At 61.0% G+C, this 115343-nt stretch carries 109 protein-coding genes, 2 tRNA genes and 1 pseudogene (1 of these 112 running past the window's edge); 59 read left to right on the forward strand and 53 right to left on the reverse strand.

What is annotated here, in order from left to right; translation table 11 throughout:
• The 6 genes from BN1137_RS16010 to BN1137_RS16035 form a co-directional block, all read left to right on the forward strand.
• Nucleotides 1–198: the 3' portion of a GMP reductase gene (locus BN1137_RS16010; RefSeq protein WP_050719551.1), read on the forward strand. It extends 846 nt beyond the left edge of the window; 198 of the gene's 1044 nt are visible here — the last part of the coding sequence; its start codon lies beyond the left edge, outside the window; its stop codon occupies nt 196–198.
• 195 nt (nt 199–393) lie between these two features.
• Nucleotides 394–1602 carry an elongation factor P maturation arginine rhamnosyltransferase EarP gene (gene earP, locus BN1137_RS16015; RefSeq protein ID WP_050719552.1) on the forward strand — a complete coding sequence of 403 codons (1209 nt, stop codon included), beginning with the start codon at nt 394–396 and terminating at the stop codon, nt 1600–1602.
• Between the two features lie 44 nt (nt 1603–1646).
• A complete protein-coding gene (efp, locus tag BN1137_RS16020; RefSeq protein ID WP_011707002.1) occupies nt 1647–2213 on the forward strand; it encodes an elongation factor P in 567 nt (188 codons plus the stop codon).
• Between the two features lie 197 nt (nt 2214–2410).
• Nucleotides 2411–3022: a DUF2238 domain-containing protein gene (locus BN1137_RS16025; RefSeq protein WP_050719553.1), complete on the forward strand. Its 612-nt coding sequence runs from the start codon at nt 2411–2413 to the stop codon at nt 3020–3022.
• 107 nt (nt 3023–3129) lie between these two features.
• Entirely contained in the window at nt 3130–3882 is a 753-nt protein-coding gene (locus BN1137_RS16030) for a DUF3530 family protein (protein WP_050719554.1), read from the forward strand.
• Nucleotides 3883–3999: 117 nt separating this feature from the next.
• Nucleotides 4000–4956, forward strand: coding sequence for a D-2-hydroxyacid dehydrogenase (locus BN1137_RS16035; RefSeq protein ID WP_050719555.1), 957 nt, complete (start codon nt 4000–4002; stop codon nt 4954–4956).
• Between the two features lie 56 nt (nt 4957–5012).
• Here the strand turns inward: BN1137_RS16035 and BN1137_RS16040 are convergent, their stop codons facing one another.
• Together BN1137_RS16040 and BN1137_RS16045 are read right to left on the reverse strand one after the other, a co-directional pair.
• Entirely contained in the window at nt 5013–5507 is a 495-nt protein-coding gene (locus BN1137_RS16040) for a glycine zipper domain-containing protein (RefSeq protein WP_050719556.1), read from the reverse strand.
• 235 nt (nt 5508–5742) lie between these two features.
• On the reverse strand, nt 5743–7290 hold the full coding sequence (locus BN1137_RS16045; RefSeq protein WP_050719557.1) for a sensor domain-containing diguanylate cyclase: 1548 nt from the start codon (nt 7288–7290) through the stop codon (nt 5743–5745).
• 290 nt (nt 7291–7580) lie between these two features.
• Here BN1137_RS16045 and BN1137_RS16050 point away from each other — a divergent pair, with 290 nt between their 5' ends.
• Nucleotides 7581–8183 carry a nitroreductase family protein gene (locus tag BN1137_RS16050; RefSeq protein ID WP_050719558.1) on the forward strand — a complete coding sequence of 201 codons (603 nt, stop codon included), beginning with the start codon at nt 7581–7583 and terminating at the stop codon, nt 8181–8183.
• A 113-nt stretch (nt 8184–8296) separates the two neighbouring features.
• On the forward strand, nt 8297–9760 hold the full coding sequence (locus BN1137_RS16055; protein ID WP_083443470.1) for a GGDEF domain-containing protein: 1464 nt from the start codon (nt 8297–8299) through the stop codon (nt 9758–9760).
• Nucleotides 9761–9806: 46 nt separating this feature from the next.
• Here BN1137_RS16055 and BN1137_RS16060 read toward each other — a convergent pair whose 3' ends face one another.
• A complete protein-coding gene (locus BN1137_RS16060) occupies nt 9807–10478 on the reverse strand; it encodes an HAD-IA family hydrolase (protein WP_050719559.1) in 672 nt (223 codons plus the stop codon).
• The gene (locus BN1137_RS16065) at nt 10475–10720 is read right to left on the reverse strand and encodes a hypothetical protein (protein WP_050719560.1); all 246 of its coding nucleotides are present in this window, start codon (nt 10718–10720) and stop codon (nt 10475–10477) included. The genes BN1137_RS16060 and BN1137_RS16065 overlap by 4 nt, the downstream gene beginning before the upstream one ends.
• 132 nt (nt 10721–10852) lie before the next feature.
• Here BN1137_RS16065 and BN1137_RS16070 point away from each other — a divergent pair, with 132 nt between their 5' ends.
• Nucleotides 10853–11752, forward strand: coding sequence for a LysR family transcriptional regulator (locus tag BN1137_RS16070; protein WP_050719561.1), 900 nt, complete (start codon nt 10853–10855; stop codon nt 11750–11752).
• Between the two features lie 94 nt (nt 11753–11846).
• Here the strand turns inward: BN1137_RS16070 and BN1137_RS16075 are convergent, their stop codons facing one another.
• From BN1137_RS16075 to BN1137_RS16085, 3 genes are all read right to left on the reverse strand, one after another.
• Nucleotides 11847–12533 (reverse strand): cold-shock protein, encoded by a 687-nt coding sequence (locus BN1137_RS16075; RefSeq protein ID WP_050719562.1) that lies wholly within the window; start codon nt 12531–12533, stop codon nt 11847–11849.
• A gap of 106 nt (nt 12534–12639) precedes the next feature.
• On the reverse strand, nt 12640–13206 hold the full coding sequence (locus tag BN1137_RS16080) for a cysteine hydrolase family protein (RefSeq protein ID WP_050719563.1): 567 nt from the start codon (nt 13204–13206) through the stop codon (nt 12640–12642).
• Between the two features lie 191 nt (nt 13207–13397).
• The gene (locus BN1137_RS16085) at nt 13398–14561 is read right to left on the reverse strand and encodes an FAD-dependent monooxygenase (protein WP_050719564.1); all 1164 of its coding nucleotides are present in this window, start codon (nt 14559–14561) and stop codon (nt 13398–13400) included.
• Between the two features lie 266 nt (nt 14562–14827).
• Between BN1137_RS16085 and miaB the strand changes: the two genes are divergently transcribed.
• From miaB to lnt, 5 genes are all read left to right on the forward strand, one after another.
• Nucleotides 14828–16261: a tRNA (N6-isopentenyl adenosine(37)-C2)-methylthiotransferase MiaB gene (gene miaB, locus BN1137_RS16090; RefSeq protein WP_050719565.1), complete on the forward strand. Its 1434-nt coding sequence runs from the start codon at nt 14828–14830 to the stop codon at nt 16259–16261.
• A 55-nt stretch (nt 16262–16316) separates the two neighbouring features.
• Nucleotides 16317–17363, forward strand: a complete 1047-nt coding sequence (locus BN1137_RS16095; RefSeq protein WP_050719566.1) for a PhoH family protein — start codon at nt 16317–16319, stop codon at nt 17361–17363.
• Nucleotides 17360–17830, forward strand: a complete 471-nt coding sequence (gene ybeY / locus BN1137_RS16100) for an rRNA maturation RNase YbeY (protein WP_050719567.1) — start codon at nt 17360–17362, stop codon at nt 17828–17830. Before BN1137_RS16095 ends, ybeY begins: the two co-directional genes overlap by 4 nt.
• Nucleotides 17831–17930: 100 nt before the next feature.
• Nucleotides 17931–18812, forward strand: coding sequence for a CNNM family magnesium/cobalt transport protein CorC (gene corC / locus BN1137_RS16105; RefSeq protein WP_050719568.1), 882 nt, complete (start codon nt 17931–17933; stop codon nt 18810–18812).
• 211 nt (nt 18813–19023) lie between these two features.
• Nucleotides 19024–20553, forward strand: a complete 1530-nt coding sequence (gene lnt / locus BN1137_RS16110; RefSeq protein WP_050719569.1) for an apolipoprotein N-acyltransferase — start codon at nt 19024–19026, stop codon at nt 20551–20553.
• An 87-nt stretch (nt 20554–20640) separates the two neighbouring features.
• Here lnt and BN1137_RS16115 read toward each other — a convergent pair whose 3' ends face one another.
• Nucleotides 20641–21123 (reverse strand): zinc ribbon-containing protein, encoded by a 483-nt coding sequence (locus tag BN1137_RS16115; protein ID WP_050719570.1) that lies wholly within the window; start codon nt 21121–21123, stop codon nt 20641–20643.
• A 145-nt stretch (nt 21124–21268) separates the two neighbouring features.
• Here BN1137_RS16115 and leuS point away from each other — a divergent pair, with 145 nt between their 5' ends.
• From leuS to BN1137_RS16190, 15 genes are all read left to right on the forward strand, one after another.
• Entirely contained in the window at nt 21269–23848 is a 2580-nt protein-coding gene (leuS, locus tag BN1137_RS16120) for a leucine--tRNA ligase (RefSeq protein WP_050719571.1), read from the forward strand.
• 56 nt (nt 23849–23904) lie between these two features.
• On the forward strand, nt 23905–24387 hold the full coding sequence (locus BN1137_RS16125) for an LPS-assembly lipoprotein LptE (protein WP_050719572.1): 483 nt from the start codon (nt 23905–23907) through the stop codon (nt 24385–24387).
• A gap of 72 nt (nt 24388–24459) precedes the next feature.
• Complete coding sequence (gene holA, locus BN1137_RS16130; protein ID WP_050719573.1) at nt 24460–25488, forward strand: DNA polymerase III subunit delta; 1029 nt, start codon at nt 24460–24462, stop codon at nt 25486–25488.
• Entirely contained in the window at nt 25488–26135 is a 648-nt protein-coding gene (gene nadD, locus BN1137_RS16135; protein ID WP_050719574.1) for a nicotinate-nucleotide adenylyltransferase, read from the forward strand. The genes holA and nadD overlap by 1 nt, the downstream gene beginning before the upstream one ends.
• A gap of 233 nt (nt 26136–26368) precedes the next feature.
• The gene (gene rsfS, locus BN1137_RS16140) at nt 26369–26707 is read left to right on the forward strand and encodes a ribosome silencing factor (RefSeq protein WP_050719575.1); all 339 of its coding nucleotides are present in this window, start codon (nt 26369–26371) and stop codon (nt 26705–26707) included.
• Between the two features lie 39 nt (nt 26708–26746).
• Entirely contained in the window at nt 26747–27214 is a 468-nt protein-coding gene (rlmH, locus tag BN1137_RS16145) for a 23S rRNA (pseudouridine(1915)-N(3))-methyltransferase RlmH (RefSeq protein ID WP_050719576.1), read from the forward strand.
• A gap of 163 nt (nt 27215–27377) precedes the next feature.
• Entirely contained in the window at nt 27378–29306 is a 1929-nt protein-coding gene (gene mrdA / locus BN1137_RS16150; RefSeq protein WP_050719577.1) for a penicillin-binding protein 2, read from the forward strand.
• 98 nt (nt 29307–29404) lie between these two features.
• Nucleotides 29405–30508: a rod shape-determining protein RodA gene (gene rodA, locus BN1137_RS16155; protein WP_050719578.1), complete on the forward strand. Its 1104-nt coding sequence runs from the start codon at nt 29405–29407 to the stop codon at nt 30506–30508.
• On the forward strand, nt 30508–31503 hold the full coding sequence (gene mltB, locus BN1137_RS16160; RefSeq protein WP_050719579.1) for a lytic murein transglycosylase B: 996 nt from the start codon (nt 30508–30510) through the stop codon (nt 31501–31503). The genes rodA and mltB overlap by 1 nt, the downstream gene beginning before the upstream one ends.
• The gene (locus BN1137_RS16165; RefSeq protein ID WP_050719580.1) at nt 31445–32365 is read left to right on the forward strand and encodes a septal ring lytic transglycosylase RlpA family protein; all 921 of its coding nucleotides are present in this window, start codon (nt 31445–31447) and stop codon (nt 32363–32365) included. The genes mltB and BN1137_RS16165 overlap by 59 nt, the downstream gene beginning before the upstream one ends.
• Nucleotides 32366–32568: 203 nt before the next feature.
• The gene (locus BN1137_RS16170) at nt 32569–33759 is read left to right on the forward strand and encodes a D-alanyl-D-alanine carboxypeptidase family protein (RefSeq protein ID WP_050719581.1); all 1191 of its coding nucleotides are present in this window, start codon (nt 32569–32571) and stop codon (nt 33757–33759) included.
• A gap of 268 nt (nt 33760–34027) precedes the next feature.
• Entirely contained in the window at nt 34028–34291 is a 264-nt protein-coding gene (ybeD, locus tag BN1137_RS16175) for a DUF493 family protein YbeD (protein WP_050719582.1), read from the forward strand.
• Between the two features lie 93 nt (nt 34292–34384).
• Nucleotides 34385–35062, forward strand: a complete 678-nt coding sequence (gene lipB / locus BN1137_RS16180; protein ID WP_050719583.1) for a lipoyl(octanoyl) transferase LipB — start codon at nt 34385–34387, stop codon at nt 35060–35062.
• Between the two features lie 79 nt (nt 35063–35141).
• Nucleotides 35142–36107: a lipoyl synthase gene (lipA, locus tag BN1137_RS16185; RefSeq protein ID WP_033130949.1), complete on the forward strand. Its 966-nt coding sequence runs from the start codon at nt 35142–35144 to the stop codon at nt 36105–36107.
• Nucleotides 36108–36298: 191 nt separating this feature from the next.
• Complete coding sequence (locus BN1137_RS16190) at nt 36299–36808, forward strand: GNAT family N-acetyltransferase (RefSeq protein ID WP_050719584.1); 510 nt, start codon at nt 36299–36301, stop codon at nt 36806–36808.
• Nucleotides 36809–36832: 24 nt separating this feature from the next.
• On the opposite strand, the gene nqrE is transcribed toward BN1137_RS16190, so the two are convergent.
• The 6 genes from nqrE to BN1137_RS16220 all read right to left on the reverse strand — a co-directional run bounded on the left by nqrE (nt 36833) and on the right by BN1137_RS16220 (nt 42507).
• Nucleotides 36833–37432 carry an NADH:ubiquinone reductase (Na(+)-transporting) subunit E gene (nqrE, locus tag BN1137_RS16195; protein ID WP_050719585.1) on the reverse strand — a complete coding sequence of 200 codons (600 nt, stop codon included), beginning with the start codon at nt 37430–37432 and terminating at the stop codon, nt 36833–36835.
• Nucleotides 37433–37598: 166 nt separating this feature from the next.
• The gene (locus BN1137_RS16200; RefSeq protein ID WP_050719586.1) at nt 37599–38009 is read right to left on the reverse strand and encodes a hypothetical protein; all 411 of its coding nucleotides are present in this window, start codon (nt 38007–38009) and stop codon (nt 37599–37601) included.
• A gap of 222 nt (nt 38010–38231) precedes the next feature.
• On the reverse strand, nt 38232–38735 hold the full coding sequence (locus BN1137_RS16205; protein ID WP_050719587.1) for a GNAT family N-acetyltransferase: 504 nt from the start codon (nt 38733–38735) through the stop codon (nt 38232–38234).
• Nucleotides 38736–38757: 22 nt separating this feature from the next.
• On the reverse strand, nt 38758–39939 hold the full coding sequence (locus tag BN1137_RS16210; RefSeq protein ID WP_050719588.1) for a MerR family transcriptional regulator: 1182 nt from the start codon (nt 39937–39939) through the stop codon (nt 38758–38760).
• A 155-nt stretch (nt 39940–40094) separates the two neighbouring features.
• Nucleotides 40095–41825 carry a single-stranded-DNA-specific exonuclease RecJ gene (gene recJ / locus BN1137_RS16215; RefSeq protein ID WP_050719589.1) on the reverse strand — a complete coding sequence of 577 codons (1731 nt, stop codon included), beginning with the start codon at nt 41823–41825 and terminating at the stop codon, nt 40095–40097.
• Nucleotides 41788–42507 (reverse strand): disulfide isomerase DsbC N-terminal domain-containing protein, encoded by a 720-nt coding sequence (locus tag BN1137_RS16220; RefSeq protein ID WP_050719590.1) that lies wholly within the window; start codon nt 42505–42507, stop codon nt 41788–41790. Before BN1137_RS16220 ends, recJ begins: the two co-directional genes overlap by 38 nt.
• 259 nt (nt 42508–42766) lie before the next feature.
• On the opposite strand from BN1137_RS16220, the gene mscL reads away from it, so the two are divergent.
• A complete protein-coding gene (gene mscL / locus BN1137_RS16225; RefSeq protein WP_042867528.1) occupies nt 42767–43174 on the forward strand; it encodes a large-conductance mechanosensitive channel protein MscL in 408 nt (135 codons plus the stop codon).
• Between the two features lie 61 nt (nt 43175–43235).
• On the opposite strand, the gene xerD is transcribed toward mscL, so the two are convergent.
• Entirely contained in the window at nt 43236–44147 is a 912-nt protein-coding gene (gene xerD / locus BN1137_RS16230) for a site-specific tyrosine recombinase XerD (protein WP_050719591.1), read from the reverse strand.
• Between the two features lie 175 nt (nt 44148–44322).
• Between xerD and fldB the strand changes: the two genes are divergently transcribed.
• From fldB to BN1137_RS16250, 4 genes are all read left to right on the forward strand, one after another.
• The gene (gene fldB / locus BN1137_RS16235; protein WP_050719592.1) at nt 44323–44841 is read left to right on the forward strand and encodes a flavodoxin FldB; all 519 of its coding nucleotides are present in this window, start codon (nt 44323–44325) and stop codon (nt 44839–44841) included.
• A gap of 313 nt (nt 44842–45154) precedes the next feature.
• Nucleotides 45155–46555: a TldD/PmbA family protein gene (locus BN1137_RS16240; RefSeq protein ID WP_050719593.1), complete on the forward strand. Its 1401-nt coding sequence runs from the start codon at nt 45155–45157 to the stop codon at nt 46553–46555.
• Nucleotides 46555–47895, forward strand: a complete 1341-nt coding sequence (locus BN1137_RS16245; protein ID WP_050719594.1) for a TldD/PmbA family protein — start codon at nt 46555–46557, stop codon at nt 47893–47895. Before BN1137_RS16240 ends, BN1137_RS16245 begins: the two co-directional genes overlap by 1 nt.
• Before the next feature lie 214 nt (nt 47896–48109).
• The gene (locus BN1137_RS16250) at nt 48110–48484 is read left to right on the forward strand and encodes a VOC family protein (protein ID WP_157433794.1); all 375 of its coding nucleotides are present in this window, start codon (nt 48110–48112) and stop codon (nt 48482–48484) included.
• A gap of 65 nt (nt 48485–48549) precedes the next feature.
• Here the strand turns inward: BN1137_RS16250 and BN1137_RS16255 are convergent, their stop codons facing one another.
• Entirely contained in the window at nt 48550–49476 is a 927-nt protein-coding gene (locus BN1137_RS16255) for a L,D-transpeptidase family protein (RefSeq protein ID WP_050719596.1), read from the reverse strand.
• Nucleotides 49477–50041: 565 nt separating this feature from the next.
• Between BN1137_RS16255 and trhP the strand changes: the two genes are divergently transcribed.
• Together trhP and BN1137_RS16265 are read left to right on the forward strand one after the other, a co-directional pair.
• Nucleotides 50042–51403 carry a prephenate-dependent tRNA uridine(34) hydroxylase TrhP gene (trhP, locus tag BN1137_RS16260; RefSeq protein WP_033130937.1) on the forward strand — a complete coding sequence of 454 codons (1362 nt, stop codon included), beginning with the start codon at nt 50042–50044 and terminating at the stop codon, nt 51401–51403.
• A 1-nt stretch (nt 51404) separates the two neighbouring features.
• Nucleotides 51405–51653: a YfhL family 4Fe-4S dicluster ferredoxin gene (locus BN1137_RS16265; protein ID WP_042644099.1), complete on the forward strand. Its 249-nt coding sequence runs from the start codon at nt 51405–51407 to the stop codon at nt 51651–51653.
• Between the two features lie 195 nt (nt 51654–51848).
• Here BN1137_RS16265 and BN1137_RS16270 read toward each other — a convergent pair whose 3' ends face one another.
• Nucleotides 51849–52241 carry a DUF1090 domain-containing protein gene (locus BN1137_RS16270; protein WP_050719597.1) on the reverse strand — a complete coding sequence of 131 codons (393 nt, stop codon included), beginning with the start codon at nt 52239–52241 and terminating at the stop codon, nt 51849–51851.
• A 161-nt stretch (nt 52242–52402) separates the two neighbouring features.
• On the opposite strand from BN1137_RS16270, the gene BN1137_RS16275 reads away from it, so the two are divergent.
• The gene (locus tag BN1137_RS16275; RefSeq protein WP_050719598.1) at nt 52403–52756 is read left to right on the forward strand and encodes a DsrE/DsrF/TusD sulfur relay family protein; all 354 of its coding nucleotides are present in this window, start codon (nt 52403–52405) and stop codon (nt 52754–52756) included.
• Nucleotides 52757–52759: 3 nt separating this feature from the next.
• On the opposite strand, the gene BN1137_RS16280 is transcribed toward BN1137_RS16275, so the two are convergent.
• From BN1137_RS16280 to rlmE, 16 genes are all read right to left on the reverse strand, one after another.
• Entirely contained in the window at nt 52760–53977 is a 1218-nt protein-coding gene (locus BN1137_RS16280; RefSeq protein ID WP_050719599.1) for an MDR family MFS transporter, read from the reverse strand.
• 155 nt (nt 53978–54132) lie between these two features.
• Nucleotides 54133–56280 (reverse strand): polyribonucleotide nucleotidyltransferase, encoded by a 2148-nt coding sequence (gene pnp, locus BN1137_RS16285; protein ID WP_050719600.1) that lies wholly within the window; start codon nt 56278–56280, stop codon nt 54133–54135.
• A 180-nt stretch (nt 56281–56460) separates the two neighbouring features.
• A complete protein-coding gene (gene rpsO / locus BN1137_RS16290) occupies nt 56461–56730 on the reverse strand; it encodes a 30S ribosomal protein S15 (RefSeq protein ID WP_005317514.1) in 270 nt (89 codons plus the stop codon).
• A gap of 145 nt (nt 56731–56875) precedes the next feature.
• Complete coding sequence (truB, locus tag BN1137_RS16295; protein WP_050719601.1) at nt 56876–57835, reverse strand: tRNA pseudouridine(55) synthase TruB; 960 nt, start codon at nt 57833–57835, stop codon at nt 56876–56878.
• Nucleotide 57836: 1 nt separating this feature from the next.
• Nucleotides 57837–58271, reverse strand: coding sequence for a 30S ribosome-binding factor RbfA (gene rbfA / locus BN1137_RS16300; RefSeq protein ID WP_050719602.1), 435 nt, complete (start codon nt 58269–58271; stop codon nt 57837–57839).
• A gap of 56 nt (nt 58272–58327) precedes the next feature.
• Nucleotides 58328–61021 carry a translation initiation factor IF-2 gene (gene infB, locus BN1137_RS16305; protein WP_050719603.1) on the reverse strand — a complete coding sequence of 898 codons (2694 nt, stop codon included), beginning with the start codon at nt 61019–61021 and terminating at the stop codon, nt 58328–58330.
• A gap of 20 nt (nt 61022–61041) precedes the next feature.
• On the reverse strand, nt 61042–62544 hold the full coding sequence (nusA, locus tag BN1137_RS16310; protein WP_050719604.1) for a transcription termination factor NusA: 1503 nt from the start codon (nt 62542–62544) through the stop codon (nt 61042–61044).
• Between the two features lie 14 nt (nt 62545–62558).
• On the reverse strand, nt 62559–63017 hold the full coding sequence (gene rimP, locus BN1137_RS16315; protein ID WP_050719605.1) for a ribosome maturation factor RimP: 459 nt from the start codon (nt 63015–63017) through the stop codon (nt 62559–62561).
• A 166-nt stretch (nt 63018–63183) separates the two neighbouring features.
• Nucleotides 63184–63260: transfer RNA gene (locus BN1137_RS16320), tRNA-Met, on the reverse strand.
• Nucleotides 63261–63352: 92 nt separating this feature from the next.
• Nucleotides 63353–63437: transfer RNA gene (locus BN1137_RS16325), tRNA-Leu, on the reverse strand.
• A gap of 8 nt (nt 63438–63445) precedes the next feature.
• On the reverse strand, nt 63446–63772 hold the full coding sequence (gene secG / locus BN1137_RS16330) for a preprotein translocase subunit SecG (RefSeq protein WP_050719606.1): 327 nt from the start codon (nt 63770–63772) through the stop codon (nt 63446–63448).
• Nucleotides 63773–64537 (reverse strand): triose-phosphate isomerase, encoded by a 765-nt coding sequence (gene tpiA, locus BN1137_RS16335; RefSeq protein WP_050719607.1) that lies wholly within the window; start codon nt 64535–64537, stop codon nt 63773–63775. It lies immediately after the preceding gene.
• 130 nt (nt 64538–64667) lie between these two features.
• A complete protein-coding gene (glmM, locus tag BN1137_RS16340; protein ID WP_050719608.1) occupies nt 64668–66002 on the reverse strand; it encodes a phosphoglucosamine mutase in 1335 nt (444 codons plus the stop codon).
• Between the two features lie 16 nt (nt 66003–66018).
• Nucleotides 66019–66864, reverse strand: a complete 846-nt coding sequence (gene folP / locus BN1137_RS16345; protein WP_050719609.1) for a dihydropteroate synthase — start codon at nt 66862–66864, stop codon at nt 66019–66021.
• 84 nt (nt 66865–66948) lie between these two features.
• Nucleotides 66949–68901, reverse strand: a complete 1953-nt coding sequence (gene ftsH / locus BN1137_RS16350) for an ATP-dependent zinc metalloprotease FtsH (RefSeq protein ID WP_050719610.1) — start codon at nt 68899–68901, stop codon at nt 66949–66951.
• A gap of 45 nt (nt 68902–68946) precedes the next feature.
• On the reverse strand, nt 68947–69576 hold the full coding sequence (gene rlmE, locus BN1137_RS16355; RefSeq protein ID WP_050719611.1) for a 23S rRNA (uridine(2552)-2'-O)-methyltransferase RlmE: 630 nt from the start codon (nt 69574–69576) through the stop codon (nt 68947–68949).
• 97 nt (nt 69577–69673) lie between these two features.
• Here rlmE and yhbY point away from each other — a divergent pair, with 97 nt between their 5' ends.
• Together yhbY and BN1137_RS16365 are read left to right on the forward strand one after the other, a co-directional pair.
• On the forward strand, nt 69674–69970 hold the full coding sequence (gene yhbY / locus BN1137_RS16360; protein WP_050719612.1) for a ribosome assembly RNA-binding protein YhbY: 297 nt from the start codon (nt 69674–69676) through the stop codon (nt 69968–69970).
• Between the two features lie 105 nt (nt 69971–70075).
• Nucleotides 70076–70669, forward strand: a complete 594-nt coding sequence (locus tag BN1137_RS16365; RefSeq protein ID WP_050719613.1) for a hypothetical protein — start codon at nt 70076–70078, stop codon at nt 70667–70669.
• Between the two features lie 49 nt (nt 70670–70718).
• Here BN1137_RS16365 and greA read toward each other — a convergent pair whose 3' ends face one another.
• The 3 genes from greA to pomA form a co-directional block, all read right to left on the reverse strand.
• Nucleotides 70719–71195, reverse strand: a complete 477-nt coding sequence (gene greA, locus BN1137_RS16370; protein WP_050719614.1) for a transcription elongation factor GreA — start codon at nt 71193–71195, stop codon at nt 70719–70721.
• A gap of 145 nt (nt 71196–71340) precedes the next feature.
• Entirely contained in the window at nt 71341–72234 is an 894-nt protein-coding gene (locus BN1137_RS16375) for a flagellar motor protein MotB (protein ID WP_050719615.1), read from the reverse strand.
• Between the two features lie 8 nt (nt 72235–72242).
• Entirely contained in the window at nt 72243–73001 is a 759-nt protein-coding gene (pomA, locus tag BN1137_RS16380; RefSeq protein WP_050719616.1) for a flagellar motor protein PomA, read from the reverse strand.
• Between the two features lie 234 nt (nt 73002–73235).
• Here pomA and xseB point away from each other — a divergent pair, with 234 nt between their 5' ends.
• Genes xseB through dxs form a run of 3 tightly spaced genes read left to right on the forward strand, consistent with a single transcriptional unit; the run spans nt 73236 to nt 76265 of the window.
• Nucleotides 73236–73487, forward strand: a complete 252-nt coding sequence (gene xseB, locus BN1137_RS16385) for an exodeoxyribonuclease VII small subunit (protein WP_050719617.1) — start codon at nt 73236–73238, stop codon at nt 73485–73487.
• Complete coding sequence (gene ispA / locus BN1137_RS16390; protein WP_050719618.1) at nt 73488–74378, forward strand: (2E,6E)-farnesyl diphosphate synthase; 891 nt, start codon at nt 73488–73490, stop codon at nt 74376–74378. It abuts the gene before it with no gap.
• A gap of 21 nt (nt 74379–74399) precedes the next feature.
• The gene (gene dxs / locus BN1137_RS16395) at nt 74400–76265 is read left to right on the forward strand and encodes a 1-deoxy-D-xylulose-5-phosphate synthase (protein ID WP_050719619.1); all 1866 of its coding nucleotides are present in this window, start codon (nt 74400–74402) and stop codon (nt 76263–76265) included.
• A 211-nt stretch (nt 76266–76476) separates the two neighbouring features.
• On the opposite strand, the gene BN1137_RS16400 is transcribed toward dxs, so the two are convergent.
• The 8 genes from BN1137_RS16400 to ribH all read right to left on the reverse strand — a co-directional run bounded on the left by BN1137_RS16400 (nt 76477) and on the right by ribH (nt 84946).
• Nucleotides 76477–77418 carry an ABC transporter permease gene (locus BN1137_RS16400; RefSeq protein WP_050719620.1) on the reverse strand — a complete coding sequence of 314 codons (942 nt, stop codon included), beginning with the start codon at nt 77416–77418 and terminating at the stop codon, nt 76477–76479.
• 4 nt (nt 77419–77422) lie between these two features.
• A complete protein-coding gene (locus BN1137_RS16405) occupies nt 77423–78397 on the reverse strand; it encodes an ABC transporter permease (protein ID WP_050719621.1) in 975 nt (324 codons plus the stop codon).
• Between the two features lie 97 nt (nt 78398–78494).
• Nucleotides 78495–80051: an ABC transporter substrate-binding protein gene (locus tag BN1137_RS16410; protein WP_050719622.1), complete on the reverse strand. Its 1557-nt coding sequence runs from the start codon at nt 80049–80051 to the stop codon at nt 78495–78497.
• 71 nt (nt 80052–80122) lie between these two features.
• A complete protein-coding gene (locus BN1137_RS16415) occupies nt 80123–81847 on the reverse strand; it encodes an ABC transporter ATP-binding protein (RefSeq protein WP_050719623.1) in 1725 nt (574 codons plus the stop codon).
• Nucleotides 81848–82549: 702 nt separating this feature from the next.
• Nucleotides 82550–83044: a phosphatidylglycerophosphatase A family protein gene (locus tag BN1137_RS16420; RefSeq protein ID WP_050719624.1), complete on the reverse strand. Its 495-nt coding sequence runs from the start codon at nt 83042–83044 to the stop codon at nt 82550–82552.
• Complete coding sequence (gene thiL / locus BN1137_RS16425; protein ID WP_050719625.1) at nt 83041–84000, reverse strand: thiamine-phosphate kinase; 960 nt, start codon at nt 83998–84000, stop codon at nt 83041–83043. The genes BN1137_RS16420 and thiL overlap by 4 nt, the downstream gene beginning before the upstream one ends.
• A gap of 57 nt (nt 84001–84057) precedes the next feature.
• Entirely contained in the window at nt 84058–84471 is a 414-nt protein-coding gene (nusB, locus tag BN1137_RS16430) for a transcription antitermination factor NusB (RefSeq protein ID WP_050719626.1), read from the reverse strand.
• 4 nt (nt 84472–84475) lie between these two features.
• Nucleotides 84476–84946, reverse strand: a complete 471-nt coding sequence (gene ribH / locus BN1137_RS16435; protein ID WP_050719627.1) for a 6,7-dimethyl-8-ribityllumazine synthase — start codon at nt 84944–84946, stop codon at nt 84476–84478.
• A 208-nt stretch (nt 84947–85154) separates the two neighbouring features.
• On the opposite strand from ribH, the gene BN1137_RS16440 reads away from it, so the two are divergent.
• Nucleotides 85155–86414 (forward strand): S1 family peptidase, encoded by a 1260-nt coding sequence (locus BN1137_RS16440; protein WP_050719628.1) that lies wholly within the window; start codon nt 85155–85157, stop codon nt 86412–86414.
• A gap of 112 nt (nt 86415–86526) precedes the next feature.
• Here the strand turns inward: BN1137_RS16440 and ribBA are convergent, their stop codons facing one another.
• From ribBA to torS, 7 genes are all read right to left on the reverse strand, one after another.
• Nucleotides 86527–87636 carry a bifunctional 3,4-dihydroxy-2-butanone-4-phosphate synthase/GTP cyclohydrolase II gene (gene ribBA / locus BN1137_RS16445; protein WP_050719629.1) on the reverse strand — a complete coding sequence of 370 codons (1110 nt, stop codon included), beginning with the start codon at nt 87634–87636 and terminating at the stop codon, nt 86527–86529.
• A 289-nt stretch (nt 87637–87925) separates the two neighbouring features.
• The gene (locus BN1137_RS16450) at nt 87926–88579 is read right to left on the reverse strand and encodes a riboflavin synthase (protein WP_050719630.1); all 654 of its coding nucleotides are present in this window, start codon (nt 88577–88579) and stop codon (nt 87926–87928) included.
• Between the two features lie 136 nt (nt 88580–88715).
• Nucleotides 88716–89825, reverse strand: a complete 1110-nt coding sequence (gene ribD, locus BN1137_RS16455; RefSeq protein ID WP_050719631.1) for a bifunctional diaminohydroxyphosphoribosylaminopyrimidine deaminase/5-amino-6-(5-phosphoribosylamino)uracil reductase RibD — start codon at nt 89823–89825, stop codon at nt 88716–88718.
• Nucleotides 89826–90080: 255 nt separating this feature from the next.
• A complete protein-coding gene (gene nrdR / locus BN1137_RS16460) occupies nt 90081–90530 on the reverse strand; it encodes a transcriptional regulator NrdR (RefSeq protein ID WP_050719632.1) in 450 nt (149 codons plus the stop codon).
• 164 nt (nt 90531–90694) lie between these two features.
• Nucleotides 90695–91123 (reverse strand): hypothetical protein, encoded by a 429-nt coding sequence (locus BN1137_RS16465; RefSeq protein WP_050719633.1) that lies wholly within the window; start codon nt 91121–91123, stop codon nt 90695–90697.
• A gap of 108 nt (nt 91124–91231) precedes the next feature.
• Nucleotides 91232–92485, reverse strand: coding sequence for a serine hydroxymethyltransferase (gene glyA / locus BN1137_RS16470; RefSeq protein ID WP_050719634.1), 1254 nt, complete (start codon nt 92483–92485; stop codon nt 91232–91234).
• 130 nt (nt 92486–92615) lie between these two features.
• The gene (gene torS / locus BN1137_RS16475; protein ID WP_050719635.1) at nt 92616–95435 is read right to left on the reverse strand and encodes a TMAO reductase system sensor histidine kinase/response regulator TorS; all 2820 of its coding nucleotides are present in this window, start codon (nt 95433–95435) and stop codon (nt 92616–92618) included.
• 69 nt (nt 95436–95504) lie between these two features.
• Between torS and torT the strand changes: the two genes are divergently transcribed.
• The 3 genes from torT to BN1137_RS16490 all read left to right on the forward strand — a co-directional run bounded on the left by torT (nt 95505) and on the right by BN1137_RS16490 (nt 97393).
• Nucleotides 95505–96557 (forward strand): TMAO reductase system periplasmic protein TorT, encoded by a 1053-nt coding sequence (gene torT / locus BN1137_RS16480; RefSeq protein WP_050719636.1) that lies wholly within the window; start codon nt 95505–95507, stop codon nt 96555–96557.
• 108 nt (nt 96558–96665) lie between these two features.
• On the forward strand, nt 96666–96962 hold the full coding sequence (locus BN1137_RS16485; RefSeq protein ID WP_050719769.1) for a hypothetical protein: 297 nt from the start codon (nt 96666–96668) through the stop codon (nt 96960–96962).
• Between the two features lie 26 nt (nt 96963–96988).
• Nucleotides 96989–97393, forward strand: coding sequence for a GFA family protein (locus BN1137_RS16490; protein ID WP_050719637.1), 405 nt, complete (start codon nt 96989–96991; stop codon nt 97391–97393).
• Between the two features lie 81 nt (nt 97394–97474).
• Here BN1137_RS16490 and torR read toward each other — a convergent pair whose 3' ends face one another.
• Nucleotides 97475–98188 carry a two-component system response regulator TorR gene (torR, locus tag BN1137_RS16495; protein WP_050719638.1) on the reverse strand — a complete coding sequence of 238 codons (714 nt, stop codon included), beginning with the start codon at nt 98186–98188 and terminating at the stop codon, nt 97475–97477.
• Between the two features lie 145 nt (nt 98189–98333).
• Between torR and torC the strand changes: the two genes are divergently transcribed.
• The 12 genes and pseudogenes from torC to BN1137_RS16555 all read left to right on the forward strand — a co-directional run bounded on the left by torC (nt 98334) and on the right by BN1137_RS16555 (nt 113223).
• The gene (gene torC / locus BN1137_RS16500) at nt 98334–99497 is read left to right on the forward strand and encodes a pentaheme c-type cytochrome TorC (RefSeq protein ID WP_050719639.1); all 1164 of its coding nucleotides are present in this window, start codon (nt 98334–98336) and stop codon (nt 99495–99497) included.
• A 23-nt stretch (nt 99498–99520) separates the two neighbouring features.
• A complete protein-coding gene (torA, locus tag BN1137_RS16505) occupies nt 99521–102013 on the forward strand; it encodes a trimethylamine-N-oxide reductase TorA (protein ID WP_050719640.1) in 2493 nt (830 codons plus the stop codon).
• A 98-nt stretch (nt 102014–102111) separates the two neighbouring features.
• On the forward strand, nt 102112–102780 hold the full coding sequence (torD, locus tag BN1137_RS16510) for a molecular chaperone TorD (protein ID WP_050719641.1): 669 nt from the start codon (nt 102112–102114) through the stop codon (nt 102778–102780).
• A gap of 48 nt (nt 102781–102828) precedes the next feature.
• Nucleotides 102829–103197 carry a hypothetical protein gene (locus BN1137_RS16515; protein WP_050719642.1) on the forward strand — a complete coding sequence of 123 codons (369 nt, stop codon included), beginning with the start codon at nt 102829–102831 and terminating at the stop codon, nt 103195–103197.
• 106 nt (nt 103198–103303) lie between these two features.
• The gene (locus BN1137_RS16520) at nt 103304–105055 is read left to right on the forward strand and encodes a sensor domain-containing protein (RefSeq protein WP_050719643.1); all 1752 of its coding nucleotides are present in this window, start codon (nt 103304–103306) and stop codon (nt 105053–105055) included.
• A gap of 191 nt (nt 105056–105246) precedes the next feature.
• Nucleotides 105247–107193 carry an acetate--CoA ligase gene (gene acs, locus BN1137_RS16525; RefSeq protein WP_050719644.1) on the forward strand — a complete coding sequence of 649 codons (1947 nt, stop codon included), beginning with the start codon at nt 105247–105249 and terminating at the stop codon, nt 107191–107193.
• Between the two features lie 265 nt (nt 107194–107458).
• Complete coding sequence (aroQ, locus tag BN1137_RS16530) at nt 107459–107908, forward strand: type II 3-dehydroquinate dehydratase (protein ID WP_050719645.1); 450 nt, start codon at nt 107459–107461, stop codon at nt 107906–107908.
• Between the two features lie 36 nt (nt 107909–107944).
• Nucleotides 107945–108406, forward strand: a complete 462-nt coding sequence (accB, locus tag BN1137_RS16535; RefSeq protein WP_050719646.1) for an acetyl-CoA carboxylase biotin carboxyl carrier protein — start codon at nt 107945–107947, stop codon at nt 108404–108406.
• Between the two features lie 15 nt (nt 108407–108421).
• Entirely contained in the window at nt 108422–109762 is a 1341-nt protein-coding gene (gene accC / locus BN1137_RS16540; protein ID WP_050719647.1) for an acetyl-CoA carboxylase biotin carboxylase subunit, read from the forward strand.
• A 144-nt stretch (nt 109763–109906) separates the two neighbouring features.
• Nucleotides 109907–110149, forward strand: a pseudogene (locus BN1137_RS16545) (YhdT family protein); the annotation flags it as partial.
• 94 nt (nt 110150–110243) lie between these two features.
• Nucleotides 110244–111710 (forward strand): sodium/pantothenate symporter, encoded by a 1467-nt coding sequence (gene panF / locus BN1137_RS16550; RefSeq protein WP_050719648.1) that lies wholly within the window; start codon nt 110244–110246, stop codon nt 111708–111710.
• 88 nt (nt 111711–111798) lie between these two features.
• On the forward strand, nt 111799–113223 hold the full coding sequence (locus tag BN1137_RS16555; protein WP_050719649.1) for a PTS transporter subunit EIIC: 1425 nt from the start codon (nt 111799–111801) through the stop codon (nt 113221–113223).
• 4 nt (nt 113224–113227) lie between these two features.
• On the opposite strand, the gene BN1137_RS16560 is transcribed toward BN1137_RS16555, so the two are convergent.
• Entirely contained in the window at nt 113228–114100 is an 873-nt protein-coding gene (locus BN1137_RS16560) for a LysR family transcriptional regulator (protein ID WP_050719650.1), read from the reverse strand.
• A 99-nt stretch (nt 114101–114199) separates the two neighbouring features.
• On the opposite strand from BN1137_RS16560, the gene BN1137_RS16565 reads away from it, so the two are divergent.
• Complete coding sequence (locus BN1137_RS16565) at nt 114200–115216, forward strand: zinc-binding alcohol dehydrogenase family protein (RefSeq protein ID WP_050719651.1); 1017 nt, start codon at nt 114200–114202, stop codon at nt 115214–115216.
• The last annotated feature ends 127 nt before the right edge of the window (nt 115217–115343 follow it).

Genomic DNA, 115343 nt, shown 5'->3' on the forward strand with positions numbered 1-115343 from the left:
GCCGACTACCGCGCCTCCGAGGGCAAAACCGTGCTGCTGCCCTATCGCGGCCCGGTGGAAAATACCGTACGCGACATCCTCGGCGGCGTGCGCTCCACCTGCACCTATGTCGGCGCCAGCCAGCTGAAAGAGCTGACCAAGCGCACCACCTTTATCCGGGTGCGTGAGCAGGAGAACAACGTCTACGGCAAGGAGTGAATTTGCCCCTATGGACGGAGCTGAACTCAGCACACACCACCTGTATCCGGGTGCGTGAGCAGTAGAACAACATCTATGGTAAGGAATAACGCGCCACGGACAGCCGTCACGCGCTGACGGTTAGAAGCCAATCCACCGGTGTGCTACCCTGCCCACCGGTTTTTTTGTCTCTTTTTTCGTAGCTGGTGAACCAACATGACGACCCCTGCCCCCTCCGTTCAGCCCGACTTCGACTGGGATATCTTCTGCTGTGTCGTGGACAACTTCGGCGACATCGGCGTCACCTGGCGACTCGCCCGCCAGTTACAGCAAGAGGGTCATGGCCCAACCCACGACAGTGGAACAAAAGTCAGGCTCTGGGTGGACGATCTGGCCAGCTTCGCCCGCATCTGCCCGGGACTGGATCCCGCGCTGGACAGTCAGTGGGTAGAGGGCATCTATATTCAGCGCTGGCATGACACAGTGCTGCCCAACGTCGTACCAGCCAAAGTCGTTATCGAGGCTTTCGCCTGCGAGCTGCCCACCCCCTTCGCCCAGGCCATGGCCGAGCAGAGCCCGCCCCCTTGCTGGATCAATCTCGAATACCTCTCCGCCGAATCCTGGGTCGAGGATTGCCACGGCCTCGCCTCGCCCCAGCGGATCGGCAATCAGAGCCTTAACAAGTATTTCTTCTTTCCGGGCTTCACCAGCAAAACCGGAGGTTTGCTGTGCGAGCAGGGGCTTATCGGGGCACGGGAGCAGTGGCAGCAAGACCAGGCAGGCCTCGCTGCCTACTGGGCCAGCCTGGGGTTGCCGCCCAAGGAAGATGACGAGCTGAGGATAAGCCTGTTTACCTATGAGAGCGCCGCCCTCCAGAGCCTGGCAGCGAGCTGGTGCCTGGGCGCCACCCCAGTCACCTTGCTGCTGCCGCTCGGGCGTTCGCTCAGCGATGTGCTCACCGGGGCCGGTCTCTCCTCGGCCATTACCACGGCCAGCGCAGGGGAGCTACTGCACGCGGGCAATCTCACCATCAAGCTGCTGCCGATGACGGATCAGGCCGGATATGACCGATTGCTATGGAGCTGCGACTTCAACCTGGTGCGCGGCGAGGACTCCTTCGTGCGGACCCAGTGGGCGGCTCGCCCCTTCCTGTGGCACATCTACCCGCAAGACGATCAGGCCCACATAGCCAAGCTGGATGACTTCCTCGATCACTATCTGGCGGCCTTGCCAGCCGATGCGGCACAGTGGCTGCGTTCTTTCAGCCACGCCCTCAACCAGGGCGACGATGTTGGCGAACTCTGGTCACAATGGCCCGATTTCGACGCTATTTTGCAACAACATGCGCGAGACTGGTCACAGAAGTTGCTTGTCGATGGGGATCTCGTCACTCGGCTGGTGAAATTTTTGGAAAGCCGTATATAATCTGGCAGTTTTTATCTGCCCGTATACGAACAGGAATTTTTTACATGAAAACCGCACAGGAAATCCGCGCTGGTAACGTCGTCATGATCGGTACCGAGCCGATGGTGGTCCAGAAAGCCGAATTCAACAAATCCGGCCGTAACTCCGCCGTGGTCAAGATGAAGCTGAAAGGCCTGCTGAACGGCAGCGCCACCGAGACCGTATTCAAGGCTGACGACAAGCTGGAAGTCGTTCAACTGGAGCGTAAAGAGTGCACTTACTCTTACTTCTCCGATCCCCTGTATGTCTTCATGGACACCGAGTACAACCAGTACGACGTCGAGAAAGACAACCTGGGTGACGCGCTGAACTACATGGTTGACGGCATGGAAGACATCTGCGAAGTGACTTTCTACAACGAGAAAGCCATCTCCGTCGAGCTGCCGACCACCATCGTCCGCGAAGTTGAGTACACCGAGCCGGCCGCCCGTGGCGACACCTCCGGTAAAGTGACCAAGCCTGCTCGCCTGAAAGGCACCACCTACGAGCTGGCCGTTGCCGCCTTCGTAGAGATCGGCGACAAGATCGAGATCGACACCCGCACCGGCGAGTTCAAGCGTCGCGTCAACTGATCCGACGGCTTCATGCCAGTGTTGAAAAAAGCGAGCTCAGGCTCGCTTTTTCTTTATGAGCGCGCCGGCCCGGCCATTCAGCGCCGGTCAATGACAGCGGGGCGCAGATTGAGGGAGAATTCGTTTGCTCCCTTTACATCTCGCGTCAATCGGAGCTACACCATGAAGTCAGACTTATCCTTCATCACGGGCACCCCATGACATCTCATCAAAAAATCCTGCTGCTGTTGCTCACCTTGCTGGCGCTGGCGGTCTCTGGCTGGCAACCCTATGACCGAGTGACCTGGCTGCTGGAAGTCATTCCCGTGCTGATCGTCATGCCGTTGTTGCTGCTGAGCCACCGCAGTTACCCGCTCACCAGCCTGCTCTATCTCGGCATCTTCCTGCACGCCCTGGTGCTGATACTGGGCGGTGCCTACAGCTATGCCAGAGTGCCGCTCGGCTTTGACTTGCAACACTGGTTCGAACTCAGCCGCAACCCCTATGACAAGATTGGTCACTTCTTCCAGGGCTTCGTGCCCGCCCTCGCCTGCCGGGAGATCCTGCTGCGCGGCCACCATGTGCGGGGTAAACGCATGCTGGCATTCCTGGTGGTCTGCGTGGTGATGGCCATCAGTGCCAGCTATGAGCTGATCGAATGGGGCGCCGCCTTGGCGCTGGGCCAGGGGGCAGATGAGTTCCTCGGCACCCAGGGGGATCCCTGGGATACCCAGTCCGACATGTTCTGCGCCCTGATTGGTGCCATCAGCGCCCTGCTGCTGCTCACCCCCCTGCATGACAGGCAGCTGGCCAGGCTGGAACGACGTTAAGGCTCTGGGGGAAGGGCCCTGTCCCTTCCCCTGCTTTGCCCACCCCGGACGATTGCCCTTCAGAAAAAGGAGATGCCGCCGCTAACCCAGTGAACCGGGGAGCGCATATGGCCAGATTATCCTTACCACTGCTGTTGTTGAGCCTGCTGGCAAGCACCTGTTTGCCGGCCAGCGAGATTGCGCCCCTCGCACCGCCCGACCATTGGCAGGAGAGCGACTGGAAGGGGATACCAGACAGCACCCAGGTCGACAAACAGCGTGTGCTGTTCGCCAAACACGACAGCGACAGCTATCTGGGGTTGGCCATTCTGCTGCCGGACTGGCAGCGCAGCGGCCAGCTGTGGCAACTGACCCGGGATCTCGGCCGGCTCGGCTTCGATACCCTGCTGCTGCTGCCCTCTCCCCAGCAAGCCGAGCTGGATCCCGCCGCAGAGAAGAAGCAAAAGACCATAGATGCGTTTCGCCAGCAATTTGCCGAGCGCATCGTCAAGCTGAGCGACGCCAAGTTGCAAGAAGGCGGTTTCAAGCTGCTGCTGGCGCAAGGCACCAGCGCGGCCTGGGCCGCCAACCTCATCGCCAGCGAACAGCTGCCCGCCCCCGACGCCCTGGTGCTGCTCGATGGCTTCTTCCCCAATCAACTGAGCAACCAGACCCTGGCCAAGCAGGTGGCGCAGGCCAGCATACCGACCCTGGATCTCTATCAGGAGGAAGGGGGGCGCTGGCCGCTGCTAGCGGCAGAGGCGCGCAAGAGCGAGAGCCGGCGCAGCCATAAACTCAACTACCGCCCCTACGCCCTGATGGCCCTCGATGAAACCCCTGGCCGCATCCAGGGCTGGCTGACTCACCTCGGCTGGATCTGACCCAATCACAGATCATCGAAAGAATTGGGCCAAGCCGACGTAGCGGCTCTGGACTACTAGACTGGTCATCCCGCCCCCATCTTTGGCATCATGGCCTCATCAATGGCAGGAGGCTCCATGCAGCAAATCGTGTTTCTCGACAGCGACACCCTGGACGCCGGCATCAAGCTGGGTCGCCCCGATTTTCCCCATCACTGGCAAAGCTACCCCAATACCACGCCGGATCAAGTGGTGGCGCGGCTCAAATGTGCCAGCATCGCCATCATCAACAAGGTGTGCATCGGTGCAGACGAGCTGGCCCAGTTGCCGGAACTCAAACTGATCGCCCTGGCGGCCACCGGCAGCGACAACCTGGATCTGGAGGCCTGCCGCACCGCCCAGGTCGCCGTGTGCAACATTCGCAACTACTCAGGTCCCTCGGTCCCCGAGCATGCCATGGCGCTGATACTGGCCCTGTCACGCAACCTGTTTGCCTGGCGCCAATCCCTGCTGGAGGGACGCTGGCAGCAGAGCGACCAGTTCTGCTTCTTCGATCACCCCATCTCGGATCTGCACGGCAAGCGCCTTGGCATCATCGGCAAGGGCACCCTAGGGCAGGCCCTTGGCCAGCGCGCCAGCGCTATCGGCATGGAGGTGCGCTATGCCCAGAGCCAGGTCGGCGCCGTGGGGGATGAGGACAGGTTGCCGCTGGAGGCTCTGCTGCAAAGCTCGGATGTCATCAGCCTGCACTGCCCGCTGACGCCCTATACCCGCCACCTCATCGGCGAACGGGAACTGGCCATGATGAAACCGGGCGCCCTGCTCATCAACGTGGGCCGGGGCGGTCTGGTGGACGAGCAGGCCCTGCTGATGGCGCTCGCCAACGGTCGGCTTGGCGGCGCCGGTTTCGATGTGGCGAGCCAGGAACCCCCGCCCCCCGATCACCCGCTGATGCGGGCGCTGCAATACCCCAACTTCATACTGACCCCCCATGTGGCCTGGGCCAGCGAGGAGTCGATGCAGCGCCTCGCCGATCAGCTGATCGACAATATCAACGCCTTCTCCATCGGTCGGCGCCAGCACCGCCTGGTCTAAATGACGGACACGAAAAAGGGGCCAAGGGCCCCTTTTTCTGTCAACTCGGGATGACATCAGTCATCGTCGTGCCATCTGCGCTTCTTGTACTTCTTGTGATGCTTGTGGTGACCATTGTGATAGCCGTTGTCACCCCGATAGCGGTGACCACCCCGGTAATCGTTGTTGGACTCGTGACCATCGCCAGTTCTCGCACCGATGGCTGCGCCACCAGCGCCACCCACACCAGCCCCGATCAGGCGGCCGGTGTCGCCCCCCACGCTCTTGCCGAGGGCGGCACCACCCAGGGCCCCGACCGCACCACCAATGGCGGCTTCGTTCTTGTTACCCTTGTTCGCCGTGGCTGCCCCACCGGCCGCACCGCCGACGGCGGCACCGACCAGGGCGCCGGTATCACCACCCAGCTGCTTGCCGAGCATGGTGCCTGCCACCCCGCCGAGGCCACCCCCCAGTACGGTGTTAAGATCTTCCGAGGCCAACGCCGGGCCCGTCACCAGCAACAACGCTCCCAACAGCGCCATCGCGCCCATGCCGTGTTTTTTCGCGTCCATGGAGTACTCCTGTCAAACCTGATTGATTATTTTCCTGCACTATACAAAGCGCCGAAAACTCCGCTACTGGGGCCGCGGAGGATCAACCGGCAAGCAAACTGTCTCCCCTCGGCGACACAACCCGATTAAATAAGCTAACCATATGAAAATTAATTAAAAAAAAAGGTCACAGAAGAAATCATTCCCCCTGTGACCTCGCACTCATCGGACCTTGTTCGTTTTCCCCTCACGTCGCTCAGACAGATACTGTCACAACCTCCCCTTCGAGGGGGGATTCTTGCACCGGCAACAGGTGCCAGCAGTCCCGTCCCTGGTGTTTGCTGCGGTACAAACACTCGTCGGCGCGCTCGAACAGATCCTCTCCGACATCTGGGTAGTGTGCCCCACCGACACTCAGGGTGATGGACTCCTTGAACTCGCGCCACTTCAAGCCCCGCACCCGGGCGAGCAGATAGGTCAGGCGCTGCTCAACCTCCTCATGGCTCCAGGGCAGGATGGCCGCGAACTCATCCCCACCGATGCGATAAACCTGAGTCTCCCCCAGCACCCTCGCCAAGATGACCGCCACCCGGTACAGCACGGCGTCGCCGACCCTATGACCCCAGTTGTCATTGATGCGCTTGAAGCGATCCAGATCGATCAGCACCAGCCAGTAAGGGGTCTGTGCCTGTTCCAGAGCAGATCGGTGTTGATCGAAGGCACGCCGGTTCATGATGCCGGTGAGGGGATCGTGCAACAGCGCGTCTTGCCCACGTCGGACGTGAGTTCTGACCTGATCGATCTCCCCCAGGCTTCTGCGTACAAACCAGGTGCGCGGCCTGCCCGGTAGCTCCTCCCTGTGTTGCATGATGCTGAGCAGGGATCCCTGCACCAGCGCCTGCTCCTGACGAAAGATCCGTACCAGAAACAGCAGGCTGCACAGCCAGGTGACGAGCAGTGCCAGCAAGGGCAGCACCACCATCAGCAGGGTCTCCTGCAAGCTGTCGTGAAACTGGGCCGGCGGCAGATAGATATTGAGATCCCAGCCGACATCGGCCAGCTCGAGTTTGAGGTGACGCCCGTGGCGGATCACATTCAGCCCGAGGCTCCCCGACTCGGCATGCTCGTCCAGCACCGCCGGTATCAAGCCCAGATTGTGCCCCACGATGACTTGGCCGCTCTTGCGCGCCGTGAGGTAGATGGCGGCCTGCTCATCCCCCATGGCCCGGCTCAGCGCCTTCTGCAAGCTGTCAAACGACAGGTCCACCATCAGCAGGCCCAGCAGCTGACCGTCCTCTTCAACCCGCTTGATCAGGGTCAGGCTCTGTTTATCTGATTTAAAATCCGGGTAGGGGCCAAACCAGATCAGCTCATCGCTGTCGCTGCTCATGACCTGGTACCAGGGTCGTTGCCGCGCCACGTAATCCGTGGAGAACGCCCTCGCTGGGTAGCTGCTGATCTCATCGAAGCGGGCGTTGTAAAAGTAGAGGTAGTGGGCATCGTGCTTGAACTGGTGGGCGATGGCCCAGATCGGATTGACGGCCGACTCGCCCCGGGCGATAGCCTGTCTGTCCAGCGACGCCTCCAGCACGGCGAGTTGGCGCTGATTGTCCAACACCATCTCCTGGATCAGGGCGGCGTCGATGGAGGTGAGCATCTGCTCATAACCCGCCACCGTCTTGTCGATGCTGCGCAGGTAGCTGGCCACGGCCAGCAACAGGGTGGAGATCAGCACCAGAGCGCCGAGGAGAAAAGAGAGCGGGGTCAGTATGTAGTAACGTTTTTTGATGATCTCGCCAGTCATGCCGTCCTCTATAAAATATCATTCCATATCAATTTTATGGTGTGACATGCTGTGAAAATATTGATTGAAATCATTAACCCATAAGGTTATTGATAAAAAAGACATCATTTATATCGACCGGCGATTTCTGGTTTTGTCATGTGAATATCCATAAAAAGTAGAAACAGTCATCACCCTGCGTTGACGGTTTATCGAGCAGAAGGTGTTATAGTCCTATGCTCGAGAAATCGGAGCCAGATGGCCTTTTCCGGCGTGAATGGCAGTGATGATTTATCAACCAAGGAGATGTTATGAGCAGTCCGTTTATCGAACAGATCAAAGTACGTCGTACCATCTATGCCCTAGGCGACCAGGTTTCCCATACCCAGGCACAACTGACTGCCCTTATCCAGGACGCCGTCAAGCACAGCCCCTCTTCCTTCAACTCCCAAAGCTCCCGCGCCGTCATCCTGTTTGGAGCCGAGCACCACAAGCTGTGGGATATCGTCAAGGCTGAGCTGAAGAAAATCGTGCCGCCAGAAGCCTATCCCCAGAGCGAGGCCAAGGTGGATGGCAGCTTCCGCGCCGGTTTCGGCACAGTGCTGTTCTTCGAAGACACCGCCGTCATCAAGGATCTGCAGCAGCAGTTTGCCCTCTATGCCGACAACTTCCCGATCTGGTCAGAGCATGCGACCGGGATCGCCCAGTTTGCGGTCTGGACCGCGCTGGCACAGGAAGGGGTCGGTGCTTCCCTGCAGCACTACAACCCGTTGATCGACGAGGCCGTGCGCAAGCAGTGGGATCTACCCGCCAGCTGGCTGCTGCGTGCCCAGATGCCCTTTGGCAGCATCAAGCAACCGGCCGGTGACAAGACCTTCATCGGCGACGACGTTCGCTTCCGGGTCTTCGGCTAATCTCCCGCGCCCCCTCCTCGAGGGGGCCGTTTCTGTTCCCTGTCTGTACTGCCCATTTCGTTTCCCAGCGCTCATACTCAGTGGCAACCGCACCACAGCCACAGGGACGCCTTATGGAAGAGACCAGCCAGCCGCGTATCTCATCCATCCTCTCTCCCTTGTTTGCCTTGCTGTGCGTCACCACCCTGGTACTCCTCTTCTCGCTGATCGGCATCTTCACCCGCCCCCCGAATCTGCTGGCGGCCTTCTGGCCAGCCAATGCCGTGCTGCTCGGCGTCATGCTGCGCTACCCGCGCCTGGCATCCCCATCCGGCTGGCTGGGGGGCGTCATCGGTTATCTGCTCGCCTCCCTGTTCACTCAGGACGAGGCGTTCAAGACCGCGCTGCTGACCCTGGGCAACCTGGCTGGCGTCAGCGTCGGTTATCTGCTGTTTCGCCACCTGGATCAGGAAGACAGACGGCTGCGGCGACCCATGTCCATCGTCTTCCTGCTGCTCATCGCCATGGCCGCCTCATTGGCGGCCGGTCTGGTCGGCGCCCTGATCAATCCCCTGCTGTTTCAGGGCTCCATCCTCTACGGGCTCGGCTTCTGGTTCGCCAGCGAGCTGGTCAACTACATGGCCATACTGCCGGTGATCCTGACCCTGCCGCCACCGGGCAGCCTGTCCCAGTGGCGCACCCTGCTGTTCCAGACGCCGGTCTCCTGGGCCAGTCTGCTGCCCCTGCTGAGTTTTCTGTGCACTCTGCTGTTATCACTGCTGATCGCCGGCCCCGGCTCCATCGCCTTTCCGGTGCCGGCCCTGCTGTGGTGCGCCGTCAGCTACTCGGTGTTTGCCACCAGCCTGCTGTCGCTGTGCTTCAGTACCCTGACCCTGCTCGCCCTCTCCAACGGTTTTCTGGTCATCAGCCACGATACCCAGACCCAGTACTGGATGTTCTCGGTGCGGATCGGCGTCATGCTGATTGCGCTCACGCCGCTCACCGCCGCCAGCATCATGGCGGCGCGCAACAGCCTGCTGCGCAAGATGGAGTACCTGGCCCATCACGATCACCTGACCGGCGCCCTCAATAGAGCCGGCTTCTGGCCTGCGGCCCAGCAGATGCTGGAGCGGCTCGCGCGGCAACAGCGGCCGATCGCGGTCTGCATGCTGGATTTGGATAACTTCAAGCGCATCAACGACAACCATGGTCACGAGGCGGGGGACAGCATGCTGCAAGCCTTCACCACCGCGGTACGCCAGCATCTGCGTCAGGGGGATCTGTTTGGTCGACTGGGAGGGGAAGAATTTGCGGTACTGCTGCCCAACACCGCCAGGCAACAGGCGCTGGCGATTGTCGAGCGACTGCGTGAAGCCGTGGCCCAACTGGGCGTACAGGATGGGGCTGGCAACCCGGTCAGAGTCACGGTCAGCATCGGCATCGCCTGTCAGCAACAGGGGCATGTCAACCTGGACAGGCTGCTCTCCCAGGCCGACAAGGCGCTATACCGCGCTAAGCACAATGGCCGCAACCGAGTGGAGCAGCATCCGGAAGGGGAGCCGGATAACCCAAGCCCCACTCACCCCTACGAACACTAGCCGTCTCGCCCGCCACGCCCCTGTGATGGCATGCTCGCGGCTACTGTCAGACGGGCAGGCACTCGCGCCGCCCGGACAGGCTGAGCCGCAGACCCGCCTCATCTTCTGACACCCCAAGCTGCCGCCAGTCATCGAGCCAGCCGCTCACCCTGTCATTGAGCAGGCGTTCGCCTCCTATCTGCACCACCCGGCAACCGGCCTGCAAAGCGCTCGCGATGCCAGCCTTGGCATCCTCGAATACCAGACAGTCGGCGGGATCCAGGCCAAGCCGGCTCGCCGCCAGCAGATAGGGCTCGGGATCCGGCTTGCCCCGCACCACGTCATCCCCGCCTATCATCAGCCCCGGCGGCGGCAGCCCGGCATCGGCGAGCCGCCCCCGCGCCACCCGTTTGCTGGCTGAGGTGACCAGTGCCCAGCGAGCGGCGGGCAGGCCATGGAGCAGGGCCCGAGCCCCCTCGATCGGCTCGGCCACCCCGGTGTGCTCGAGCTCCAGCTCGTCCAGCCGCACCATCTCCACCGCGATGTCCAGCTGAGGCGCCAGTGCCTCGATCACCTCCTTCGCCCGCACCCCGTGACACATGGCCAGTACGGGCTCGGGCGCCAGCCCATGGTGCTGGCACCAGAGCCGCCATACCGTCTCCACGCCCGCGGTCGACTTGATCAGGGTGCCATCCATGTCCAGCAGCAGGGCCCTGGCCCGCAAGGTGATGGAGTTCATGTCGCCGCTCCCGCCAACGTGGATTCGACCCCGGACAGCGAGCTGGCGAGCGCCTGACGCTGAGCCTTAGCCTCATAGCAGGCCAGGGCCTGCTCGGTGTCACTCGCCCACACCAGCAGGGGCGCCACCACGAACCCCTGTGACAACAGGCTGGCCAACAGCTCCCCCGTCTCGGCCGCCGCCAGCGGCTGAGCCATGATGAGGCTTCCCTTGATTAGAAACAGATAACGTTCGCTTTGCATGATGTGACTCCTCGTTCCCCGTTCAGGCCGACCCCCGACCCGCTGCAACACCATTAGAACAAGGCAGATAGATAATTTATAATCACTAAATCGCCACATTTGATAATCAAACGGAATGGATAACCAAACGGAATGAAATTCGATCTGAGGCAACTGCACGCGTTCGTGACCCTGGCCGAGACGGCCAACTACCGGGAGGCCGCCAACCGGCTGTTTATCACCCAGCCGGCGCTCACCAAGCAGATCCAGGGGCTGGAGCTGGCCCTCGGCAGCACCCTGTTCAACCGGGGACGCCACGGCGCCGAGCTGACCGCCATCGGCGTTCAGCTACTCAGCCAGGCTCGCGCCCTGGTCAATCATGGCAAGGAGTTCGAACGCCATGCCCTGGCGCTGGCGAGCGGTCTCGCCGGGCGGCTCAAGATGGGGTTCGGGCTGTCGAGCTTCGTGCTGGCACCCTCTCTGGTGGCCCGTTTCAAACGCCAGGTCCCCGAGGTGATGGTGCATCTGCAGGACATGCCCTCCGCCATCCAGCACGAGATGCTGCTGTCCGGCCAGTTGCAGGTCGGCTTTACGCGCCGGCCAGAGGCGCCGCAGCTACACGAGCACAGATTGTTGACGGACAGGCTGGTGCTGGCGGTGCCGACCCAGCTGATAGGGCCAGATCCCGCTACCTTCGACGTGGAGCAGGCGCTGGTGCACCAACCCCTGTTGCAGATGGTGGGCCATCGCTGCCCCGGCCTCACCCAGCAGATCGCCAACTTCCTCGGCGCCAACCGGCTGACCGGCGTCATCCAGGAGGCGGAGGACATCCAGACCCTGGTGGCCCTGGTGGCCGCCGGCATAGGCAACGCCATACTGCCCCGCAGTGTCAGCTTTATCGCCGGCCCGGACGTCACCCTCTACCCCCTCTCTGGCCCCTACTCTGAGTGGGAAATCAGCCTGGTGTGGAACGCGACCTTTGCCGATCCCATCCGCGATCAGTTTCTGGCGCTGGTCAAGGCCGCCCACCCGCAGGTCAGATCCGCCACATGATGCACAAGTGCCCTGGCCTCTCGGTCATCCGAGCGGGGTGAGAAGGTTGGCCAGCCCAGGCGGGCTGGCCTCTTTTGCTGATGGCTCTGACCACTCACTGACCGCACCATTGGCTTTCACAAGGAATGCCATTGCCTCTGCCATGGCCATCCATCTTGGTATTGGGGCAATTTTGCAAAAACCAGGTCGCCTCCTCACAGGAGGTCATCTGGGAGCAGTACTGCCTACCGTCGCATTGTTTGATAAAAGTGGGGGTCGACGGTGCGCTATCGAAAGCGCTCACCCCGGCACTCGCTGGTGAGGAGGTCGGCAGGGGCGAGGGTGACTCGGCCGAGAAGCGGGAGTAAATGGAGAACAGGCCCGCCAGCACCAGCAGCGGGATCAGCTTGCCGCGCCAGTTGCCCTGTCGTCTATAGGTGGGTTGTCTGCGGGGCCGAGACGCCGTGCTCTTCGCCATGGAGGAGGCCACAGAAGGCGGCAAGCTGCTGGATTCATCGCGTCTGGGCGAGGGCCGCTCGGGCGCCGGGCTGAAGCCATCCGCCAGTGACAGAGGCCGGTCGGGGAAGAACACCTGCACGGCGCAGGGCTTGTCATCCTTGCCGACGCCGAGCCGATAAGAGACCCGCTCCCCAGGCTCGGGCGGCCTGCCGTCAAACGTCAGGGCGGAGACGTGCACAAACAGATCGGCGTCTTTCTGCTCTTGCGGTGACTGTGACTGCGGCTTGATAAAGCCAAAGCCGCGCTGGGCGTTCCAGCTCGCAATTTTTCCTTGATAACGCATGCCCTCATCCTTGTGGTCAGCGACTTTTTACCATCTTGCCCAAAACGACGCGGTTTCAACAGCGGCCCATGAGCAAAATGTGAGCGACTCGATAGGGGCGACGCTATCAGGCCAGCTGGGCCACCTTGATGACCTCGGCGATGCGGCCGAGCAGGCGCAGCGAACTCTGGTGCTCCATGGCATCGGCGGCGGCGCAGGCATCCTCGAGGATGGTGATGCGGTAATCCCTGTCGTGCCCGTCCCGGGTGGCGGCCTGAATGGCCCAGCTGGTGCTGACCCCGCACAGATAGAGATGATCGACCTGGTTGGCCCGCAGCGCCGGCTCCAGCGCCGTGCCGTAGAAGGGACTGACCCTGGGCTTGGTCAGCACCAGATCGCTTGTCTGCACGTCCAGCTCGGGGTGAAAATCGGTGCCGCTGCCGTCCAGCGACAGAGCGCCAAACTGCTGGGCCCGGCCAAACATGGGGGAATCCTTGGGCTGCAACTTGTAACCGGCATCGAAGCCCACCTTGATGAGGATCACCAGCCAGCCCTGGGCGCGGGCATGGGCCAGCGCCTGGTTCGCATGCTTGATGGCATCCTGCTCCACCACGTGAGCCGCCGAGGCGGCGATCCGACCGTCCGGGTGGGCAATGTCGTTGATAAAATCGATCACCAGCAGTGCCTTGTTCATCCACTTTCTCCTGATTGTCTGACCCTATTATCTGACTCTATTATCTGACTCTGTTGCCTGACGCTATTCAGCCCTTTCGCCCGCCGACATCACCCAGGGGGCAGCCTTGTGGCATATAAATCACTAAATACATCAGCATGGCAGATCAATATTCCATAAGTTAATTCACCAGCAGTTAAAAACACTAACCCTTATACCAGCCCCAGCGCGTAACGCAGCGCCATCTCCTTGAGCGGGCCCGCCTTGTCCGCCAGATTCAGCGCCAGATTGCGGGCCAGTTTGAGCGGCCCAATCTCGTTGCTGAACACGCCGTAGAAGAGATCCATCCCCGACTGCATCAGCAGGTTGTCCGGGCGGCGCCTGCGCTCATAGCGCTCGGCCTGAGCCTGTTGGTGCCAGTTGCTGCCCGCCTTGGTGAGCAGCTCGACCCAGCAGGCCACGTCCTTGAAGCCGAGGTTGACCCCCTGCCCCGCCAGCGGATTGATGGTGTGGGCCGAGTCCCCAAGCAGCACCACCCGCCCGGCGTGATAGTCGTTGGCATGGCGGCGCACCAGCGGGAAGCTGCCCTTGCCGGTCACGCTGAACCCGCCGAGCCGGGCCGGGAAGTGGCGGCGCACCTCGATGGCCAGCGCTTCGTTGCTCAATGCCGACAGGGCACGAATGCGGGCCGGGCTGTCGTACCACACCAGGGAGCCGTGCTGACCCGGCAGCGGCAAAAAGGCGCGCGGGCCGCTTGGGGTGAACTGCTGCCAGGTGATGTCTTCTTGCCCGAAGTCGGTGTCGATATTGATCAGCATGCAGTGCTGGCGGTACTCGAAGCGCGACACGCCGATGCCGGCGAGACGGCGGGTAAGGGACTCGGCGCCGTCGCAGGCCAGCACCCAGCGCGCCTGCAGTTCGGTGCCATCATCCAGGGTCAGCACCGCGGCATCCGCGCTCTGGCGCAGGCTCTGCACCGCCGCCGGGGTATGGGTCTGGATGTTGGGGAAATCTTCCATTCTTTTGAGCAGGGCGAGCTGCACCAGCCGGTTCTCGATGATGTAGCCGAGCTGGGGCAGCCCCAGATCGGCGGCGTCGAAGCGGGTGGCAAAGCCGTCCAGCTCCCAGGTCTCCAAGCGGCGGTAGGGGCACAGTCGCATCTGCTGCAGATGTTGCCAGGCACCGGCCTGATCCAGCAGCGCTACCGAGGCCTGGCTGATGGCGGAGACCCGCAGATCCAGCGGCTGCTCGGGGGCATAGGGCTCGGGCAGCTGGGTCTCGATGACCCGGATGGAGAGGCCTTGCGCCGCCAGCAGACAGGCGGTGGCTGCCCCGACCATGCCGGCGCCGACGATGGCGATATCACAGTGTTCCATAGCGTATTTCCTGAAAAAGGGTCGCCCCGGACAAGGATAGAGGGGCCAAACCGAATGGGGGCATGATACCGCAAGGACCTGCGATAAACAGTGAGACAAGCGGCGAATTACCGAGCCAAATCAGGGGCAAAGCCTGTACTGGCGGGAAGCTGGGGCCCACTGGCGAGCGGGATATTCGCTAGTCAGCATTCAGATTGCGGAGTAAAATGCCCGGTCGTTTGACCCTGTCAAATTTTAAAAACAGCCAAAAACAGCCAAGAGTAGCAATGAGCAAGAAACTTCATATCAAGACCTGGGGCTGCCAGATGAACGAGTATGACTCGTCCAAGATGGCGGACTTGTTGGACGCCAGCAATGGCTACACCCTGACCGAGGAGCCCGCAGAGGCCGATGTCTTGCTGCTCAACACCTGCTCCATCCGTGAGAAGGCTCAGGAGAAGGTGTTCCACCAGCTCGGTCGCTGGAAGAAGCTCAAGCTGAAAAAGCCAGGCCTGGTGATAGGCGTCGGTGGCTGCGTCGCCTCCCAGGAAGGGGAAGCCCTGCGCAGCCGCGCCCCCTATGTGGACATAGTCTTCGGCCCGCAGACCCTCCATCGTCTGCCCGCCATGATCAAGCAGGTGCAGGAAGGCCGGGGTGCCCAGGTGGACATCGCCTTCCCCGAAATAGAGAAGTTCGACAACCTGCCGGAGCCGCGCGCCGAGGGGGTCACCGCCTTCGTCTCCATCATGGAAGGCTGCTCCAAATACTGCTCCTTCTGCGTGGTGCCTTACACCCGTGGCGAAGAGGTGAGCCGCCCGCTCGACGACGTGCTCTACGAGATAGCCCAGCTCGCCCAGCAAGGCGTGCGCGAGGTGAACCTGCTCGGTCAGAACGTCAACGCCTACCGCGGCCCGACTTTTGATGACAATCACTGCAGCTTCGCCGAGCTGCTGAGGCTGGTGGCGGCCATCGACGGCATCGACCGCATCCGCTACACCACCAGCCACCCCATCGAGTTCACCGACGACATCATCGAGGTCTATAGAGACACCCCCGAGGTAGTCAGCTTCCTGCACCTGCCGGTGCAAAGCGGCTCGGATCGCATCCTGACCATGATGAAGCGCCCGCACACCGTGCTGGAGTACAAGTCCAAGATCCGCCGCCTGCGCGCCGTTCGCCCCGACATCACCATGAGCTCGGATTTCATCGTCGGCTTCCCGAACGAGACGGACGAGGACTTCGAGGCCACCATGAAGCTGATCGAAGAGATCAACTTCGACATGAGCTTCAGCTTCATCTACAGCCCGCGCCCCGGCACTCCGGCCGCCGACCTGCCGGACGACGTCGACATGGAGGTGAAGAAGGCCCGCCTCGCCCGGCTGCAAAACCAGATCAATCACCAGTCCATGCTCATCGGCCGCGCCATGCTGGGCTCGGTGCAGCGCATCCTGGTGGAGGGGCCCTCCAAGATGGATCCCATGCAGCTGTCTGGCCGCACCGAGAACAACCGGGTGGTCAACTTCGAGGGTCCCCATACGCTGATTGGCGGCTTCGCCGACGTGGAGATCACCGATGTGCGTCCTTACTCCTTGCGCGGTCGCTTCATCCGCGGGGAAGATGAGATGAACCTGCGCATCGCCACGGCGCCCCAGGAGATCCTGGCCCGTCGCCCGGACAATGTACCGGATGAGCTGGGCGTTGCCGCCTTCAGGCCCCATTGATCAATCATCGCCATCCGGCACGGCCGGATGGCGAAACAGCTGAGACGAGGACACTTTGAGCCGACACATCTCGACCCTGAACCTGCATCTGGAGCCCGCCGACAATCAGCGCCTCGCCAGCCTGTGCGGTCCCTTTGACGACAACCTCAAGCAGCTGGAACGCCGCCTCGGCGTCGAGATCAGCTACCGTGACAACCACTTCCAAGTGCTCGGCAAGCAGGCGCAGATCGATGCCGCCGCCGTCATCCTCAAGCACCTCTATGTGGAAACCCAGCCGCTCAAGGGTGGCAAGGTGACCGACATCACCCCCGACCTGGTGCACCTGACGGTGCAAGAGTCCCGGGTTCTGGAGCAGAACGAGGAAGACGTACCGGGTCAGCCCTATGGCAAGGAAGTGACGGTCAAGACCAAGCGCGGCCTCATCAAGCCCCGCAGCCCGAATCAGGCCCAGTACATCGCCAATATCGTGCGCCACGACATCAGCTTCGGCATAGGCCCGGCCGGTACCGGCAAGACCTATCTGGCGGTAGCTGCCGCGGTGGATGCGCTGGAGCGCCAGGAGATCCGTCGCATCCTGCTGACCCGCCCGGCGGTGGAAGCGGGCGAGAAACTCGGCTTCCTGCCCGGCGATCTCTCCCAGAAGGTGGATCCTTATCTGCGTCCGCTCTACGACGCCCTGTTCGAGATGCTGGGTTTCGAGCGCGTCGAGAAGCTGATGGAGCGCAACATCATCGAGGTAGCGCCGCTCGCCTATATGCGCGGCCGCACCCTGAACGACGCCTTCATCATCTTGGACGAGGCCCAGAACACCACCACCGAGCAGATGAAGATGTTCCTGACCCGCATCGGCTTCAACTCCAAGGCGGTGGTCACCGGCGACATCACTCAGGTGGACTTGCCGCGCAGCACCAAATCCGGTCTGCGCCATGCGCTGGAAGTGCTGCAGGGTGTCGATGGCCTGTCGTTCAACTTCTTCGAGTCCAAAGACGTGGTGCGCCACCCCGTGGTAGCCCGCATCGTGCAAGCCTATGAGGCGTTCGACGCGACGCAGGCCGAGGCCATTCCTGCCAAAGCCAATTCAACAAAAGAGAGTACTAAATGAGCGTGACCCTGGATCTGCAACTGGCCTGCGCCAGCCCGGAAGGCCTGCCGACCGAGGCCCAGCTGCAAGGCTGGCTCGACGGCACCATACTGGGTTTCCAGGAAGAAGCCGAGGTGACGGTGCGGCTGGTGGACGAGGCCGAGAGCCGCGAGCTCAACCACACCTATCGTGGCAAGGATAAGCCCACCAACGTGCTCTCCTTCCCGTTCGAAGCCCCTCCCGGCATGGATCTGCCCCTGCTCGGGGATCTGGTGATCTGTCGCCAGGTGGTGGAAGCCGAGGCCATCGAGCAAAATAAACCGCTGGAGGCCCACTGGGCTCACATGGTTGTGCACGGCAGTCTGCATCTGCTAGGTTATGACCATATCGAGGATGAGGAAGCAGAAGAGATGGAACAGCTCGAGCGCGACATCATGCAGGAGCTCGGCTTCCCCGATCCCTATCTCGACGACGAAGTCGACGTATAAAGGCAGCCTGGATGGTCACCCGATTGAAACAGAAGGTGGCCATCCTTATATTGCCAAGACAAGCATTCCTATGTGTTCACACGAGTAACCAAGAGAGAAAATGACCGACGATCACCCTAGTACCGGCTCGCCGAAGAAAACCTGGCTCGATAAACTCAGCCAACTCTTCCAGGGCGAGCCAAAAGACCGCAACGATTTGGTGGAAGTGATAGCCGACGCCGAGGAGCGAGACCTCATCGATCAGGACACCAAGGACATGATCGAGGGCGTGCTCGAAATTGCCGAGCTGCGTGTGCGCGACATCATGATCCCCCGCTCCCAGATGGTGACCATCGAGAAGTCCCAACCGGTGGACGAGTTCCTGCCGGTCATCATCGAATCCGGCCACTCCCGCTTCCCGGTGATCAACGAAGACAAGGATCATGTGGAGGGCATCTTGCTCGCCAAGGATCTGTTGCCGTTCGGCTTTGGCGGCCACCACGCCAGCGAGCCACTGCAGCTCGAGCAAATCTTGCGTCCTACCGTGATCGTGCCCGAAAGCAAGCGGGTTGACCGTCTGCTCAAGGAGTTCCGCGAAGAGCGCTACCACATGGCCATAGTGGTGGACGAGTTTGGCGGTGTCTCCGGTCTGGTGACCATCGAAGACATACTGGAGCTCATCGTCGGCGAGATTGACGACGAGTTCGACGACATCGAGGACGAGCCGGAAGAGATCCGCCGCATCAGCAAGCGGGTCTTCTCGGTCAGCGCCCTCACCGAGATCGAAGACTTCAACGACTTCTTCGGCACCCAGTTCAGCGATGAAGAGGTAGACACGGTCGGCGGCCTGGTGATGCACGCCTTCAGCCACCTGCCGAAGAAGGGCGAGGAGATCGAGCTCGACGGCTACCTGTTCAAGGTGATGCACGCGGACCGTCGTCGCCTGCAGCAGCTGCAGGTGAAGATCCCGGAAAACCACCCGGCGGCCCAGCCGGAGTCCTGATCCCGTTCTTCCCGCAGTCTGACGATGTTGCGCCCCTCTTGCAGGGGCGCTTGTCATTTCAACGCTACCCTCTTGCCAGCCTTGTCCCTGCCGACACCACCTCGATACAACACCAAAATCCCGATAGCCGGGAGGCTCGCCGTTGACCCTGTTTACGGTTAAGATGTCGGCCACTTAACTTTTATTCAGCCCAATTCGAGCCCCTAGACCAGTGAAATCGAAACTTCTGACAAGCCTATGTGCCTTTGCTTGTGGCGCCCTCGCCGTGCTGGCCTTCTCCCCCTTTGGCTACTGGCCCCTGGTCATTCCCTCCCTGCTCGGGCTCTATGCCCTGGTGGACAAAGCCAGCCCCAGACAGGCCGCCTGGCGCGGTTTTGGTTATGCCATGGGCCTCTTCCTGCCGGGTCAGTGGTGGATCCACGTCAGCATGACCGAGTTCGGTGGCATCCCGCTGCCGGCCGCCTTCGTGTTGCTGGCCGGGCTCGCGGCCTATCTGTCGCTCTACCCGACCCTGGCCTGCTGGCTGTTTGCCCGCTTCTTCAGTGGTCGCCACTGGAGCCGCTGGCTGCTCGCCTTCCCGGCGCTCTGGCTGGTGGCCGACTGGCTGCGGGGCTGGGTGATGACCGGCTACCCCTGGCTCTGGTTTGGTTACACCCAGATTGACGGTCCCCTCAAGGGCTTCGCCCCCATCTTCGGGGTGCAGGGCATCACGCTGGCCCTGCTGCTCTGTGCCTCTGCCCTCTGGCTGACCTGGCAGAGCCGCAAGCCGGCCTGGCTGCTGCTGCCCGTCGCCCTGGTGGGCGCGGCGCAAGGGCTGATGCAGCTGAACTGGGTGACCCGGGGCGAGCCGGTCAAGGTGGCGCTGGTGCAGGGCAACATCGCCCAGTCCCTCAAGTGGGATCCGGAGGCGCTGATCCCGACGGTGCGCACCTATCAGGATCTCAGCCGCGAGAATCAGGACGCCGACATCATCATCTGGCCGGAATCCGCGATCCCGGCCATCGAGAAGGAGATGGGCACCTATCTGGAGAGCCTGGACAAGGCGATGAAGGTGAACGACACCGGCTTGCTGGCGGGCATCATCCATTACGATCAACAGCAGCAGCGTTTCTTCAACACCGTGCTCGGCATGGGGGTGCAGGATCTGGACGGCAAAGAGTCCTACCACTACGAACACAAGAACCGCTACTACAAGTACCACCTGCTGCCCATCGGCGAGTTCGTGCCCTTTGAAGATCTGCTGCGCCCTATCGCGCCCTTCTTCAACCTGCCCATGTCCTCCTTCAGTCGGGGTGACGAGGTGCAACCGAACCTGATCGCCAAGGGGCTCAAGTTCGCCGCCGCCATCTGCTACGAGATCATCTTCCCGGACGAGGTGCGTCGCAACGTGCAGCCGGATACCGACTTCCTGCTGACCGTTTCCAACGACGCCTGGTTCGGCACCAGTATCGGCCCCTGGCAGCACATGGAAATCGCCCGCATGCGCGCCCTGGAGCTCGCTCGCCCGCTGCTGCGCGACACCAACACCGGCATCACCATAGTCACCGAAATCGACGGCAGCATCATCGCCCAGATCCCGCAGTTCGAAGCCGGGGTGCTGCGCGCCGAGGTGCGTCCGGCCCACGGCTCGACCCCTTATCTGCGCTTTGGCAGCTGGCCGCTGTATGGCATCGCCGCCCTGCTGCTCGGCCTCGCGCTGGCACTGCGGCCTCGCGCCCACCCCTGGGCCCGTCAGCTCTAAGAAGACGCGAAAATGTGTCGCCCATAAAAGAGGCGCCCTCATGGGGCGCCTCTTTTCATTGCATCATAGGACTGGCTCGAAGGCCACTCAGGGTGAGAGCGGCTCACGATGATACTCGTTGGCGCCACACTCGGGGCAGGTGCCAAGCTGCTCAGGGTGCAGCACCGTGTGACGCCACTCGCAGGCATCGCACACCAGCACCCCGAGCCCGACCCAGTCGCCGGCCCGGTAGATACCCTTGTGCTCCAGCTCGTCCGCCAGCTCGCTCCACTCGACCTGCGCGCGATCGGTCACGTCCGCGAGCCAGGACCAGGCGGTGTCTTTGAGCGCCAGCATAAAGGCCGACTCAGGCGCCTCGCTGCGCCCCTCGTCATAGTTGCCGAGATCCCGCTTCACGTATTCGGCGATCAAGGCCAGCTCGTCCTGAGTCAGGTCGCCAGCCGCCTCCAGATAGGCCTGCACCTTGGCAATCATGCGGTTGAGGCGCTCCCCCTGGAACTCTTCGGTCTCCTGCCACTGCTTGCGCAGTTGGGCGATGAAGGCTTCATACCCTTTTTGGCGTTTGTCCATGGTCGTTACTCCTCTGCTGAACCTTGATCGTGCCCGGCCCGAGACCCGGCGGATGCTGGCGGTTGTTGCCGCCGCAGGATATGGGTATTCTATCGGGATTTCCCAGCCGTTTTATCTATTCATTTCACAGATCCGGATGTCACCAATGCAAGAGCAATACGTTCCCCAATCCATCGAACCAGCAGTGCAACAGCACTGGGATGCCAAGAAAACCTTCAAGGCCGTGGAGAAAGTAGACAAAGAGAAGTTCTACTGCCTGTCCATGTTCCCTTATCCGTCTGGTCGTCTACACATGGGGCACGTGCGTAACTACACCATAGGTGATGTGATCTCCCGTTATCAACGGCTCAATGGCAAGAACGTGCTGCAACCCATCGGCTGGGATGCGTTCGGTCTGCCGGCAGAAAACGCCGCCATCAAGAACAACACGGCGCCGGCCCCCTGGACCTACGAAAACATCGAATACATGAAGAACCAGCTGAAAATGCTGGGGCTGGGTTATGACTGGGACAGAGAGCTGGCCACCTGCAAGCCGGATTACTACCGCTGGGAGCAGTGGTTCTTCACCAAGTTGTACGAGAAGGGTCTGGTCTACAAGAAGACCTCCTCCGTCAACTGGTGCCCGAACGACATGACAGTGCTGGCCAACGAGCAAGTGATCGACAACTGCTGCTGGCGCTGTGACACCCCGGTGGAGCAAAAAGAGATCCCCCAGTGGTTCATCAAGATCACCGACTATGCCGAAGAGCTGTTGAATGACATCGACAACCTGGAAGGCTGGCCCGAGATGGTCAAGACCATGCAGCGTAACTGGATTGGTCGCTCCGAAGGGGTCAACATCAGCTTCCCGGTCGATGGCCTGGATGCCAGCCTCGAGGTCTACACCACCCGTCCCGACACCTTCATGGGCGTGACCTATGTGGGTATCGCCGCCGGCCACCCGTTGGCCACCCAGGCTGCCGAAAACAATCCGGCGCTCGCTGCCTTTATCGAAGAGTGCAAACACACCAAGGTGGCCGAAGCCGAGATGGCCACCATGGAGAAGAAGGGCATGGCCACCGGCCTCTATGCCATTCACCCGCTGGATGGCCGCAAGGTACCGGTCTGGGTCGCCAACTTCGTGCTGATGAACTACGGTACCGGTGCCGTCATGGCAGTGCCCGGCCACGATCTGCGCGATCACGAGTTCGCCACCAAATATGGCCTCGAGATCAAGGCCGTCATCAAGCCGGCCGAAGGCGATGCGCCAGACGTGGCTGCCGCCGCTTACACCGACAAGGGCGTGCTGTTCAATTCAGGCGAGTTTGACGGCCTCGAGTTCCAGGCCGCCTTCGATACCATCGCCGCCAAGCTGGAAAGCCTGGGTTGTGGCAAGCGCACCGTCAACTTCCGTCTGCGTGACTGGGGTGTCTCCCGTCAGCGCTACTGGGGCGCCCCTATCCCCATGCTGACCCTGGCCGACGGCACAGTAGTACCAACCCCGGAAGATCAACTGCCGGTGCTGCTGCCGGAAGACGTGGTGATGGATGGCATCCAGAGCCCGATCAAGGCCGACGCCGAGTGGGCCAAGACCACCTATAACGGCCAGGAAGCGTTCCGCGAGACCGATACCTTCGACACCTTTATGGAGTCCTCCTGGTATTACGCCCGTTACTGCTCCCCGGACTACGACAAGGGCATGTTGGATCCCGCGGCCGCCAACCACTGGCTGCCGGTGGATCAGTACATCGGCGGTATCGAGCACGCCTGTATGCACCTGCTCTACGCCCGCTTCTTCCACAAGCTGCTGCGTGATGCAGGCCTGGTCAACAGCGACGAGCCGTTCAAGCGTCTGCTGTGCCAGGGCATGGTGCTGGCCGATGCCTTCTACTACAAAGACGAGAAAGGCGGCAACGTCTGGGTCAGCCCGACCGACGTCAAGGTGGAGCGTGACGACAAGGGCCGCATCACCAAGGCCGTCGACAACGATGGCCGCGAGGTGATCCACTCCGGCATGACCAAGATGTCCAAGTCCAAGAACAACGGCATCGATCCCCAGCTGATGGTGGAGCGTTATGGCGCCGATACCGTCCGTCTGTTCATGATGTTCGCCTCCCCGGCCGACATGACCCTGGAGTGGTCCGACTCCGGCGTAGAGGGTGCCCAGCGCTTCCTGCGTCGCCTGTGGCGCCTCACCTTCGAGCACGTCAGTGCCGGTAGCGCCCCTGCTCTGGATGTGGCCGCGCTCACCAGCGAACAGAAAGCCGTGCGCCGCGAGCTGCACAAGACCATCGCCAAGGTGAGCGATGATGTGGGTCGCCGTCAGACCTTCAACACCGCCATCGCCGCCATCATGGAGCTGATGAACAACCTCTCCAAGCTCGGCACCGACGAGCAGGACCGTGCCCTGATGCAGGAAGCGCTGGAAGCCGTGGTGGTCATGCTCTACCCCATCACCCCGCACATCGGCTTCGAGCTGTGGAAGATGCTGGGCAAGGAAGGGGACATCGACGTGGCCAGCTGGCCGGTGGCTGACGAACGCGCCATGGTCGAGACCGAGAAGCTGGTGGTGGTGCAGATCAATGGCAAGATGCGCGGCAAACTGACCGTGCCGGCCGAGATAAGCCAGGCCGAGGTAGAGAAACTGGCGATGAACGACGCCTCGGTGCAAAAATTCACCGAAGGCCTGACCGTGCGCAAAGTCATCTACGTACCGGGCAAGCTGCTCAACATCGTAGCCAACTGATGAGATGACGGCGGGCAGCGCCCGCCGTCATTCACGCCATGCAAAGAGGAAATTACATGGGCATGTCCCTTACTCGCTGGATTGCCATCATGCTGACGGGCCTGCTGCTGCAGGCCTGCGGTTTTCAGATGCGCGGCACCGCCATTCCCCCCGAGCTGATGACCATGAAGGTAGTCGGCGATAACAAGAGCGACTTCTATCGCCTGGTGACCACCCGCCTAAAGGCCTCAGGTGTGACCCTGGCTGACAAGGAAGGCATCCCGGTGCTGACCCTGGCAGGCATTAGCAGCAGCAGCCAGGTTGCCTCCGTCGACTCCATCGGCCAGGACCGCGAATACCTGCTGGGTTACAGCACCCAGTTCAGCGTCAGCATGCCGGGCAAGCCGACCCAGGTGTTCCCCATCACCTTCAACCGTAGCTTCCTGAACAAACCGGATGCGGCACTCGCCTCGTCCCGCGAGCAGGAACAACTCGGCAAGGAGATGCAGGAGCAGGCCGCGAACCTGGTGATCCGCCAGCTCAGCCAGGTCAAGTTCTGATGGGGATCTATCCGACCGCCGGGCTGGTGATCCATCAACCCAGCCAGAGTACGTTCTGATGCGAGTATCTTGATGAGAGTCTATCCCGAGCAGTTTGCAGACCATCTCAAAGCAGGGCTCAAGCCCTGCTATCTCGTTTTTGGTGACGAGCCTCTGCTCAAGCTGGAGGCCATCGATGCCATTCGTCAGGTGGCCCTCAAGCAAGGTTTCGATGAGCGCCACAGCTTCGTGGTCGAAGCCGGACTGGACTGGAATCAGGTCTATGATGCCTGCCAGGCCATGAGCCTGTTCTCGGCGCGCCAGATCATCGAGCTGGAGCTGCCCGCCAAGGTCGACAAGGACCTGGCCGCCCGCATCACCGAGATTGGCAAGCAACTGCATCCCGACTTGCTGCTGGTGCTCTCGGGCGGACGCCTCAATCAAACCCAGATGAAGGCCGCCTGGTTCGACAAGCTGAGCCAGAGTGGCACCTATGTGCCGGTCAATCATCCGGAACCCCGTTTCTTCCCACGCTGGATGAGTGCCCGTTTTCAGCGCTTCGGCCTCAAGGCGCTGCCGGATGCCATCAACTTCATGTGCCATGCCTATGAGGGCAACCTGCTGGCCGCGAGCCAGGAGATAGAGAAGCTGACCCTGCTCTCGCCGCCGCAGCCCATCAGCGTCGCCTATCTGCAAGAGACCATCATACGCCACGCCCACTTCACGCCGTTCCAGCTCATCGATACCCTGCTGGAGGGCAAGGTGAACCGGGCCCAACGCATTCTGCTGGCGCTGCGGGCCGAAGGCACCGAGCCCGGCATGCTGGCCTGGGCCCTGTGCCGCGAGCTGGAGCAGCTCACCGAGCTGGCCCTGGCGGCGCGAGCCGGACAACCGCTGGTGGAACACTTCTCCCGGCTGCGCATCTGGCAGAGCCGCCAGCAGCTGATCCAGCAAGCCCTGACCCGCCTGCCCTTTAACAAAATACAGCAGCTATGGCAGCTGATGGCCCAGCTTGATGATGCCCAGCGCCGGTTCGACACCGAGCAGGCCTGGCTGATGCTGCAGACCCTGGCGCTCGGCTTTCGCGACGCCACGCAGCTCCCCTTGCTGGAGCCGACCTGATGTTACAAGCCCCCATCGGCATCTTGGGCGGGACTTTCGATCCCATTCACATTGGGCATCTGCGCCCGGCCATCGAGGCTCAGGCCGCGTTGGGGCTGGCCGAGGTACGCCTGGTGCCGAACCATATCCCGCCCCACCGAGCCAGTCCGTTCTGCTCGAGTGAACAGCGCCTCGCCATGGTCAGGCTGGCGGCGGCAGAGAATCCGGGCTTCGTGGTGGATGAACGGGAGATCAAGCGAGACAAGCCCTCCTACACCATCGACACCCTCATTGAGCTGAGACAAGCGCTGCCAGATACCCCGATCTGCTTCCTGATGGGGATGGACTCGCTGCTCTCACTGCCGAGCTGGCATCGCTGGCAGGAGCTACTCAGTCATGCCCATCTGGTGGTCAGCCAGCGCCCGGGCTGGCAACCGGACTACCCAATCGAGGTGGCCGAGCTGCTGGCCCTCCATCGGACGCAGGATCCCCAAGATCTGCACCGCCATCGTCACGGCCATATCTGGCTCGCCGACAACCTGCCCATCGAGCTGTCGGCTACTCGGCTCAGAGCCCTGCTGGCGGCAGGTCAGGATCCCAGATATCTGTTGCCGCCCACGGTCGCCAGCTACATCCAGCAACAAGGGCTCTACCAACCAGCACCCTGAATTCGGCCGAGCGGAGGATGAGAGTTTTGCCACCGACACCGCCAGGCGCAGCTTGTATCGGCTTGACTATTGTCTGGTCCGGTTGCGCACTATAGTGATCAACAGGGGCTCGCCTTGCCCATCGGCGGCGGCCCTGGGTCCATTGCCCTCTCCCCCACTGGGAAACGGGAATGAGCATGATATAATCCGCCGCCCTCATGCTGTGCAAGCGCGCCGGAACATAGGAGAAGACATTGCAAGGCCAAGAATTACTCGCCTTTATCGTCGACAAGATCGATGACATGAAAGGCCGCGATATCATCACTCTGGATGTACGCGGCAAATCCAGCATCACGGACACCATGATCGTCTGCTCCGGCAACTCCAGTCGCCATGTCAGCGCCATCGCCCACAATCTGGCCAGCGAGGCCCGTCACGCCGGGATCGCGCTGCTCAGTGTGGAAGGTCAGCTCACCGGTGAATGGGTACTGGTGGATCTGGGGTCGGTCATCGTGCATGTGATGCAGGACGAATACCGCGACTTCTACCAACTGGAAAAACTCTGGGGCGGCGCCCAAGTGCCAACGCAATAGAGTGTGCAAGCGTAATACAAGGGTGCAGTGTAAAGAACGATGAAGATCCAGTTGATTGCGGTGGGCACCAAGATGCCTGCCTGGGTAGAGCGTGGCTTCGAAGAGTACCGTCGCCGTTTCCCGAAAGACATGCCATTCGAGCTGGTCGAGATAGGCGCAGGCAAACGCGGCAAGAATGCCGACATTCCCCGCATCCTGCAAAAGGAGGGGGAAGCCATGCTGGCCGCCGCCGGCCGCTCCCGTATCGTGACCCTGGATATCCCGGGCAAGCCCTGGACTACGGAGCAGCTCGCCACCCAGCTGGAAGCCTGGAAGCTGGACGGCCGCGACGTGGCGCTGCTGGTGGGCGGGCCCGAGGGGCTGTCGCCCGAGTGCAAGGCCGCCGCTGAGCAGAGCTGGTCGCTGTCACCGCTGACCCTGCCCCACCCGCTGGTGCGGGTGCTGGTGGCCGAGAGCCTCTATCGCGCTTGGAGCATCACCACCAATCATCCGTATCACAGGGAATGAGCCATGAGTCTCTGGAACATTATCCCTCATACACGCCCGTATTACGGGGAATACACCATGTATAGCCGGTGTATCACCCCTCACACACTACAAAATCACAGAGAGTGAGCATGAATCACCATAGCCTCACGTCTCGTCATTTCGTCAGTCATAAGGTAGCGGCATGTTGAAGAATCGCATCGAGATGCGCGATCACAGTGCCGAGGGACGTCTGTTCTTCCGGCGCACCCTGGTTGCCTACATCGGCATGGTGGTACTCATGCTGGTGCTGCTGGGTAATCTCTATTACCTGCAAGTTGAGTCGTACGATACCTACCAGACCCGTTCCAACGACAACCGGATCCGGGTCGTGCCGGTGGCCCCGCCACGGGGTCTTATCTATGACGCCAACGGCGTGCTACTGGCCGAAAACCGCCCCGTTTACAGCCTGGAAATCGTGCCGGAGGAGACCGGCGATCTGGAGAAGACCGCCGACGAGCTGATCGCCCTGCTGGCTCTGCCGGAGGGCACCAAGGAGAAATTCCTGGCCGAGGTCAAACGCCAGCGCCGCTTCAAGCCGGTGCCCCTGTTCGAGAAGCTGACCGAGTATCAGGTCGCCCTCTTCTCGGTCAACCAGCACAACTACCCGGGCGCCAGCATCGAGGCCTATCTCAAACGTTACTATCCGTTTGGCGATACCCTGACTCATGCACTCGGCTATGTGGCCAAGATCAACACCCGTGACGTGGAGCGCCTCGACAAGGAGGAGAAGCTCGCCAACTATGCCGCCACCAAGGATATCGGCAAGCAGGGTGTTGAGAAATACTATGAAGATCAGCTGCATGGTGTAGCTGGTTATCAGGAGGTCGAGGTCAATAACCGCGGCCGGGTGGTGCGCACCCTCAAGTTCCAGCCGCCAGAGCCCGGCAAGGACATCTACCTCAACATCGACATTCGTCTGCAGTTGAAGGCTCAGGAGCTGCTGGCCGGTCGCCGGGGCGCCATCGTCATGATGGATCCCAACACCGGCGCCATCCTGGCCATGGAGTCGAGTCCGAGCTACGATCCCAACCTGTTCGTGACCGGCATCTCCAACACCAACTATTCGGCGCTGCTCAACGATCCGGCTCGGCCGCTGGTGAACCGCACCACGCAGGGCATCTATGCCCCCGCCTCCACCGTCAAACCCATGATGGCGGTGATGGGACTGAACGAAGGGGCCATCACCCCCAACTACCGTTACTTCGGCGGCCCCAGCTTCTCCATCCCGGGTACCACCAAGAAGTTTCGTGACTGGCGTCGTTGGGGTCATGGCTGGCTCGATGTCTATCGTGCCATCGAAGTGTCGGCGGATACCTATTTCTACGATCTCGCCTATAGAGTCGGCATCGACAAGATCCACGCCTACATGACCAAGTTCGGCTTCGGTCAGTACAGTGGCGTCGACTTGTATGAGGAGACCAAGGGGGTCATGCCATCCCGTGACTGGAAGATGGCACGCTGGCGTCAGCCCTGGTATCAGGGGGACACCATCTCCATCGGTATCGGTCAGGGCTACTGGAGCTCTACGCCGATCCAGCTGGCCAAGGCGATCAGCATCCTGACCCAGAACGGTCACGACGTGACGCCACACCTGCTCAAGAGCACCGCCTCCCAGGACGGGGTCGTCAACGCCCCCATCAACCCGAACGTGGCCATCGCCGCCAAGAGTGATACCTATTGGCAGGTGGCCAAAGACGGCATGTGGCGCGTCATCAACGGCCATGAAGGCACAGGACGCCGCGCCTTTGCCAATACCCCCTACAAAGCGGCGGGCAAGTCCGGTACCGCCCAGGTGGTGGGCTTGAAAGAGAACCAGGTCTACAACGCGGCCACCACCAAGGTGGAGCACCGCGACAACGCGCTGTTCGTCGCCTTCGCGCCGTTCGAGGCGCCCAAGGCCGTGATCGCCCTGGTGCTGGAGAACGCCGGTGGCGGCAGTTCTATGGGAGCACCGGTCGCTCGTCACATGCTGGATGCCTACCTGCTGCCGCCAGAGCCTCAGCTGCCGCCCGCCCCCAGCAAGCCGTCAACACCCAGTCCGGCGCAGAGCGAGGCTGTCTCCAATGAATGATGTCGTACACCAGAAGGCGTCAGGCTGCCGGTTGCCCGCGCAGCCGACCGGCCTGCTGCCGCTCACGACACCTTCGACTCCGAGTGAGGTAATGCCCAATGAGTAACTCCGCACGCCAGCAAAGCCTCTGGTACCGGCTGCACATCGACCTGCCGCTGCTGCTCGGCTTGCTGGCCCTGATGACCCTCTCCATGGTGGTGCTCTACTCCGCCTCGGGCCAGGATTTTGATTCCATCGTGCGCCAGCTGGTGCGTGGTGGCCTCGCCTTCGCCTTGATGATTGGCCTGGCCCAGCTGCCCCCCTCCCTCTATGCGCGCTGGTCGGTGCCGCTGTTTGTGGTGGTGGTGGTGCTGCTCATCGCGGTGGACGTGTTTGGTCATATCGGCAAGGGCGCGCAGCGCTGGCTGGATCTTGGCTTTATGAAGTTCCAGCCCTCCGAGGTGATGAAGCTCTCCATGCCCATCATGGTGGCGGCCTGGCTCAGCCGTCACTCCCTCCCCCCCAGATTCAGCCATGTGCTGATCGCCCTGGTGATGGTACTGCTGCCGACCCTGCTGATCGCGGCCCAGCCCGATCTTGGTACCTCCATTCTGGTGGCGGCCTCCGGCTTCTTCGTCATCTTCCTGGCGGGGATCAGCTGGTGGCTCATTGGCCTGGCGGCGCTGCTCATTGCCGCCTTTATGCCGGTGCTCTGGTTCTTCCTGATGCACGACTATCAGCGCCAGCGGGTACTGATGCTGCTCGATCCGGAGAAAGACCCCCTCGGTCGCGGCTACCACATCATCCAGTCCAAGATTGCCATCGGCTCCGGTGGAGTGTTCGGCAAGGGCTGGCTGCAAGGCACCCAGTCACAGCTGGAGTTCCTACCAGAGCGCCACACCGACTTTATCTTCGCGGTGTTCAGCGAGGAGTTCGGGCTGGTGGGCGTGGCCCTGCTGCTGGTGATCTACCTCTACATCATCAGCCGCTGCCTGTTTATCTCCATGCAGGCCCAGAACAGCTTCGAGCGCCTGCTCGGCGGCGCTCTGACCCTCACCTTCTTCGTCTACGTGTTCGTCAACATGGGCATGGTGAGCGGCATACTGCCGGTGGTGGGGGTACCCCTGCCGCTGGTGAGTTATGGCGGCACCTCCATGGTGACCCTGATGGCCGGCTTCGGCATCCTGATGTCCATCCAGACCCACAGAAGACTGCTGGCCTGATGAGAGGGTGGTGGGGACTCTGCTTCTTTGCGCTGACGGCAGGCGCGGCCGTAGATCCCGCGCGGCTGAGCCTGCTGGCCGAGCAGCAAGCCGTGCCGCTGGCCGAGTTGCAGGCCGCCGCCGCACAGGCGCAGCTGCGCCAGGAGATCCTCGACACCATTGCCCGCCCCTGGGAAGCCAAGCCCTGGCATCGCTATCGACCCTTGTTCGTCACGGCGGATCGGATTAAAGACGGCGTCAGCTTCTGGCAACGTCATGCCGATACCCTGGCCAGGGCCGAGCAAACCTACCGGGTGCCCGCCGCCCTCATCGTCTCCATCATCGGCATCGAAACCTTCTATGGCCGCCAGATGGGGCGTCACTCCGTGCTCGACAGCCTCTACACCCTGGGTTTTCACTACCCCGCGCGGAGCGAGTTCTTCGCCAAGGAGTTTGCCCAGCTGGTGCTGCTGGCCAAAGAGGAGAAGTGGCCACTCACCCGCCTCAAGGGATCCTATGCGGGCGCCATGGGCATGGGCCAGTTCATGCCCTCCAGCTATCGCCACTACGCGGTCGACTTTGACGGGGATGGCAAGCGCGACCTGTTTGCCAATCCGGTGGATGCCATCGGCAGCGTCGCCAATTATTTTGCCGAGCACCGCTGGCGCTGGGGAGAATCTGCCGTCGAGCCCGCCTTGATCGGACTGGCGCCAGTAGGTACCCTGCTTCGGCCAGAGCCCGAGCTAAAACAACAGTGGGCCGAGCTCGCCGCGGCGGGCATCGAACTTGCCACCCCGCTGGCACCGGACACGCCGGTCAAACTGCTGGCATTGGAACAGGCCGATGGACCGGAATACTGGGTCGCACGCCACAATTTTTATGTGATCACCCGCTATAACCGCAGCCCTCTCTATGCGATGGCGGTGCATCAACTCAGTCAAGCAATCCAGGAAGCGTATGCATTACAGCCACAAACTCCTCCCACTCAGCCTGACCTTGTTGCTGGCCGCCTGTAGCAGCCAGCCGGAGCAACCACAGCCCCAGGAAGTCCCCGTCCAACAAGAGAAGCCCCAAGTGATCGAGATCCCGCAGGCTACCGGCGCCATCCCGCGCCCCGAGCCCATGAGCGCCAGCGGCAACCGGGACTACTGGATAGGCAAGCAGAAGTACGAGGTGTGGCGCGACATCAAGCATTATCAGGAAGAGGGCACCGCCAGCTGGCTCGACAAGGGGCTTGATGGCAACAAAACCGCCAACGGCGACGTGCTGGACAGCAAGCTGTTCAGTGCCGCCCACCGCAACCTGCCTCTGCCAAGCTACGTGCGGGTCACCAACCTCGACAACGGCCAGGAGACCATAGTGCGGGTCAACGATCGCGGCCCCTTCGACAGCGACCGCCTGATCGATCTCTCCTATGCCGCCGCCCAGCAGCTCGGGATGGTGGAAGGGGGTGAAGCCCGTGTGCGCCTGGATCTCATCAACGACACCCCGGATCAGATGGTCGAGATGGTCCCCATGACGCCGATGGAGCCCATGCAGCCGGCCGCCCCTGCCGAGCAGGGTGCCTTCCTGGGTGAGGCCACACCGGCGGCGCCTGCACCTGCACCTAAAGCTGCCAGTAAACCCGCCGCGGCCGCGACCACTGCCAAGGCTGCCACCGGCCAGGGCAAGATGATCCAGGTGCTGGCCAGCGGCTCCCAACCCAGGGCCGAGGCCATGGGCAAGGTGATGACCCAGCGCTATGGCGTGCCCTACCAGGTGGTGGCACACGACGCCATCTTCCGCGTCCTGCTGGGGCCGGTGGCGGCCGATCAGCAAGCCCCCCTGCTCGAGCAGATCCGGCAAGGTGGATTGGAGCAGGCCTTCATCGTTCCCTGATCATTGAGGCCCGCCTCGGTGGGCCACCGCCTTGTTACAGCCTCACGTCGTATCCCGGCGTGAGACTGTAACAAGAATGGATAAAAACCCACTCAGATCGCATGTCGGGCTATGACCGGCGAGCGCATCTGGTATAGTGAAGCCCGCTTTTTTTAACTTGTTTTAACTTGGGTACTCCCCATCCAGGCACCAGGAATTTCAAGATGTCCAAATTTGCCCGCTCCGTTATTCTGGCCTCCCTGTTAAGCGCCACCGCCCAGGCCAACCAGCCAGTTCCGACCCCGAACGCCGCCCCAGTGGTTGTTCCCGCCGCGCCGGAGATCTCCGCCAAGGCCCATATTCTGATCGATTACTACTCGGGTCAGGTGCTGGCCGAGCAGAACGCCGAAGAGCGTCTGCCGCCTGCCAGTCTGACCAAGATGATGACCTCCTACATCATCGGCCAGGAGCTGCTGAAGGGGAACATCAAGCGCACCGACATGGTGACCATCAGCCAAAACGCCTGGTCCAAGAATTACACCGACTCCTCCAAGATGTTCATCGAAGTGGGCAAACAGGTCTCGGTCGATGATCTGAACAAGGGCATCATCATCCAGTCCGGCAACGACGCCTGCGTCGCCATGGCCGAATTCCTGGCGGGCAGCACCGACTCCTTCGCCGGCCTGATGAACGCCTGGTCCGCCAAGCTTGGCATGAACGACAGCCACTTCATGAACCCGCACGGCCTGGATGCCGAAGGCCACTACAGTACCGCCCACGACATGGCGCGTCTGGGTCAGGCGCTGATCCGCGACCTGCCGGAGGAGTACAAGATCTACTCCCAGAAGTCGTTCGTGTTCAACGGCATCACCCAGCACAACCGCAACCGTCTGCTGTGGGATCAGTCCCTGCAAGTGGATGGCATCAAGACCGGCCACGTCAGCCAGGTCGGCTATAACCTGGTCTCTTCCGCCACCAATAACGAAGGCATGCGCCTGATTGCCGTGGTGCTGGGTGCCAGCAGTGAAGGTTCCCGCGCCGCCGAGAGCAAGAAGCTGCTGACCTACGGTTTCCGTTTCTTCCAGAGCCTGACCCCCTACAAGGCCGGCACCGAGCTGGTCACCCAGAAGATCTGGATGGGCGACAAGTCTGAAGTGAAACTGGGCGTCGACAAAGATGTCTCCGTGCTGGTCACCCGCGGTCAGGGCAACAACCTGAAAGCCGACTTCCAGCTCGAGAGCGAATTGAAGGCTCCGTTGGCCAAGGGCCAACGAGTCGGTACCGTGTTCCTGAAACAAGGCGACAAGGAGATCAAGCAGGTTCCGCTGGTCGCCCTGGAAGAAGTGCAGGAAGGTGGTCTGATGAGCCGCCTGTGGGATTACCTGGTGATGCTGGTCTCCAGCTGGTTCAAGTAACCAGCCCCACAGCATAAAATAGTGATGAAAGAGCGGCGCCCCAGGGCGCCGCTCTCCAGTCTCGCGCTCGGCGAGCGAATACCCCTGCAAACTGCAGGTTCCGCCGAGGGTCTATTTGTGGTAAAAAGCAGCATCTCCACGTCTTGTCGACCAGCCCGGGCCTTGATCCCGGCGTGGGCCGTGCCCATATTGACATGTACTGGCGGTCCGATGGGCCAAGCAAGATTAAAGATGAAGTCGTCTCGTGACGACGCCAAAAGGTGAGTAAATGAATACCAAGTTTGATGAACTGCTGGAGTTCCCCTGCAAATTCCCGTTCAAGGTCCTGGGTATCGCCGATCCAGCCCTGCCGGATCAGGTGGTTGAAGTGCTGCAGCAGCACGCTCCCGGCACTTACAGTCCGGTGGTCCAACCCAGCTCCAAGGGCAAGTATCACTCGGTGCGAGTGACGGTCACCGCCCAGAGCAAGGAACACATCGAAGCCATGTACACCGCACTTGGCAAGATTGAGCTGGTTCGCTACGTCCTGTAAGTCACCTCTCTCGCCCCGCCAGGGGCGAGTGACGTTGTGCACCCCGTTGTGCTGATCCACAGGGCCAACTCAAGCGCCTGTCAGTGAGGAACCATGTCACTCCAGATCCCCGCCCAGCCACAGCTGTTGGTCAGACAGCTGGGCCGTCGCCCCTACCAGCCGGTATGGGATGAGATGAAGGCCTTCACCGACAGTCGCACCAGCGATACCCCGGACGAGTTCTGGGTGGTGGAGCACGATCCCGTCTACACCCAGGGTCAGGCTGGCAAGGCCGAGCACCTGCTCGCCCCCGGCGACATCCCTGTGGTGCAGAGCGATCGCGGCGGCCAGGTGACCTATCATGGCCCCGGTCAGCTGGTGCTCTATGTGCTGGTGGATGTGCGCCGCAGCAAGCTGTCGGTGCGCGAACTGGTGACCTGCCTCGAGCGCGCCATCATCAATACCCTGGCCAAAAGCGACATCTCGGCCTATGCCAAGGCCGATGCCCCCGGCGTCTACGTGAAGAACGAGCTCGGCATGGAGGCCAAACTGGCCTCGCTGGGTTTGCGCATTCGCAAGGGCTGCTCGTTTCACGGCCTGGCACTGAACATCAACATGGACATGACCCCCTTCCTGCGCATCAATCCGTGCGGCTATGCGGGCATGGCCATGACCCAGACCAGCGCCCTGGGCGGCCCGCAGAGCGTGGCCGAGGCGCAAGCCATTCTGGTGGCCGAGCTGGCCAGCCTGATTGGCTATCAGACGATCACGAGTACCGAAGATGCGGCATGAGCGAGTCCATGCCGCGCGGCCATGAGGGCAATACCCTGATGGCCATCAATCAGACAATAACAAACACCGAGAGTGAATCATGAGCAAACCCGTTCGTATGGAGCCGGGCGTCAAGCTGCGCGATGGCGACAAGATGGCCCTGATCCCGGTGAAATTCATGCCGGATCCCAACGAGGAAGTGCTGCGCAAACCGGACTGGATGCGGATCAAGCTGCCGCCGTCGAGCCAGAAGATCGAGCACATCAAGAGCACCCTGCGCAAGAACAAGCTGCACTCGGTATGTGAAGAGGCCTCCTGCCCGAACCTGGCAGAATGCTTCAACCACGGCACCGCCACCTTCATGATCATGGGCGCCATCTGCACCCGTCGCTGCCCCTTCTGCGACGTGGCCCACGGCCGCCCGCTGGCGCTGGACCCCGACGAGCCGAAGAAGCTGGCGCTGACCATCAAGGAGATGGGGCTGAAATACGTGGTGATCACCTCGGTGGATCGCGATGACCTGCGCGACGGCGGTGCCCAGCACTTCGCCGATTGCATCAAGCAGATCCGCGAGCACAGCCCGCAGACCCGCATCGAGATCCTGACCCCGGACTTCCGTGGCCGGATGGAGCAGGCGCTCGAGGTGTTCCGCGAGACCCCGCCGGATGTGTTCAACCACAACCTGGAAACCGCCCCGCGCATGTACCGGGTCGCCCGCCCGGGTGCCGACTACAAGTGGTCCCTCGAGCTGTTACGTCGCATCAAGGAGATGCACCCCCATGTACCGACCAAATCCGGTGTCATGATGGGTCTTGGCGAGACCAACGAGGAGATAGTGCAGGTGCTCACCGACTTGCGCGAGCACGGCGTCAACATGCTGACCCTGGGTCAATATCTGCAGCCGAGCCGCCACCACCTGCCGGTCAAGCGCTACGTGCCGCCCGCAGAGTTCGACGAGCTGAAGGATGTGGCCATGGGGCTGGGCTTCTCCCACGCCGCCTGCGGTCCCTTCGTGCGCTCCTCCTACCACGCGGATCTGCAAGCCAAGGGTGAAGAGGTCAAATAACCTCACTCGCAAGAGCACCCTCAGCTTTCGCAAAAAGAGCGCCTCGGGGCGCTCTTTTTTTATGGATTCACGATCTGATTGCTTGCCACGCTCCTTGGCCCATGACGCCGCCACCGAGGCAGGCGTTTGCACCGCCACCCGCCACGGGTTAACGTGACCACTCCTTGTCCCCTTGAGTGATGATGCGCAGGATGCCGACTCCCACCGTTCGTTTGCTCCCCATGAGTGAGCAGCATTACCCCCTTTATTGTGCCTATTTCATAGAGGATTATGCGCAAGATCTCGCCAGCAACCATGGTTATGATCTGGCCTCCGCCCGCCACAAGGCAGAGCGGACGCTGCAGCAATCCCTGCCCCAGGGCGTCGCCACGCCACACCACCACCTGCTCTGCATCCTGCCGGGCGACGAGCCGCTCGCGGCAGAGCAGCAGCCCCTCGGTTATCTCTGGCACGCCAGCGACGCCGCCAACGGCGAGAGCTTCATCTATGACTTCTACCTGACCCCGAGCCAGCGTGGTCAGGGTCATGGCAAGGCCGCCATGAGGGTGCTGGAGCAACAGCTGCTGACGACGGGGATCACCCACATCAAGCTGAGGGTGGCCCACGACAACCCGCGGGCCTTGGCGCTCTATCAGGAGCTGGGCTTTGTCATCACCGGCTACAACATGGCCAAGCAGCTGGGCCAACGGCCGCTCCGCTGACCGCCAGCCCAGGCTGCGCAAGGATTAGAGCGACATGCCGGAGAAGGACATGAAGCCCAGCGACATCAGCCCGGCCACGATGAAGGTGATGCCAATCCCCCTCAGCCCCTCTGGCACATCCGAATATTTCATCTTCTGGCGCAGACCGGCGATGGCGACGATGGCCAACAACCAGCCCAGACCGGAGCCCACCCCGTAGACCACGGATTCGATGAAGTCGTAATCGCGCTGGGCCATGAAGATGACCCCGCCGAAGATGGCGCAGTGCACCGTCAGCAGCGGCAGATAGATGCCCAGCGCGTGATAGAGCGCCGGGAAGTGCTTGTCGAGCACCATTTCCATCACCTGCACCAAGGCCGCCAGCACGCCGATGTAGATGATGAAGTCGAGGAAGCTCAAGTCAAAGTCCCCGAAGAAGGTGCTGTCCGGGCGCAAGATATGACGGTAGATCAAGTTGTTGAGGGGAATGGCGATGCTCATCACCACCAGCACCGTCATGCCGAGGCCAAAGGCGGTGTTGATGTTCTTGGATACGGCCAAAAAGGTACACATGCCCAGAAAGAAGGCCAGGGCCAGGTTTTCGACAAAAATCGACTGGATAAACAGGTTTACATAATATTCCATCGGGTCGGCTCACAGGTTACGCAGACAGACCCGTCCCGAGCGGTAAAGCGCAGTGGGGACGGGGTGACAACGCGCGGCGATGCACTCGGATGGCCGCCAGCCTCTTGCAATGGGCAGGGCTGCTGACTCGGATTAACGAGGAGACGGGTGCAGGTCGGACGCGCGCTTAACGGCAAGCCGGGCGCGAGTCACCGTGGCAGAAGCGAAATTGCAGATGGTGGCAACTCAACCGGTGGCGGTGAAGCTGACCAAAATAGGCAGGGATCTGCCTGAGATAGATGAGGGGCAGGAAGAACAGCAAGCCGCTGAGCAGACCGAGAATGTCGGTCTGAAACCAGGCCAGCAGCACCTGGTAGAAGTGGGGCTTGGCTTCGCCCTCCAACCGCCGCCCCTGCTCGAAGCTGAGCCGCCATTGACCACCCGGTGGCAGACCAATGCCATCGGCCAGCCTGCTGGCGGGCGAGACATGCAGTTGCATCGCCACCGACGACTCTGCAAAGGCGGGATGAACGGATGCACTGATCCCTGCCGCAACAGAGGCGACAAGCCACAGGATGCAGGCGATGCCAAAAGACATCAACCCGATGCGTAACCGGCCAGGGGATGGCAAGGAGTCAGATTCCTCAGGAGGGAAACAGATAAAACGGGGTTGAATGTATCACAATCCCCCCCTTTATTGAATTTAGACAGCCCGTTATTAACCCGTTTCGATACGAAACACTGCCTTGCACCACCCTGTCAGCCGTTAATCACTCCATTGAACCGGGGGAGTCATGACTCCCCCGGGCAGCGATTTCCCTCAGGCCTGATTGAAGGCAGGGTGGTAGCTCACCTCGCCACTGGCGCGGGTGGCACCGAAGGGCTGGGCCATGAAGTATTCAGCTGGCACGCCCGGCAGTCGCAGATTGGCATCGGCGATAAACCCGAAGCGACCGTAGAAGCCGGGATCCCCCAGCACCACGCAGCCAGCAGCACCCGCCGCCTTGAGGGCGGCCAGCCCCGCCTCCATCAACCGGGAGCCCACTCCCTTGCCCTGCAGGGCGGGGGACACCGCAATGGGGCCCAGCCCGTACCAGCCCTCGCTCCCATCGCTGATGGTCACCGGCGAGAAGCAGAGGTGGCCGACGATGACTCCATCTTGCTCCGCCACCAGCGAATGGCGGAGGGCCCCCGCCTTGCGCAGGTCACGGATGATCAGCTGCTCGTTGTGATCGGTGTGGGGCGCCTCCAGGAAGGCGGCGATGGTCAGCGCCTCGATGGCGTCGCTGTCGGCATGGGTTTCGGGGCGAATAAGCATATTCATGTTGTCTCCTGTTGGTATCGATTCAGGCTGCCCGCAGGCAGCACATCACATAGCCATAGTGGCCGAGATACTGGCGGTGGATGGCGAGCTCGCGGCTTAAGTCCCGCAAAGCCGCCGAGTCTCCCAGCTCACCTTCGAGGCGCGCCAGATTGCCCTCTATGGGGTCCAGATAGTTGTGCCACGCCCGCTCTGGCAGCAGGGTATGGGAGAGACACTCATAACCCCTGGCCTTGATGGTTTCGAGCAAGGCATCCAGGGTCTGCATGCCGGGATACCCCTGCCACCAGAATGCCCTGGCCTCGGCCGGGGGCGCGTCGCTCAGCCACACCAGCTCGCTGACCATCAAGATGCCGTGGGGAGCACTCAACAAGGGCCGCCAGGCCGTCAGTGCCTCGGCAAAGCCCATCACGTAGGCGCTCCCCTCGGCCCAGATAAGATCGACCGGCGCAAGTTCCATGGGCAAGGCCGCCATGTTGGCGCACAGGGTGCTGACCTGCTCATACCCCGCAGCCTTGGCCGAGCGCTCGACGGCGGCCAGCGCACTCTCATCGAGATCGATGGCCAGGATGGGGGCGTCGCATACCTGAGCCAACGCCAGGGTGGCGGCGCCACGTCCGCAGCCGATGTCGAGGATGCGGTTGGGGGTCATGGCGAGGGCCTCGAACTGCTGCTGGGTAAAGGCGCGATCCCCCGGCCCCCAGTGACTCATGCCATCCAGCAACTGTTTGAAATCGCTGACATAGCGCTCGTGCTCGTTCATATCCTTACTGAGCCACTGCAGCTGATAGCGATCCTTTTCGCTAAAGCCCTGTCTCATCACCCAGTCGAAATAGGCTTGCGGTGCCTCGCGCTGCAACTGCAACTGCCAGTCCTTGAATGCATCACCTGACTCAGGGCTCATGCCCGCCAGATCCGCCAGCAGATCCCGCGCCCGCCGCATGCGGCTGATCTCAATGTCTAGCTCCTCCACTCGTGCCCGCAACTCGGCCTTGTCTATCTCGCCAGCCAGGCAGGCGAGACACTGTTTGAGGCTGAGGCCGCCGGCCTGCAGCGCCTGCACCATCTGCAGCCGCTGCAGATCGGCCTCGTCGTAGTGGCGATAGCCGTTGGCGGCCCGCACCCCTTCGATCACCCCCAGCTTCTCGTAATAGAGCAGGGTGGAGCGAGCGAGGCCGCAGCGACGGGCCAGTTCGGATATTTTCATGGCAACCACTCGTGGTGCGGGTCGTCAGTTGACCCGATGAAGGAGAGCTTAAACTGTAAAGCTATAGACAGGTCAACTCTCCTCTTTGCATTTCCCCATAACAAAACGGCCACCCGAGGGTGGCCGTTGGCTTGCGTGACGTTTAAAGAGCAGGACTAGAGGCCGGCGGCTTCCAGATGCTCCACCAGCAGTTGCACGCTGCGGTTGCCGCGCCACTCGTTCACATCGAGCCGATAGACCAGCCGCACCCGCTTGACCGAGGCATCGGGCCAGCGCTTGAGATCGACCCCGAAGGCGATGGCATCCACCGCGTGGCCGGAATCCGTGGTCAGCATCATCTTCAAGTGCTTCTCCCCCACCAGCCGCTGCTGTACCAGCACGAACTCGCCGTCAAACAGCGGCTCAGGGAAGGCCTGACCCCAGGGGCCGGAGGCACGGATAAGCTCGGCGAGCTCCAGGCTCAGCTCGTCGGGCAGCAACTCGCCATCGGTGAGCAGCACCCCGGTCAACAGCTCAGGGGTCACCAGCTCGGTGATGACGGCCTCGAACGCGCGGCCAAACGCCTCGATATTGGCCTTGGGCAGGGTCAGCCCGGCGGCCATGGCATGGCCACCGAACTTGCCCATCAGATCTGGGTGGCGGGTATCGAGCAATTCCAGCGCATCGCGCAGGTGTACGCCCGGGATGGAACGCCCCGAGCCCTTGAGCTCGGTGTCGCTGCTCTCGGCGAAGGCGATCACCGGCCTGTAGTACTTCTCCTTGATCTTGGAGGCCACCAGCCCGACTACCCCCTGATGCCACTCGTCTCGGTGCAGCACTATGCCGGACGGCACCTCGCCGTCACGAGAACGGATCTGCTCCAGGGTGGCGAGCGCCTCCTGCTGCATGCCCTGCTCTATCTCCTTGCGTTCCTGGTTGAGGCTGTCCATCTCGGCGGCCAGCGTGCGCGCCAGATTGATGTCGTCGCACAGCAAGCAGGCGACCCCGAGGGACATGTCATCAAGCCGCCCGACTGCATTGAGGCGCGGACCGAGCGCGAAGCCGAGATCGGCGGCGCACAGCCGGCGGCCATCGCGGCCCGACACATCCACCAGCGCCTGGATACCGGGGCGGCAACGCCCGGCCCGGATCCGCTGCAGCCCCTGATGCACCAGGATGCGGTTGTTGCCATCGAGCGCCACCACGTCGGCGACGGTGCCAAGCGCCACCAGATCGAGATAATCCGCCACATTGGGGGCGCGGATCCCCATGCGTTCAAACCAGCCCGCCTGGCGCAGATGGGTGTTGAGCGCCGCCATCAGGTAGAAGGCGACCCCCACCCCGGCCAGGGATTTCGAGGGAAAATCGCAGCCACGCTGGTTAGGGTTCACTATCGCATCGGCGTCAGGCAGCTCATGGCCCGGCAGGTGATGATCGGTGACCAGTACCTGCATGCCGGCGGCCTTGGCGGCGGCGACACCGGCGATGCTGGAGATGCCGTTATCCACGGTGATCAGGAACTCGGCGCCGCGAGCCACCGCCAGCGCGACGATCTCCGGGGTGAGGCCATAACCGAATTCGAAACGGTTCGGCACCAAAAAGTCGATGCTCTGCCCCCCCATGGCGCGCAGCGCCAATACGCACAGCGCCGAGCTGGTGGCGCCGTCGCAGTCAAAATCCCCGACGATGAGGATGCGTTTCTGGGCGGTCAGCGCGGCGGCCAGCAGCGGCACCGCCTGCTCCATGCCAAACAGCCGCTGGGGCGGCAACAGCAGGCTGGCGCTGCGCTCGAGCAGGGCGGGATCCTCGACCCCGCGACTGGCGAAGATCTGGCGCAACAACGGATGAAGAGTGGCGGGAAGATGGGAATCATCCACCCGTGGGCGACGACGAATTTGCAGGGACATCGATATGATCCAGTAGCATGAGCAGTTGTTCAGGGCTTCGGTAACCCCGCACCAGATCCCCGTTTGGCAGGACCCAGCTTGGTGACGCCTTGATCCCGAGCCATTGGCTCAGGCCGATATGATGGGCAAGGATCTCATTACAGTCGGCCGCTGGCAAACGATCACTGAGACTGAGTTCACTGAGCAGCTCCGGCGAGCACCAGTGCGCCTGCACATCCGCCAGCTCCTCGAAGGTGCCAGCCAGGGGCAGTAACTGCACACTCACCCCCAGGGCCTGCAGTTGCGGCAGCTCTGCCAGCGCGGGGCGGCACTGGCGACAATCCAGTGCGGTAAACAGGGTGATCTGATGACGCTCGTGGGGCGCCTTGAGCTGCATCCGCGCCGCGCCTATCTGGGACAGGGCCAGTCGGCGCTGGCGCTGCTGGCCCAGCACGGTGAGGTTCTTCATGTCATGGCCAAGATCCAGCATCGAGCCCTGCAACACATAGTCACCCTTGGCATCGCTGTAGATCAGCCCCTGGGCCGTGCCCAGCAGGAAGAGACCCGGCAGCGGGGTCTCATCCACCAGAAACACCTCCATGCCGAGTCGCTGGGCTATGGTCTGTTTCAGTTGTTGAGGATCCATCCCCGCGTTGGCGACAAAGGCGCACAACACCATCATTCCCAGTAGTAAATGCTTCACTATTTTACCCACCTGGCATGAACGAGAGGTTTTATACGGTAAACCAGTGACAATCGCGTCTCAAATCATAAATTACAGACTGATTAATAGTGCCGGATGCAAAAAATTCCTATTCCCGCAGGTTGCCAATTGGGCCGATGCCCCGCAAGCTAAACGGGACTGCAGGAGACACGATGGTCATCCCTCTGTTTTCCTGATGTTTTATTATTCAAATCGAGGGGCGGTAGCGGCCGCTCCCAACCCATTTTTGGAGGGGAAAATGAGTCTGATTCAAGAGTTCAAGGCCTTTGCGGCCAGAGGCAACGTCATCGACATGGCGGTCGGTATCATCATTGGTGCCGCCTTCGGCAAGATCGTCTCCTCCTTCGTGGGTGACGTGATCATGCCGCCAATTGGTCTGATCCTGGGGGGTGTGGACTTCAGCGATCTGGCCGTGACCCTGAAGGCCGCCGAGGGGACCACGCCGGCCGTGGTCATCGCCTACGGCAAGTTCATCCAGACCATCATCGACTTCCTGATCATCTCTTTTGCCATCTTCATGGGGCTCAAAGCCATCAACACCCTCAAGAAGAAGCAGGAAGAGGCCGCAGCCCCCGCCGGCCCCACCAAGGATCAGGAACTGCTGAGCGAGATCCGCGATCTGCTCAAATCCCAGCAGGGAAAATAAGCGCCAACTCCTGTCGTGTGCTTGAAAAAAACCGCCTGCTGGCGGTTTTTTGTTGTCGGCATCAGGCGCGGGGGTGGTGCTCGCCGTGCAGCGTCTTGAGCCGCTCGTTCGCCACATGGGTGTAGATCTGGGTGGTGGAGAGATCCGCATGCCCCAGCAGCATCTGCACCACCCGCAGATCGGCGCCGTGGTTGAGCAGGTGGGTGGCAAAAGCATGGCGCAGGGTATGGGGAGAGAGCTCTCCGGCAACGCCCGCCCGCATGGCGTAGAGCTTGATCCGATGCCAGAAGGTCTGGCGGGTCATCATCCTGGCCTGCTTGGAGGGGAACACCACATCCGAGCTGGTACCGCCGAGCAGCAGGGTGCGCGCCTCCCGGTAGTAACGCTCCAGCCAGTAGACGGCCTCCTCCCCCATGGGCACCAGTCGCTCCTTGTTGCCCTTGCCCACCACCCGCACCAACCCCTGGCGCAGGCTGACATGCTCGGCGGTGAGGCCCACCAGCTCGGAGACACGCAGGCCGGTGGCATAGAGCAGCTCCAGCATTGCCTTGTCTCGCAGCTCCAGCGGATCATCGACCAGGGGCGCCGCCAGCAACGCCTCCACCTCGGCCTCACTCAAGTCGGAAGGCAGCTTCTTGGGCAGCTTGGGGCCCTCGAGCAGCACGGTGGGGTCGTCGCTACGCAGCTTTTCGCGGTTAAGATACTGATAGAAACGGCGCAGAGCGGAGAGGAAGCGGGCCGTGGAGCTGGCGGCAAACTGCTGATCGACCCGCCAGGCGAGGTAGTGCTGGATATCGTCCATGCCCGCCAACAGCAGGGAGCTGCCCTCCTTGTCGAGCCATAAGGCAAACTTCTCCAGATCGGTGCGATAGGAGCTGACCGTGTTGTCAGAGAGTCCCCGCTCCAGCCAGAGAGCATCGAGGAAGGGTTCGATCAGGGGATGGTCGTGCACGGCGGGCGCTGGCTTGGTCATAAGGCTTGAGTCTTCGGCAAACGGAGACTCATTGTAGCGGGCCCGTGCCACCAGGCACAGCGGGATGCACCATCAGGAGCGCTTGCCCCGTGAAGGGCTCCGGCCAATCTGCTAGACTGGCCCCTCCCCTATGTTGCCCAGCACATTGTTACCCACCGCGATCGAGAGAAGAGCGATGAAGATAGGTTTGTTTTACGGCTCTACCACCTGTTACACCGAGATGGCTGCCGAGAAGATCCGCGCCCTCATCGGCCCCGAGCTGGTCGATCTCCACAACATCAAGGATGTGCCCCTCGCCCACATGCAGGAGTACGACATCCTGATCCTCGGCATCTCCACCTGGGATTTCGGTGAGCTGCAGGAAGACTGGGAGTCCCGTTGGGACGACATTGCGGGCGTCGAGCTGGAAGGCCGTATCATCGCCCTGTTCGGCATGGGCGATCAGCTCGGCTACGGCGAGTGGTACCAGGATGCCCTGGGCCTGTTGCACGATCAGCTGGTGCCAAAAGGCGTCAAACTGGTGGGTTACTGGCCCAATGAAGGCTACGAGTTCGATGCCTCCAAGGCACTGATCGACGATGGTCGTCACTTCGTCGGCCTGGCCCTCGATGACGCCAACCAGTACGACCAGACCGAGCCTCGCATCGAGCAGTGGGTCGATCAGATCCTGAGCGAGATCCACGAACTGCTCTGATGCCTGTTCGACTATGGTTGCCACTTCGTCGGCCTGGCCCTCGATGACGCCAACCAGTACGACCAGACCGAGCCTCGCATCGAACAGTGGGTCGATCAGATCCTGAGCGAGATCCACGAGCTGCTCTGACCCTGGTTTGCGGCTAGCCGCGCTGAGCACTTGGGTTCAGATCTCGAGCCGATTGCCTCAATCGGTATCATTGCATGACGCCATGACGACTTTTTTGCACGGGTCTGTAACAATGAAACCGTCCCCAGTCACCCTCGGTGCCGGGGGCGGCCGTCAACAGGCTCAGACCAGAAAAGGATATGCTATGACCCCATTCTCCCTGCTGCCCCCCACCATTGCCCGCGATGTGCTCGATCACGCGCTGGCCCTTGGCGCCGACTTCGCCGAGCTGTTCGTGGAGCGCAAGCGGCGCAGCCAGCTCGGTCTGCTTTCCAGCCAGATAGAAGCCATCAGCGGCGGCCTCGATTTCGGCATAGGCGTGCGGCTGTGCTACGGCCACAAGGTGCTCTACGGCTACACCAACCTGGCCGATCGCAACGAGCTGCTGCGCATCGTGAGCCTGCTGGCGGCCAAAGACAGGCGTGACCCTGTGGTGACCACCACCGCCTTCGATTTCACTCGCCTCACCGACCATCACCCCATCGCCCTGCCGCTGTCGGCAGACAAGCTGCTGGAGCAGAAGATTGCCTACCTGCACGCCATGGACGCGGCGGCCCGCGCCGAGAGCAGCAAGGTGAGCCAGTTCTCCGCCAATGCGCTTGGCTGGGAGCAGGAGGTGGAGATCTTCAACAGTGAAGGGCTGCAGGTGAGCGATCGTCGCCACTACAACCGCATCATGGCCCAGGCCATCGCCCAAGAAGGGAGCGAGCAGAGCATGGGCTATGAGGCCCCAGGCGCCCTGATGGGCTGGGAGCACGCGGCCCTCATCGACCCACGCGAGCTGGCACTCAGTGCCACCCGCCAGGCACTGGTGAAACTCGGCGCGGCCCCCTGCCCAAGCGGCAAGCTGCCGGTCATCCTGGAGGGCGGTTTTGGCGGCGTCATCTTCCACGAGGCCTGTGGCCACCTGCTGGAGACCACCTCGGTGGCCAAGAAGGCCTCGGTATTCCACGACAAGATGGGCCAGCTCATCGCCAATCCCGTGGTCAGCGCGGTGGACGAAGGCCTGCAAGGCAACGCCTGGGGCTCCATCAACGTCGATGACGAGGGCATGGCGACCCAGCACACCCAGCTGATCAAGGATGGGGTACTGACCGGTTTCCTGGTCGATCGCATGGGGGCGCTGAAGACCGGCTATGCCCGCACCGGCTCAGGCCGGCGTGAATCCTACAAATTCGCCCCCGCCTCGCGCATGCGCAACACCTTTATCGAGCCGGGAAACCATTCTCTCGATGAGATGCTGGCCACGGTAGAGCGCGGCATCTATGCCAAGCGGATGGGAGGCGGCTCGGTGCAACCCGGCACCGGCGAGTTCAACTTCAACGTGCAAGAGGCCTATCTCATCGAGGGGGGCAAGATAACCCGGCCACTCAAGTCAGCCACCCTGATCGGCACAGGGCCTCAGGTATTGAAAGAGATCTCCATGGTCGGCCGCGATCTCAGTATCGCCGCCGGCATGTGCGGCTCGGTCTCCGGCTCCATCCCGACCTCCGTCGGCCAGCCGCAGCTCAAAGTCGACAGCATTCTGGTCGGAGGAAACGCCTGATGAGCCAACTCGATATGCATCACCTGCTCAACCGCCTGCTCAACCAGGTCGCCGATCTTGGCGCCGAGGCGGATCTTATCGCCAATCAGGACAAGGCCTTCTCCCTCAAGGCCGACAAGGGCGAGCTTGGTGAATACAAGGTCACCAGCAGTCAGCAGATCGGCATTCGCCTCATTAAGGATGGCCGGATCGGCATCGCCTACTCGGAATCCCTGGACGACGCGGCCCTCGATGCCATGTTGCAGGATGCGCTGGATGCCAGCCGTTTCGCCAAGCTGGACGCGGATCAGGCCATCCGGGTGACCCACAGTCGTCTCAGCACTGACTGCGCCGAGATAAGTCAGCCCGACAACACCCCGGTGGAGGAGAAGATTGCCCTGGCCCTTCGTTTAGAGGCGGACATGCTGGCCCTGCCCGATGTGACCGGCGCCCCCTACAACGGCTTCTTCGAAGGGGAGAGTCGGCTCTGGCTCGCCAACAGCCAGGGCAGCTTCTGCCAGCATGGGGAGTTCAGCCTCGGTTGCCACACATCGGCGCTGATCGAGCGCCATGGCCGCCAATCCATGCACTATCAGGGACAATATGCGCGCCGCTTCGACGAGCTCGGCAGCGATCCTCTCATCGAGCAGACCTACCGCCTGACCGATGCGCTGCTGATGGGGGAAGCCGTACCGAGCGGTCGCTACAGCGCCATCTTCACCCTTAACTGCCTGGCCAGCCTGTTTGGTTGCTTCCAGGCCGCGCTGTCGGGCAAGTGGGCCCAGCAGGGGATCAACCCCTGGCGTGACAAGGTCGGCCAGCACGTGGCCTCCCGCTGGCTCAGCCTGGAGAGCCGGGTATATATGCCGGGCGGCATGCGCATCAAGGGATTCGACGGTGAAGGGGCCCCTACCCAGGACTTGCTGCTGATCGGTGAAGGGGAACTCAAGACCCTGCTGCACAACAGTGCCAGCGCCCACCACTTCGACGTGGCCAGCAATGGCGCCGCGGCGCGCAGTGCCCGCGCGGCACTGGATGTGGCCCCCCGTCATCTGGTATTTGGCACTGGCCCTCACACTGAGGCCGAGGTCAAGGCGAGTGAGTATCTGGAGCTGGTCAAGCTCGACGGGCTGCACTCGGGCGCCGATGCGGTGAGCGGCGACTTCTCATTTGGCGCCTCCGGCTTCCTGTGCCGGGATGGCGTGCGCGTTCAACCGGTGCGCGGCATCACTGTGGCAGGCAACTTCTACCGTCTGTTGGGGGAGCTCGAAGCAGTCGGCAACCAGTTGCACCACGACGATGGCAAGGGCTTCTATGCGCCGCTTATCCGGTTTGGTGGTCTGAGCATTGCTGGCAAGTGAAGTGATCCCAGACTCAGGGGCTTCTATACTCCTCCACCCATCCGGCTTGGTGGCTTGAACATCGCTGGTAAGCAGCAGTACAAACCCCCTCGTCTCATCTCCATAAGCGGCGCCATCAGGCGCCGCTTTTTCATTGATGGCGCCCCTTGGCCGCCACTCCTAACCTCTAAGAGCCACCGGTCGCATCGGCCGGACATTGCTGGAGAACACCAAGATGGACAACACCCTGGTTTGGGCCGACATTCCGACCCGGGATCTGGATCGCGCCATGGCCTTCTACGCGGCCCTGCTCGATATAGAGGTAACGCCGGTACAAGAAGAGATCCGCTTTGCCATGCTGCGCCACGATGGCAACAACGCGGCGGCCTGCCTCGGCCCCATGGATGAATATCATCAGCCGGGCGGCACTGGTCCCCTCATCTATCTCTCCCTCGGGGACAGGCTAAGAGAGGCCGAGCGGATGGTGCCCCGGCTCGGCGGCAAGGTGCTCGAGCCCCTGCACAGCATCGGCAGCGGCCACGGCTCCCGGGTCATCATCGAAGACACCGAGGGCAATCGCCTCGCGCTCTACGCACCACCTGCCGCTTGAGCCGCGTCAGAAACAACAACGGCGACCCTGAGGTCGCCGTTGTTGTTTCTCTACCGCTAAGGCTATCAGGCCTGCGGGTTGAGGCGTGTCGGCATGCCGGTACGCTGTTCCAGCACCTGCTTGACCACATTGGAGTCACTGTCCATATGGGCGATAAAGCGGGTGATGGCCGGGGTCATGGGCAAGGGCACGGATTCGGTGGAGTTGAACTCCGCTTCGTTGCGAGACAGCGGCTCATGAACTTCCATGTAGCGACCACCATCCGGCTCGACGGTGGACTTCACCGGCTGGTTGACGAACTGGACGCGCGTACCGACCGGCACCTTGTCGAACAGGTACTTGATGTCATCGGCGCGTAGACGCACACAGCCGCTGCTCACCCGCAGACCGATGCCGAAAGTGGCGTTGGTGCCGTGGATGGCGTAGAGGTTGCCGATGTAGAGCGCGTGCAGGCCCATGGGGTTATCCGGGCCGGCCGGCCAGACCGCAGGCAGGGTCTTGCCCTGGGCGGCGTAGCGACGACGGATGTTCTCGGTCGGGGTCCAGGTCGGGTTGGCGCGCTTGCGTTCGACCTTGGTGATCCAGTTTTCCGGGGTATTGACCCCCAGCTGGCCGATACCGATGGGCAGTACCTGCACCACGTTCTGGCCTTTCGGGTAGTAGTACAGACGCATCTCGGCCACGTTGATGACAATCCCTTCGCGCGGCGCATTCGGCAGGATCAGCTGGTGAGGAATGACCAGCTTGCTGCCCGGAGTCGGCAGATAAGGGTCGACACCCGGGTTCGCTTCCATGATGTTGGTCAGACCCAACTGGAAGTCGGAGGCGATCTGCTCCAGCGGGCGATTGTCCGCGGGCACTACGTACTCCTGGTTCTCACCAATCAGGCGGCTGTTGGCGGCAGGCAGCGCGTATTCAACGGCTGCGGCCTGCTGGCTGACCAGGGTCAGAGTGCAAAAAAGGGCCGAAGCGGCAATGCGAAGGGGGTTCATAAAATTCCTGTGTGGTTTCCAGTACCTGTTGGCCGAAGGCCCGCTCATCCTCGGTCTGTCCTGGTAGCGACTCGCTCACGTCCGAGGCCAATACCGAGCGCGCATTCTTTCCCGAGTCGGACAAAATTTCAACTTGGAGATGGGCTTTTTAGAGGAAAAGATCTATTTATCGCCCAACTATCTCCTGCGCCGAGTTGCTGACACGCTAACATCGGCAAGCTGAGCGTAAAATGAACAGATTTTATCACTCTGCCGAAGCGGCTCAAATTGCATGATGCGGGAGGGGCGAGTACAATCTCGCACCCCATATATCACCATCGGGTGGAGGGGCATTGAGTACGCTCCGCACTCTCGATGTATCACCATCGGGTGGAGGGGCATTGAGTGCGCTCCGCACTCTCAATGTATCACCAGCGGGTGGCAGTGCCTTGAGCACCCTATTGCGCCACTGAGGTTCCATCCTCGGGCGGTCGCACAGGGAGTAGCCTCTTGCACCAGTGATATTCCTATACGGCGCCATCAGGTGGCGTCGTCCTGATTTGCAATCAGATATAAAGAGTCCAACATGTTCAGACCAGAATTGCTCTCCCCTGCCGGGACCCTCAAGAATATGCGTTACGCCTACGCCTATGGCGCCGATGCCGTCTATGCCGGCCAGCCGCGCTATAGCCTGCGGGTGCGTAACAATGAGTTCGATCACGAGAACCTGCAGCTCGGCATCAACGAGGCTCACGCCCTCGGCAAGCAGTTCTACGTGGTGGCCAACATCCAGCCCCACAACTCCAAATTGAAGACCTTCATCCGCGACATGCGCCCGGTGGTGGACATGAAGCCGGACGCGCTGATCATGTCCGACCCCGGTCTCATCATGATGATGCGTGAAGCATTCCCGGACATGCCTATCCACCTGTCGGTACAAGCCAACGCGGTCAACTGGGCCACGGTGAAGTTCTGGCATCAGATGGGCCTGACCCGCGCCATCCTGTCCCGCGAACTGTCTCTCGACGAGATCGAAGAGATCCGCATGCAGGTGCCGGAGATGGAGCTGGAAGTCTTCGTCCATGGCGCCCTGTGCATGGCCTACTCCGGCCGCTGCCTGCTCTCTGGCTACATCAACAAGCGCGACCCCAACCAGGGTACCTGCACCAACTCCTGCCGCTGGGAGTACAAGGTGCACGAGGGCAAGGAAGATGACGTGGGCCAGATTGTCCACCGTCAGGAGCCCATCGCCGTGCGTCCGGACAACACCCTGGGGCTCGGTAAACCTTCCGATGCGCTGGTGTTGCTGGAAGAGTCCAACCGTCCCGGTGAATACATGACCGCGTTCGAGGACGAGCACGGCACCTACATCATGAACTCCAAGGACCTGCGCGCCGTCGAGCACGTCGAGCGCCTGACCAAGATGGGCGTGCATTCCCTCAAGATCGAAGGCCGTACCAAGTCCTTCTACTACTGCGCCCGTACCGCCCAGGTCTATCGCAAGGCCATCGACGATGCGGTCGCCGGTCGTCCGTTTGATCCGACCCTGATGGGCACCCTCGAGAACCTGGCCCACCGTGGTTACACCGAGGGCTTCCTGCGTCGTCACAACCACAGCGAGTACCAGAACTACGACTACGGCTACTCCGTCTCCGACACCCAGCAATTCGTCGGCGAGATCACCGGCCGTCAGGGCGACATGGTGGAAGTGGAAGTGAAGAACAAGTTCCTGGTGGGCAACAGCCTGGAGCTGATGACCCCGCAGGGCAACGTCAGCTTCAACCTGGAGCAGATGCAGAACCGCAAGGGCGAGCTCATCGACACCGCGCCGGGCAACGGTCACGTGGTCTATGTGCCGGTCCCGAAAGAGATCGACATCAACTACGGCATACTGCTGCGCAACCTTGGCGATCGTCAGGACACCCGTCAGCCGCACTCGGCGGCTTGAGATGGCGCTGCTCATCACCAGCAAATGCATCAACTGTGACATGTGCGATCCGGAGTGTCCGAACCAGGCCATCACCCTGGGGGCCAAGATCTACGAGATAGACCCGGATCGCTGCACCGAATGCGTCGGCCACTATGAGAAGCCGACCTGCATCAGCGTCTGTCCTATCGACTGCATCATCTGGGATCCCGCTCACGTGGAAACCGAAGAGCAGCTGATGGACAAGTTTGTGTTGATGCACAGGCAGTAACGGCGCGATAAGCACCTGATGTTCATGGGCTGCATTTCCCGGGATCCCAAGCAGGTGGAGACCGAAGAGCAGCTGATGGACAAGTTTGTGCTAATGCACAGGCAGTAACAGCTAAGGCCTGCGGCACAGGGCCGCATCTTCAAGCAATAAAAAGCCGGACAATGTCCGGCTTTTTATATTTGTGCTGCTGGCCCCTCAGGGTTTGACCAGCTTCTGCAGTGCCTCAAGCTTGCGCTGGGCTTCCAGCAGTTCGGCTTGCGACTCTTCCAGCTTGGCCTGCTTCTTGGCGATCTTGTCCGGCTTGCCCGAGACCCGCGCGCTCTGCAGATCGGCAAGGCGTTCCTCCACCTCTTCTTTCTGCTTGGCCACCTTCTCTTGTTGCTCCTTGATTAGCCCGGCATCGGTGCAGTGTGCCTCGATATTGCGCAGGGCCTGCTCCAGCCCAGCCACCTGATCGGCGTTATTATGCGCCTTGGCGAAGACCAGCTGATCCGTCACCGCCTGATGTTGTGCCTTGCAGCCAACTGCTTCACTACCATAGGCCTGACCGGCCAACAGCAGCATACCAATTCCGACAATCTTCCACATAACGACCTCATGATCCTGTCATATTGGATGGCCGCCTATCAGACCTGACTCATCCCTCAGGGTCAAGCCGAAGGCTCAAATGGTACGACAGGGTTTGCGCAACATCACGCCCGCCCCTATCGGATAAGGCTACAATAACGGCTTTCATCATGGAGTCTCACATGAAGCAACAGATCGTCATCATCGCCAACGGGGCCCCCTACGGCAGCGAGTCCCTGTTCAATGCCCTGCGCTTGGGGATTGCCCTCAACGAGCAGGGTAATGTCATCCTCAAGTTGTTCCTGATGTCCGACGCCGTCGGCGCTGCGCTGGCAGGCCAGGCGCCAGTCGAGGGCTATAACCTGCGCCAGATGCTGGAGATCCTGCTGGCGCAAGGCACCCTCATTCGACTGTGCAAGACCTGCACCGACGCCCGCGGCGTCACGGCTCTGCCCCTCATCGAGGGCATCGAGATCGGCACCCTGCCGCTGCTGGCCCAGTGGACCCTGGCCGCCGACAAGGTGCTGACCTTCTAGGGCTCAGGCCTCGGTGCCGGCTCGAACCTGGGACGGTCGCGGGGCCTTGGCACCCCATCCGTAGAGCTGCAGTATGGCCAGACAGAGCAGCGCCATGCAGCCATAGAGCCAACTGCCCCCCCAGTTGGCCAGGATCCAGCCCCCCAGTAGCGCGCCGATGGCGATCCCGAGCCCGGATATGGAGGCCGCCCCGAAGTAGCTGCCTTTGAGGTGCTCCGGCGCCATCTGATCGACCAGCACGTTGAGCAGCGGGAACAGGATGCACTCGCCGATGCTGAGCAGGATCACCGCCACTATCCAGTGCCACCAAATGGCGGTATCCCCGAGCGCGAATTGCAGCTGGGCGCTGAGGAAGAAGGCGACCCCGAGCTGCAGTCGGCGCTTGATGGGCCAGTTGGCGGTCAGGTGCAGCAGTGGGAACTGCAGGATCACTATAGTCAGCGCATTGGTCGCCACCAGCCAACCGATGAGGTGCTCCACCTCCGGGGTCCCCGCCCGGGTCAGATACTGAATGAGCGGTGACTCAAATTGGGCATAGACCAGCATCAGCAGCATGTTGGCCATCGTCAGCAACAGGAAGCTCCTATCTTGCCAGAGCACGCGCAGCACGGCGCGCATGCCGGGGCCAGCGGCACTGCTTGCCTGAGCTCCCGCGAGTCGAAAACCGAACATGAAAACAAGGCCGAGCAACAGATAGCTGGCGCTGAGCAACAGGAAGGTCTCCTGCCGCGCGCTCAGACCATAGCTGACACCGAGCAAGGGGCCGATGGCCGCGCCCAGATTGAGCAGAAAGTAACGCAGGTGCAGCGCCAGTTCGCGCGCCTTGGGCTCGGCCAGGCTATCGGCCATTAGCGCTTTACCCGGTGAATCGATGAGCCCGTAGGAGAGTCCACTGCCTATCACCCCGAACGCCAGCCAGAACACCTGATGGGAGAGCCCGAGCAGGCTGACGCTCAAGGCCGACACCAGGCAGCCAAACAACAGTATGTTGCGCCGCCCCCACTTATCCGACAGCCAGCCCCCATAGAAGCTGACCAGGGTGGAGACGGCCGCGGTGGACCCCAGGATGAGACCAATCAGCGTCGCCGACAGACCGTAATCACGGTAGAGCAGAATGGAGAGAAAGGGCCAAACCATAAAGAAAGTGGTGCGCACCATAAAGGTGCCCAGGATCACGATCCAGACCAGCGGGGGAAATTGCCTGAGATAGGCCCATGACATACTGCAATTCCTTTTGACAGCGACGAGGCGAGTCGTCCCTTATAGCAATTGGCGCCGGCTGGAACAACCCATCTTGCTGCCACAACCCTCTTACGAAGAAAATGAGGCATAAAAAAAGCCGACCCTGAGGTCGGCTTTTTCACAGAGCGGCAGCCTTATTCGGCAGTCGGCTCTTCGACGGCGGCAACGGCCACGTCGGCAACCGGAGCGGCGGCTTCGGTCGGTGCATTCGCTTCCTTGATGGAGAGACGCACACGGCCTTGACGATCCACTTCCAGTACCTTCACCTTCACCACGTCACCGATCTTCAGGAAGTCGGCCACGTTCTGCACGCGGGCATCGGTGATCTGGGAGATGTGTACCAGACCGTCTTTACCCGGCAGGATGTTGACGAAGGCACCGAAGTCGGCCAGACGCACAACCTTGCCTTCATAGATGCGGTTCACTTCGATCTCGGCGGTGATGGCCTCGATACGACGAATGGCTTCCATGGCGGCTTCGTTGGCAACGGCGGAGATGCGGACGGTACCGTCATCATCCAGCTCGATGTTGGTGCCGGTCTCTTCGGTCAGGGCACGGATCACGGAACCCCCCTTGCCGATCACGTCCTTGATCTTCTCAGGATTGATCTTGATGGTGTGGATGCGCGGGGCGAAATCGGAGATCTCGCTACGCGGCGCCTGGATGGCTTCGTCCATGACCTTCAGGATGTGCAGGCGAGCGCCACGAGCTTGCTTGAGGGCAATCTCCATGATCTCTTTGGTGATGCCTTCGATCTTGATGTCCATCTGCAGCGCGGTGATACCCTGGGTAGTACCGGCCACCTTGAAGTCCATGTCGCCCAGGTGATCTTCGTCACCCAGGATGTCGGACAGCACGACGAAACCTTCTTCTTCCTTCACCAGACCCATGGCGATACCGGCAACGGAGGCCTTGATCGGCACACCCGCGTCCATCAGCGCCAGGGAGGAACCACAGACGGAGGCCATGGAGGAAGAGCCGTTGGATTCGGTGATTTCAGATACCACACGCACCACGTACGGGAACTCGGCGGCGCTCGGCATCACGGCAGCAACGCCGCGCTTGGCCAGACGACCGTGACCGATTTCACGACGCTTCGGGCTACCCATCATGCCGGTTTCACCGACGCAATACGGCGGGAAGTTGTAGTGCAGCATGAAGCGGTCGGCGCGGTGGCCGGCCAGCTCGTCGATGTTCTGGGCGTCACGCTCGGTACCCAGAGTCGCAACCACGATAGCCTGAGTCTCGCCACGGGTGAACAGGGCGGAGCCGTGAGCGCGCGGCAGGATGCCGGTGCCGACGGACAGGGCGCGGATCATTTCCGGATCGCGACCATCGATGCGCGGCTCGCCACGGACCACACGGCCACGGACGATGCGGCTTTCCAGGCTGTGGAACTCTTCGCCGATCTTCTTGGCATCTTCTTCCACGCCGGAGGCGATGACTTGCTCAACCACACGGGATTTGATGGCACCGATGGCGGCGTAACGCACGGCCTTCTCGGTGATGCGATAGGCTTCACCCAGTTCGGCAGTCGCCAGCTCGGCAATCTTGGCCTTCAGGGCTTCGTTGACGGCAGGCGGAGTCCAATCCCACGGCTGGGTACCCACGGCGGCAGCGAATTCGTTGATGGCGTTGATCACCACTTGCATCTGCTCGTGGCCATAGACGACGGCGCCCAGCATGGTCTCTTCAGACAGGATGGCCGCTTCGGATTCCACCATCAGCACCGCGTTGGCGGTACCGGCAACCACCAGGTCCAGATCGCTCTGCGGCAGTTCGGTGGTGGTCGGATTCAATACATACTGACCGTTCATGTAACCCACGCGGGCAGCAGCAATCGGGCCGCCGAACGGGATGCCGGAGATGGCCAGTGCCGCAGAGGCACCGATCATGGCAACGATGTCAGGAGACACGGCCGGGTTCACGGACATGACGGTGGCAACCACCTGAACCTCATTGAGGAAGCCTTCCGGGAACAGCGGACGAATAGGACGGTCGATCAGACGGGAGATCAGGGTCTCGCCTTCGCTCGGACGGCCTTCACGACGGAAGAAACCACCCGGGATACGACCAGCAGCATAGGTACGCTCCTGGTAGTTGACGGTCAGCGGGAAGAAATCACGGCCGTGATCGGCCTCTTTCTTGCCAACGACGGTCACAAATACGCAGGTATCGTCCATGCTGACCATGACGGCCGCAGTGGCTTGACGGGCCATCACACCGGTTTCCAGGGTAACGGTGTGTTGACCGTACTGGAATGACTTTACAATAGGATTCACGTGAATTTCCTTTTTACAATTTGGCTCTTTAAATTCGCGTGCAAGTATACTTGATTCGAACCAAAAGGTAAGCGGAGACACGAATTCTGTGAGGCAGGCAACGGCTTGTCGCACCGCCCAAACGGCCAATAAAAAAGGGGAACCCTGAGGTTCCCCTTTTTCGCGAAATCTGATGGTCGATTAACGACGCAGACCCAGCTTGGCGATCAGAGCAGCGTAACGCTGAACGTCTTTACGCTTCAGGTAGTCCAGCAGCTTACGACGCTGGGAAACCATGCGCAGCAGACCGCGACGACCGTGGTGATCTTTAGCGTGCTCTTTGAAGTGACCTTGCAGATGGTTGATCTGGGCAGTCAGCAGGGCAACCTGCACTTCGGGGGAGCCAGTGTCGTTGGCACAACGAGCGTTGTCAGCAACGATGGAAGCTTTGATCTCAGCATTTAGAGACATGGTATTACTCCAAGTAGAGTGTTTAAAGGTTCACAGCCAATCTCTAATTCAGCCGTGAAATGAGGGCGGTATCATAATCGCACCCGTCACTATTCGCAACGAGAAAGACGCGCGATGGGAAACTTGTCCCGATACCGCCTGAGGATCACTCCTCGTCGCGATCGTCGTGATAGCGCACCAGACGCTTGGGGGCGACCCGCCCTTCGTCGTCGATCTCGCCAACCCCGATGAACTCACGCTCCGGGCCGACCGTCATGCGGACCTGGCCACTTTGCGGCGCACCAGCCACCTGCACGGCCTGACCCTGGTTCACATAGGCGGCCACCGCCGTCAGCATGTTCACCTCGGGCAGGGCTGCCACGGCGGTATCCATCGGCAGCAACAAGGGATCCAGCTGCTCGCGCGGCGGAATACTCTCGGCCTTGGTCTGCTCGAAGATGCACTCGAGCTGATCCAGGGTCAGCATCCGCTCATAGGGATAATTGGCCACCTGGGTGCGGCGCAGCTGGGTAACGTGTGCGCCACAGCCCAGCACTTCGCCCAGATCGTCCACCAGGGAGCGGATGTAGGTGCCCTTGCTGCAATGCACCTCGAGACGAACCTCGTCCCCTTCGAAGCTCAGCAATTTGAGCTCGAACACGGTGATCGGACGGGCTTCACGCTCGATCTCGATGCCTTCACGGGCGTACTCATAGAGCGGACGGCCGTTGTGCTTGAGGGCGGAGTACATGGACGGCACCTGCATGATCGGGCCACGGAACTGGTCCAGTGACTCGATCAGGGTACCCACGGCCACGTTCACCGGACGGGTGGAGACCACCTCGCCGTCGGAGTCGCTGGTGTTGGTGCGCTCGCCCAGCTTGGCGGTCACCTCATAGCGCTTGTCCGCTTCCAGCAGATACTGGGAGAATTTGGTGGCCTCACCGAGGCAGATCGGCAGCATACCGGTCGCCAGCGGATCCAGGGCACCGGTGTGACCGGCCTTGGCGGCGTTATAGATACGCTTGACCTTCTGCAACACATCGTTGGAAGTCAGGCCGGTCGGCTTGTCCAGCAGCAAGATGCCGTGTACGTCACGACCCTTGAAACGGCGTCTACGAGACATCTCAGGCTTTATCCTCAGTAGTATCATCCGGTGCGGCTTGCTCTTCCTCACGGCCGGCTTCGGCCATGCGACGCTTGTCGTCACGCACGGTGTTGGACACCAGGTTGGAGATGCGCATCCCCTCGACCAGGGTCTGGTCATAATAGAAGCGCAGCTCGGGCACCACGCGCAGACGCATGGCGCTGCCGAGCAGGCTGCGGATGTAACCGGCGGCTTCGGTCAGGCCCTTGAGCCCTTCCTTGATGCGCTCCTCGTCGTTCTCGAGCTGCAAGAAGGTGACATATACCTTGGCGTAGTTAAGGTCCTTGGACACTTCCACGTCGGAGACGGTTACCATGCCGATGCGCGGGTCCTTGACCTCACGCTGCAAGATCAGCGCGATTTCGCGCTGGATCTGCTGCCCGACCCTGTTGGTCCGGCTGAATTCTCTGGCCATATTTCTATCCTGCGATAAAAGGGGGCCGCGGCCCCCTATTTTGTCTAATGCTCGGCTTACAGAGTCCGTTGAATGACAACAGTCTCGTAAACTTCGATCTGGTCGCCTTCACGTACGTCGTTGTAGTTCTTGACCGCGATACCACACTCGTAACCGTTGCGGACTTCGTTGACGTCATCCTTGAAGCGGCGCAGGGATTCCAGCTCGCCTTCATAGATGACCACGTTTTCACGCAGAACACGGATACGGTTGGAACGCTTGACCACACCTTCGGTAACCATACAGCCGGCAACGGCGCCGAACTTCGGTGACTTGAAGACGCTACGCACTTCAGCCAGACCGATGATCTCCTGACGATACTCAGGGGCCAGCTTGCCGCTCATGGCCTGCTTCACTTCGTCGATCAAATCATAGATGACGGAGTAGTAACGCAGATCCAGGCTCTCGGCCTCGATGACCTTGCGAGCAGAGGCGTCGGCACGGACGTTGAAGCCCACCAGGATCGCGCTGGAAGCAGCGGCCAGCGTGGCGTCGGTTTCGGTGATACCACCCACGCCGGAGCCCACGATCTTGACCTTGACTTCGTCGGTAGAGAGCTGCACCAGTGCATCGCAGATGGCTTGCACGGAACCCTGTACGTCGGCCTTGATCACCACGTTCACTTCGGACACTTCGCCCTCGGTCATGTTGGCAAACATGTTTTCCAGCTTGGCCTTCTGCTGGCGAGCCAGCTTGACGTCGCGGAACTTGCCTTGACGATAGAGTGCCACTTCACGGGCCTTCTTCTCGTCACGTACAACGGTGGCTTCGTCACCGGCAGAGGGAACCCCGGACAGACCCAGGATTTCAACCGGCAGGGACGGACCCGCTTCCTTGATCTCGCGACCGAGTTCGTCACGCATGGCACGAATACGACCGTATTCCAGACCACACAGCACGATGTCACCCTGACGCAGGGTACCTTCTTGAACCAGTACGGTGGCAACCGGGCCACGACCCTTGTCCAGGAAGGACTCGATCACGACGCCGCTGGCCATGCCATCGACAACCGCTTTCAGCTCCAGTACTTCGGACTGGATCAGGATGGCTTCCAGCAGATCGTCGATGCCTTCGCCGGACTTGGCGGAGACGTGCACGAACTGGCTATCGCCACCCCAGTCTTCGGACATGACGTTGTAACGGGCCAGCTCGGTCTTGACGCGATCCGGATCCGCTTCGGGCTTGTCGATCTTGTTGACCGCAACCACGATAGGCACTTCAGCCGCCTTGGCGTGCTGGATGGCTTCGATGGTTTGCGGCATGACGCCGTCATCGGCAGCAACAACCAGAACCACGATATCGGTCGACTTGGCACCACGAGCACGCATGGAGGTAAAGGCCGCGTGACCCGGGGTATCCAGGAAGGTGATCATGCCACTGTCGGTTTCAACGTGGTAGGCACCGATGTGCTGGGTAATACCACCGGCTTCGCCCGCGGCAACCTTGGCCTTGCGGATGTAATCCAGCAGGGAGGTCTTACCGTGGTCAACGTGACCCATGATGGTCACGACCGGTGCGCGCGGCTTGGCTTCGGAGGTCTCGTCACGATCGGACAGTACCGCTTCTTCCAGCTCGTTCTCACGACGCAGCAACACCTTGTGACCCATCTCCTCAGCCACAAGCTGAGCAGTTTCCTGGTCGATAACCTGGTTGATGGTCGCCATGGCGCCCATCTTCATCATTACCTTGATGACTTCGACGCCCTTGACGGCCATCTTGTTGGCCAGCTCGGCCACGGTGATGGTTTCGCCGATCACCACGTCACGGTTCACCACGGCGGCCGGTTTGTTGAAACCGTGCTTCATGGCGTTCGGAGTGGCCATCTTGCCGCGCTTGCCTTTGCGAGCACGGGGATTGCGGGAGTCGCGGTCGTCTTCACGACGGGTGGCCTTTTTCGGGGCCTTGGCAGCGGCAGCCGTACGACGGCTGGTCTCTTCCTTACGATCCAACTCATCTTCAGCCGCTTGCGCGTGCTTGTTGGTGGTCAGATGGTAATCGCTGCTCTCTTTGGCGCGAGCGGCCTCTTCTTCGGCCCAGCGAGGACCGTTCTGTTCCGCCATGACGCGAGCCTCTTCGGCTTTCTTCGCGGCGAGTTCTTCAGCCTTGGTCAAGGCTGTTTGTTCTTGTTGGCGCTTCAGTTCTTCTGCTTCGCGCTTGGCCATCTTTTCTGCCTCTTGCTGAGCTGTGCTAGCGGCTACTTTGGCGGGCTGTGGAGCCTGTCGAGCCTTTGATTGTGCCTCGATCCGCGCCTTTTCCTCAGCTTCACGACGAGCTTGCTCAGCCTCACGGCGAGCCTTCTCTTCAGCGTCGAGACGGGCCTTGTTGTCGGCCTCGTGACGAGCTTTTTCTTCTGCTTCCAAACGCGCTGTTTCCTCGGCTTCCGCTTGACGCTGTTCATCTTCCAGCGCCGAGCGTTTTACATAGGTGCGAGTCTTGCGCACTTCAACCTGCACTTCTTTGTTCTTGCCGCCGGTACCTTGAACACTGATGGTGCTCTTGGTCTTGCGCTGCAAAGTCATGCGGGCTGGTGCGGTGATCTCGTCACCTCCATGCTGTTTTTTCAAGTGCGCCAGCAGAGTCTGTTTTTCAGATTCGCTGACCAGGTCGTCGGCCTTGCTCTTGCTGATACCGGCATCGACAAACTGCTGGAGAAGACGATCAACCGGCGTGTCGATGTCAGTGGCAAGTTGTTTGACTGATACTTCTGCCATTCATTTTCCTCCGTTTGATCTTAACTAGACTGCTCTTCTCCGAACCAACAGATATTACGAGCAGCCATAATCAGCTCACCGGCTTTCTCAGCGGTCAGCTCTTCAATGTCGGCAAGGTCATCGATACCTTGCTCTGCCAAATCTTCCAGGGTGGCAACACCGCGTGCAGCCAGGGCATAAGCCAGGTCGCGACCGAGGCCAGCCAGATTGAGCAGGTCTTCGGAAGGTTCAGCACCTTCGAAGGATTCTTCTTTGGCCAAAGCCTTGGTGGTCAGCACATCTTTGGCGCGCTTGCGCAGCTCTTCCACCATGTCTTCGTCCAGGCCGTCGATGGCCAGCAGCTCATTGACCGGTACGAAGGCGATCTCTTCCAGAGTGGAGAAACCTTCTTCCATCAGCAGACCGGCGAAATCGTCGTCGATGTCGAGGGCGCTGGTGAACAGGGTCAGGATGCGATCATTCTCGGCCTGGTGCTTGGCACGCATGTCCTCGACGGTCATGACGTTCAGTTCCCAACCAGTCAGCTGGGAAGCCAGACGCACGTTCTGACCGTTGCGACCGATGGCTTGGGCCAAGTTGGCGGCTTCCACGGCGATGTCCATGGTGTGGTTGTCTTCATCAACGATGATGGAGGCCACATCGGCGGGCGCCATGGCATTGATCACGTATTGAGCGGGGTTGTCATCGTACAAGACGATGTCGGCACGCTCACCGCTCAGCTCGGCGGAGACGGCTTGTACACGAGCACCACGCATGCCGATACAGGCACCGATCGGGTCGATACGACGATCGTTGGTCTTGACCGCGATCTTGGCGCGGGAACCCGGATCACGAGCGGCGCCCATGATTTCGATCATCTCTTCGCCGATTTCTGGCACTTCGATGCGGAACAGTTCTTTCAGGAAGTCCGGGCTGGAACGGCTGACGAACAGCTGGGAACCACGGGCTTCCGGACGCACGGCGTAGAGCAGACCACGGATGCGGTCGCCTGGACGGAAGGTCTCGCGCGGCAGCATGTCATCACGGAAGATCACCGCCTCGGCATTGCTGCCCAGATCCAGGATCACGTTATCGCGGTTGCTCTTCTTGACCACACCACTGATGATGGTGCCTTCCTTGTCCCTGAACTGGTCAACGACTTGGGAGCGCTCGGCTTCACGCACCTTCTGCACGATAACCTGCTTGGCGGTCTGGGTGGTGATGCGGTCGAAGGTGACAGAATCGATCTGATCTTCAACGTAGTCACCCACTTGAATTTCGGGGTCATCTATCTGAGCCGCTTCCAGGGTGATTTCACCGTAAGCGTTCTCCATGGAGGCCTGATCGGCCACCACTACCCAGCGGCGATAAGTGTCGTAGTCACCGGTCTTGCGATCGATCTCGACCCGAACTTCAATCTCGCCTTCGTATTTCTTCTTGGTTGCAGTCGCCAGCGCGGTTTCCAGAGCCTCGAAAATCTTTTCGCGGGGAACAGCCTTCTCGTTGGACACAGCGTCAACGACCAGCAAAATCTCTTTATTCATATCCGATAGCCTCGTTAACCAAAGTTCGGCACTATGTTCGCTTTTTGGATATTGGTGAAAGCCAACACCTCGTCCTTACCATCTACTGTCAAGGTGACCATGTCGCCCTGCACAGCTTTGATTACGCCTTTGAACTTGCGGCGGTTGTTTGTTGCCATCCGGAGCGAAACCGCCGCCTCTTGGCCAACGTATTTTTCGAACTGGGCAACCTTGAACAGGGGACGATCCAGACCGGGCGAAGAGACTTCCAGGAAGTACTCCTCGGTGATGGGATCTTCAACGTCCATGATGGCGCCAACCTGGCGGCTCACCTCGGCACAGTCTTCCACCGTCACGCCTTGCTCTGCATCGATAAAGACGCGCAAGGTTGAGTGCTTACCCGCACGGATAAACTCAACACCCCAAAGTTCAAAACCCAAGGCAACGACCGGAGCCTCGAGCAGATCGGTCAAACGTTGTTCCAACGTAGCCAAAGTCACCCTCCGAAAAACAAAAAAAGGGCATAAAGCCCAGATAGAGATCGATTCAGAGTAAATCGCACATAACAAAAAGCCCCGATGTCAAATCGGGGCTTGGCGCTTTACCCTGATTGTCGCCTCGCAGCGACCGCCTTCCTGAGCGTAGGAAATGCGTGAAATTTGGTTGCGGGGGCCGGATTTGAACCGACGACCTTCGGGTTATGAGCCCGACGAGCTACCATGCTGCTCCACCCCGCGTCCGAAATCGTGCGAGATTATAGCCACTTCACTCTCGTCACACAAGACTGACTGGCTATAATATACCAGGTTACCCAGGCTCACTACTTAATTGGTGCCGTGGGCGGGACTCGAACCCGCACACCCTAGAGCACTACCCCCTCAAGATAGCGTGTCTACCAATTCCACCACCACGGCAAAACTCTTTATTCGGGAACGTCAGTATCTTTCTTCACTGGCGCTTTAGTCTGCTCAACTTGTTGAGTCTGTTGCAGATTTTCCCATTCGCTACCCTGTTTTATCTTGTTGCTGGACATAGAGCCAAGCACCAGGCTAATCAAAAAGAACAGAGTTGCCAAAATTGCAGTTGTTCGGGTCAGGAAACTGCCTGAACCACCGGATCCGAATACGGTATTCGATGCCCCTGCGCCGAAGGAGGCGCCCATGTCAGCCCCTTTACCTTGCTGAATCATCACCAGACCAATCAGAGCCAGTGATACCAACAGATAAACGACTAAAAGAATCTCGTACATTTAACTTGCACCCTTTGCCGCTTCAACAATTCCTAAAAACGCCTTGTCATCGAGACTCGCACCGCCAATCAGACCGCCATCAATGTCGGGCTGGGCAAACAAATCTCGTGCATTGGCCGGTGTCACGCTCCCACCATAGATGATTCTAACTTTCTCACCTATTACCGGAGTATCCTCCGCCAAGCGACCGCGAATAAAGGAATTAACCTCTTGTGCCTGCTCGGGTGTGGCGCATTTACCTGTACCTACAGCCCAAATCGGCTCGTAGGCGATGATAGCATTATCGAAAGCCATCGCGCCATTTTTCTCTATGACGATATCCAGCTCTTCGGCGATCACCTCGAAGGTTCTTCTCGCCTGCCTCGCTGCGCCCGATTCACCCAAACAGAGGATGGGGATCAAGCCTGCCGCTCTGGCTGCCGCAAACTTCTCTGCGACGATAAAGCTGGTCTCACCAAATAGACGCCTGCGCTCGGAGTGCCCTACCAATACGTAACGACACCCTGCCTCAACCAACATCTGACACGAGACTTCACCCGTGAAAGCGCCAGATTGGTGCTGACTCACATTCTGAGCCCCCAACTTCATTACCCTTTGCTCATTGAGCAGCAAGGCGGTGAAATCGAGATGCACATGGGAAGGACACAAGACCACATCTACTTGCTCATCAATGCTTTGTAAGCACTGACCAGTAAACTGTTCTAACTGCGACCTACTACCGTGTAACTTCCAGTTGGCTGCTACAAACGGCTTGCGATGTCCCATCGGCAACTCCCTTGCGAAAGCGGGCTGATAATATCCAGAGGATGCTCAGCTGACAAGTGCTATTTTTGAATTTTCGAATCGTTTGAACAAGATACGAACAGAGCGGCTAAAAAGCCGCCCTTTTCGCTCATTAAAACGCCGATTCGACCTGTTTGGCGATGCGATTCGCCATATCCAGAACCTGTTGCTCGTGCTCACCTTCTACCATCACCCGGATCAAGGGCTCGGTACCGGATTTGCGCAGCAAGACGCGGCCACGGCCACTCAGCTCTTGTTCCACCTTGGTGACCTCGGCGAGCACGGCTTGCGACGTCAGCGGATCCTTGCCTTCGGCAAAGCGCACGTTCACCAGCACCTGTGGGAACTTGCTCATGCCGGAGCGCAGCTTGGCCAGCGGCATCTCGGCGGTGCACACCGCGGTCAGCACCTGCAGGGCGGCGACTATGCCATCCCCTGTGGTGGTCTGATCCAGGCAGATGATGTGACCGGAGTTTTCACCGCCGATACGCCAGCCCTTCTCGTTCATCATCTCCAGCACGTAGCGATCGCCCACCTTGGCACGGGCAAACGGAATGCCGAGGGTCTGCAGCGCCAGCTCCAGGCCCATGTTGGCCATCAGGGTACCGACTACGCCGCCTTTGAGGCGACCATTGCGCAGCGCATCACGGGCGATGATGTAGAGGATCTCGTCACCGTCGATGATGTAGCCGGTGCTGTCCACCATCACCAGACGATCGCCATCACCGTCGAAGGCGACGCCAAGGTCAGCCTTGCACTCCAGCACCTTGGCGGCCAGCGCCTCGGGAGCGGTAGAGCCCACGCCATCGTTGATGTTAAGACCGTCCGGGCTGCAACCGATGGCAATCACCTCGGCGCCCAGTTCACGGAAGACCGAGGGCGCGATGTGATAGGTGGCGCCATGACCACAATCCACCACCATCTTCAGCCCTTCCAGGCTCAGGTGGCTGGGGAAGGTACTCTTGCAGAACTCGATGTAGCGACCAGCGGCATCGTCGATGCGCTGCGCCTTGCCAAGCTCGGCCGACTCGACACATTTGAGTTCGTGATCCAGCTCGGCTTCGATGGCCAGCTCAACCTCGTCCGGCAGTTTGGTACCGTCGGCGGAGAAGAACTTGATGCCGTTATCGTAAAACGGATTGTGCGAGGCGCTGATGACGATACCCGCCTCGGCCCGGAAGGTGCGAGTCAGGTAGGCCACCGCCGGCGTCGGCATGGGGCCCATCAGTATGGCCTTGAGGCCTGCGGCAGAGAGGCCTGCCTCCAATGCCGATTCCAGCATGTAACCGGAGATGCGGGTGTCCTTGCCGATCAGCACTTTTTTGGTGCCCTTCTTGGAGAGAACCTTGCCAGCGGCCCAGCCCAATTTCATCACGAAATCGGGGGTGATCGGGTATTCACCCACCTTGCCGCGCACACCGTCTGTGCCGAAGTACTTTCTGGTCATTGTCTGTTCTCGTTTTTTATTTGGATACGAAATCTTGTCCCGTCATTGTCATCCAGCCGACCCGCAGCGCATCCATGGTGGCACGCACATCGTGTACCCGGATGATCCTGGCGCCATGTTGCAACCCGATCAGGGCGCAGGCCAGACTGCCAGCCAGTCGCTCATCAACCGAGCGACCGAGCAGATTGCCTATCATAGACTTTCGCGACATTCCCACCAAGAGCGGCAGGCCGTAATCCAGCAACTTCCGCTGCTCGGCCAGCAGCTGGTAGTTATGCGCTACTGTCTTGCCAAAGCCATAGCCGGGATCCAGCAGCAGATGCTCACGCTTGATCCCCGCATCCAGGCAGGCCGCTATCCGCTCATCGAAGAAGGCCCTCACCTCCCCCAGCAAATCATCGTAATGGGGCTCAGCCTGCATGGTCCTTGGCTGGCCCTGCATGTGCATCAGGCACACGGGCACGTCGGCTTCTGCCGCCGCCACCAGCGCGCCGGGTTCGAGCAGGGCACGCACGTCGTTGATGAGGTGAGCACCCGCCGCGCAACCTTCCTTCATCACCACCGCCTTGGAGGTGTCGAGGGAGATCATCACATCCAGCTCCTGCGCCATCCGCTCGACCACCGGGATCACCCGATCCAGCTCTTCCTGCTCGCTCACATCAGGCGCCCCTGGACGAGTCGACTCACCGCCGATATCGATGAGGGTCGCGCCCTCCGCCACCAACTGGCGAGCATGGGCCAGAGCCTGCTCCCGCTGATTGAAGCACCCGCCATCGGAAAAGGAATCAGGAGTGACGTTGAGGATCCCCATGACGTGGGGACGATCGAGGGAGAGACTGCGTCCCTTGCTGCTTAGTTGCATCTGTGCTTCCACCTGTATAAAGAAAATCCGAGCATCCGCATAAAGAAAAACCCCGGGCAAGCCCGGGGTTTGAATCATGACAAATTATTTGGCCGGGATATCGTTGGCCTTGTCGATGTCGGTCAGCGGTGCGCTGCTCTCATCGGCTTTGGCTTTGGCCTCGGGCTCGTTGCTCACGCTGGCGCCACCTTGCGGGGTATCACCGTGCTCATCGTGCCAGTTGCTGGGGGCACGCACCTCACGACGGGCCATCAGATCGTCGATCTGCTTGGCGTCGATGGTTTCGTACTTCATCAGCGCATCTTTCATGGTGTGCAACACGTCCATGTTGTCCAGCAGGATCTGCTTGGAGCGGGCGTAGTTGCGATCGATGACCTGCTTGACCTCGGCGTCGATGACACGGGCGGTGTCATCGGACATGTGCTTGGCCTTGGCCATGCTGCGACCGAGGAAGACTTCACCCTCTTCTTCGGCATAGAGCATGGGACCCAGACGCTCGGACATACCCCACTGGGTGACCATCTTGCGGGCGATGTCAGTCGCACGTTCGATGTCATTGGACGCGCCGGTCGATACCTTCTCGGCACCGTAGATCAGCTCTTCCGCCAGACGACCGCCGTACAGGCTGGAGATCATGGACTCCAGATGCTGCTTGGAGTGGCTCCAGCGATCTTGCTCCGGCAGGTACATGGTCACACCCAGCGCACGACCGCGCGGAATGATGGAGACCTTGTAGACAGGGTCATGATCCGGCACCAGACGACCGATGATGGCGTGACCCGCCTCATGGTAAGCCGTCATCTCTTTCTCAGACTCTTTCATCACCATGGAGCGACGTTCCGCACCCATCATGATCTTGTCCTTGGCCTTCTCGAACTCCAGCATGGATACCACGCGGCGGCTCTCACGGGCGGAGAACAAGGCTGCTTCGTTGACCAGGTTGGCCAAGTCGGCACCGGAGAAGCCTGGGGTACCACGGGCAATCAGCGCCGCATTGACGTCATCCGCCAACGGCACCTTGCGCATGTGCACCTTCAGGATCTGCTCGCGACCGCGCACATCCGGCAGACCGACCACGACCTGACGGTCGAAACGGCCCGGACGCAGCAGGGCGGGATCCAGTACGTCAGGACGGTTGGTGGCGGCGATGACGATGACGCCTTCGTTGCCTTCAAAACCATCCATCTCGACCAGCATCTGGTTCAGGGTCTGCTCACGCTCATCGTGACCACCGCCGAGACCGGCGCCACGCTGACGACCGACCGCATCGATTTCATCGATGAAGATGATGCAGGGGGAAGACTTCTTGGCCTGCTCGAACATGTCACGCACCCGGGAGGCACCGACACCGACGAACATCTCGACGAAATCGGAACCCGAGATGGTGAAGAAAGGCACCTTGGCCTCGCCCGCGATGGCCTTGGCCAGCAGGGTCTTACCGGTACCGGGCGGGCCAACCAGCAGAACGCCGGTCGGGATCTTGCCACCCAGTTTCTGGAACTTGGTGGGGTCGCGCAGATAATCGACCAGCTCTTTGACCTCTTCCTTGGCCTCATCACAACCCGCCACGTCGACGAAGGTGGTCTTGATCTGATCTTCGCTCATCAGACGAGCCTTGCTCTTGCCAAACGACATGGCACCTTTGCCACCGCCGCCCTGCATCTGACGCATGAAGAAGACCCAGACACCGATCAACAACAGCATCGGGAACCAGGAGATGAAGATGGACGTGATCAGAGACGGCTCTTCCGGCTTCTCACCCATGACTTTGACGTTATGGTTGAGCATGTCGTTGAGCAGTTGGGGATCCGGCGCCGGGATGATGGTGGTGAAACGCTCACCGGTGCGCTTGACGCCATTAATGACCTTGCCATCCATCCGCACTTCACGGATCTGCTCTTGGGTCACTTCTTTAACGAAGCTGGAATAGTCCAGCTGGCGACTGGTGGTATCGCTGGGGCTGAAGCTATTGAACACCGACATCAACACGACGGCGATGACCAGCCACAGGATTAGGTTTTTCGCCATGTCACTCAAATCAATGACCTCGCAGACTGACAGTTAACGATGAGGGTTAGGGTACTACAGTTTAAAACCGGTAGCCACAATGTAGACTTCTCGTGAACGGGCACGGGAGGAGTCTGGTTTACGAATCTTGACGGCAGAAAAAAGTTTACGGATTTCACTGAGATAGGCATCGAAACCCTCTCCCTGGAACACCTTGACCACGAAACTGCCGTTAGTACGCAAGACCTGGTTGCACATGTCCAGCGCCAGCTCGATCAGATACATGGAACGGGCCTGATCCACCTGCGGGGTGCCGCTCATGTTGGGCGCCATGTCAGACATGACGACATCAACCTTGTCCGGACCAACGCGCTCCAGCAAGGTGGCCAACACAGTTTCCTCCCGAAAGTCCCCTTGCAAGAAATCGACACCGGCGATGGAATCCATCGGCAGAATATCGCATGCAATCACTCGCCCGTTGTCACCCACCTGATTGATGGCAAACTGGGACCAGCCACCGGGGGCCGCCCCCAGATCCACGACCGTCATACCCGGCTTGAGCAATTTGTCCTTGCCCTGGATCTCATCAATCTTGAACACGGCGCGGGAACGCAGTCCCAACTTCTGGGCTTTTTTGACGTAATGATCGTCAAAATGTTCTTTTAACCAGCGGGTTGAACTGGGGGAATGCTTTTTCTGGGTCATGATTGTCGACTTTAAAAAACCACAAGGGTTATTAGTATTAAGGGCTAAGTGGGGGTAGAATACGCCCCTTTCAACCCTGACTTATGAAGAAATTGCGATGATTCTCAACAATAAACAGAAACAGTACCTCAAGGGCCTTGCCCACAGCCTGAAGCCGGTCGTCCTGCTGGGACAACACGGCCTGACTGAAGGTGTGCTGGCCGAGATCGATCTGGCGCTGAACCACCACGAGCTGATCAAGGTTAAGGTGTCGTCTGAAGATCGTGAGATGAAACAGCTGGTGATGGATGCCATCGTCCGTGAGACCGGTGCCACCAAGGTACAGAGCATGGGCCACGTGCTGACCATCTACCGTCAAGCCAGCGAACCCAAGATCCAATTACCGCGCAAGTAACAGGAAAGAGCATTCGCTCTTTCCTTCATTTCTCTTCTTCCCAAGTCGCTTGCCAAAATAGTCGTCTGGCCCTTAACCTGCGATGAATACTTGCGGACACCCACTATGGACAAGCATCAGATTCTCACCGAAGAAGAGCTGGCCATGCTGCGGGACTTGGGAAACGCCGAGGACCAGGCTGCCGGCCAGTTCCTGCGCGGTTATCTGAACCTTCCCCTGCTCAGCCTGCTGCAACGTGCCAATCCTTTGGTGCTCGAGGCCCAGATCTCTGGCCATCAGCTGCGCTTCCCGCTGTATTGCGCCGAGGGGGAGGAAGGTCATACCGAACTGCGCATTGCCGCCCCCAGCATCACCGAGCTTGGCTACCCCCATCTGCGCGCCTGGCGACTCGATGAGAAAGCCTGCCTGCAGACGGCGGATGCCGAGTATGAGGTGCACAGCCTGTCAGTCGGCGGCCTCATCGTTGAGGACCTGCCCGCGGCACTGGTCAAGGGTGATGCACTCGAAGGCGTGCTGCTCATCGAGGGTCTGCCACCCCTGCCCCTCACCGGCAGCCTGATAAGACGCATTCCATCGCGCAAGCAGCGACATGATTGGGCCTTGCAGTTCCAGCTAGGGACAACGGATCGGGAGCAACTGCGAGACTGGCTGTTCCAGCGCCACCAGGATGCCTTCATTCAGGCCTATCAATCGGACTAAATACAACAGGGGAGCTCGAGCTCCCCTGTTTGTCAGCCACCACTCACTCTCAGAGATAGGCGACTTCCAGGATCTCGTACTCCACATCACCGGCCGGCGTCTTGACGATGGCCACATCGTCCACTTCCTTGCCGATCAGGGCGCGGGCGATGGGGGAGTTCACGGAGATCATGTTCTGTTTGATGTCCGCCTCGTCGTCACCCACGATGCGATACACCACTTCCTCTTCCGTCTCGCTCTTGAGCAGGGTCACGGTCGCGCCGAAGATGACCCGGCCGTTGTTGGTGATCTTGGTGATGTCGATCACCTGGGCATTGGAGAGCTTGCTCTCAATTTCCTGGATACGGCCTTCACAAAAGCCCTGTTGCTCGCGAGCGGCATGGTACTCGGCGTTTTCTTTCAGATCACCATGTTCACGGGCATCAGCAATCGCTTCGATAATCTGGGGACGCAGCTCGCTCTTCAGATAGTCGAGCTCTTGACGCAGCTTTTCGGCGCCGCGAACAGTCATCGGAGTATGATTCATAGTCGAAACCTGGGTTGCTTTATAAAGAGAAGCTGCGGCAATCAAAGAGAGCCGCAGCTATCGGTTCGGATGGGGCATCTTAATATGAAGCCGCCACAAAATCCATGTCAGCCCCTGCGAGCGGGATCGCGCTTCGCGCTGAAAGCTACCTCTGCTCGAACACCCCGATGGGGGCCGACACCGTCGGTTTGCCCTGCATGATGGCGATCTCCACCCGCCGATTCATCCGTCGATTCTCCAGGCTGTTGTTCGGCGCGAGCGGTTGGGAATCCGCCATGCCCTGCACCACCAGACGTCCACCGTCAAAGCCGGGCACCTTGATCATCTGGTGAGCCACCGCCACCGCCCGCTGGGATGAGAGCTCCCAGTTGGACTGGAATAGCTCATCCTCGGTGGCCACATCATCGGTGTGGCCGGAGACGGTGATCTCCCCCGGCACATCCTTGAGCAGCCCCGCGACCTTGCGGATCACCGGCCAGAACTGGGGTTGCAGGAAGGCTGAACCAGCAGGAAACGCTGCTTTTTCTCTGATACGAATGATGATCTGCTGACCCAGCGCCTCGATCTCGATGGCCCCGTCCTGGATCTGGGCCTGCAACTGCTCGGCCAGCGACTTCGCCAGGTCGCTGGATTGCTCCTGCGCTTTCTGGGCCTGGTGGGAGCTGTCGCCGCCGCTCAGGTTGCCGTCCGTATTGTCCTTGCCACCGGCCTGATCCGCCTCCCCTTGCTGGAAATCCAGCTCGGTCTGGGTCAAGTCGATGGTCTGCTGCATGATGGTATCGATGGGGGTCGGCTCGGGCCGGCCCGGCCTGAACTCCTGGGCGATGACCGAGGTGCCCTTGGGAATATCTTTCACCTCCAGGATGTTCTGCACCCCGAACGCCTTCTCCATGGATCCCGCTATCTGCTTGAACTTCTGCACATCCATCTCGGCAAACGAGAGCAGCAGCACGAAGAAGCACATCAGCAGCGACATCAGGTCGGCGAAGGTACCCATGTAGCCCGGCAAACCGGGAGGCGGACACTTGCACTTTGCCATGGTGCCTCCTATTCCAGCCCGTTATTGCGCTTGGACTGGTGCAGATAGTTCTGCAGCATGGCCTGGATGACGCGGGGGTTCTGGCCGTCCTGAATGCCCATGATGGCGTCGAGCACCAGGGTGCGGCTCAGTTGCTCCTCACCGCTGCGCAGCTCCAGCTTGTCGGCGATGGGGATGGCAATCATGTTGGCCTGGATGGCGCCATAGAGGGTAGTCAGCAGGGCCACCGCCATGGCCGGGCCGATGGACTTGGGATCGCTCATGTTGGCCAGCATGGCCACCAATCCCACCAGGGTACCAATCATCCCCATGGCGGGGCCGAGATCGCCGAGAGAGCGGAACACCTTGATGGCGATGACATGGCGCTCAGAGGTCAGTTCGATGTCTTTTTCCAGCACAGCCCTCACCACGTCGGCGTCATGGCCATCCACCAGCATGTCGATCCCTTTCTTCATGAAGGTATTGGGGATCTCCGCCGCCTCCAGGGCCAGAAAGCCTCCCTTGCGCGCCGCATCGGCCAGTTCAACCGCCTTGGCGATCAGATCGTCGAGCTTGTCGCCCTTGTACATGAAGGCCTTACCGGCCACCTTGAACGCCATGAAGAACTGACTGAGGTTGAACTTCATCATACAGATGAATAGCGACCCCAAGATGGTGATATAGACGGAGGGCATATCCAGGTACATCCCCATGGGGCCGCCCAACGACATACCGTACACCACGACCCCAAACCCCAGCACTATGCCTATCAGACTGCCTAAATCCACAACCTTGCTCCTGTCACCTAACTTGCCAGCTATTTATACTTTGTTGAATTTTCTGTTATTGCGTCTCGGGCAGCAAGCCCGACACACCGCAATCGCCAGTGGGCAATAGATGGATGCCAGCCGGTGCTTATCGGCCGCCGCCACGATTGTTTGAGCGCCGCGCGCTTTTCTGCCTCCCCCCTGTGGCCGGTCGATGTTAAGATGAGCCGTTTTTTTCAATCCCCGAGGATGGACATGGCCAGTAAAAAAATCGACCGTCTGAGTTTTGATGCCACGTTGGAAGAGCTGGAAACCATAGTGCATCAGCTTGAACAGGGCTCGCTCCCCCTCGAGGAGGCACTCAAACAGTTTGAACAGGGTATCCATCTGGTTCGCGCCGGCCAGCAGAAGCTGGAGCAGGCCGAACAAAAGATCCAGATCCTGTTGACCCAGGCCGATGGCAGCGAACAAGCGGTGCCCTTTCGGCCAGAGCAAGGAGAGCAGTGAGTGACCCTGGACGATTTCTCCCGCCTGCATCGACGCCGTATCGACGACTGTCTCTCGGCGCAGCTTGAGGCCTTGCCCGCCATGGCACCCCGCCTGCGGGACGCCATGAAATACGGACTGTTGCTCGGTGGTAAACGGGTACGCCCCTTCCTGGTCTACGCCGTCGGCGAGATGCTGGGGGTACAAAGCGACTATCTCGACGGGCCGGCGGCCGCGGTGGAGTGCATTCACGCCTACTCCCTGCTGCACGACGATCTGCCCGCCATGGACAACGACGACCTGCGTCGCGGCCAACCGACCGTGCACAAGGCGTTCGATGAAGGCACCGCCATCCTGGCGGGGGATGCCTTGCAGACTCTGGCATTCTCGATCCTGGCCGACCATCCCCTCCCCCAGGAGTTGATGGCGAACCGGGTGAAGATGCTGAGCACCCTGGCTCGCGCCTCGGGATACCTCGGCATGTGCGGCGGTCAGGCGCTGGATCTGGAGGCCGAGAGCCGCCAAATCAGCCTCGCCGAGCTGGAACAGGTCCATCGCCACAAGACGGGAGCGCTTATCGAGTGCGCCGTCACCCTGGGCGCCCTGTGCAAGGCGGATGTGGAGGCCGATACCCTGGCCGCCCTGCAAACCTATGCCGCCGCCATTGGGCTGGCCTTCCAGGTGCAAGACGACATTCTCGACATCACCGGCGATACCGCGACCCTCGGCAAGCCGCAAGGCTCGGATCTGGCGCTGGAGAAGAGCACCTATCCGGCCCTGCTCGGGCTCGACAATGCCCGTGAGCTGGCTCGCGAACTGCATGACAAGGCCTTAACAGCACTGCAATCCTTGCCCTACAATACCGACATTCTGGAAGCGTTTGCCGATTACATCATCGAGCGAACCCACTAAACGCTGGATAACAGTAACAATATGAGCGTTGATATAACCGATTTCCCCAACCTGGCCCTCGCGGACACGCCGGTCGAGTTGCGATCTCTGCCCAAAGAGCGGCTGCCCGTGCTGTGCAACGAGTTGCGCGAGTACCTGCTGCGCTCGGTGAGCCGCTCCAGCGGCCACTTCGCCTCGGGCCTTGGCACCGTCGAGCTGACGGTCGCCCTGCACTATGTCTACAACACCCCGTTCGATCGGCTGGTGTGGGACGTGGGCCATCAGGCCTATCCCCACAAGATCCTGACCGGTCGGCGCGAGCGCATTCACACCATCCGCCAGAAAGATGGTCTGCACCCCTTCCCCTGGCGTGACGAGAGCGAATATGACGTGCTCTCCGTCGGCCACTCCAGCACCTCCATCGGCGCTGCGCTCGGCATGGCCGTCGCCGCTGAGAGCGAAGGGCTGGGGCGCAAGGTCGTTGCCGTCATCGGCGATGGCGCCATCACCGCAGGCATGGCATTCGAGGCCCTCAATCACGCCGGCGATGTCCACAAGGACATGTTGGTGGTGCTCAATGACAACGAGATGTCCATCTCCGAAAATGTCGGCGCCCTGAACAACCATTTGGCCCGACTGATGTCCGGCAAGCTCTACACCACCATCCGCGAAGGCGGCAAGAAGGTGCTGGCGGGTCTACCGCCGGTCAAGGAGCTGGCCAAGCGGGCGGAGGAACATCTCAAGGGCATGGTGGTGCCTGGCACCCTGTTCGAGGAGTTCGGCTTCAACTACATAGGCCCCATCGACGGCCATGACATCCATGCTCTGGTCGAGACCCTGCGCAACATGCGCAACCTCAAGGGCCCCCAGCTGCTGCACGTCAAGACCAAGAAGGGCAAAGGCTACGAGCCCGCCGAGAAGGATCCCATCGGTTATCACGCAGTGCCCAAGTTCAATCCGGACGACTGCACCTTGCCCAAGAGCGCCGGTGGTAAACCGACCTTCTCCGCCATCTTCGGCCAGTGGCTGTGCGACATGGCGGCGAAAGACGAGAAACTGGTCGGCATCACCCCCGCCATGCGCGAGGGCTCTGGCCTGGTCAAGTTCAGCCAGCAATACCCGGATCGCTACTTCGATGTGGCCATCGCCGAACAACACGCGGTGACCTTCGCCGCCGGGCTCGCCATCGCCGGCCAGAAGCCGGTAGTCGCCATCTATTCCAGCTTCCTGCAGCGCGCCTACGATCAGCTGATCCACGACGTGGCGCTGCAAGGGCTGCCGGTGCTGTTTGCCATCGACCGGGCCGGTCTGGTGGGGGCCGATGGCCCCACTCACCAGGGAGCCTTCGATATCAGCTTTCTGCGCACCGTGCCGAACATGGTGGTGATGACGCCGTCCGATGAAAACGAGTGCCGCCAGATGCTCTACACCGGCTACCAGCACAACGGACCGGCTGCGGTTCGCTACCCTCGCGGCAGCGGCTGTGGCACCGAGATACTGAGCGAGATGACTGCACTGACGCTCGGCAAGGGGCGAATCGTACGTGAAGGCAAGGGCACCGCCATCTTGGCATTTGGCACCCTGCTGCATCAGGCCAAGGCCGCCGCCGAGGCGCTGGACGCCACCCTGGTGGACATGCGCTTCGTCAAACCCATGGACGAGGCGCTGGTGCTCTCCTTGGCCGCCACCCACGATCAGTTTGTCACCCTTGAGGACAACGCCATCATGGGCGGCGCCGGCTCCGCGGTGAACGAGCTGCTGATGCGTAGCAAGCTGTGCAAGCCGGTGTTGAATCTCGGCTTGCCCGACCGCTTTATCGAACAGGGTACCCAGGACGAGATCTACGCCGTGCTGGGGCTCGATGGTGCCGGTATCCTCGCCAGCATCCAGGCCTGGCAACAAGCCTGACGCAATGTCTGCGAGAAATGAAAAAGGGCGCCTTATGGCGCCCTTTTTGTTATTCACTGTACCAAGCCAAACCTGTTCACAAACTGTCGCGAGAAGGCCGTCAACAAGGTGAAGAGCAGCGCAGGAACCGGAGCGTATAAACATACGTGAGGATTCCGAGCAGCACATGAGCCTTGATCACGGCCTCGCAGCAAGTTAGTGGATAGGTTTATCAGCCTTTGTAGATCTTGGGATTAAACACATCCCGCAGCCAGTCGCCGAGCAGGTTGATCACCAGCACCAGCACCACCAGACAGATCCCCGGGAAGGCGGTGATCCACCAGGAGCCGGAGAAGATGTAGTTGAAGCCCACGCTGATGAGGGAACCCAGCGACGGCTGATCTACCGGCATGCCGAGCCCCAGGAAGGAGAGCGCGGCCTCACTCATGATGGCGTTCGCCACCTGCACGGTGGAGATGACCAGGATGGGCGACAGGCAGTTTGGCAAGATGTGGCGGAACATGATGCGCGGGGCACGGAACCCCATCACCTGCGCCGCTTCCACATACTCCTTCTTCTTCTCGGCCAATACCGAGGCGCGCACGGTACGAGCGTACTGCGGCCATTCGGCGATGCCGATGATCACCACCAGCATGACGATGGCGAACTCGGAGTAGAGATCGGAGCCAAAACTTGCCTGGAAGATGGCGGAGATGATGATCGCCACCATCATGGTGGAGAACGACAGCTGCACGTCGGCAAAGCGCATCAGCAGGTTGTCGATGCGGCCACCGAAGTAACCGGCAATCAGCCCGATGACGATGCCGAGCGCCAGCTGCAGACCCACCGCGAACAGACCTATGGTCAGCGAGATGCGGGCACCGTAAAGAATGGTGCTCCAGATGTCGCGGCCCTGGTTGTCGGTACCGAGCCAGAAGCGGGACTCACCGCCCTCCAGCCAAGAGGGCGGCAACTCGGCGTCCATCAGATCGAAGCTGGTCTGGTCGTAGACGTTATGCGGCGCAATCCAGGGCGACAGCAGCGCGGCCAGCACGAATACCATGAACACGGCAAAGCTGAACATGGCCACTTTATCGCGCAGGAAATAGTAGACGATGTCCGAATTTTTGAATCGGGCCCAACGGCTTGGGCTTGCAGTTACTGCATTACTCATGTGCTTACCCCTTGGCGGTCAAATTGACGGTCGGGTTGATGAACCCGTAGAGCAGGTCGACCAGGGTATTGGTCACCACGAAGATCAGGCCGACGAAGATGACGTAGGCGGTGATCAGCGGGGTATCGACCCGGTGGATCGCCTCGAGGAACAGGAAGCCGGTCCCCGGCCACTGGAACACGCTCTCGGTCAGTATGGTGTAAGCCACCATGGTGCCGATCTGCACGCCGCCGACGGTGATCACCGGCAGCATGGTGTTCTTCAGCGCATGGCTGTAGTAGACCTTGTTGTTGTCCAGCCCCTTGGCGCGAGCAAACTTGACGTACTCGGAGGAGAGCTGCTCCAGCATCTCGGAGCGCACCAGCCGGATGAACAGCGGCAACATGATGGAGGAGAGCGAGACCGCGGGCAGGATCAAGTGCTTGATGCCATCCCAGGTAAAGAAGCCCGACTCCCAACCCAGCAGGTTACGAGTCTCGCCACGGCCATAGGCCGGCAGCCAGCCGAGCTGGATGGAGAAGAGGTACATCAGCATGATCGCCGTCAGGAAGACCGGGATCGAGATGCCGATGCTGCTCACCGCCATGATGAGTTTGGTCAGCACACTGCGTGGTCGGATCGCCGAGTAAACCCCCAGCGGAATGGAGACGACGACGATGATCAGCGCAGCGGCAAAGACCAGCTCAAGGGTAGCCACCAGCTTGTCGAGGATGACCTCGAGAGCGGGTCGCTTGAAGAAGTAGGAGGTGCCCAGATCGCCTTGCACCGCGTTTTGCAGGAAGCGACTGTATTTCACCAAAAAGGGATCGTTAAGGCCCATCTTTTCGCGCAACTCATGGCGCACGGACTCGGAGACGGATTGTCCCACCAGCTCGCGCAGCGGATCCCCCAGGTTGTCCTGGATGGAGAAGGCGACCAGGCTGATGACGAACATCACTATCACGGCCTGATAGAACCGTTTCAGCAGGAATGTAAACATGCTTGTCCTTCTACGTGGCCTGTGTCGTGGCACAGGCTTCTGGTAATGGCGGGGGCGCCAATGGCTGCCCCCGCCAGGTCCTTCTTTACGACTCTACTTACTTGTTGACCACCAGGTCACCCAGATAAGGGAAGTTCATCACGTTGACCACCGGCTTGATGTCGACGTTCTTCTTGGCGCCATAGGCCAGGTCTTCCCAGTGCAACGGCACGTAGGCAGCGTCGTCGATCAGCATGGCTTCCACCTTCTGCAAGATGGCGGCGCGTTTGGCCGGATCGGTCTCGGTGTTGGCGTCCATCACCATCTTGTCAGCTTCTGCGTTGGCATAACCGCCGCAGTTGTACTGACCCATGCCGGTCTTGGCATCCTTGGTGAAGGTCAGGAACTCGAAGAAGTTCGCACTGTCTTCGGTATCCGCATGCCAGCCGATCAGCTGCAGGTCGGCGGCGCACTTGTCAAACTCGGGCCAGTACTGGGCCACCGGCATGGTCTTCAGATCCACCTTGATGTTGATCTTGGACAGCATGGCGGAGACGGCCTGGGCAATCTTGACGTCGTTGACGTAGCGGGCAGCCGGGGAGATGAAGCTCACTTTGAAGCCCTTCTCGTAACCGGCTTCCTTCATCAGCTCCTTGGCCTTGGCCAGATCATACTGGGGCTTGAGCGCCTCGTTATGACCGGCATAGCCTTTCGGGCTCAGCTGGCCGGCCGGGGTGCCGAAGCCTTTGTTGATCTTGTCGACGATACCCACTTCGTTGATGGCCAGGTTGATCGCCTGACGCACGCGCTTGTCTTTCAGCGCCGGGTTGGTGTTCTGGTTCAGCTCGATGATGATGGCACGGGTACCGGACAGGGTGACCAGCTGGGAATCCTTGCCGTTCTTCACGCGCTCCAGATCGTTCGGGGCAACCGGGTAGATCATGTCCACGTCCCCACCCAGCAGGGCGGCTACGCGGGTGGCATCTTCCTTGATCGGTACCACGGTCAGGTTCTGGACGTTGCCCTTGGAAGCCTTGTCCCAGTAGTTGGCGTTGCGAACGTACTCGAGCTTGACGCCCTGCTCGCGGAACTTGACGCTGAACGGACCGGTACCGGAGACGTGGGTGGAAGCGTAGGAGCTGCCGTTCTTGACGATCTCGGCCTTGTCTTTGCCCGCTTCATCCTTGCCGGTATAGAACTTGGAGTCCATCGGGAAGATGTAGGTGACGGTCTGCAGCACCAGCGGGAACGGCTTGGCGGTGATCAGGTCCACGGTCAGGTCATCGACCTTCTTCACTTCGGCGATCGGGTCGAAGATGGCCTTGAAGTCCGGGGAGGCTTTCAGGCGGTTGACGGTCCATACCACGTCATCGGCGGTGAAGTCGTTGCCGGAGTGGAACTTGACGCCCTTGCGCAGGTGGAAACGCACGGTCTTGTCGTCAATACGCTCAAATTTCTCGGCCAGACGCGGCTCGAACTGCAGATCCTGGGTGTAACGCATCAGCGGATCGAACACCAGGTGAGACATCTCCAGGGTCTGACCGGAGAGCTGCTCCTGCGGATCCAGCGAGGTGGCGTCGGAGGCGACGGCCACGGTAATGTTGGCGGCAGAGACGTTAAACGCGAGACCAGCGGCGAACAGCGCCATGGCAATCTTGGATAATCCTTTCTTCATGTCTTTCTCCATGCTTTTGGCTTTTTATTGACACTTTTTATCGACAAACAGACCGGCGAGCCGGCGCTTTCCTAGCTTGCGATTTCCAGCCCCTCGCGGGACATACCCTTAAATTCCGGCATCAGCGAGATCAGCTTGCGGCTGTACTCATGTTCGGCATTGGTAAACAATTTTTCTGTTTCTGCCACTTCTACCAGATGACCGTGCTGCATAACGCCGATGCGGTCGCACATCTGACGGATGACCGGCAGGTCATGACTGATAAACAGCATGGTGAGCCCAAGCTCCTGCTGCAAATCTTTGAGCAGGTTGAGGATCTGGGCCTGCACCGACACATCCAGCGCCGAGGTGGGCTCGTCGCAGATGAGGAAACGTGGCCGGGTCGCCAGGGCGCGGGCAATGGAGATGCGCTGGCGCTGACCGCCGGAGAACTCGTGGGGGTACTTGACCCCGGCGCCGCGGCCGAGACCAACGTGATCCAGCAGATCGCTGACGATGCTCTCGATCTGGCTCTCGCTGCCCGCCAGCTTATGGAAGCGGATCGGCTCGGAGATGATGTCACGCACCTTCATGCGCGGGTTCATCGAGGAATAAGGGTTCTGGAACACCATCTGCATCTGGCGGCGCAGCGGGCGACGCTCGTGCTCCCCTTTGAGGGCGGTCAGATCGATCCCCTCGAACACGATTTTGCCGGTGTCGGGCGGATAGAGGCCGGTGATGGCGCGGGCGATGGTGGATTTGCCGGAGCCCGACTCCCCCACCAGACCGAAGGTCTCACCCTCGAAGATCTCGAAGCTGATGTTGTTGCAGGCGCGCACGTACTGGCGGCGGCTCGGGAACAGGGAATCCTTGGTGACGAACCGCAGATCCACGTTCTCCACCCGCAGCAAGGCGCCCTCATAGGAGCGCTCGTCCTGACTCTGGCCGAGCCAGTGGGTCTTGAGATCGATGCTGAGATCCGGTGCACTGGCATCTTCGATGTAAGAGACCAGCGGGAAACGCACCAGCTTGACGTCGGAGCGCGGCACCGCCGAGATGAGGCTGCGGGTATAAGGATGACTGGGGCGACCCAGCACCTGTTCGGTGGTGCCGAACTCCACCAGATCGCCGCGATACATGACCGCCACCTTGTCGGTGATGTTGGAGACCACGCCCATGTCGTGGGTCACCAGCATACAGCCCACCTGACGCTCCTTGCACAGGTTGCGGATGAGCTGCAGGATCTGGTCCTGGATGGAAACGTCCAGCGCCGTGGTCGGCTCATCGGCGATGATGAGCTCGGGATCCCCCGACAGGGCGATGGCGATGACGACCCGCTGGCGCATGCCACCGGAGAATTGATGAGGGTACTGCTTGATGCGGATTTCCGGCTGCGGAATGCCGACCGCGCCCATCAGCTCGAGCGCCTTGGCAAAGGCGGCCTCGCGATTGAGACTGGTATTGGCCAGGATGGTCTCCACCAACTGCCGTTCAACGGTGAACAGCGGATTGAGGGAGGTCATGGGATCCTGGAAGATGAAGCCGATACGGGAGCCGCGGATGGCCCGCATCTCGTTCTGGCTCTTGCCGGAGATGAGCTCGCCATTGAGGTAGATATCCCCTCGGGCGATGCGGCCCGGCGGGCTCAACAGATCGATGACGGCATTGCCGATGGTGGACTTGCCGGCACCTGATTCGCCGACCACTCCGACGATCTCTCCTTTTTCGACAGAGAAAGAGAGATCCTTCACCGCGGCCAGTACCCCATAGCGGGAGGGATACTCGATCCGCAAGTTTTTCACTTCGAGCAAGGACATGGTTACCTCTGCGGGGGACATCCGTCCCAAATAATTCGTCCGTAAATCAGCCGCAGATGCTGGTGTTGCCTTGGGTGCTAAATCTTGAGTGCTTGTTTTGTGTAATAAACGCTCAATCCATGAGGCAGCCAAACCAGCGATCCGGGCGGGTTTTTTGCATTTTTTTGGAATAACCCGCGAGTAAGTTAGTCGGTTTGCCCGCGGGTGTAAATGATCCTGTTATACAATTTCGCAATACTTTGCGCAGATATCGCACCGAGCCTTGGTGCAAAATGTCGATATAAATCACACTACCAGATAATGTGATGGCTGTGCGAGCGATTATCTCATTTAAGTTTCAACAAACACGCAACAAGCAAACATATCAACTATTCAATTTGCCCCAGCCAGTTTCGAATGAGTAGTGAATATTTATGTGAAATGATTTTTTAACGACAGCATATCTGGATGAAGGAAAAATAAGCAGCGATAAATAGGGGAAAATTAGCATCTTCTGCCAGCGGCAGGGGCGGCCCCGGCGGGCCTCAGGGGAGATAATTGCATACAAAACAGCGCAGGCCCGACCAGAGGCCAGACCTGCGCGCGATATCAGGGGATCATGCCCGGCAATGGGTCCTGGTGATATCCGCAGCAGGGAGCTGCAGACACCGGATCGGCGATCAGTTTATCCGGCATAAGGCCGACGTCAGCCCACCTAACCTATCAGGCCAACCAGTGGGCCAGCAGTTGCATGCCCAGCAGGGAGAACAGGCCGGCGATGAGATCGTCCAGCATGATGCCAAACCCGCCGTGAATGCGACGGTCGAACCAGGAGATGGGCCAGGGCTTGAGCACATCAAAAAACCGGAACAGCACGAAACCGGCCAGCACCCAGATCCAGCCGGCCGGGGCCGCTATCATGGTCACGCCAAAGCCTATCACCTCGTCCCAGACGATGGCGCCGTGATCCGGCATGCCGATGGCATCGGTCGCCCCCTGGCAGAGCCAGATCCCCACCAGGAAACCCAGCACCAGCAAGGCGATAAACCAAGGGGTCGGCAGGCCGCTCACCAGCAGGTAGAGCGGAATGGCGACGAGCGTGCCCATGGTGCCCGGCGCCCTCGGGGAGAGGCCGGCGCCAAAGCCCACCGCCAGCAGGTGGCGCGGGTTCTTCAGGTTCAGCCGCTTCAACTCGGGCTTGATCATCAACCAGCTCATGCGAAGTGATCCCAGCCCTTGAGCGCCAGCTCGACCGGCTGCTCATCTTGCAGATAGTCGATGCCGGGATCGCCTGCCAGGATGCGGCCGATGCGGGTGAACTTGACGCCGCAGTTGGCGAGCGCCGTGTCCAGCGCACCGCGATGCTCTTCCGGCACGGTGAAGCAGAGCTCGTAATCGTCGCCGCCGGCCAGCGCCAGCTGCCAGGCATCCCGTGCGGGCACCGCATCCTGCAACACCGGGGAGAGCGGCAGCAGGTTGAGATCGATCTGCGCCCGCACCCCGGAGGCCTTTAGGATGTGGCCGAGATCCGAGGCCAGGCCATCGGAGAGATCCAGCGCACTGCCCGCCAGCCCACGCAGCGCCTGCCCCGCCAGAATACGGGGATGGGGATGATCGAGGCGCGGCAGCACGGCGGCCAGCTGGTTCTCGTTGAGTACCCGCTTGCCGAGCAGGTGCGAGAGCGCGAGCGCCGCGTCTCCCAGGGTACCGGTGACATAGATGCCGTCACCGGCCTTGGCGCCGCTGCGCAGCAGGGCGCGCCCGGTCGGCACCGAGCCCTTCACCGAGACGGTGATGGAGAGCGGCCCGCGGGTCATGTCACCACCGACCAGGGCCACGTTGTAGTATTCGGCGAGCTCCAGGAAGCCTTCGGCAAAACCGGCAACCCAGGCCTCGTTGATGGCGGGCAGGGTCAGTGCCATGGAGACCCAGCGCGGCTCGGCGCCCATGGCGGCGAGATCGGACAGATTGACCGCCAGCGCCTTGTAGCCGAGATCCACCGGATCCATGTCGGGAAAGAAATGCACGCCACTGACCAGGGTATCGGTGCTCACAGCCAGTTGGGTATCGGCGGGCAGGGTCAGCAGGGCACAGTCATCTCCAGGGCCCATCACCACGTCCTTGCGGGCGTGGGGGACCTTGAAGTACTTCTCAATCAGCTCAAATTCACCCATACAGTAAAAAGCCAGCAATAAGCTGGCTCCTCTCTTTAATGCTGATGGACGGCAGGATCAACGCTTCGGCAGCGTCTTGATCACCTTGTCCAGTACACCGTTGACAAACTTGTGGCTGTCATCGGCGGCGAAGGCTTTAGCCAGCTCGATCGCTTCGTTGATTACCACGCGCGGCGGTACATCATCACGACGGGTCAGCTCGTAGGTCGCCAGACGCAGGATCGCCTTGTCCACCATGTCCACTTCTTCCAGCGGACGGGAGAGGAAAGGTGAGAACACCTTGTCCAGCTCGTTGCAGTGAACGGCTACCCCGAACAGCAGATCACGGAAATAGCTCAGGTCCACACCCTTGGTGTCCTGATCTATCTTGAACTGCTCTTCGATGTCGCCCACATTGGCCTTGGTCATCTGCCACTGGTAGATGGCCTGGGTGGCGCAATGGCGGGCTTTACGGCGCTCGGACGGTTTCAATGTATTATTCCTCAAGCTGTTTCAGGACGTTGATCATTTCGAGCGCGCTCAGTGCAGCCTCTGCACCCTTGTTACCCGCCTTGGTACCGGCGCGCTCGATGGCTTGTTCGATGTTTTCGGTGGTCAGCACGCCGAAGGCAACGGGAATTTCATATTCCATCATTACCTGGGCCAGACCCTTGCCGTTCTCGCTCGCCACCAGTTCGAAGTGGTAAGTACCACCGCGGATGACGGTACCGAGCGCGACGATGGCATCGTATTGACCACTTTTGGCCAGCTTCTTGGCCGCCAGGGGGATTTCGACAGCACCCGGCACACGCACCAGGGTCAGATTGCTCTCCTCGATCTGGCCTTGACGCTTGAGCACATCCAGCGCGCCGTTCACCAGGCTGTCATTGATGAAGCTGTTGAAACGGGCAACGACAATAGCAACACGCGCCTCGGGAGCGGCGATATTTCCTTCGATAATCTTCATTGGAAATCCTGTCTCTGTGCAATCAGTAGGGCCATCAATAGGACCGCGGCCAAAAGTGCGCACATTCTAACACAAAGGCAATGGGACAAAAACAGGCATCACCATTCCGGTCAGTAGCCCCTTATTAATTTTTTTCACAACTGATCCGACCTGCTAATAATACGGGCGCCTTCCACGGGGTAAAAATAATAATATCAAGGAGTTCAATATGTTGTATTTCAAACGCAGCGGCGTCGCGCTCGCATGCCTGCTCCCACTTGCCGCCCAAGCCGATACCGGCATGCCACGCATCATCGGCGGCAACGCCACGGCAGCACCCAGCTGGATGGCGGCTGTCGGTGAAGTCATCGATGGCACCTGGGTCAACTTCTGCGGTGGCACCCTGATCGACAGTCAGTGGGTGCTGACCGCCGCCCACTGTGTCGCCGATGCCCAATCTGGCCCGATGGAAGTGGCCATTGATGTGACGGACCTGAGCCGTCCCCACACCCGCAGCAGGGTCGACCAGGTGCTGATGCACCCCGAGTACTATCAAAACCTGCTGAATAATCTGGGGAGTCCCGACAAGACCCCCTCCTCCTCGGATGTGGCCCTGCTGCACCTCGCCACTCCCGTCTCCCTCGCCCCCATCAGGATTGCCGATCTGACGGCCAAGGACACCTGGTCGTTGGGCACCACCCGGCTCAATGCCCTCGGTTACGGTGGCACCAACCCTGCCGCGACCAAGAGCAGTTCGCAGCTGCTGGCAGTGGATCTCGCCTACCAAGGGGAGCGGGACCGCTGGTATGGCGATCAGACCCTCACTCACATCTTCGCCGGCAACCTGCTCGGTCAGGACACCTGCAAGGGCGACAGTGGCGGCCCGTTAACCCATGGGGGAGAGCTGGTCGGCGTCACCAGTTACGGCGCCTACCCCTGCGCCACCGGCAGCGCCGGCGGCTATGTCTACGCCCCGGCTTTCAAGGGATGGATTTCCAGCCAGCAACAGGGGGTCACCCTGACCAGTATCCGCGGCCTCGTTCTGCCTCAGGGGACCAGTGGCTGGGCCGACTACCAACTCGCCAACCGCACCACTCAGGCCCTGACCCTGAGCAGCCTCGACAGCAACGCTCCCGCCATGTTCAACGGCTGCCCCAAGCGCCTGGAGGCAGGGCAGCACTGCACCCTGCGTCTGCGCGCCGATGCCAACGACACCGTGGGCACACTGCGTCTCCAGGAGGTAAGACTCACCGCCATCGACGAGCGGGGGGGAAGTCAGCGTCTTGAGGCCGTTCTGATGAGCATGACCGGCAAACCCATCAAGACGAGCGACACGACGACCACGGGTGTGACGGCAGCAGGCGGCAACCCGACAACCACAGCAACGACAACCACCACTTCCACCTCGACCTCCAGTGGCGGCGGTGGTGCCATCGGCCTTGTCAGCCTGTTGCTGCTGCCCCTTGCCTGGTTGCGCCGTCGCCGCTAAGACAAGCTCTCAAGGGCAGACAACAAACAATAAGGGATGACCGAGGTCATCCCTTATTTCATTGCCCCCAACGCTCCCCAACCCATGGTGGGAAGCGATGGCGTGGGCGAGATTACTCGCCGACGTATTCGACGACTTCCAGGCCGAAGCCGCCGAGGGCGTGATACTTCTTGGGCGAGCTCAGCAGGCGCATCTTGCCGACCCCCAGGGTCTTGAGGATCTGGGAGCCCACGCCGACCCGACGCGATGTGCCCTGCCACTTGGCTCCTTCCGGTGCCAGTCCCTTGTCGGCGGCTTCGAACGCCTTGACCCGGGCCAGCAGCTCGTCGCCCTGGGCTTCTGCACCCAAAATCACCAATACGCCACCCTCTTTCGCGATGCGCGCCATGGATTTCGCCAGCGGCCAGCTGCGGGCAGCGTGGCGGTCGGTCTGCAGCAGATCGCTCAGCACGTCGTGCAGATGCACCCGCACCAGGGTCGGTTCATCGGCCTTGATGTCACCCTTCTTCAGGGCAAAATGCACCTGGTTGTCGATGGTGTCGCGGAAGGTGATGAGGTCGAACTCACCGTGCTCGGTGGGCAGTTTGCACTCGGCCACCTGCTCGACCGTGGTCTCGTGCTGGTTGCGGTACTCGATAAGATCCGCAATGGTGCCAAGTTTGATGCCATGCTGCTCGGCGAACACTTCCAGATCCGGGCGACGGGCCATGCTGCCGTCCTCGTTGAGGATCTCGACGATGACGGAGGCCGCCTCGTAACCGGCAAGCCGGGCCAGATCGCAGCCCGCCTCGGTGTGGCCGGCGCGGGTCAGCACGCCGCCATCCTGCGCCATCAGCGGGAAGATGTGGCCGGGCTGCACCAGATCGGCGGCCTTGGCGTTCGGCGCCACCGCGGCTTGCACCGTCACGGCGCGATCGGCGGCGGAGATACCGGTGGTCACCCCTTCGGCCGCTTCGATGGTCACGGTGAAGGCAGTGGAGAACTGGGCGTTGTTGCGGTCCACCATCAGCGGCAGCGCCAGCTGTTTGCAGCGATCCCGGGTCAGGGTCAGGCAGATGAGGCCACGGCCGTAGCGGGCCATAAAGTTGATATCCTCAGGGCGGACACAGGAGGCGGCCATGATGAGGTCCCCTTCATTCTCCCTGTCTTCGTCATCCATCAGGATCACCATCTTGCCAGCCTTGATATCGGCAATGATTTCCTGGGTTGTGCTCAGCGCCATGGGCTACTCCATCAACATGCTTCGGGATTGAGCCTGCGGGCTCGACTTGATACGGGGTTATTCTGACTTAGATGGGGGCAGAGGCCCCCATTTCAAGCTGCGCGGGATCACAGAAAACCGTTTTTGCTCGTCACGTCGCAAGGCTGGTCGGCGCAATAAATGCCGAGATCCGCCGAGATCCCTTATTAACAGGGCAAATAGCCGTACATTCACAGCCTAAAATGCTTAATTTTAATTATTTTACGAAATAAAATTCCATAAAATAATTACAAACCAAAATAATCAACTATCACAAGAAGCCGGATTGCGCCAGTTTCTCCAGGGTCAGCGACGAGGCATTGTTGTCCTGCGCCTTGCCCTGCATCAGCCGCTCCAGATAGCGGGCTATCTGATCCACCTCGAGATTCACGCGATGGCCCGGCTTCCAGCGGGCGATGGTGGTCTCCTGGGCAGTGTGCGGCACTATGGTGAGGCGAAACAGGGTGCCCTCTACGGCGTTGACCGTGAGGCTGATGCCATCCACCGCAATGGAGCCCTTCTCGGCGATGTAACGGGCGAGATCGCCAGGCGCTTCAATCCAGTACTCGATGGCGCGGCCGCTGCTGGACTTGTTCTTCACCTCGCCGATGCCATCCACGTGGCCGGAGACCAGGTGGCCACCGAGGCGGGAGGTCGGCATCAAGGCTTTTTCCAAATTGACGGGATCGCCCACCTTGGCCGTGGCAAAACCGGTACGCGACAGGGTTTCGAGCGACACGTCGGCGGTGTAGCTCTTGTCACCGAGGGCCACCACGGTCAGGCAGACGCCGTTGGTGGCGATGGAGTCGCCGAGTTTGACGTCACTGAAATCCAGGGTCGGCGCGTGCACTGTGAGGGCCATGTCCTCCCCCTGGCGACGCAGAGCGGCCAGGGTACCCATGGCTTCGATAATTCCGGTAAACATGCAGATCACCTTGCTGCTGACGGGGCCATGCCGCCCCGACAATAAAATGGAAAGATCAGGCTATCCCGGCCGTGATGCAGATGCTGTTTTCAATCGACCACCAGCCGCACATCCCTCAAAGGAGCCTGGAAGCGCCTTAAACGATCTTGGCCGTGATGCGAATATCCTGCCCCACCAGCCGCACATCCTTGAGGTTGAGCTTGGGCGCCTGGAACAGCCGGGTCAACTCGGGCAGGTGGAACAGACCGCGGCCCTCGTCCCCCAAGAGCTTCGGTGCCTGATAGAGCACCAGCTCATCCACCAAGCCCTTGTTTAGCAAGGCGCCGCACAGCCGCGGCCCCGCCTCCACCAGCACAGAGTTAATGTTTCGCTTGGCCAGCAGCATAAACAGGCTGACCAGATCCAGCTTGCCATCCAGCAGCGGCAGCTCCAGCTGCTGCACCCACTCGGGCCAGTCACCAGCCACCTTGTGGCGCGCCAGCAGCACGGGCCCAGTGGTCTTGAACAGGGGCAGGTCCGGGGTCAGCCGGTTTTGCGAATCGATGACTACCCGCAGCGGCTGGCGCAGGGCTTCCTTGGGATAGACCGCCTTGACCGAGGGAGGCAGCTCGTCCCAACGCACGTTCAGCGAGGCACCATCGGCCAGCACCGTCTCGGCGCTGGAGAGCACGGCGTCGTGACGGGCACGCAGCCGCTGTACGTCGGCACGGGCAAGGGGGCCGGTGATCCACTGGCTCTCGCCACTCGCCATGGCGGTGCGACCATCCAGGCTCGCGCCGAGTTTCACCGTCACCTGGGGGAAAGCGGTGCGCATCCGCTTGAAGAAGCCGGGATTGAGCGCCTCGGCCTCGGCGCTGAGCAGGCCGAAGTCGGCCTTGATGCCCGCCTCGGAGAGCATGCGCAGGCCGCGCCCGCCCACCTGGGGATTGGGATCCACCATGGCGGCGACCACCCGGGTCACCCCGGCCTTGATCAGCGCCTCGGCGCAAGGGGGGGTACGACCGTGATGAGAGCAAGGCTCCAGGGTCACGTAGGCGGTGGCGCCACGGGCCTCTTCACCGGCGGCATGCAGGGCATAGACCTCGGCGTGGGGTTCACCGGCACGCTGGTGCCAGCCCTCCCCGACCACCACACCGGCCTTGACCAGCACGGCGCCGACACAGGGGTTCGGGGCCGTGGTATAGCGCCCGCGGCGGGCCAGCTCGAGGGCCCGGTTCATCCATTGGTAATCGTCTTGACTAAACATCTGGGCTCCCGTTCAACGCGAGGAAATAGGGGTTCTAACGCAATTCTTGGGTTGCTGGCTTATTTCTCCAGCTTGGCAAGCTCTTCACCGAACTCACGAATGTCTTCGAGTCCTGAGGTAGAGAGGGGCGAAGCGGATATTGCCTTGCTCACCCTCGTTACTTCTCCAGCTTGGCGATCTCTTCGCCAAACTCACGAATGTCTTCGAGTCCTGAGGTAGAGAGGGGCGAAGCGGATATTGCCTTGCTCATCCTCGTTATTTCTCCAGCTTGGCGATTTCTTCGCCGAACTCGCGGATGTCTTCAAAGCTGCGATAAACGGAGGCAAAGCGGATATAGGCCACCTTGTCGAGGATCTTGAGCTCATCCATCACCAGATTACCCACCAGCTGGGAGGCAACCTCGCGCTCACCGGTGGCGCGCAGGCGGGACTTGATGTGATTGACCCCCTTCTCGATGGCTTCCATGCTCACCGGCCGTTTCTCCAGTGCCCGCAAGATGCCACCGCGCAGCTTGTCTTCGTTGAAGGGCTCGCGAGAGCCATTGGATTTGATGATGCGCGGCATCACCAGCTCGGCCATCTCGAAGGTAGTGAAGCGCTCGTGGCAGAGCAGACATTCACGGCGGCGGCGCACCTGATGGCCTTCTGCCACCAGACGGGAATCGATCACCTTGGTATCAACGGCGCTACAGAACGGGCAATGCATCGGACCTCCGGCGCAAACTCATGACGAGTAAAGGGTCACCTGCCACTTGGGTCAGGATCTTGGTCAGCCAGTGTAACACGGCCACCCAAAACCGGTAAAAGCGCAGAAAAAACAATGCCACCCGTGGGTGGCATTGAGGCTGCAACGAGAATGAGCGCAGCTATTCAGTCGTCATAGGGCAAGGTGTCGGGATCGCAATCCACATAATCGGGCACCGGATCCTGCTCGAACTGCACCGCATTGATGTGGGTCGCCCCCTGCATCAGCGCCTTGCTCACCCGGTGCATGCCATCCATGACCCTACCCTCGCTATCGAGGATGATGAGATGGGCGAGATCGGCCGCCAGCATCAGCTGGCAGTGCTCGACGATGCTGCGCACCGTGGGTGTCACGCTGCCATGACCGTACCAGTGATCCTTGTCCAGCTCCGCTATCTGGCCAAGCGGTACGGCGCGCACCGGCAGCACACGGCCGAGCCTTATCAGCCGGCGCACATCCCAGGCCAGCAGGCCTTCTGCGCTTGGGCGAAAGTGGTACTGGGCGCGGATGGACGAGATAAGGTCATCATCGCTGGGCATTGTCTGATGTGGCATGGGGACTCCTCGCTTGGCGGACTGAGCGCGGCCCCCAAATGGCGCCACGCTATAAACAACAATGCCACCCGAGGGTGGCATTGTTTTTATACCAAAATTTTTGGCGTATCAGGCATAAACCGGCAGACGACGGCAGATATCCAGCACTTTCTCACGCACGGTGGCCAGCACTTCGTCGTTGTCGTGGTTATCCAGCACGTCGCAGATCCAGCCAGCCAGCTGCTTGCTCTCGGCTTCCTTGAAGCCGCGGCGAGTGATGGCCGGGGTACCCAGACGCACACCGGAGGTGACGAAGGGGGAACGCGGATCGTTCGGCACCGAGTTCTTGTTGACGGTGATGTTGGCCTTGCCGAGGGCAGCATCGGCTTCTTTACCGGTCAGCTCGCGACCAATCAGGTCAACCAGCATGAGGTGGTTGTCGGTGCCGCCGGAGACAATCTTGTAACCGCGGGCCAGGAACACCTCGACCATGGCCTTGGCGTTCTTGACGACCTGAGCTTGGTAGGTCTTGAACTCGGGCTCAAGCGCTTCCTTGAAGGCCACTGCCTTACCGGCGATGACATGCATCAGCGGGCCGCCCTGGCCACCTGGGAAGACGGCGGAGTTCAGCTTCTTGTACAGATCTTCGTCATCGGCAGCGGAGAGGATCAGACCACCGCGCGGACCGGCCAGGGTCTTGTGGGTGGTGGAGGTGACCACGTGGGCGTGGGGCACCGGGTTCGGGTAGACGCCTGCGGCAATCAGACCGGCCACGTGGGCCATGTCGACGAACAGCCAGGCACCGATCTTGTCGGCGATCTCGCGCATGCGGGCCCAATCAACGATACCGGAATAGGCGGAGAAGCCACCGATCATCATCTTCGGCTTGTGCTCGATGGCCAGACGTTCCATCTCGTCGTAGTCAATCTTGCCGGACTCATCGATGCCGTAGGGAATGATGTTGTACAGCTTGCCGGAGAAGTTGACCGGGGAGCCGTGGGTCAGGTGACCGCCGTGGGCCAGGTTCATGCCCAGCACGGTGTCGCCCGGCTGCAGCAGAGCCATGTAGACGGCGCTGTTGGCCTGGGAGCCGGAGTGCGGCTGCACGTTTGCGTAAGTGGCACCAAACAGTTCCTTGGCGCGCTCGATGGCCAGGGTCTCGACCACGTCCACGTACTCGCAACCACCGTAGTAACGCTTGGCCGGATAGCCTTCTGCGTACTTGTTGGTCAGCTGGGAGCCCTGGGCTTCCATGACGCGGGGGCTGGTGTAGTTCTCAGACGCGATAAGCTCAATATGCTCTTCCTGACGACGGGTTTCGTCTGTGATGGCCTGCCACAGCTCAGGATCATAGCCTGCGATGGTCATGTCACGTTTCAACATCCGTTTATCTCCTGAAAATCGTTTGCGCGTTAGGTGAAATAGGCTCGCGCATTGTAACCGGAGCGGGTTCAAAGAGACAGTCCAACCACCCAAAAAAATGTTGAATATATGTTGTAAAATGCAAAGTTATTTAGCCGGAGGCCGCCGTTTTCGCCGCCAGCCAGTCATGCAACCCCTTCAGCGCCGCCGCAAATTGCCCTGTCAGCACCTGCGTGTCATCACCGCCCGCCTCCAGTTCGGCGCAGCGCTCGGCGAACTCGGCCAAGCCCAGTGCCAGCGCGCTGCCCTTGAGTTTGTGGGCCAGTTGACGGCGCGCCTCCCCCGGCTCGCTCTGTGCCAACTCGGCGACCAGCGTCTTGCCCTGTGACTCAAACAACGCGATCAGCTGCCGGATACGCTCCTGGCCGAGCAGCGCCAGATCGGCATCCAACACCTCATTGACCGGCGTCCGGGTCTGAGGCGTCGCTGGCCCCCTCTGGGTCGAGACAACTGCCTGCTCTTCGTCCTTGAACAGATGGCTGATGGCGCTGGCCAGCGCAGTCAGTCGCACCGGCTTGCCGACAAAATCGGCAAAGCCCGCCGCCAGACAATGGCGGATATCCTCGGGGTACATCTGGGCCGAGATGGCGATGGCGGGCAGTGCACGCTCGTGCACCTCCTCGCTGATGGCGGCCAGATCTTCGCGCAGGCTGAGGCCATCCATGTCCGGCAGATTGATGTCGAGCAGCGCCAGATCGAACGCCCGCTCGGTCACCAGGCTCAGCGCGCTGCGACCATCCTCCGCCAGGGTGACGCTGTGGCCGAGCCGATCCAGCATGCCTTGCGCCACCAGCCGGTTGATCTCGTTGTCTTCCACCAACAAGATCTCGCGCGGCTGGCACTGCAGGAAGGGCTGCGATTCGGCGGGCAAGAGCGCGGCCGAGCGTTGCAGCGGCAGACTGAAGCTGAAACGACAACCGGCCCCCGCTTGGCTGGACAGCAACAATTCACCGCCCATGGCGCTCACCAGCTTCTGGCTGATGGCGAGCCCAAGCCCGGTGCCGCCCTGATGGCCCATGTCCCGCTTGCGCTGGCGAAACGCCTCGAACACCGCCTGTTGCTCATCTGCGGCGATGCCGGGGCCGGTATCGCTGACCACGAATTCGATGCAGGGCTCGGCACAGGGGCCACCGCAGTTCAGCGCTGCCACGTCGAGCCTTATCCAGCCCTTGCTGGTGAACTTGACCGCGTTGCCCAGCAGGTTGGCCAGCACCTGGCGCAACTTGCCCATGTCCCCTTCCACCACCGGCGGCAAGGTGGGCGCGCAGCTCAGTTCGAGCCGCAACCCCTTGGCCTCGGCTTTGGGTCTGAACAGCGCCGTCAGCTCCTCGGCCAGCTGTGGCAGCGGGAAGGGCTCGCGGCGTGCCTCCACGTGGCCCGCCTCAATCTTGGAGTAGTCGAGAATGTCGTTGAGGATCTCGAGCAGGGATTCCCCGCTGTGCTCGATGGCGGCAAGGTAGCGCTGCTGCATCACATTGAGGCTAGTGTCTTCCAGCAGGGTGAGCCCCCCCAGAATGCCGTTCATGGGGGTGCGGATCTCGTGGCTCATGGTGGCCAGGAAGACCGACTTGGCACGGTTGGCCTGCTCGGCCTCGGCGCGGGCCAGCCGCTGTTTCTCCACCTCTTCGTTGAGGCGATCGTTGGCATGGCTGAGCTGCAAGGTGCGCTCCTCCACCCGCGACTCCAGCTCGCGCTGATAGCGGCCAAGCTCGATGGCGTTGTCACGAAACACCTGTAAGGCCTGACCCAGCTCGGCCAGCTCGTCCCGCCCCTCGGCGGCGATGGGGCGCAGCGGCGCCAGATCCCCCCGGGCCAGCCGGCTCATCCCCTCCACCGCATGTTGCAGCGGCCAGACGATGCGGCCATAGACCATGCGCCACATCAGCAGGATCAACAGGCCAAGGGTGAGCAGGCCGATCAGCACCAGGGCTCGCTCCACCAGTTGCAGCCGCTCACGCAGCGCCTGCTGACTCTGACCCAGGGCGTCGCGCGCGCCGCTGACCAGGGCCCCGACCTGCTGGTTGAGGCTGCTCATCATGGCGTCATTGGCCGAGGCCAGCACCCGCAGCGCCTCTCCCTTGCCGAGCCAGTCACTGCGCAGTTGCACCAGTCGATCGCTCTGCTCAAGCACGCTGAGCGCCTGATCCACCGACGCCCGGCGGCCGGGATCCGTCACCGCCCCCGCCCGCAGCCGCAAGATGGCCAACTCCCTGCGCACATCCTGTTGCAACTGTTGCAGGGCCGAGGGCTGATCGCTTCGCCAGACTTCTTCGATGCGCTGTTGCTGCATCAGGGTGCGATGACGCAGTTCGGTCATCTGCTCCAGCCAGTCGAGATCCTGCTCCAACAGTCGATCCAGCGCCGCGTCAGCCTGCTTGCCCTGCAGCCGATAGAGATCTCCAATGCCCGCCACCATCACCGTCTCGGCATTCTCCATCTGGCTGCGCGCGAGCTCGGCCACCTGGCCCGCGGCCCTCACCAGACGGGTACGCAGCTCCCCCCCTTGCGTCATCAGGGTCAACCGCTCCCCCACCAGCCAACCCTGTTGTCCGAGGTTGCCGATGATGGTCTGGCTGAGCCGGTGCAGTTGCGCCAGATCGCCCTCGGTGCCGAGTTGCTCCAGCACCCGCTGCATCTGCTGCCCCTGCAGGGTCAGCAGGCGTCCCTGATGTTCGCGCTCCGCCTCGCTGCTCGCCATGGCCAGCAGGTGAGACGAGTTCTGGATCTCGCCGCTCAGGCGGGACAGGGTGCGGGCACTCTCCTGGCTCGCCAGGGTCTGCTGCACCCCCTGCTCCAATTGGCGCAGGCGATTGAGCCCGACCCAACCCAGCAGGGAGGCGCTCAGGGTCAGCAATGCCATCAGGGAGAAGGCCAGCAGTAACTTGCCGCCCAGGCCGGAAAAGATTCTCACGCGGGATCCTTGGTTGTGATCGGTTTTGTCCGGATAATACGGCCTCACACTTTAACAAAACCCTCTGCCATGCGAAGCCTCTCTCTGTGCATTCTGCTCGCGCTGCTCGTCCGTCCCGCCGTCGCCTTCGAGGTGGAACACTGGCCTGCCGGTACCTTCACCGGCGAGCCAAGCCGACTGCAATGGGCGGGGCCCACTCCCCTTCCCAGGCCGCTGACCCTGTGCGTCCTCTACCCTCATCTGCGCGATGCCTACTGGCTGTCGGTCAATCAGGGCATGGTGGAGGAGGCCAAGCGGCTCGGGGCCACCCTGCGGATCCATGAGGCGGGCGGCTACGGGGCGCTGACCGAGCAGCGCCAGCAGCTGCGCCAATGCGTCAGCGAGGGCAGTGACGCCATCCTGCTCGGCGCGGTGAGCTATGACGGCCTGGCAAAGGCTATCAAGCAAGTGCCCCTGCCGGTATTCGGGCTGGTCAACGATCTCGCCCCCGGCCTCGCCATCGCCCAGGTCGGCGTGCCCTGGCAGCAGATGGGCTGGCGCATCGGCCACTGGCTGGCAGAGCGCCACCCGGCGGGCAGCCCACCGGTCTCGGTCGCCCTCTTCCCGGGCCCCGACTCGGGTAGCGGCACCGCCTTGGTTGAATCCGGCTTCAAGGACGCCATTCGCGGCAGCGCCATCAAGCTCGTCATCACGATGCGCGGTGACAACAGCCGCGAGATCCAGCGTACCCTGGTGCAGCAGAGCCTGGCCCGCCATCCCGATCTGGACTACCTGGTGGGAGGGGCCATCGCCGCCGAGGTGGCGGTCAACGAACTGGCCCAGCACAATGCCAGCCACCCCCAGGTGCTCTCCACCTACTTCAGCCACGGCGTGCAACGGGGCCTGCTGCGCGGCAAGATCCTCGCCGCCAACAGCGATCAGATGCGTGAGCAGGGGCGCCTCGCGGTGGCTCAGGCGGTCTGCCTGCTGCAACAACCGGCCGCCACTGAGCAGCAATGTCCTCGCGTCATGGGCCCTCCTATCCTGACCCTGACCGCCCCCCTGAGCGACCCTACAAATTCGTTGTCAGAGGGCAGTTTTCGCCCCATCTACCGGGTCGGCACCGACCCGGGTACCCCGTGAGCCAAAATCCGAAGCGGATCACAACCAGGCCAGTTCCCATCTTGTAACATATTCATTCGAATCGAATTTTAGCTGGGAACCGCACGAGCCAACATGGGGGACATCGCGATGGAACATCTGCTGACCTTTATCATCCTGGTTGTTTTCTTTCTGTTCTACTGGGTCTACTACACCCATCAGCGCAAGCGCGTCCCCGCCATCCATTGGGAAGAACTGCCCACCAAGGCCCAGTACCTGGCGGCCCATCCGGAGGCGGTCGACGGCAAGATAGTGTTCTGCTGCCACTGCGGCCACCACAAACTGCTGGAGGTGGGTCTGGTGCATCTGGCAGACTTTCGACGTGAATGGGCCTGCGCCAAGTGCAAGCGGGTGCTGTTTCGGGCCGCCGACGATCAGCAGGCCTGAGCCGCCAACGAGACGGGGAAAGAGAGATGAGAATGCTACACGCCAGTTGCCTGTGCGGGGCCGTCGGCCTGCAGTTGCCGGATCAATTTGACTACATGGGCAACTGCCATTGCAGCGAATGCCGCAAGTTTTCAGGGGCGGATTACGCCTCGGTGGGCGGGCTGGATGGGGACAAGGTGGAAATAGTGAAGGGAGGCGACGCCATCGCCCGCTTCCAGAAGTCGGCGGAGACCTCCCTCGCCTTCTGCCGCCATTGCGGCTCCAGCCTGTTCAGTCAGAAACGCAGCAGCGGCAAGATCAATCTGCGACTGGGGGTACTCGATGATGTGCCAAGCCAGCAACCGGCTTTCCACATCTTCATCGGCTCCAAGGCGCCCTGGCACCGGATAGGGGACGACTGCCCGCAGTTTGAGACCCGACCACCGGCCTGAAGGCAAAATAAACCACCACCTACTACAAGAAAACTTATTAAATAGTTCACAAAAGACAATAAAAACAGCCTAATTCACTGCTTATGGCGCTATCTGACCAGCAAACAGATACCCCTCGCCATGGACGGTGACAAACAGCTGGGGATCCCGCGGATCCTCTTCCAGCTTGCCCCGCAGCCGGCGGATCAGCACGTCTATGGTGCGATCGCTCGGGCCATCGCCACGATGCGTCACCAGCGAGAGGATCCGCTCCCGGCTGAGCACCCGGCCCGCATGGGCGACGAACACCACCAGCACCTCGTATTCCGCCTTGGTGAGGCGCACCGGCACCCCGTCCTTGCTGAGCTGACGACGGGGAATATCGAAGCGCCAGGGGCCAAAGCGCACCGCATCGTCCACTGGCTCGCTCGCCCCCTGAGCGGGCGCCGCCAGCGAGATGCGCCACAGCAGGTTCTTGACCCGCACCAGCAACTCCCTCAGCTCAAACGGCTTGGTGACATAGTCATCGGCCCCCATCTCGAGCCCCACTATCCGGTCCACCGCATCGCTGCGGCCGGTCACCAAGATGATACCCACCGTGCTGCGGGCACGCAGTTCGCGGGTCAGCAGCAGGCCATCCTCCCCCGGCAGGTTGATGTCCAGCATCACCAGGGCTATCTCCTGCTCCGCCAGTGCGGCTCGCATCCCCTGCCCGTCCTCCACCGCGGTCACGGCATACCCCTCCCGCTCGAAATAGCCGGTCAGCTTCTCGCGGGTCACGACGTCATCTTCGACGACCAGTATGTGGTGGCGCATGGCAGGGCTCGCAGCAGGAACAGGGGGGATTATTCTATTCATATTTTGTCATAAATACCCCTAATTCATTAATTTTTACCGGCAACCCTGTTCACAGCATCTCCCTATCATGGCTCGCATCAAAAAAGCGATGTGAGAGACCCCCATGAAGAAACTCTGGCACTTCCTACGTACCCCCAGCCGCCGCTGGTCGGTGCTGGCACTGATCCTGGTCGGGGTCGGTGTGACCCTGGCCGGCACCGTCGGCCTGCACTACGGCTTCGAGAAGACCAGCTCGCTGGAATTCTGCGTCTCCTGCCACTCCATGGAGAGCACCGTCTATCCGGAGTACAAGGAGTCCATCCACTTCAAAAACGCCTCCGGGGTACAGGCGGTCTGTACCGACTGCCATCAGCCCAAGGACTTCGTCGGCAAGGTGGCCCGCAAGATGGAGGCCGCCAACGACCTCTATCAGGAGTTCATCGGCCACAGCATCGATACCCAGGAGAAGTTCGAGGACAGGCGCCTGCACCTGGCCGAGAAGGTATGGGCTCGCATGAGCAGCAATAACTCCAAGACCTGCAAGTCCTGTCACAGCTACGACAACATGGATCACGCCAAGCAATCTCCTGCCGCCGCCCTGGCCATGAAGGACGCCGCCGCCAAGAACATGAACTGCATCGAGTGCCACAAGGGCATCGCCCACGAGCTGCCGAACATGGCTGGGGGCTTCCGCGCCACCTTCGCCAGCCTCAAGGATGCAGCTCAGGAGGCGCCCGCCGCCGAGGTGCTCTACAGCCTGGCCGAGAAGGATCTCTATGCCAGCGAGCAGAGCACAGAAGCCGTCGGCAAGCTGCTGCCAGCGTCCCGTATCGAGGTGCTGGCCCGCAATGGCGATCGTCTCCAGGTGTCGGTCGAAGGCTGGCGAGAGCGGGACGGCAAGGGCCGGGTGCTGAGTGAATACATGGGCAAGCGGGTCTTCGTGGCCACCCTGCGCGATGAGCTCAAGGCGGGCGAACAGGTGCTCAAGCAACAGATGGATGAAGCCACCCAGATCCCCTGGGAGCAGGTGCGCGTTCAGGCCTGGGTCGATGGCAAGGGGCTTGAGCCTTCCCTGCAGCCCATCTGGGACTATGCCGGCGAGATGTACAAGTCCACCTGCAACTCCTGCCACGCGGCGCCGGATCCCGCTCACTTCACCGCCAACGGCTGGATCTCCGGACTCAAGGCCATGTCTGCCTATTACCGCCTGAGCAAGGAAGAGGAGCGCACCCTGCTCAAATACCTGCAGAACCACGCCGCCGACACCGGCGGTCAGGGTAGCCACTAAGGATTCGAAAGAGGAATAACATCATGATCAATATTTCCCGCCGTGGTTTCCTGGGTGGCCTGCTGGCCAGCGGTGCCAGCGCCCTGATCGGCCCCTCCCTGCTCGGCCGCGCCGTCATGGCCGCCGAATCTGGTGACAAGCTGGTGCAATCGGGCTCCCACTGGGGCGCCTTCCGCGCCCGGGTGGTGGACGGCCGCTGGGTCGAGACCCTGCCATTCGAACACGACAAGCACCCGACCGAGATGCTCAAGGGACTGAGTGAGGTGGTCTACAACCCCTCCCGCATCCGCTACCCCATGGTGCGTCTCGACTGGCTGCGCAAGGGTCACCAGTCCGACACCAGTGAGCGTGGCCAGAACCGCTTCGTGCGGGTCAGCTGGTCCCAGGCGCTGGACTTCTTCTACCACGAGCTGGAGCGGGTGCAGAAAACCCACGGCCCGAGCGCGCTCTATGCGGGCCACTCTGGCTGGCAGTCGGTGGGCAAGCTGCACTCCGCTGGCGCCATGCTGGGCCGTGCCATGAACCTGCACGGCACCTATCTCGCCAAGGCCGGTGACTACTCCACCGGCGCCGCCCAGGTGATCCTGCCCCACGTGGCGGGCGCCATGGAGGTGTATGAACAGCAGACCTCCTGGCCGCTGGTGCTGGAACACAGCAAGACCATTGTCATATGGGGCTCGGATCCCATCAAGAACCTGCAGGTGGGCTGGCTGGTGCCGGATCACAGCGTCTACGACCATTGGGCGCAGCTCAAAGAGAAGGTGGCCAAGGGCGAGATCCGGGTCATCAGCGTCGATCCGGTCAAGTCCAAGACCCAGAAATACCTGGGCTGCGAGCAGGTTGCCCTCAATCCCCAGACCGATCTGCCCCTGATGCTGGGGATCGCCCATACGCTCTACAGCGAGAAGCTGCACGACGAGAAGTTCCTGAAGAACTACACCACCGGCTTTGACAAATTCCTGCCCTACCTGCTGGGTGAGAGCGACGGTCAGGTGAAAGATGCAGAGTGGGCGGCCAAGCTATGTGGCGTGCCCGCCGACACCATTCGCGAGCTAGCCCGCACCATGGCCAGTGGCCGCACCCAGCTCATCGGCGGCTGGTGCGTGCAGCGCATGCACCACGGCGAGCAATACGCCTGGATGCTGGTGGTGTTGGCCTCCATGCTGGGCCAGATCGGCCTGCCCGGCGGCGGCTATGGTTTTGGCTGGCACTACAATGGCGCCGGCACCATCACCAGCACTGGCCCCATAATGTCCGGCTTCAGCTCCGTCATCCCCGGCGTCAAACCCATTCACGACGGCGACTGGAAGGGCTACTCCAAGTTCATCCCGGTGGCCCGCTTCGTCGACTGCATCCTCAATCCAGGCAAGACCATCGCCTTCAACGGCCAGACCATCATCTATCCAGAGATGAAGATGGCGGTGTTCTGCGGCAACAACCCCTTCCACCACCAGCAGGATCGCAACAAGATGGTGGCGGCCTGGCGCAAGCTGGAGACCGTGGTGAGCGTGGATCATCAGTGGACCGCGAGCTGCCGCTTCGCCGACATCGTACTGCCAGCAACGACGACCTACGAGCGGGACGACATCGAGCAATGGGGCTCTCACTCCAACGCCGGCATCCTGGCCATGCGCAAGGTGGTAGAGCCGCTGTTCGAGGCGCGCGACGACTACGACATCTTCGCCGATCTCTGCCGCCGCTTCGGTCGCGAGGCCGAGTTCACCGGCGGCAAGACCAAGCTGGAATGGATCCAGAGCATCTATGACGACGCCCGCCTGCAGGGCCGTGGCATCGGCATCCGCCTGCCCCGCTTCAGCCAGTTCTGGCAGGGTGAAGGCTTCGTCACCTTCCCGGCCGGTCAGCCCTGGGTGCGCCACGAGTCGTTCCGCCAGGAGCCGGATCTGGAGCCGTTGGGCACCCCGTCCGGCCTCATCGAGATCTTCTCCCAGACCATCGCCAACTACGGCTATGCGGACTGCCCCGGCCACCCGGTCTGGATTGAGCCGTTCGAGCGCTCCCACGGCGGCCCTGGCAGCAAACAATACCCGCTACACCTGCAATCCTGTCACCCGGACAAGCGGCTGCACAGCCAGCTCTGCTCCTCCGATGCCTATCGCGCCACTTATACGGTGCAGGGCCGGGAGCCGGTCTACATGAGCCCGCAAGATGCCAAGGCGCGGGGCCTCAAGGACGGCGATCTGGTGCGGGTGTTCAATGGTCGCGGTCAGGTGCTGGCGGGGCTGGTGGTCTCCGATGATTATGCCCCCGGCGTGGTGCGCATTCAGGAAGGGGCCTGGTATGGTCCGCTGGAAGGGGGCAAGGTCGGCACGCTCTGCACCTATGGCGATCCCAACGTGCTGACCGCCGACATCGGCTCCTCCAGCCTGGCGCAGGCTACCACGGCCCATACCACGCTGGTGGAGATCGAGAAATTCCAGGGCACGCCGCCTGCGGTCACCGCCTTTGGTGCGCCGGAGTCGGCGGCCGGCATCGACCCCATGTTCCCGGCACTGTGAGCGGGGTCGGTCAAAACCGTCCCTTGAGTTTCCTTTATTTTTAAAGTCGTTAGAATCGGGGGCCATCAAGGCTCCCGATTGTCATCCACGGAGGAAAAATGCAGGAATTTATGGCTACCAGCGAACGCCGGGCCGAACTTTACTGGTGGTTTTCCACCCTGTTTGCCGCCGAGCTCAGCGACGACCAGATCGCCGAGTATGACAGCTACGATGTGCGCAGCTTCCTCAAAAGCCTCTCCACGCTGGATCCCATGCGCGACGCCGTGGCCGAGCTCAACGATGCCATCGCCCGTCTGCTGGTGCGGCCCGATCGCCAACTGGAGCTGGCCGCCGATTTCGCCGGTCTGTTCCTGGTCGATCCCAAGCAGGGGGCACTGCCCTACGAATCCCTCTATCGGGGCGAGGCCAAGCTGCTGATGCAGGCCCCCATGGCCGAGATGCAGGCGCGCCTCGCGCGCCTTGGCATCGATGTGAGCGACAAGTACAAAGAGCCCGCCGATCACCTGGCCATCGAGCTGGATCTGATGGGCAATCTCATCATTCGCGCCGCCGAAGCCGGCACCGCCGATGAGCGGGAGCAGTGGCTGCAGGAGCAGGAGGAGTTGCTGCATCACCACCTGCTTGGCTGGTTCGAGCGTTTCGAACAGGCTTGCCGCAAGGCCGACAAGTTCGGTTTCTACGGCGCCAGCGCTCGTCTGCTGGGGGTCTTCCTCCACATGGATGCGAACTACCTCAGCCTGGTCAAACCGGCGCAAGCCAGCGATTGATCCGATGAAAACGGCTCTGCTGTTTATTATCTGCCGGCAGTTGATGGGATGAAGACGGCCCTGCTGTTGATCGCCTGCTGGCTGCTCACCTTTATTCCAATGGAGCAGGGCTTCATCCCGCTGGTTGCCCTGTTGTTCAACCCGGACCGGGAACTGTACGGCGCCGCTCAGCTCACCGGTTTCGCCGGCATACTGCTCACCCTCTACCTCGCCAATCTCGGGGTGGAGGTGGTGCTGCGCCGTCGCTTCCAGATAGCCGGCATGCTCACCCTGCTAGTGGCCTGGATCGATTTCATCAACTGCAGCGGCAGTGCCGCGCACTGGTTGCTGTTATTGGCCCTCGCCCTGCCTTTTCACGTCCTTGGCCTGCTGGTGCTGGTACGCGGCATACAAGCCTTCGGTCGCCAGAAAGGCTGACATCCACTTGATTTGACACATTTCTCTGGCTCGCTTTCCCTCTGATGACTTCCTGCCATACTGACTCTCACGTGTAAATGACAATTACATCAGTTCAGGAGCCTTCATGGAAAAAGCGCAGCCCGGATCGGTTCAGGCCCCTCTTCTGTCAGGCCAGTTGTCCAGTAATGCACTGCAGCAACTGTTCGAACTGGCCCCGTTTGGGATAGGGGTGTTCGACAGCGAGTTCCGATGCCGCGGCGTCAATGCCACCTTCGCCGAGCTCAATGGCCTTCCCCAGGCGGACCTGCTCGGCAAGAGCCTGCTCGAGATAAACCCCGGCCTCGCACCCCTGCAGGCATCTCCGGTGACTCAGGCTGCGCCGTACGCCTCACTGATCCTGAGGGGGATCAACCCCCTCCATCCACTGCACTCGCGATACTGGCAGGCCAGTTGCAGCCCCATGCTGGATGATCGGGGCAGCCCCGAGGGCATCCTCGTCATCATGCGCAACATCGACCAAGAGCCCATCCCCCACAGCCGGGCAGATCAGCTGCGCCAGGCCGAGGCCCGGCTCCAGCATCTCGCCTACCATGATCCTCTCACCGATCTCGGCAATCGCAGCCTGCTGCAGGAGCGGCTGGAGCTGGAGCTCAAGGCGGCCCACCTCAATCAGCAGGGGTTCGCCCTGCTATACATCGATCTCGACGGTTTCAAGCTGATCAACGACAACCTGGGGCACAGCGCCGGGGATCAACTGCTCACCCTGCTGGCCGAGCGCATCCGGCGCGGCCTGCGTCCGGGGGATCTGGCCACCCGGCTCGGCAGCGACGAGTTTCTGGTACTGATCAGTGCCCTGGATCAGCCACAGACCTTGGTGGCGCTGATCGAACAGCTGCTGCTCAGCCTGCACCAGCCGGTCGAGCTCGGAAGCGATCAGGTCATCATCTCGGCCAGCATCGGTATCGCCCTCTACCCGGAGCATGGCCAGACGGCAGATACCCTCATCAGTGCGGCCGACAATGCCATGCACGAGGCGAAAAACCAGGGCCGCAACGGCTACCTGTTCTACACCTCCGACATGGCCGAGCAGATAAGAGAGCGCATGACGCTGGAACAGGGGCTGATCAAGGCGATGGCGCAGCAGCAGTTTCGCCTGCTCTATCAACCCATGACGGATCTGGCCAACGATCGGCTGAGCGGGCTGGAAGCCCTGGTGCGCTGGCAACACCCGAGTGAGGGCATGATCTCCCCCGCCCGCTTCATTCCGGTGGCCGAGCAGTGCGGCCTGATAGAACAGCTTGGCGAGTGGGTGATGCGCACCGCCTGCCAACAGTGCCAGCAATGGCTGGCGGCAGGATTCTCTGTGCCCAGGCTGTCGGTCAATGTGTCGGTCAGGGAGATGCGCGCCCTCGACTATGTGGAGAGGGTGACCGCCATCCTGGCGGAAACCGGCTTCCCGGCGGAGCGACTGGAGATCGAGGTGACCGAGAGCATCATCCAGAGCGTGGATCAGAGTCTGCGCCTGTTTACCCGCCTCAAGGCGCTCGGGGTACAGATCGCCATCGACGATTTTGGCACCGGCTTCTCCTCCCTGAGCTTGCTCAAAAGCCTGCCCATCGATCGTATCAAGATAGACAGGAGCTTCGTGCAGGCCCTGCCCGATGACAAACACAGCCGTGAGCTGTGCCGCACCATCGTCAACCTGGCGGGCAGCCTCGGCATGGCGGTCACCGCCGAGGGCATAGAAACCCAGTCCCAGCGCCAGTTCTTGCAGTCACTGCACTGCGAGGAGGGCCAGGGCTATCTGTTCAGCCACCCGCTGTCAGAACCCCATCTGCCCTCCCTGCTCGTTCCCCGGCGCGGCGTCTGCTGTTAACACCTGCTCACTCACCCCAACAGACCTCATGAGAAAGGGAGCATCAGGCTCCCTTTTCTTATCCAGCGGCGCCGATCCTGGTCAGCTGCTTTCCACTTGTGCGTCGCTATCCAAAAGTCTAATTGCCCTCCCTGGCCAAAGGTATAAGTTGTTAGCTAATCATTACAAAAATGTATTCAAAGGAGTGACAGATGAGCGAGAGCAAGGTCTACCCGGTCAAGGCCCACATCAGCAACGGCGCCCTGCTGGACAAGGAAGGCTATGAGGCCATGTACCAGGCATCGGTACAGGATCCGGACGCCTTCTGGGGGGAGCAAGGCAAGATCCTCGACTGGATGAAGCCCTATACCAAGGTCAAGAACACCTCCTACGATCCGGGCCACGTCTCCATCAAGTGGTATGAAGACGGCCTGCTCAACGTCTCGGCCAACTGCCTGGATCGCCATCTGCACGAGCGCGGCGACAAGGTCGCCATCATCTGGGAAGGGGACAACCCGGCCGAGGATCGCAAGCTCACCTATCGCGAACTCCATGGCGAGGTATGCAAGTTTGCCAACGTGCTCAAGGCGCAAGGGGTCAAACGTGGTGACGTTGTCTGCCTCTACATGCCCATGGTGCCTGAGGCGGCCGTGGCCATGCTGGCCTGTACCCGTATCGGCGCCGTCCACAGCATCGTCTTTGGTGGTTTCTCACCAGAAGCCCTGGCCGGCCGCATCATCGATTCTGGTTCTTCCGTCGTCATCACCGCCGATGAAGGGCTGCGTGGCGGCCGCCCCATCCCGCTCAAGAAGAATGTGGATGAAGCGCTCACCAACCCGGAGACTCGCATCAGCAAAGTGATTGTGCTCAAGCGTACCGGCGGTAACGTCGCCTGGCATAGTCACAGAGACATCTGGTGGCACGACGCCATCGCCGCGGTCAGCGCGGATTGCCCGCCCGAGGCGATGAACGCCGAAGATCCGCTGTTCGTGCTCTACACCTCGGGCTCGACCGGCAAGCCGAAGGGCGTGCTGCACACCACCGGCGGTTATCTGGTCTATGCCGCACTCACCTTCAAGTACGTGTTCGACTACCACGAGGAGGACATCTACTGGTGTACCGCCGACGTGGGCTGGGTCACCGGTCACTCCTATCTGGTCTACGGGCCGCTCGCCAACGGTGCCACCACCCTGATGTTCGAAGGGGTGCCGAACTACCCGGCCACCAACCGCATGAGCCAGGTGGTAGACAAGCATCAGGTCAGCATCCTCTACACGGCGCCGACCGCGATCCGCGCCCTGATGGCCAAGGGCAAGGAGGCCATCGAAGGCACTTCCCGTTCGAGCCTGCGCATCATGGGCTCGGTCGGCGAACCCATCAACCCGGAAGCCTGGGAGTGGTACTACCGCACCATAGGCGACGAACGCTGCCCCATCGTCGACACCTGGTGGCAAACCGAGACCGGCGGCATCCTGATAAGCCCTCTGCCCGGCGTCACCTCACTGAAACCTGGCTCCGCCACTCGCCCCTTCTTCGGGGTACAGCCGGCGCTGGTCGATAACCTGGGCGAGCCGCTGGACGGCGCCACCGAGGGCAACCTGGTGATCACCGACTCCTGGCCGGGCCAGATGCGCACCGTGTTTGGCGATCACGAGCGCTTCGAGCAGACCTATTTCTCCACCTTCCCCGGTCGCTACTTCACCGGCGACGGTGCTCGTCGCGACGCGGATGGCTACTACTGGATCACCGGTCGGGTCGATGATGTACTGAACGTCTCCGGCCACCGCATGGGCACCGCCGAGATTGAATCGGCCCTGGTGGCCCACCCGAAAATTGCCGAAGCGGCGGTGGTGGGGGTGCCCCACGAGATCAAGGGCCAGGGCATCTACGCCTATGTCACCCTGATCGCCGGGGAAGAGCCGAGCCGCGAGCTGCACAAAGAGGTGAAGGAGTGGGTACGCAAGGAGATTGGCGCCATCGCCACGCCGGACGTGATCCACTGGGCCGAGGGGCTGCCCAAGACCCGCTCCGGCAAGATCATGCGCCGTATCTTGCGCAAGATCGCCACCGGTGAGACCGATAGTCTGGGGGATATCTCCACCCTGGCGGATCCGGGCGTGGTCGACAAGCTTATCCGCGAGAAGTCAGAGGCGGCTTGATCCTCGTCTCGACTCTCCCACAAAGCCGGCCTTGCGCCGGCTTTGTTGTCTTCGTTATCCGCCTTTCCGGCTTCGGCCTCAAAAGCTCAATAAACGACCAGATGTAGAGATTAGACCAGTAAAATGCTGCTAATTTTCACGAAATCAATATAATTGCGAAATCTGTGTGCCAGTGCACACCGAATTGCACAGAAAATGGCTAGATTTCTGGTAGTCCGCAAGATAGCTGATAGATCGCAGCATTATCATCGAGGATGCACTCAATATGTCGCAACATCACCGAATTCTCCTGCTCAACGGCCCTAATCTGAATCTGTTGGGCAAGCGGGAACCGGGCATCTACGGCAGCAAGACGCTCGATGAGATCGTCGCCGATCTGCAGCACAACGCCAGCGAACTCGGTGTCACTCTGGAACACCTGCAATCCAACGCCGAACATGAGTTGGTCAGCCGCATCCATCAGGCCATGGGCCAGGTGGATTTCATCATCATCAACCCGGCCGCCTTCACTCACACCAGCGTCGCCCTGCGCGATGCGCTGTTGGGTGTGGCCATCCCCTTCATCGAGGTTCACCTGTCAAACGTCCATGCCAGGGAAGCCTTCCGTCATCACTCTTATCTGTCTGATGTCGCCAAGGGGGTGATCTGTGGGCTGGGTGCCGATGGCTACCAATTCGCTTTAACCGCAGCCGTGCATCAATTGCGCGCGGCTTGATAATCACTGATCAGATAAAGAAGAAAGAGAATGCTAATGGATATCCGCAAAATCAAGAAGCTGATTGAACTGGTTGAAGAGTCCGGCATCGCCGAGCTGGAAATCTCCGAAGGGGAAGAGTCCGTTCGCATCAGCCGTAATTTCTCCGGCCAGGTTAGCGTTGCCCCGCAAATGATGATGCAACCGGCCCAGGTTCAGCAAGTTGCCGCCCCGGTTGCGGGCGCTGCCACTGCCGCCGCCCCTGCTGCCGATGCCACCCCGAGCGGCCATCTGATGCGCTCCCCCATGGTGGGCTCCTTCTACCGCTCCTCCAGCCCGGAAGCCAAGGCCTTCGTGGAAGTCGGTCAGCACGTCAATGTCGGCGACACCCTGTGCATCGTCGAAGCCATGAAAATGATGAACCAAATCGAGTCTGACAAGGCCGGTGTGATCAAAGCGATCCTGGTTGAAAATGGTCAGGCCGTCGAATTTGACGAGCCGCTGTTCATCATCGAATAAGGGAAAACGCCACCCATGTTGGACAAAGTAGTCATCGCCAACCGAGGTGAAATTGCCCTGCGGATCCTGCGTGCCTGTAAAGAGCTCGGGATCAAGACAGTGGCCGTTCACTCTACCGCCGATCGGGAGCTCAAACATGTGCTCCTGGCCGACGAAACCATCTGCATCGGCAAGCCGGCCAGTGGGGAATCCTACCTAAATGTGCCGGCCATCATTGCCGCCGCCGAGGTGACGGGTGCCGTCGCCATCCACCCGGGTTACGGCTTCCTCTCCGAGAACGCCGATTTCGCCGAAGTAGTCGAAAAATCCGGCTTCATCTTCATCGGCCCGCGCGCCGAGACCATTCGCCTGATGGGTGACAAGGTCTCCGCCATCGAGGCGATGAAGAAAGCAGGCGTACCTTGCGTACCCGGCTCCGACGGTCCGGTGGACAGCGATGCCAAGCGCAACGCCACCATCGCCAAGCGGATCGGTTACCCCGTGATCATCAAGGCCGCCGGTGGCGGTGGTGGTCGTGGCATGCGTGTGGTACGCAACGAGGCCGAGCTGGCCGCCGCCATCGCGCTGACCAAATCCGAAGCAGGCCAGTTCTTCAAGAACGACATGGTCTACATGGAGAAGTACCTGGAGAACCCGCGTCACATCGAGATCCAGATCTTGGCTGACGGTCAGGGTACCGCTCTCTACTTGGGTGAGCGGGACTGCTCCATGCAGCGCCGTCACCAGAAGGTAGTGGAAGAGGCGCCGGCACCCGGCATCACCGAGGAGATGCGCAAGTTCATCGGTGAGCGCTGCGTGCGGGCCTGTCTCGAAATCGGCTACCGCGGTGCGGGCACCTTCGAGTTCCTGTACGAGAACGGCGAGTTCTACTTCATCGAGATGAACACCCGGATCCAGGTCGAGCACCCGGTTACCGAGATGGTCACCGGTGTGGATCTGATCAAGGAGCAGCTGCGCATCGCCGCCGGCCAGCCCCTGTCGATCACCCAGCAGGACATCCGCATCCGTGGCCACGCCATCGAATGCCGGATCAACGCCGAAGATCCCGCCACCTTCATGCCTTCTCCTGGCCTGATCCAGCGCTTCCACGCGCCGGGCGGTCTGGGGGTACGTTGGGAGTCCCATATCTATGCCGGCTATAAAGTGCCGCCATACTACGACTCCATGATCGGCAAGCTGATCTGTTACGGTGAGAACCGCGACATCGCCATCGCCCGCATGCGTCACTCCCTCGACGAGCTGGTGGTGGAAGGGATCAAGACCAACATCGCGCTGCAAAAAGAGATCATGAAGGACGAAAACTTCCAGCACGGTGGTACCAACATCCACTATCTGCACAAGAAGTTGGGTCTGTAAGGGATTTCTGCTGCAAGCCACTGCCGGCAAGATCGGGTGATCAACACCCACCATCTGCACCGGTAGTGAGGTCTGCAATGATCTGCAACTGAAAAAGGGCCATGGCGACATGGCCCTTTTTTGTTATTCTTGCGCCCCGCTCAATTGTCGGAGGCCAAGGTGAACCGCTTCGCTCTCGCTCGCCGGGAAGCTGCACTCTGTCTGCTGCTGACCCTGCTCTACTTCGCCGCCTGGTACGGCTCTGCTTATTTCATCCCGGAAGAGATAGAACTCTGGGACATGCCGCTCTGGTTCGTGCTCAGCTGCATCCTGATGCCGCTGCTGTTTATCGGCCTGTGCGCGCTGATGGTGGATCGCCTGTTTATCGACATCCCGCTCGATACCGAGGAGCCCTTCGCCGAGCCCCTGCAGGGGACCGGCACCCAGGGATCTGTTCATGCTTTCCACCAGCCCTCATCCCATCGCGAGGAGCCTCGTCGCCATGAATCTTGAGTTGATGCTCCCCCTCTTCATCTATCTGGCGCTGGTGCTGGGGGTCGGCTTCTGGGCCAGCCGTCATCGCGGCAACGGCGATTTCGTGCAGGAGTACTTCATCGGCAATCGCAGCATGGGGGGCCTGGTGCTGGCCATGACGCTGGTGGCCACCTATACCTCGGCGTCGTCCTTCATCGGCGGGCCGGGCGCTGCCTACAAAATTGGCCTCGGTTGGGTGCTGCTGGCGATGATCCAGCTGCCCACCGTCTGGCTCACCCTCGGCGTGCTGGGCAAGAAGTTCGCCATCATCGCCCGCCGGGTCAATGCGGTGACCATCAACGACATGCTGTGGGCCCGCTATCGCAGCAAGTGGGTAGTGGTGCTGGGCTCGGTGACCATCATCCTGGCTTTCATCGCCACCATGGTGGTGCAGTTTATCGGCGGAGCCCGCCTGCTGGAGACCGCCACAGGCCTGAGTTATCAGCAGGGCCTGCTGCTTTTTGCCAGCTGCGTACTACTTTATACCGTCATTGGTGGCTTTCGCGCCGTGGTCATGACGGATGCCCTGCAGGGCATCATCATGCTGATCGGTACCGGCGCCCTGCTGACCGGGATCCTGATCGCCGGTGACGGTCTGCCCAACCTCATCCATCAACTCAAGGTGATCGATCCCAAGCTGGTGAGCCCGCAGGGGGCCGGCGACATGCTGACCCAGCCCTTCATGCTGAGCTTCTGGGTGCTGGTCTGCGTCGGGGTAGTGGGGCTGCCCCACTCGGCGCTGCGCTGCTTCGGCTACCGTGACAGCAAGGCGCTGCACCGCGGCATCCTCATCGGCACCGTGGTCAGTGCCTTGCTGATGTTTGGCATGCACCTGGCCGGCGCCTTGGGCCGCGCCATCCTGCCCGGCATGGACAGCCCGGACAAAATCATGCCGTCCCTGATGATGGAGGTGCTGCCGCCCTGGCTGGCGGGGGTCTTCCTGGCGGCGCCGATGGCGGCCATCATGTCCACCATCGACTCCCAGCTGATCCAGGCCTCGGCAACCCTGGTGAAGGATCTCTACCTCAATTACCTGAGCCCGAAACACGAGCAACAGGAGAAGCTGGAGGTACGGGTGCCGCGCCTCTCCCTGCTCTGCACCCTGATCCTGGGCTCTCTGGTGCTGATGGCGGCGCTGCAACCCCCCGAGATGATCATCTGGCTCAACCTGCTCGCTTTCGGCGGCCTGCAGGCGGTGTTCCTCTGGCCCCTGGTGCTTGGCCTCTACTGGTCGCGCGCCAACGGCCAGGGGGCGCTGGCCAGCATGGTCTCCGGCATTGTCTGTTATGGCTGCTTGAGCCAATGGGACATCAAAGTCGCCGGCTTGCATGCCATAGTGCCGAGCCTGGGACTCGGGCTGGTCGCCTTCATTGTGGTGAGCCTGCTCACCCCGCCGCCAGATCAGGCCGTGCGCCGGTTATTTGATCCGCGATAATAAATGACTCGATAAGGGATCCACTCCTATCCCCAAATGAGTGTTTTACGGGTAAACTGTGCGCCGCATCACAAAATAGCGCCTGCCTATGCCCGTACCGAACGCCAGACAGATCCTGACTCAAGCCCTGCAACGACTCGGTTATGCCTTGCTGTTGCCGGTCTCCATCCTGCCGCTGGCCGCGCTCTTGTATCGGCTCGGTCAGCCGGATGTGCTGGATCTGGCGGTGCTCTCCCTTGCGGGCAGCGCCCTGTTTGGCCAGATGCCACTCATCTATGCGGTAGCCATCGCCTTCGGCCTGAGTCGACAGGGGCAAGGGGCACAGGCGCTGGCCGGGGCGGTCAACTTCCTGTTGCTGAGCTCGGCGCTGGCAACCCTGGCGCCCGGTCTGCATGCGGACATGATCTGCGGTCTGCTGGCGGGGCTAACCACGGCGCTGGTCTGCTCCTGGGCCCGCGGTCTGCACCTGCCTGGCTGGCTGCGCCCCTTGCAGGAGGACTTACCAGGCATGCTGCTCTCGGCCCTGGCCTGCCTGCTGCTGGTCATCCCGCTGTCACTGCTCTGGCCCTTGCTGGAGCAAGGCATCAGCCTGCTCGCTTCCAATTTGCTCAGCACTCCCTTTGGCGCCTTCTGCTATGGCGTGCTGAACCGCCTGCTGATCCCGCTCGGTCTGCACCAGGTACTGGGCAGCCTCGTCGGCCTGGGGGAGAGCAACCTGCAGGCCCTCGCCACCGCCCAGCCGCTGCACGAGGGTTATCTGGCGGGGCTCTACCCGGTCATCATGTTCGGTCTGCCCGGTGCCTGTTTCGCAATCTGGATCCATCGCAAGCGCATGCAACGGCTGCCACAGGGGGGCTTGCTGCTCACTCTGGCGCTCACCTCTGCCCTGACCGGGATCACCGAGCCTATCGAATTCCTGTTCGCCTTTACCGCCCCCTGGCTGTTCCTGACCCACGCCCTGCTGACCGGGCTGTCGCTCGCCATCTGCAGTGGTCTGGGGATCAAGCTGGGCAGTTACTTCTCCGCCGGCTTGCTGGATATGGTGCTCAGCTACTCCTCCGGCGAGCACAGCTTCTGGCTCATTCCCCTCGGCATCCTGTTCTTCGTCGCCTATAGCCTGATCTTCTCGCTGCTGCTGGAACACGCCCCCCTCAGCCTGCCGAGCAAGCCCCTCGCCGAGGAGCTGCCACGGCTGGCGAGCGTGGCACCGACCGATCCGCAGATGCTGGCGATCCAATACCTCAAGGTGCTGGGGGGCATGGACAATCTGCAGGCCATGAGCGTCTGCCTGACCCGTCTCAGCCTGCGGGTGCGCGAGATGGCGCTGGTGGATCAACAGCGGCTGACCGGGCTGGGCTGTCTCTCCTGGATCGCCTTGAACGAGCATCAGCTGGTGCTGGTGCTGGGCCCCAACGCCAGTCTGATCGAGGGGCAGATCCGCATGCTGGCCGAGCGCCAGTCGGTACCGCTCGGTCTGGAACCAAGCCAGGCGCCCCTCAGCCAGAGCCGCTGACGGCTCAGGCGAAGGGCAGCCGATCGGCGACGAAGTCCATCAGACTGCGCAAGGCGGGGGCCAGATGCTCCCGGCTCGGGTAGATGAGATAGAACGGATTGGGGAGGATGGGCAAGTCCGGCAACACCTTCTGCAACGACCCCACCGCCAGATCGGCACGGCAGACATGATCCGGCAACAGTGCGATGCCCCCCTCATTGAGGGCCAGCTCCCGCAATGCCAGCAGGCTGTTGCTGATGCAGGCCCCCTGCGGCCGCCATCCTCCGTCCTGTAGCGGCCACACCGGCAGCGCCGAATGCACCAGACAGGCATGCAGTCCCAACTCCGAAAGCTGCTGCGGCGCGCCATGGCGGCTCAGATACCCAGGCGCCGCCACCAGATGGCGCGCTACCTGGCCGATGCGCCGGCAGATGAGGCTGGAATCTTTCAGGGGCGCCGCCCGCAGCGCCAGATCGTAACCCTCACCCACCAGATCCAGCTGCTCGTCACTCAGAGTCAGCTCCAGCACCACCTCGGGGTAGAGGGCGCGAAACTCCGCCAGGATCTTGCCAAGCAGCAGGGTGCCGGTCGCCTCGGGGGCGGTGACCCTCACCCGGCCAGCCGGGGCGCTGCGCAGCCTCGCCATCGCCAGATTGGCGCTGCGCGCCAGGGTCAGCAGCCCCTGGCAATGCTCCACATAGAGCTCCCCTTGCGGGGTCAGGCTGAGCCTGCGAGTGGTGCGTTGCAGTAAGCGCACCCCGAGCTGGGATTCGAGGCGCGAGATCTTCTGGCTCACCGAGGACTTGGGCATGCCGAGCACCTCGGCCGCCCGGGTGAAGCTGCCCTGCTCCACGACTGTGGCGAACAGCCCCATCAACTCCAGTTCGATATTGTTCATCTATTCAAACAGTCTTTCTTAATTACCCATCTTAATGAGGATAATCTACCGGGCTAGACTACTTGGCAATCCACTCCTGCCGATTTGAAAGGAATTGCCATGAAAGCCATTGCCCTCACCCATTATCTGCCAAGCGATCACCCCCACTGCTTCATCGAAGCCCAGCTCCCTACCCCGACCCCGGGCCCGCGCGATCTGCTGGTGCGGGTCAACGCCACCTCCATCAACCCGGTCGATACCAAGGTGCGCTCCCCCAAGGCCAAGGTGGAGGCGACTCCCCGGGTGCTCGGCTGGGATGCGGTGGGGGAAGTCGTGGCCGTGGGCCACGAGGTCACGCTGTTCAAGGCGGGCGACCGTGTCTGGTACGCCGGCGACATCAGCCGCCCCGGCAGCAACAGCGCCCTGCAACTGGTGGATGAACGCATCGCCGCCATCGCCCCGACCAGCCTGAGCGATGTGGAGGCCGCAGCTCTTCCATTGACCGCCATCACAGCCTGGGAGGCGCTGTTCGAGCGCATTGGTCTGACCCCCGAGAGCGAGGGACGACTGTTGATCATCGGTGGCGCCGGTGGCGTCGGCTCCATCGCCATCCAGCTCGCCCGTCAGCTCACCAGGATGGAAGTGATCGCCACCGCCTCCAGGCCAGAGACCCGAAAGTGGTGCCTCGAGATGGGGGCGCATCGGGTGGTGAGTCACCACAATCTGCAGGCGGAACTCGCGGCGCTGGGCATCAGTCAGCTCGATGCAATCTTCTGCACCAATGCCACCGAGCAGCACTGGGCCGCCATGGCGAGCCTCATTCGCCCGCTCGGCCACATCTGCACCATCGCCGAGTCGAGCGAGCCCTGGGATCTCGGCCTGCTCAAGCCCAAGAGCGTCACCTTCAGCCAGGAGTTCATGTTCACCCGCTCCCTGTTCCAGACCCCGGACATGATTGAGCAGCACCGGCTGCTCGGTCGGGTCGCCGCCCTGGTGGACGAAGGGGTACTCAAGAGCACGCTGACCAAGACGGTGCCCGCCCTGACCGCGGCCAGTCTGGCAAGCGCCCATGCCGAGGTGGAAGCGGGGCGCATGGTGGGCAAGTTGGTGATCGACATGAGCCGGTTCGCTGACTAATCCCTTGTGGGTAATAAAATGCACCATCATGGGGTGAACTCACCAGCGCCAAGCCCCAACAGTGCACAGCGCCAGGAGCCGCCAAACCTGCAATCCACCCCATGACAGTGAAAAACAGATAAAAAAG

It is taken from the genome of Aeromonas tecta (assembly GCF_000820185.1).
GTDB classification, from domain to species: domain Bacteria; phylum Pseudomonadota; class Gammaproteobacteria; order Enterobacterales; family Aeromonadaceae; genus Aeromonas; species Aeromonas tecta.

Coding starts and splice junctions, on each gene's coding strand:
- earP (WP_050719552.1), top strand. CDS start 394: ATGACGACCCCTGCCCCCTCCGTTCAGCCCGACTTCGACTGGGATATC.
- efp (WP_011707002.1), top strand. CDS start 1,647: ATGAAAACCGCACAGGAAATCCGCGCTGGTAACGTCGTCATGATCGGT.
- BN1137_RS16025 (WP_050719553.1), top strand. CDS start 2,411: ATGACATCTCATCAAAAAATCCTGCTGCTGTTGCTCACCTTGCTGGCG.
- BN1137_RS16030 (WP_050719554.1), top strand. CDS start 3,130: ATGGCCAGATTATCCTTACCACTGCTGTTGTTGAGCCTGCTGGCAAGC.
- BN1137_RS16035 (WP_050719555.1), top strand. CDS start 4,000: ATGCAGCAAATCGTGTTTCTCGACAGCGACACCCTGGACGCCGGCATC.
- BN1137_RS16040 (WP_050719556.1), bottom strand. CDS start 5,507: ATGGACGCGAAAAAACACGGCATGGGCGCGATGGCGCTGTTGGGAGCG.
- BN1137_RS16045 (WP_050719557.1), bottom strand. CDS start 7,290: ATGACTGGCGAGATCATCAAAAAACGTTACTACATACTGACCCCGCTC.
- BN1137_RS16050 (WP_050719558.1), top strand. CDS start 7,581: ATGAGCAGTCCGTTTATCGAACAGATCAAAGTACGTCGTACCATCTAT.
- BN1137_RS16055 (WP_083443470.1), top strand. CDS start 8,297: ATGGAAGAGACCAGCCAGCCGCGTATCTCATCCATCCTCTCTCCCTTG.
- BN1137_RS16060 (WP_050719559.1), bottom strand. CDS start 10,478: ATGAACTCCATCACCTTGCGGGCCAGGGCCCTGCTGCTGGACATGGAT.
- BN1137_RS16065 (WP_050719560.1), bottom strand. CDS start 10,720: ATGCAAAGCGAACGTTATCTGTTTCTAATCAAGGGAAGCCTCATCATG.
- BN1137_RS16070 (WP_050719561.1), top strand. CDS start 10,853: ATGAAATTCGATCTGAGGCAACTGCACGCGTTCGTGACCCTGGCCGAG.
- BN1137_RS16075 (WP_050719562.1), bottom strand. CDS start 12,533: ATGCGTTATCAAGGAAAAATTGCGAGCTGGAACGCCCAGCGCGGCTTT.
- BN1137_RS16080 (WP_050719563.1), bottom strand. CDS start 13,206: ATGAACAAGGCACTGCTGGTGATCGATTTTATCAACGACATTGCCCAC.
- BN1137_RS16085 (WP_050719564.1), bottom strand. CDS start 14,561: ATGGAACACTGTGATATCGCCATCGTCGGCGCCGGCATGGTCGGGGCA.
- miaB (WP_050719565.1), top strand. CDS start 14,828: ATGAGCAAGAAACTTCATATCAAGACCTGGGGCTGCCAGATGAACGAG.
- ybeY (WP_050719567.1), top strand. CDS start 17,360: ATGAGCGTGACCCTGGATCTGCAACTGGCCTGCGCCAGCCCGGAAGGC.
- corC (WP_050719568.1), top strand. CDS start 17,931: ATGACCGACGATCACCCTAGTACCGGCTCGCCGAAGAAAACCTGGCTC.
- BN1137_RS16115 (WP_050719570.1), bottom strand. CDS start 21,123: ATGGACAAACGCCAAAAAGGGTATGAAGCCTTCATCGCCCAACTGCGC.
- leuS (WP_050719571.1), top strand. CDS start 21,269: ATGCAAGAGCAATACGTTCCCCAATCCATCGAACCAGCAGTGCAACAG.
- BN1137_RS16125 (WP_050719572.1), top strand. CDS start 23,905: ATGGGCATGTCCCTTACTCGCTGGATTGCCATCATGCTGACGGGCCTG.
- holA (WP_050719573.1), top strand. CDS start 24,460: ATGAGAGTCTATCCCGAGCAGTTTGCAGACCATCTCAAAGCAGGGCTC.
- nadD (WP_050719574.1), top strand. CDS start 25,488: ATGTTACAAGCCCCCATCGGCATCTTGGGCGGGACTTTCGATCCCATT.
- rlmH (WP_050719576.1), top strand. CDS start 26,747: ATGAAGATCCAGTTGATTGCGGTGGGCACCAAGATGCCTGCCTGGGTA.
- mrdA (WP_050719577.1), top strand. CDS start 27,378: ATGTTGAAGAATCGCATCGAGATGCGCGATCACAGTGCCGAGGGACGT.
- rodA (WP_050719578.1), top strand. CDS start 29,405: ATGAGTAACTCCGCACGCCAGCAAAGCCTCTGGTACCGGCTGCACATC.
- mltB (WP_050719579.1), top strand. CDS start 30,508: ATGAGAGGGTGGTGGGGACTCTGCTTCTTTGCGCTGACGGCAGGCGCG.
- BN1137_RS16165 (WP_050719580.1), top strand. CDS start 31,445: ATGCATTACAGCCACAAACTCCTCCCACTCAGCCTGACCTTGTTGCTG.
- BN1137_RS16170 (WP_050719581.1), top strand. CDS start 32,569: ATGTCCAAATTTGCCCGCTCCGTTATTCTGGCCTCCCTGTTAAGCGCC.
- ybeD (WP_050719582.1), top strand. CDS start 34,028: ATGAATACCAAGTTTGATGAACTGCTGGAGTTCCCCTGCAAATTCCCG.
- lipB (WP_050719583.1), top strand. CDS start 34,385: ATGTCACTCCAGATCCCCGCCCAGCCACAGCTGTTGGTCAGACAGCTG.
- lipA (WP_033130949.1), top strand. CDS start 35,142: ATGAGCAAACCCGTTCGTATGGAGCCGGGCGTCAAGCTGCGCGATGGC.
- BN1137_RS16190 (WP_050719584.1), top strand. CDS start 36,299: ATGCCGACTCCCACCGTTCGTTTGCTCCCCATGAGTGAGCAGCATTAC.
- nqrE (WP_050719585.1), bottom strand. CDS start 37,432: ATGGAATATTATGTAAACCTGTTTATCCAGTCGATTTTTGTCGAAAAC.
- BN1137_RS16200 (WP_050719586.1), bottom strand. CDS start 38,009: ATGTCTTTTGGCATCGCCTGCATCCTGTGGCTTGTCGCCTCTGTTGCG.
- BN1137_RS16205 (WP_050719587.1), bottom strand. CDS start 38,735: ATGAATATGCTTATTCGCCCCGAAACCCATGCCGACAGCGACGCCATC.
- BN1137_RS16210 (WP_050719588.1), bottom strand. CDS start 39,939: ATGAAAATATCCGAACTGGCCCGTCGCTGCGGCCTCGCTCGCTCCACC.
- recJ (WP_050719589.1), bottom strand. CDS start 41,825: ATGTCCCTGCAAATTCGTCGTCGCCCACGGGTGGATGATTCCCATCTT.
- mscL (WP_042867528.1), top strand. CDS start 42,767: ATGAGTCTGATTCAAGAGTTCAAGGCCTTTGCGGCCAGAGGCAACGTC.
- xerD (WP_050719591.1), bottom strand. CDS start 44,147: ATGACCAAGCCAGCGCCCGCCGTGCACGACCATCCCCTGATCGAACCC.
- fldB (WP_050719592.1), top strand. CDS start 44,323: ATGAAGATAGGTTTGTTTTACGGCTCTACCACCTGTTACACCGAGATG.
- BN1137_RS16240 (WP_050719593.1), top strand. CDS start 45,155: ATGACCCCATTCTCCCTGCTGCCCCCCACCATTGCCCGCGATGTGCTC.
- BN1137_RS16245 (WP_050719594.1), top strand. CDS start 46,555: ATGAGCCAACTCGATATGCATCACCTGCTCAACCGCCTGCTCAACCAG.
- BN1137_RS16250 (WP_157433794.1), top strand. CDS start 48,110: ATGGACAACACCCTGGTTTGGGCCGACATTCCGACCCGGGATCTGGAT.
- BN1137_RS16255 (WP_050719596.1), bottom strand. CDS start 49,476: ATGAACCCCCTTCGCATTGCCGCTTCGGCCCTTTTTTGCACTCTGACC.
- trhP (WP_033130937.1), top strand. CDS start 50,042: ATGTTCAGACCAGAATTGCTCTCCCCTGCCGGGACCCTCAAGAATATG.
- BN1137_RS16265 (WP_042644099.1), top strand. CDS start 51,405: ATGGCGCTGCTCATCACCAGCAAATGCATCAACTGTGACATGTGCGAT.
- BN1137_RS16270 (WP_050719597.1), bottom strand. CDS start 52,241: ATGTGGAAGATTGTCGGAATTGGTATGCTGCTGTTGGCCGGTCAGGCC.
- BN1137_RS16275 (WP_050719598.1), top strand. CDS start 52,403: ATGAAGCAACAGATCGTCATCATCGCCAACGGGGCCCCCTACGGCAGC.
- BN1137_RS16280 (WP_050719599.1), bottom strand. CDS start 53,977: ATGTCATGGGCCTATCTCAGGCAATTTCCCCCGCTGGTCTGGATCGTG.
- rpsO (WP_005317514.1), bottom strand. CDS start 56,730: ATGTCTCTAAATGCTGAGATCAAAGCTTCCATCGTTGCTGACAACGCT.
- truB (WP_050719601.1), bottom strand. CDS start 57,835: ATGTCTCGTAGACGCCGTTTCAAGGGTCGTGACGTACACGGCATCTTG.
- rbfA (WP_050719602.1), bottom strand. CDS start 58,271: ATGGCCAGAGAATTCAGCCGGACCAACAGGGTCGGGCAGCAGATCCAG.
- infB (WP_050719603.1), bottom strand. CDS start 61,021: ATGGCAGAAGTATCAGTCAAACAACTTGCCACTGACATCGACACGCCG.
- nusA (WP_050719604.1), bottom strand. CDS start 62,544: ATGAATAAAGAGATTTTGCTGGTCGTTGACGCTGTGTCCAACGAGAAG.
- secG (WP_050719606.1), bottom strand. CDS start 63,772: ATGTACGAGATTCTTTTAGTCGTTTATCTGTTGGTATCACTGGCTCTG.
- tpiA (WP_050719607.1), bottom strand. CDS start 64,537: ATGGGACATCGCAAGCCGTTTGTAGCAGCCAACTGGAAGTTACACGGT.
- glmM (WP_050719608.1), bottom strand. CDS start 66,002: ATGACCAGAAAGTACTTCGGCACAGACGGTGTGCGCGGCAAGGTGGGT.
- folP (WP_050719609.1), bottom strand. CDS start 66,864: ATGCAACTAAGCAGCAAGGGACGCAGTCTCTCCCTCGATCGTCCCCAC.
- rlmE (WP_050719611.1), bottom strand. CDS start 69,576: ATGACCCAGAAAAAGCATTCCCCCAGTTCAACCCGCTGGTTAAAAGAA.
- yhbY (WP_050719612.1), top strand. CDS start 69,674: ATGATTCTCAACAATAAACAGAAACAGTACCTCAAGGGCCTTGCCCAC.
- BN1137_RS16365 (WP_050719613.1), top strand. CDS start 70,076: ATGGACAAGCATCAGATTCTCACCGAAGAAGAGCTGGCCATGCTGCGG.
- greA (WP_050719614.1), bottom strand. CDS start 71,195: ATGAATCATACTCCGATGACTGTTCGCGGCGCCGAAAAGCTGCGTCAA.
- BN1137_RS16375 (WP_050719615.1), bottom strand. CDS start 72,234: ATGGCAAAGTGCAAGTGTCCGCCTCCCGGTTTGCCGGGCTACATGGGT.
- xseB (WP_050719617.1), top strand. CDS start 73,236: ATGGCCAGTAAAAAAATCGACCGTCTGAGTTTTGATGCCACGTTGGAA.
- dxs (WP_050719619.1), top strand. CDS start 74,400: ATGAGCGTTGATATAACCGATTTCCCCAACCTGGCCCTCGCGGACACG.
- BN1137_RS16400 (WP_050719620.1), bottom strand. CDS start 77,418: ATGAGTAATGCAGTAACTGCAAGCCCAAGCCGTTGGGCCCGATTCAAA.
- BN1137_RS16405 (WP_050719621.1), bottom strand. CDS start 78,397: ATGTTTACATTCCTGCTGAAACGGTTCTATCAGGCCGTGATAGTGATG.
- BN1137_RS16410 (WP_050719622.1), bottom strand. CDS start 80,051: ATGAAGAAAGGATTATCCAAGATTGCCATGGCGCTGTTCGCCGCTGGT.
- BN1137_RS16415 (WP_050719623.1), bottom strand. CDS start 81,847: ATGTCCTTGCTCGAAGTGAAAAACTTGCGGATCGAGTATCCCTCCCGC.
- BN1137_RS16420 (WP_050719624.1), bottom strand. CDS start 83,044: ATGAGCTGGTTGATGATCAAGCCCGAGTTGAAGCGGCTGAACCTGAAG.
- thiL (WP_050719625.1), bottom strand. CDS start 84,000: ATGGGTGAATTTGAGCTGATTGAGAAGTACTTCAAGGTCCCCCACGCC.
- ribH (WP_050719627.1), bottom strand. CDS start 84,946: ATGAAGATTATCGAAGGAAATATCGCCGCTCCCGAGGCGCGTGTTGCT.
- BN1137_RS16440 (WP_050719628.1), top strand. CDS start 85,155: ATGTTGTATTTCAAACGCAGCGGCGTCGCGCTCGCATGCCTGCTCCCA.
- ribBA (WP_050719629.1), bottom strand. CDS start 87,636: ATGGCGCTGAGCACAACCCAGGAAATCATTGCCGATATCAAGGCTGGC.
- BN1137_RS16450 (WP_050719630.1), bottom strand. CDS start 88,579: ATGTTTACCGGAATTATCGAAGCCATGGGTACCCTGGCCGCTCTGCGT.
- ribD (WP_050719631.1), bottom strand. CDS start 89,825: ATGTTTAGTCAAGACGATTACCAATGGATGAACCGGGCCCTCGAGCTG.
- nrdR (WP_050719632.1), bottom strand. CDS start 90,530: ATGCATTGCCCGTTCTGTAGCGCCGTTGATACCAAGGTGATCGATTCC.
- BN1137_RS16465 (WP_050719633.1), bottom strand. CDS start 91,123: ATGCCACATCAGACAATGCCCAGCGATGATGACCTTATCTCGTCCATC.
- glyA (WP_050719634.1), bottom strand. CDS start 92,485: ATGTTGAAACGTGACATGACCATCGCAGGCTATGATCCTGAGCTGTGG.
- torT (WP_050719636.1), top strand. CDS start 95,505: ATGCGAAGCCTCTCTCTGTGCATTCTGCTCGCGCTGCTCGTCCGTCCC.
- BN1137_RS16485 (WP_050719769.1), top strand. CDS start 96,666: ATGGAACATCTGCTGACCTTTATCATCCTGGTTGTTTTCTTTCTGTTC.
- BN1137_RS16490 (WP_050719637.1), top strand. CDS start 96,989: ATGAGAATGCTACACGCCAGTTGCCTGTGCGGGGCCGTCGGCCTGCAG.
- torR (WP_050719638.1), bottom strand. CDS start 98,188: ATGCGCCACCACATACTGGTCGTCGAAGATGACGTCGTGACCCGCGAG.
- torC (WP_050719639.1), top strand. CDS start 98,334: ATGAAGAAACTCTGGCACTTCCTACGTACCCCCAGCCGCCGCTGGTCG.
- torA (WP_050719640.1), top strand. CDS start 99,521: ATGATCAATATTTCCCGCCGTGGTTTCCTGGGTGGCCTGCTGGCCAGC.
- torD (WP_050719641.1), top strand. CDS start 102,112: ATGCAGGAATTTATGGCTACCAGCGAACGCCGGGCCGAACTTTACTGG.
- BN1137_RS16515 (WP_050719642.1), top strand. CDS start 102,829: ATGAAGACGGCCCTGCTGTTGATCGCCTGCTGGCTGCTCACCTTTATT.
- BN1137_RS16520 (WP_050719643.1), top strand. CDS start 103,304: ATGGAAAAAGCGCAGCCCGGATCGGTTCAGGCCCCTCTTCTGTCAGGC.
- acs (WP_050719644.1), top strand. CDS start 105,247: ATGAGCGAGAGCAAGGTCTACCCGGTCAAGGCCCACATCAGCAACGGC.
- aroQ (WP_050719645.1), top strand. CDS start 107,459: ATGTCGCAACATCACCGAATTCTCCTGCTCAACGGCCCTAATCTGAAT.
- accB (WP_050719646.1), top strand. CDS start 107,945: ATGGATATCCGCAAAATCAAGAAGCTGATTGAACTGGTTGAAGAGTCC.
- accC (WP_050719647.1), top strand. CDS start 108,422: ATGTTGGACAAAGTAGTCATCGCCAACCGAGGTGAAATTGCCCTGCGG.
- panF (WP_050719648.1), top strand. CDS start 110,244: ATGAATCTTGAGTTGATGCTCCCCCTCTTCATCTATCTGGCGCTGGTG.
- BN1137_RS16555 (WP_050719649.1), top strand. CDS start 111,799: ATGCCCGTACCGAACGCCAGACAGATCCTGACTCAAGCCCTGCAACGA.
- BN1137_RS16560 (WP_050719650.1), bottom strand. CDS start 114,100: ATGAACAATATCGAACTGGAGTTGATGGGGCTGTTCGCCACAGTCGTG.
- BN1137_RS16565 (WP_050719651.1), top strand. CDS start 114,200: ATGAAAGCCATTGCCCTCACCCATTATCTGCCAAGCGATCACCCCCAC.